The sequence below is a fragment of the Paraprevotella xylaniphila YIT 11841 genome (assembly GCF_000205165.1).
Taxonomy (GTDB): domain Bacteria; phylum Bacteroidota; class Bacteroidia; order Bacteroidales; family Bacteroidaceae; genus Paraprevotella; species Paraprevotella xylaniphila.
In genome coordinates, this window is sequence record NZ_GL883837.1 from 200,424 (window position 1) to 284,784 (window position 84,361).

Annotated in this window: 67 protein-coding genes, 2 tRNA genes and 1 pseudogene (1 of these 70 running past the window's edge); 30 read left to right on the forward strand and 40 right to left on the reverse strand. The window is 47.9% G+C overall.

Annotation, left to right across the window (positions count from 1 at the left end):
• Window positions 1-1,229, reverse strand: partial view of a phosphoenolpyruvate carboxykinase (ATP) gene (pckA, locus tag HMPREF9442_RS06390; RefSeq protein ID WP_008626591.1) — the 5' portion only. The gene continues 376 nt to the left of window position 1, outside the view; 1,229 of the gene's 1,605 nt are visible here — the first part of the coding sequence; it begins with the start codon at window positions 1,227-1,229; the stop codon falls past the left edge of the window.
• 244 nt (window positions 1,230-1,473) lie between these two features.
• Here pckA and upp point away from each other — a divergent pair, with 244 nt between their 5' ends.
• A complete protein-coding gene (gene upp / locus HMPREF9442_RS06395) occupies window positions 1,474-2,133 on the forward strand; it encodes a uracil phosphoribosyltransferase (protein ID WP_008626593.1) in 660 nt (219 codons plus the stop codon).
• Window positions 2,134-2,395: 262 nt separating this feature from the next.
• On the opposite strand, the gene HMPREF9442_RS06400 is transcribed toward upp, so the two are convergent.
• Together HMPREF9442_RS06400 and HMPREF9442_RS06405 are read right to left on the reverse strand one after the other, a co-directional pair.
• On the reverse strand, window positions 2,396-3,403 hold the full coding sequence (locus HMPREF9442_RS06400) for a 2-oxoacid:ferredoxin oxidoreductase subunit beta (protein ID WP_008626598.1): 1,008 nt from the start codon (window positions 3,401-3,403) through the stop codon (window positions 2,396-2,398).
• 24 nt (window positions 3,404-3,427) lie between these two features.
• Entirely contained in the window at window positions 3,428-5,275 is a 1,848-nt protein-coding gene (locus HMPREF9442_RS06405) for a 2-oxoacid:acceptor oxidoreductase subunit alpha (protein WP_008626599.1), read from the reverse strand.
• A gap of 329 nt (window positions 5,276-5,604) precedes the next feature.
• Here HMPREF9442_RS06405 and HMPREF9442_RS06410 point away from each other — a divergent pair.
• Window positions 5,605-5,676 (forward strand) — tRNA-Arg (locus HMPREF9442_RS06410).
• A 6-nt stretch (window positions 5,677-5,682) separates the two neighbouring features.
• Here the strand turns inward: HMPREF9442_RS06410 and HMPREF9442_RS06415 are convergent.
• The 4 genes from HMPREF9442_RS06415 to HMPREF9442_RS06430 all read right to left on the reverse strand — a co-directional run bounded on the left by HMPREF9442_RS06415 (window position 5,683) and on the right by HMPREF9442_RS06430 (window position 12,537).
• On the reverse strand, window positions 5,683-7,191 hold the full coding sequence (locus tag HMPREF9442_RS06415; RefSeq protein WP_232038413.1) for an MGH1-like glycoside hydrolase domain-containing protein: 1,509 nt from the start codon (window positions 7,189-7,191) through the stop codon (window positions 5,683-5,685).
• A gap of 177 nt (window positions 7,192-7,368) precedes the next feature.
• The gene (secDF, locus tag HMPREF9442_RS06420; protein WP_008626601.1) at window positions 7,369-10,416 is read right to left on the reverse strand and encodes a protein translocase subunit SecDF; all 3,048 of its coding nucleotides are present in this window, start codon (window positions 10,414-10,416) and stop codon (window positions 7,369-7,371) included.
• A 109-nt stretch (window positions 10,417-10,525) separates the two neighbouring features.
• Complete coding sequence (locus tag HMPREF9442_RS06425; RefSeq protein WP_008626602.1) at window positions 10,526-11,614, reverse strand: endonuclease/exonuclease/phosphatase family protein; 1,089 nt, start codon at window positions 11,612-11,614, stop codon at window positions 10,526-10,528.
• 2 nt (window positions 11,615-11,616) lie between these two features.
• Complete coding sequence (locus tag HMPREF9442_RS06430) at window positions 11,617-12,537, reverse strand: rhomboid family intramembrane serine protease (protein ID WP_008626603.1); 921 nt, start codon at window positions 12,535-12,537, stop codon at window positions 11,617-11,619.
• A gap of 207 nt (window positions 12,538-12,744) precedes the next feature.
• Here HMPREF9442_RS06430 and HMPREF9442_RS06435 point away from each other — a divergent pair, with 207 nt between their 5' ends.
• From HMPREF9442_RS06435 to HMPREF9442_RS06450, 4 genes are all read left to right on the forward strand, one after another.
• On the forward strand, window positions 12,745-13,017 hold the full coding sequence (locus HMPREF9442_RS06435; RefSeq protein WP_040602739.1) for an HU family DNA-binding protein: 273 nt from the start codon (window positions 12,745-12,747) through the stop codon (window positions 13,015-13,017).
• A gap of 103 nt (window positions 13,018-13,120) precedes the next feature.
• The gene (gene argS / locus HMPREF9442_RS06440) at window positions 13,121-14,920 is read left to right on the forward strand and encodes an arginine--tRNA ligase (protein ID WP_008626607.1); all 1,800 of its coding nucleotides are present in this window, start codon (window positions 13,121-13,123) and stop codon (window positions 14,918-14,920) included.
• A gap of 16 nt (window positions 14,921-14,936) precedes the next feature.
• Window positions 14,937-15,605, forward strand: a complete 669-nt coding sequence (locus HMPREF9442_RS06445) for a ribonuclease H1 domain-containing protein (protein ID WP_008626609.1) — start codon at window positions 14,937-14,939, stop codon at window positions 15,603-15,605.
• Between the two features lie 35 nt (window positions 15,606-15,640).
• Window positions 15,641-17,458: an LTA synthase family protein gene (locus HMPREF9442_RS06450; protein ID WP_040602741.1), complete on the forward strand. Its 1,818-nt coding sequence runs from the start codon at window positions 15,641-15,643 to the stop codon at window positions 17,456-17,458.
• Window positions 17,459-17,487: 29 nt separating this feature from the next.
• On the opposite strand, the gene HMPREF9442_RS06455 is transcribed toward HMPREF9442_RS06450, so the two are convergent.
• The 12 genes from HMPREF9442_RS06455 to HMPREF9442_RS06510 form a co-directional block, all read right to left on the reverse strand.
• Window positions 17,488-18,504: an inorganic phosphate transporter gene (locus HMPREF9442_RS06455; protein ID WP_008626613.1), complete on the reverse strand. Its 1,017-nt coding sequence runs from the start codon at window positions 18,502-18,504 to the stop codon at window positions 17,488-17,490.
• Between the two features lie 16 nt (window positions 18,505-18,520).
• On the reverse strand, window positions 18,521-19,168 hold the full coding sequence (locus HMPREF9442_RS06460) for a DUF47 domain-containing protein (RefSeq protein ID WP_008626614.1): 648 nt from the start codon (window positions 19,166-19,168) through the stop codon (window positions 18,521-18,523).
• A 19-nt stretch (window positions 19,169-19,187) separates the two neighbouring features.
• Window positions 19,188-19,829, reverse strand: coding sequence for a DedA family protein (locus HMPREF9442_RS06465; RefSeq protein ID WP_008626615.1), 642 nt, complete (start codon window positions 19,827-19,829; stop codon window positions 19,188-19,190).
• A gap of 92 nt (window positions 19,830-19,921) precedes the next feature.
• Window positions 19,922-20,326, reverse strand: a complete 405-nt coding sequence (locus tag HMPREF9442_RS06470; protein ID WP_008626616.1) for a hypothetical protein — start codon at window positions 20,324-20,326, stop codon at window positions 19,922-19,924.
• Window positions 20,327-20,462: 136 nt separating this feature from the next.
• Window positions 20,463-21,566, reverse strand: a complete 1,104-nt coding sequence (locus HMPREF9442_RS06475; protein ID WP_008626617.1) for a glycosyltransferase family 2 protein — start codon at window positions 21,564-21,566, stop codon at window positions 20,463-20,465.
• 12 nt (window positions 21,567-21,578) lie between these two features.
• Window positions 21,579-22,622, reverse strand: a complete 1,044-nt coding sequence (locus HMPREF9442_RS06480; protein ID WP_008626618.1) for a glycosyltransferase family 2 protein — start codon at window positions 22,620-22,622, stop codon at window positions 21,579-21,581.
• Between the two features lie 76 nt (window positions 22,623-22,698).
• Complete coding sequence (locus tag HMPREF9442_RS06485; protein ID WP_008626619.1) at window positions 22,699-24,534, reverse strand: ABC transporter ATP-binding protein; 1,836 nt, start codon at window positions 24,532-24,534, stop codon at window positions 22,699-22,701.
• A 749-nt stretch (window positions 24,535-25,283) separates the two neighbouring features.
• Entirely contained in the window at window positions 25,284-26,252 is a 969-nt protein-coding gene (locus HMPREF9442_RS06490; RefSeq protein WP_008626622.1) for a glycosyltransferase family 8 protein, read from the reverse strand.
• Between the two features lie 31 nt (window positions 26,253-26,283).
• Window positions 26,284-27,360 (reverse strand): glycosyltransferase family 2 protein, encoded by a 1,077-nt coding sequence (locus tag HMPREF9442_RS06495; RefSeq protein WP_008626624.1) that lies wholly within the window; start codon window positions 27,358-27,360, stop codon window positions 26,284-26,286.
• A gap of 24 nt (window positions 27,361-27,384) precedes the next feature.
• On the reverse strand, window positions 27,385-29,298 hold the full coding sequence (locus tag HMPREF9442_RS06500) for a glycosyltransferase (RefSeq protein WP_008626626.1): 1,914 nt from the start codon (window positions 29,296-29,298) through the stop codon (window positions 27,385-27,387).
• An 8-nt stretch (window positions 29,299-29,306) separates the two neighbouring features.
• Window positions 29,307-30,155 carry a glycosyltransferase family 2 protein gene (locus tag HMPREF9442_RS06505; RefSeq protein ID WP_338117938.1) on the reverse strand — a complete coding sequence of 283 codons (849 nt, stop codon included), beginning with the start codon at window positions 30,153-30,155 and terminating at the stop codon, window positions 29,307-29,309.
• Between the two features lie 75 nt (window positions 30,156-30,230).
• On the reverse strand, window positions 30,231-31,073 hold the full coding sequence (locus HMPREF9442_RS06510) for an alpha-1,2-fucosyltransferase (protein WP_008626629.1): 843 nt from the start codon (window positions 31,071-31,073) through the stop codon (window positions 30,231-30,233).
• Between the two features lie 274 nt (window positions 31,074-31,347).
• Here HMPREF9442_RS06510 and HMPREF9442_RS06515 point away from each other — a divergent pair, with 274 nt between their 5' ends.
• The 5 genes from HMPREF9442_RS06515 to HMPREF9442_RS06535 are packed head-to-tail and all read left to right on the forward strand — an operon-like array spanning window position 31,348 to window position 36,192.
• Window positions 31,348-32,358: a glycosyl transferase family 90 gene (locus HMPREF9442_RS06515; protein ID WP_008626631.1), complete on the forward strand. Its 1,011-nt coding sequence runs from the start codon at window positions 31,348-31,350 to the stop codon at window positions 32,356-32,358.
• 11 nt (window positions 32,359-32,369) lie between these two features.
• Window positions 32,370-33,299, forward strand: a complete 930-nt coding sequence (locus HMPREF9442_RS06520) for a glycosyltransferase family 8 protein (RefSeq protein ID WP_008626633.1) — start codon at window positions 32,370-32,372, stop codon at window positions 33,297-33,299.
• Window positions 33,300-33,330: 31 nt separating this feature from the next.
• Complete coding sequence (locus tag HMPREF9442_RS06525) at window positions 33,331-34,218, forward strand: capsular polysaccharide synthesis protein (RefSeq protein ID WP_008626634.1); 888 nt, start codon at window positions 33,331-33,333, stop codon at window positions 34,216-34,218.
• A gap of 11 nt (window positions 34,219-34,229) precedes the next feature.
• A complete protein-coding gene (locus tag HMPREF9442_RS06530) occupies window positions 34,230-35,126 on the forward strand; it encodes a glycosyltransferase family 2 protein (RefSeq protein WP_008626636.1) in 897 nt (298 codons plus the stop codon).
• 19 nt (window positions 35,127-35,145) lie between these two features.
• Complete coding sequence (locus tag HMPREF9442_RS06535; protein ID WP_008626638.1) at window positions 35,146-36,192, forward strand: glycosyltransferase family 2 protein; 1,047 nt, start codon at window positions 35,146-35,148, stop codon at window positions 36,190-36,192.
• Window positions 36,193-36,204: 12 nt separating this feature from the next.
• On the opposite strand, the gene HMPREF9442_RS06540 is transcribed toward HMPREF9442_RS06535, so the two are convergent.
• Genes HMPREF9442_RS06540 through HMPREF9442_RS06560 form a run of 5 tightly spaced genes read right to left on the reverse strand, consistent with a single transcriptional unit; the run spans window position 36,205 to window position 40,678 of the window.
• Window positions 36,205-37,104, reverse strand: a complete 900-nt coding sequence (locus HMPREF9442_RS06540; RefSeq protein ID WP_008626640.1) for a glycosyltransferase family 2 protein — start codon at window positions 37,102-37,104, stop codon at window positions 36,205-36,207.
• An 8-nt stretch (window positions 37,105-37,112) separates the two neighbouring features.
• Window positions 37,113-37,877 carry a lipopolysaccharide kinase InaA family protein gene (locus HMPREF9442_RS06545; protein WP_008626644.1) on the reverse strand — a complete coding sequence of 255 codons (765 nt, stop codon included), beginning with the start codon at window positions 37,875-37,877 and terminating at the stop codon, window positions 37,113-37,115.
• A gap of 5 nt (window positions 37,878-37,882) precedes the next feature.
• Window positions 37,883-38,599 (reverse strand): hypothetical protein, encoded by a 717-nt coding sequence (locus tag HMPREF9442_RS06550; protein ID WP_008626646.1) that lies wholly within the window; start codon window positions 38,597-38,599, stop codon window positions 37,883-37,885.
• Entirely contained in the window at window positions 38,596-39,723 is a 1,128-nt protein-coding gene (gene glf / locus HMPREF9442_RS06555; RefSeq protein WP_008626648.1) for a UDP-galactopyranose mutase, read from the reverse strand. Before glf ends, HMPREF9442_RS06550 begins: the two co-directional genes overlap by 4 nt.
• A 16-nt stretch (window positions 39,724-39,739) precedes the next feature.
• Window positions 39,740-40,678 carry a lysophospholipid acyltransferase family protein gene (locus tag HMPREF9442_RS06560; RefSeq protein ID WP_008626651.1) on the reverse strand — a complete coding sequence of 313 codons (939 nt, stop codon included), beginning with the start codon at window positions 40,676-40,678 and terminating at the stop codon, window positions 39,740-39,742.
• 125 nt (window positions 40,679-40,803) lie between these two features.
• Here HMPREF9442_RS06560 and HMPREF9442_RS06565 point away from each other — a divergent pair, with 125 nt between their 5' ends.
• The 7 genes from HMPREF9442_RS06565 to HMPREF9442_RS06595 all read left to right on the forward strand — a co-directional run bounded on the left by HMPREF9442_RS06565 (window position 40,804) and on the right by HMPREF9442_RS06595 (window position 48,862).
• The gene (locus HMPREF9442_RS06565; protein ID WP_172634392.1) at window positions 40,804-41,850 is read left to right on the forward strand and encodes an NAD(P)-dependent oxidoreductase; all 1,047 of its coding nucleotides are present in this window, start codon (window positions 40,804-40,806) and stop codon (window positions 41,848-41,850) included.
• Between the two features lie 155 nt (window positions 41,851-42,005).
• On the forward strand, window positions 42,006-42,242 hold the full coding sequence (locus HMPREF9442_RS06570) for an acyl carrier protein (protein WP_021979430.1): 237 nt from the start codon (window positions 42,006-42,008) through the stop codon (window positions 42,240-42,242).
• Window positions 42,243-42,263: 21 nt separating this feature from the next.
• Window positions 42,264-43,529, forward strand: coding sequence for a beta-ketoacyl-ACP synthase II (gene fabF, locus HMPREF9442_RS06575; RefSeq protein WP_008626656.1), 1,266 nt, complete (start codon window positions 42,264-42,266; stop codon window positions 43,527-43,529).
• 3 nt (window positions 43,530-43,532) lie between these two features.
• Window positions 43,533-44,426 carry a ribonuclease III gene (gene rnc, locus HMPREF9442_RS06580; RefSeq protein ID WP_008626657.1) on the forward strand — a complete coding sequence of 298 codons (894 nt, stop codon included), beginning with the start codon at window positions 43,533-43,535 and terminating at the stop codon, window positions 44,424-44,426.
• A gap of 126 nt (window positions 44,427-44,552) precedes the next feature.
• Complete coding sequence (locus tag HMPREF9442_RS06585) at window positions 44,553-46,082, forward strand: GH3 auxin-responsive promoter family protein (protein ID WP_008626658.1); 1,530 nt, start codon at window positions 44,553-44,555, stop codon at window positions 46,080-46,082.
• 20 nt (window positions 46,083-46,102) lie between these two features.
• Window positions 46,103-48,031 carry an Ig-like domain-containing domain gene (locus HMPREF9442_RS06590; protein ID WP_008626659.1) on the forward strand — a complete coding sequence of 643 codons (1,929 nt, stop codon included), beginning with the start codon at window positions 46,103-46,105 and terminating at the stop codon, window positions 48,029-48,031.
• A 12-nt stretch (window positions 48,032-48,043) separates the two neighbouring features.
• Window positions 48,044-48,862: a DUF3108 domain-containing protein gene (locus tag HMPREF9442_RS06595; RefSeq protein WP_008626660.1), complete on the forward strand. Its 819-nt coding sequence runs from the start codon at window positions 48,044-48,046 to the stop codon at window positions 48,860-48,862.
• 101 nt (window positions 48,863-48,963) lie between these two features.
• Here HMPREF9442_RS06595 and HMPREF9442_RS06600 read toward each other — a convergent pair whose 3' ends face one another.
• Complete coding sequence (locus HMPREF9442_RS06600) at window positions 48,964-49,566, reverse strand: nitroreductase family protein (RefSeq protein ID WP_008626661.1); 603 nt, start codon at window positions 49,564-49,566, stop codon at window positions 48,964-48,966.
• On the reverse strand, window positions 49,563-50,183 hold the full coding sequence (locus tag HMPREF9442_RS06605; protein ID WP_050795500.1) for a Crp/Fnr family transcriptional regulator: 621 nt from the start codon (window positions 50,181-50,183) through the stop codon (window positions 49,563-49,565). The genes HMPREF9442_RS06600 and HMPREF9442_RS06605 overlap by 4 nt, the downstream gene beginning before the upstream one ends.
• Before the next feature lie 217 nt (window positions 50,184-50,400).
• Between HMPREF9442_RS06605 and HMPREF9442_RS06610 the strand changes: the two genes are divergently transcribed.
• The 6 genes from HMPREF9442_RS06610 to HMPREF9442_RS06640 all read left to right on the forward strand — a co-directional run bounded on the left by HMPREF9442_RS06610 (window position 50,401) and on the right by HMPREF9442_RS06640 (window position 58,910).
• On the forward strand, window positions 50,401-51,939 hold the full coding sequence (locus tag HMPREF9442_RS06610) for a xylulokinase (RefSeq protein ID WP_008626665.1): 1,539 nt from the start codon (window positions 50,401-50,403) through the stop codon (window positions 51,937-51,939).
• Between the two features lie 56 nt (window positions 51,940-51,995).
• Window positions 51,996-53,312: a xylose isomerase gene (xylA, locus tag HMPREF9442_RS06615; protein WP_008626667.1), complete on the forward strand. Its 1,317-nt coding sequence runs from the start codon at window positions 51,996-51,998 to the stop codon at window positions 53,310-53,312.
• Between the two features lie 843 nt (window positions 53,313-54,155).
• Entirely contained in the window at window positions 54,156-54,401 is a 246-nt protein-coding gene (locus HMPREF9442_RS06625) for a DUF6364 family protein (RefSeq protein ID WP_147639888.1), read from the forward strand.
• Window positions 54,398-54,820 (forward strand): type II toxin-antitoxin system VapC family toxin, encoded by a 423-nt coding sequence (locus HMPREF9442_RS06630; RefSeq protein ID WP_008626677.1) that lies wholly within the window; start codon window positions 54,398-54,400, stop codon window positions 54,818-54,820. Before HMPREF9442_RS06625 ends, HMPREF9442_RS06630 begins: the two co-directional genes overlap by 4 nt.
• A 519-nt stretch (window positions 54,821-55,339) precedes the next feature.
• Window positions 55,340-58,699: a hypothetical protein gene (locus tag HMPREF9442_RS06635; RefSeq protein WP_008626680.1), complete on the forward strand. Its 3,360-nt coding sequence runs from the start codon at window positions 55,340-55,342 to the stop codon at window positions 58,697-58,699.
• A gap of 25 nt (window positions 58,700-58,724) precedes the next feature.
• Window positions 58,725-58,910 (forward strand): hypothetical protein, encoded by a 186-nt coding sequence (locus HMPREF9442_RS06640; RefSeq protein ID WP_008626681.1) that lies wholly within the window; start codon window positions 58,725-58,727, stop codon window positions 58,908-58,910.
• 230 nt (window positions 58,911-59,140) lie between these two features.
• Here HMPREF9442_RS06640 and cysS read toward each other — a convergent pair whose 3' ends face one another.
• From cysS to rnr, 6 genes are all read right to left on the reverse strand, one after another.
• Window positions 59,141-60,625 (reverse strand): cysteine--tRNA ligase, encoded by a 1,485-nt coding sequence (gene cysS, locus HMPREF9442_RS06645; RefSeq protein ID WP_008626683.1) that lies wholly within the window; start codon window positions 60,623-60,625, stop codon window positions 59,141-59,143.
• A 19-nt stretch (window positions 60,626-60,644) separates the two neighbouring features.
• The gene (locus HMPREF9442_RS06650) at window positions 60,645-62,519 is read right to left on the reverse strand and encodes a 4-hydroxy-3-methylbut-2-en-1-yl diphosphate synthase (protein ID WP_008626684.1); all 1,875 of its coding nucleotides are present in this window, start codon (window positions 62,517-62,519) and stop codon (window positions 60,645-60,647) included.
• A 10-nt stretch (window positions 62,520-62,529) separates the two neighbouring features.
• Window positions 62,530-63,036, reverse strand: coding sequence for a 5-(carboxyamino)imidazole ribonucleotide mutase (purE, locus tag HMPREF9442_RS06655; protein WP_008618713.1), 507 nt, complete (start codon window positions 63,034-63,036; stop codon window positions 62,530-62,532).
• Between the two features lie 32 nt (window positions 63,037-63,068).
• The gene (locus HMPREF9442_RS06660) at window positions 63,069-63,686 is read right to left on the reverse strand and encodes a membrane protein (RefSeq protein ID WP_008626686.1); all 618 of its coding nucleotides are present in this window, start codon (window positions 63,684-63,686) and stop codon (window positions 63,069-63,071) included.
• On the reverse strand, window positions 63,683-65,212 hold the full coding sequence (gene rpoN / locus HMPREF9442_RS06665) for an RNA polymerase factor sigma-54 (protein WP_415957590.1): 1,530 nt from the start codon (window positions 65,210-65,212) through the stop codon (window positions 63,683-63,685). The genes HMPREF9442_RS06660 and rpoN overlap by 4 nt, the downstream gene beginning before the upstream one ends.
• Window positions 65,213-65,303: 91 nt before the next feature.
• A complete protein-coding gene (gene rnr, locus HMPREF9442_RS06670) occupies window positions 65,304-67,529 on the reverse strand; it encodes a ribonuclease R (RefSeq protein ID WP_008626690.1) in 2,226 nt (741 codons plus the stop codon).
• A gap of 139 nt (window positions 67,530-67,668) precedes the next feature.
• Between rnr and HMPREF9442_RS06675 the strand changes: the two genes are divergently transcribed.
• Genes HMPREF9442_RS06675 through HMPREF9442_RS06685 form a run of 3 tightly spaced genes read left to right on the forward strand, consistent with a single transcriptional unit; the run spans window position 67,669 to window position 70,618 of the window.
• Window positions 67,669-68,586, forward strand: a complete 918-nt coding sequence (locus tag HMPREF9442_RS06675; protein WP_008626691.1) for a cation diffusion facilitator family transporter — start codon at window positions 67,669-67,671, stop codon at window positions 68,584-68,586.
• A 20-nt stretch (window positions 68,587-68,606) separates the two neighbouring features.
• Entirely contained in the window at window positions 68,607-69,644 is a 1,038-nt protein-coding gene (locus tag HMPREF9442_RS06680; protein WP_008626692.1) for an NAD-dependent epimerase/dehydratase family protein, read from the forward strand.
• Entirely contained in the window at window positions 69,635-70,618 is a 984-nt protein-coding gene (locus HMPREF9442_RS06685; protein ID WP_008626693.1) for a phosphatase PAP2 family protein, read from the forward strand. The genes HMPREF9442_RS06680 and HMPREF9442_RS06685 overlap by 10 nt, the downstream gene beginning before the upstream one ends.
• A 79-nt stretch (window positions 70,619-70,697) precedes the next feature.
• Here HMPREF9442_RS06685 and HMPREF9442_RS06690 read toward each other — a convergent pair whose 3' ends face one another.
• The 8 genes from HMPREF9442_RS06690 to HMPREF9442_RS06725 all read right to left on the reverse strand — a co-directional run bounded on the left by HMPREF9442_RS06690 (window position 70,698) and on the right by HMPREF9442_RS06725 (window position 80,654).
• The gene (locus HMPREF9442_RS06690) at window positions 70,698-73,139 is read right to left on the reverse strand and encodes a glycoside hydrolase family 31 protein (RefSeq protein ID WP_008626694.1); all 2,442 of its coding nucleotides are present in this window, start codon (window positions 73,137-73,139) and stop codon (window positions 70,698-70,700) included.
• A 262-nt stretch (window positions 73,140-73,401) separates the two neighbouring features.
• Entirely contained in the window at window positions 73,402-74,736 is a 1,335-nt protein-coding gene (locus HMPREF9442_RS06695; protein WP_008626706.1) for a glycoside hydrolase family 43 protein, read from the reverse strand.
• A 51-nt stretch (window positions 74,737-74,787) separates the two neighbouring features.
• Window positions 74,788-75,927: an esterase gene (locus HMPREF9442_RS06700; RefSeq protein ID WP_008626708.1), complete on the reverse strand. Its 1,140-nt coding sequence runs from the start codon at window positions 75,925-75,927 to the stop codon at window positions 74,788-74,790.
• Window positions 75,928-75,931: 4 nt separating this feature from the next.
• Window positions 75,932-77,881 carry a glycoside hydrolase family 97 protein gene (locus HMPREF9442_RS06705; protein WP_008626710.1) on the reverse strand — a complete coding sequence of 650 codons (1,950 nt, stop codon included), beginning with the start codon at window positions 77,879-77,881 and terminating at the stop codon, window positions 75,932-75,934.
• Window positions 77,882-78,123: 242 nt separating this feature from the next.
• On the reverse strand, window positions 78,124-78,510 hold the full coding sequence (locus tag HMPREF9442_RS16200) for a hypothetical protein (protein WP_147639889.1): 387 nt from the start codon (window positions 78,508-78,510) through the stop codon (window positions 78,124-78,126).
• A 91-nt stretch (window positions 78,511-78,601) separates the two neighbouring features.
• Window positions 78,602-79,276: an RluA family pseudouridine synthase gene (locus tag HMPREF9442_RS06715; RefSeq protein WP_008626714.1), complete on the reverse strand. Its 675-nt coding sequence runs from the start codon at window positions 79,274-79,276 to the stop codon at window positions 78,602-78,604.
• A 5-nt stretch (window positions 79,277-79,281) separates the two neighbouring features.
• On the reverse strand, window positions 79,282-80,028 hold the full coding sequence (fabG, locus tag HMPREF9442_RS06720) for a 3-oxoacyl-[acyl-carrier-protein] reductase (RefSeq protein ID WP_008626716.1): 747 nt from the start codon (window positions 80,026-80,028) through the stop codon (window positions 79,282-79,284).
• A 38-nt stretch (window positions 80,029-80,066) separates the two neighbouring features.
• Window positions 80,067-80,654: a TetR/AcrR family transcriptional regulator gene (locus tag HMPREF9442_RS06725; RefSeq protein ID WP_008626717.1), complete on the reverse strand. Its 588-nt coding sequence runs from the start codon at window positions 80,652-80,654 to the stop codon at window positions 80,067-80,069.
• A 132-nt stretch (window positions 80,655-80,786) separates the two neighbouring features.
• Here HMPREF9442_RS06725 and HMPREF9442_RS06730 point away from each other — a divergent pair.
• The 3 genes and pseudogenes from HMPREF9442_RS06730 (at window position 80,787) to HMPREF9442_RS06740 (ending at window position 84,297) form a co-directional block, all read left to right on the forward strand.
• Window positions 80,787-81,106, forward strand: a pseudogene (locus HMPREF9442_RS06730) (TIGR04076 family protein).
• A 142-nt stretch (window positions 81,107-81,248) separates the two neighbouring features.
• A tRNA-Met gene (locus tag HMPREF9442_RS06735) sits at window positions 81,249-81,321 on the forward strand.
• A gap of 90 nt (window positions 81,322-81,411) precedes the next feature.
• Complete coding sequence (locus HMPREF9442_RS06740; protein WP_040602724.1) at window positions 81,412-84,297, forward strand: family 43 glycosylhydrolase; 2,886 nt, start codon at window positions 81,412-81,414, stop codon at window positions 84,295-84,297.
• Window positions 84,298-84,361 lie beyond the last annotated feature (64 nt).

The window sequence follows — 84,361 nt, forward strand, 5'->3', positions numbered from 1 at the left end:
AAGCTCAAGAAAGCAGCTCCGAAACAAGCAGAGAACGTCGGAGTCGGTTCAGTGATACCACGTTCCGTACCGGCCAACTTGGCAGTAAAACCAGACAAGAAGTAGTATTGAGCCTGTTGGTCGTTCAAGATAGAAACGGGAGGCAATACACCGAAGGCATCAGCCGACAGGAAGATTACCTGCTTTGCGTGAGGACCCTTGGAAATAGGCTTCACGATATTTTCGATGTGGTAAATAGGATAAGATACACGTGTATTTTCCGTTACGCTCTTATCTGCAAAATCAATCTTGCCGTTAGCATCTACCGTTACATTCTCCAACAAAGCGTCACGTTTGATAGCCTTGTAGATATCGGGTTCGGATTCTTTGTCCAAATTGATGACTTTGGCATAGCAACCGCCTTCGTAGTTGAATACGCCCTCGTCATCCCATCCGTGCTCGTCGTCACCAATCAGCTTACGTTTCGGGTCGGTAGACAAAGTCGTCTTACCGGTACCGGACAAACCGAAGAAGATAGCAGAGCTCGTACCGTCCATGCTAGTGTTGGCAGAGCAGTGCATAGAAGCGATACCGCGCAAAGGATTGAAGTAGTTCATCATGGAGAACATACCCTTCTTCATTTCACCACCGTACCAAGTGTTGATGATGACTTGCTCTTTTGAAGTCAAGTTGAAGACCACGGCTGTTTCTGAGTTCAAGCCCAATTCCTTGTAGTTTTCAACCTTAGCCTTAGAAGCATTGTAAACCACAAAGTCTGGTTCGAAATCCTTCAAATCTTCTTCCGTGGCGCGGATGAACATGTTCGTTACGAAATGAGCCTGCCATGCCACTTCCATGATGAAACGCACCTTCAGGCAAGTAGCCTTGTTAGCGCCGCAGAAGCCGTCGACAACGAACAATTTCTTATTTGAAAGCTCCTTCACAGCCAAATCCTTCAACACATTCCAAGCCTCTGTCGTTACAGGCTTGTTGTCATTCTTATATTCTTCAGAAGTCCACCATACGGTGTTCTCAGAAGTAGCATCTTTTACGATAAACTTGTCCTTGGGAGAACGACCGGTATAAATACCCGTCATCACATTCACAGCACCCAATTCCGTTACCTGACCTTTCTCAAAACCTTCCAAACCAGCTTTGGTTTCTTCCTGGAACAACACGTCGTATGACGGATTGTGGAGAACCTCTACAGTACCGGTAATACCGTACTTACTCAAATCTAAATTTGCCATTTTCTAAAATAATATTTGGTTAGAAATCAATTCACTATAAAAAAGCTTCCTTTTTGCGCTGACAAAATTACAAAGAAATGCGTGCATCTGAAACTTTCGGCTTATTATTTTTCTTAATTCAAAAACATTCTTCCGTTAAATTTCCCAAAACCTAAGAAGCACAGCTATATTTGCTACACGGAGTTTACATTTTCAAGAAGTTTTTGTTACTTTTGCTCTCAAGTATATTTAAATCCATCCAAATATGAAAGTGATTAACTTTGCAGAACACCAAACGGTTGTCAACAGATACATGTCGGAACTCCGGGACGTGTGCATACAGAAAGACAGGGCACGGTTCCGCCGCAACTTGGAAAGAATCGGGGAAGTCATGGCGTATGAAATCAGCAAGACGTTGGATTATTCCACCAAAGACATACAAACCCCATTGGGCACGGCATCTACGCAATTGTACAACGACCCGATTGTACTGGGCACCATCTTCCGGGCCGGCCTTCCTTTCCATCAAGGCTTCCTGAATGTGTTCGAGGAGGCCGACAACGCATTCGTGTCGGCCTACCGTTTCTACAAAGACAAAGAATGCCATGAAGTGGGCATACATATCGAATATCTGGCCACACCGGACCTGAACGGCAAAACACTTATCATTGCCGACCCCATGCTGGCTACCGGCGGCAGCATGGAACTGGGGCTGAAGGCATTCGAGACCAAAGGCATACCGGGAAAAGTGCACTTATGCAGCGCGATAGCCAGCCGGAAGGGTGTGGACTACCTGACGGAAACATTCAAAGACACGGACTACACCTTATGGTGCGGGGCCATCGACCCGGAACTGAACGACCACATGTACATCGTCCCGGGATTGGGCGATGCCGGCGATTTGGCCTACGGCGGAAAACTTTAAACGCACAAAAAACACAACGTTACACAGATTGCAAAGCTTGTTTTTCCAATCTCAGGAGAATGAAAAATCAATCTCAGGCGAATGATTTTTCATTCTCCTGAGATTGATTTTTCGTTTGGCGCAGATTAATTTCAGACCTTTAGAATATTGGTTTTCAAGTCTTTCCTTTTTTAAAAGGTCTTCAGCAGAAATCTTCACAAAAAAGCGGCCGCCTCGTGTCCGGGACAGCCGCTATCGTCTATATTGCGAGGCAGACAGGAACCTACTCCTTCACCTCCCAAATATCATTCGTATAGAGCAGCTCCGTAAAATTGTGGTAGGGTTTCTTTCCTTTCACTTCTTCTATCTGCCGGTTGACCGCCTCGTCGTATGTCGGAGCTTCCACATCACGAATCACGCCCAATGCCACCGGGAAATCAGGCCCTTCCATCAGAGCCAACTTCAAGTGCAAGGTGTTGTCCTGGCAATGCGCATCATGCACGAGGATGTCTTTTTCCGTCACGCCGTTCTCTCCTATCTTCACGACCTTCAACCCGAAACCTTCCTGCATCAAGCCGAATTCCTTATTTTCTCCGAACAACATCGGCCGGCCGTGTTCCAGATAAATGGCATGCTTGGCACGCCCTTCCTTGGTCGAAACGGCATCATGCGTCCCGTCGTTGAATATCACGCAATTTTGCAATATCTCGCACACGGCGGCTCCCTTATGGGCGTGTGCCGCCTTCAGGATTTCCACTGTCCCGGCGGCATCCGTAGCCACGGCACGGGCAAAGAAGTGACCGCGCGCCCCGAAACACAACTCAGCCGGATTGAACGGGTCTTCCACCGTCCCGTAAGGAGAGGATTTGCTGACGAAGCCTCTCGGAGACGTCGGAGAATACTGCCCTTTCGTAAGGCCGTATATCCGATTGTTCAGCAGAATCATATTGATGTCCACATTGCGACGGATGGCATGGATGAAGTGGTTGCCGCCAATGGCCAACCCGTCACCGTCACCGGAAATCTGCCACACGGTGATATCCGGATTGGCCACCTTGAAACCGGTAGCAATGGCTGCGGCACGCCCGTGAATCGTCTGCATGGCATACGTATTCATATAATATGGCAAACGGCTGGAGCAACCGATACCTGAAATCACGGCTGTTTCATAAGGCGGCACTCCAATCTCGGCCATGGCCTTGTGCAAAGAAGCCAAAAAGAAATGGTCTCCACACCCGGGACACCAACGCGGCTGCCCCTTCTTATAATCTTTTGCTGTATATTCGCTCATTTTCTTTTATTCTTCTAAGTTTGACTATTTGTTGTAAATCTCGGTAAAGGCTGCCACCAACTCGCTCACGACAAAAGGCTGGCCTTTCACCTGATTGAACTGATAAGGCACGAAGCCGTCTACTTTCATACGCAGATATGCGGCAAATTGCCCTAAGTTCTGCTCGGCTACCACGACTTTCTTATACCGCTTCAGCACTTCCGCCGTATTGGCAGGCAACGGGTTCAGGTAAGAGAAATGAGCCAAAGCCACTTTCTTGCCTGCAGCCGCCATTTCATCCATGGCCGAATGCAAATGGCCGTAAGTACCGCCAAAGCCCACTATCAGCAGTTCGGCATCGTCCACGCATCCCTGCACCTCCACATCGGGCACCGGGATTTTGGCCACTTTCTCTGCACGCAAACGGCACATCTTGTCGTGGTTCTCGGGATCAGTGCTGATGGCTCCTGTCCGGCCATCCTTCTCCAACCCGCCAAGAATATGCATATACCCCTCTTGTCCGGGTATGGCCCAGTAACGCACTTGCGTGTCGGGATTACGCATGTACGGCGTGTAGCTCCCAGCCATTTCCGGAGTGACGTAAGGGGGGCAAATATCGGGATAATCGTTCAAATCGGGCAACTTGAAAGCACCGGAACCGTTGGCCACAAAGGCATCGGTGAGCAACACCACAGGTGTCATGTGCTCCAAAGCCATCTTCGAGGCATAATAGGCCGCATCGAAACAATTCGTAGGCGAAGTGGCGGCTATTACCGGCATCGGCGATTCACCGTTACGTCCGAAAAGGGCTTGCAACAAATCCGTCTGTTCGCTCTTCGTGGGCAAACCCGTGGACGGCCCTCCGCGCTGCACATTCAGTACCACCAAAGGCAATTCCGTAATCACGGCCAAGTTCATGGCTTCCGATTTCAAACATACACCAGGCCCCGAAGTAGAAGTCACTGCCAATGCACCGGCAAAGGAAGCGCCAATGGAAGAGGCACAACCGGCAATCTCATCCTCGCACTGCACCGTGGTCACGCCCAGACTTTTATGTTTGGACAATTCATGCAGCACGTCCGTAGCCGGCGTAATGGGATATGAACCCAAGAAAAGCCGCTTGCCAGCCTTCTCTGCCGCAGCGATAAACCCGTATGCAGTAGCCTTGTTGCCCATGATGTCCATATACTTGCCGGGCTTTTTCGTCTTGGATTCCACCTTATAGGTATGGGCCACGGAGGCATGCGTATTGGCCCCGTAATCATATCCGGCTTGGATAACCTTTATATTGGCTTCTGCCACGGCAGGCTTTTTGGCAAATTTCTCACGCAACATGTTGAACGCAATCTCCAGGTCGCGGTTGAACAACCAACACACCAGTCCGAGCGCAAACATGTTACGGCATTTCAATATGCCCTTGTTGTCCATGCCAGAGTCTGCCAGACAGGCTTTGACCATCTGGGTGATAGGGGCAGCAATCACATCGTTTTTGATGCCCAACTCTTCTATCGGGTTATCCGTCGTGAAAGCGGCCTTCTGCAAATCTTTGGCCTGAAAACAATCGGTGTCGATAATAATACATGCTGTAGATTTGGCATATCTGTACTGGGTCTTCAATGCTGCCGCATTCATCGCCACCAACACATCACACTTGTCGCCCGGCGTGTACACACGCCCCGCACCGATGTGTACCTGAAAACCGGAAACTCCTGTCAACGACCCCTGCGGAGCCCGGATATCAGCCGGATAATCGGGAAACGTACAAATGTCATTTCCTACCGTCGCCGAGACCGTAGAGAAAATATTCCCGGCCAACTGCATACCGTCGCCGGAATCACCAGAGAAACGAACCACTACCTGGTCCAGCTCTTTTACTTCTAATCTATCAGCCATACTTTTTGTAGCATTTATATGATTACTGTATATTCTTTCTACCTTAGGAATGCAAATATCGCAAAGATATGTTTAAAAACAAAATATTTTGCTGTTAAAAGCATTCCGGAATACAGATTATACTATAAAATCGTAATCTAAAAGCTTATTTATATAGCATTTCATCGTGCTTCCCTCACTTTTCAAAAGCATAAAGTTCGCAAAAGCATAGGGAAATGCATAAATATGCAAAGAGAGAAAGGTCAAACCTTTCCCTCTACCTTATGAAAGTTTTGTCCCAAGTATTCGACTTTTTAAGCAGAAACTGTTAACTTTGCAATGTAGAAAGAGCCCCTGTAGTTCAATGGATAGAACTACGGTTTCCTAAACCGCCAATCCGGGTTCGATTCCCGGCGGGGGTACACGGTCTATTTCAAGGTAAAAGTTTGTGTTCCGGCTTTCACTCTGTACTTCTTCCCATTCACTTTCAATACATATTCCTTATCAGACACCACGCGTACGGTATCCCCGTCTGCCACGATGTCAGTCTGCACATCGCCGAACCTCAGATTCCGGATACCTTGCTCGCCCCAACCTGTCTTATGCCATTCCACGAGCCGAGCCGTGGCATCTATATTATAAAATCCCAACACGTTCTCAATAAACAAAGAAATAGGCCCCAAGGCAGACCATCCGCAAAAATCTTGCGCCACCAACGTCAAGTTCTCACCGTCCACCCGCTGTCCGGGACGGGCTGCCGACGGAGAATAACATTCCCAAATGGAGTGGGGCGCAAAAGTCTTATAGGTTTCAGACATCTGCGCCAACAAACGGCACGCATTCTCATGTGCCACATCATGATAACCGTAAGTCTCAAGTGCCTTGGTTGACATGTAGGCCAAGGGCAACCACACTCCACCTCTCCAATAATCTCCAACCTTCCCATTGTAATCCTTATCACTCCGCGACACGGATGGCCAAGGGTATTGGCCGCCGAACTCATTCTCGTCCTGCGCATATTCCACCAAACGCGCCGCTTGTTTCCGTCCCGGGACTTCTGCCAACATAGCCCAATACACAGCCGGTGTCCGCACTTTCACAAAGTCGCCCGTGGCCTCCTCTATGTCATAATAAAAACCATCCTCCGCATCCCAATAATACTTATTGAGCAAGTCCTTCTTCACGGCATACTCCCCGGCAAACTCCTTGGCCGTAGATGGGTCGTCCAAGACCTCGGCAATCCTTTCGATATAAAGTGCCGCCAAGGCCTGTTGGGCCAAGGCATCCATCCACAGCATTTCCCCATCGCATCCCCGGCCACGCGGAGTATTGTCCATACCGCTCTGCACGTCGCCCCACAAATAACCTTTCTCCCTCCGTTCCAACATGACCGGCATCTTGGAAAAACGGCTGCCCCCCCTCTTCAGTTCCTCAAACCAACGGTAATGCCGTTGCAAGTACCGGTTGTCTTCCAGCACATATTCCAAACGCCTTTTGTCGCCTGTCATCTTATAGTATTCATATTCCACCCACGCGAAAAAGGGAGGGTTGTCCGGATGCCAAATCTTCAAAGAGACCGAATCCCCGTCCAATATCGTCTTATAGAAGTTATCCAAGCTCTGTATGCCAGGAAAAAGCGAAGGCGCATAGCGGCAGAAAAGCACCATGAACTCGGTATCCCAAATCCAAATCGTGTCATCCCACAGGTTCTCATCCATATAGGGTGACTGGGGAATCCCGTCCTGATGCTTCACACGTCCCCAGGCCAAGTCCCAAGCGGCCCAATACAAATCCACAAAACCCGGTTCGGGGGAATAAACCGGTTGGGGCAACAAAGACTTGTCCAACCCGCTTCCGGTTTCAGGCTTGGCCTGCACACCAACCGCCATAGCGGACAAAAGGATACCGGAAAACAAAACACTCTTTAATCCCATCATATCACATCTTTTATTTTGAAGACAAAGAAACCGCTCTTCTGGAACATTACCAAAAAGCTTTGCACCAAAAACAGACGGATATGCTCCAGTATCATATACTGAAGACAGCCCGGGTGCAAAACAATACAGGGCAAGCCTAAGCCTGCCCTGCATCCAAACAACTTATAAACGAATTCTTTATTTCATTTCCGAATCGTTCTCCTTGATGCGCTGCCCCATAGTCAGGAAAGCTACCGGAGCCGCCATGAAAATGGAAGAACAGGTTCCGATTACCACTCCGAGAATCATGGCAAAAGCAAAACTGCGGATACTATCCCCTCCCAAGAAGAAGATACACAACAATACGACTAACGTGGTCAACGAAGTATTGATGGTACGCGTCAATGTCGTATTCAAAGAATCATTGAACAAACGCTGACGGTCACGGTTCGGATACAGATGGAGGAACTCGCGGATACGGTCGAATACCACCACTTTGTCATTAATAGAATAACCGATAGCCGTCAGGACCGCACCAATGAAAGTCTGGTCGATTTCCAAAGAGAACGGCATCCATCCCCAACAAATCGAATACGCCCCGATAATCAACAAGGTATCTACCGTCAAGGCCACAACTGCCCCAACCGAGAAAGCCACATTGCGGAAACGCAACAAAATGTAAAGGAAGATGGCAATCAATGCCAATACCACAGAGACAATGGCACCATAAGTAATATCCTCAGCCACGGAAGGACCGACCTTCTCCGAACTGATAATGGAACCTCCGGCACGCTCGTCACGATTGATGAAAGTCTGCAAATCCAAATCCGAAGACAACAAACCACCGCCTTTGAGCGTTTCGAACAAAGTCGACTCTATCTCAGAATCCACGTCCGTGCCTTCCTCATCAATCCGGTAGTTCGTAGATATACGTACTGTCTGATGGTCAGTACCCAAGGCAATGACCTGGATATTGGCATCCCCGAACTTGTTTTGCAACAACGTACGTACGGTTTCCGGCTCCACTTGCTTCTCGAACACGACAACAAAGTTACGTCCACCCGTAAAATCAATGCCTTTACTCAAACCGCGGACAAACAGTGACGCGATACCTATGAGCAATAAGACACCAAATACAGAGAAAGATTTCTTGTAAGCACTCATGAACTTGTAATGGGTGTCACGAAGGAACTTACGGGAAAGAGTCGTTGTAAACGTCAAGTTCATCCATTTGTCTTTGTTCAGGAAGTGCTCGTATACAATACGAGTCAAGAAAACAGCCGTAAAGAAAGACACCAAGATACCGATAATCAATGTCGTGGCAAATCCACGGATAGGACCTGTTCCGAAATTATACAAGATGATACCCGTAATGATAGAAGTCAAATTGGAGTCGAAAATGGCCGAGAAAGCATTGGAATAACCATCCGACAATGCTTGTTTCACAGCTTTTCCCGCACGCAATTCTTCCTTAGTACGCTCATATATCAAGACGTTAGCATCCACAGCCATACCCAAAGAGAGCACCATACCGGCAATACCGGACATGGTCAAGGCTGCCTGGAATGAAGTCAAAACGCCTAACGTAAAGAAGAAATTCAGAATCAAAGCCCCATTGGCCACCATGCCCGGGACAAGGCCATACATGCCGCACATGTAAATCATCAACAGGATAAAGGCTATCACAAATGAAGTGATACCTTGATTGATGGACTCTTGTCCTAACGTAGGACCTACGAATTGTTCTGAAACGATATGTGCAGGAGCCGGCATCTTACCCGTGTTCAGCACGTTGGCAAGGTCACGCGTATCTTCGAGCGTGAAATGTCCCGTAATAGAGGAAACACCACCGGTGATCTCATTCTGCACCGTGGGAGCACTATATACATACCCATCAAGCACAATGGCGATAGCGCGCTTCACATTTTTCTTGGTCAACGCAGCCCAACGACGGGCACCATCGGAATTCATCGTCATGCTTACGCACGGACGGCCGTTCTGTTCGTAATCATCCTTGGCTTCTGTCACGACATCGCCTTCCAAAGGTGCACGACCATTGCGTTCCGTAATTTTAATCGCATATAATTCGAAAATGTCTCCCATATTACCGCTACCTACAGGCTTCACTCCCCAATAAAGTTTCAGGTCACTGGGCAAGACTTCTTTTGCCACGGCAGAAGTGATATAGCGATTGACGGTAGCCGTATCACGCCAACTGGCATAACCCACTACACATCCCATAGGGCCTTGAGCCAATTGCAGCACAGAAGCCAAAGGATGGTTCTTCATAGCCTGTTCGTCCACAGCAGCCCCAGCCTTCTCTGCCGGAGTTCCGCTATTTCCCTTCAGAGCCGCAGCCAAATCCTTCACAGGAGCTTTCTTCGTAGAATCCGTAGCGTCCACTTTTTCAGCCGGTGTCAATTCAGCCATTGCCGTAGTGTCTGCCTTAACCGTATCGTTTTCTGCAATCGCAGCATGCTCTGCCGCCAAACGTGTATCCAATGTAGCCAGGAATGGGATAATCTCTTCCGTATTATAGGTTTCCCAAAACTCCAGATTTGCACTACCTTGCAACAATTTACGCACACGTTCCGGTTCTTTCACACCCGGCATCTCCACCATAATACGCCCCATCTGTCCTTCCAATGTCTGGATATTGGGCTGTACCACACCGAAACGGTCGATACGCGTACGGAGCACATTATAAGAATTGTCGATGGCAGACTGCACTTCGGCACGTAGCACTTTCTCTACTTCAGAGTCGGAACTCTTGGTCGTTACTTTACCTTTCAACTGCTGTGTAGCAAACAATTCCGCCAAATTTCCATCCGGCGCCAATGTTTTGTACTCTTTCACAAATAAGGTAATAAAATCACTCTGGCTATTCTTAGCCCCTTCCGCAGCCTTCGCTACCGCCTTGTTGAATGCCGGATCTTCCTTATGGTCGGCCAAAGCTTTTACCACTTCGGGAACGGACACCTCCAGAATGACATTCATACCACCTTTCAGGTCCAAGCCCAGACTAATCTCCATTTCGCGACAGTCTTTCAGCGAATAAGCGCCCAACCACACCGGATTGTTCATCACGGAATCCAGATAATGTGCGCCGACTTCCTCTCCTTGCGTTTTCGTAATCTCATCCACCTTATTCATTTGGTAAGTAGTTACAAATGAAAAAGATAAATAAAACACGCACACAAGGGTCAACAGTAAAGCGAAAACTTTAACAAATCCTTTGTTTTGCATTTTAATTTATTATTATGATGTTATTATTTAATAGCTAATCAGACTACAAAGGCGCAAATATAACGTTTTTTTCACATTAACGCCGCAAGTTAACAGATTTATTTATGCCCTAATTCTCTTTTTTGTGTTTTTTCAAGTAAGTAATCATCGGATAATGGTCGGACCACGGAGCCGTCTTGTCCACATGCGTCTCGTATGTCTGCCAATAGTCGGAAACGAAGATATGATCGATACGAAAATAGAACCCTTTCTGATTATAAGACAAGCCTAGCCCGTTACCCGATTGACGGAATGCACTTTTCAGCCGGGAAGACAGGCGATGGCAAGAATAAGATATGGGAGAGTCATTCAAATCACCGCAGACAATCACAGCCTTCCTCCCTGATTTTTCGACATAGTTCAAAACCGAATCGACCTGCGGTCCGCGCAAACGACTCGCCCCGGCCATCTTCCGAACCAGTTCTCTGGAGTTACTTTCCGCATGCCCACTCTCCGGATCTTTAATGATTTCCTTATATTTCATCTTATCCTCTGGTGTCAGCTTATAAGACTCCAAATGGTTATTCACCAACAATACAGTATCCTGACCGTATAATAATTCTACGGCAAGACTGCCATTGGTCGTACTTTCATAGGCTATCCGATGTACGGACAATACAGGCAAACGACTATAGACGAATTGAGGCTCAGCCTTTCCATCATGCAGACGACGAATATGATAACCAGCCTTTGCCATGATGCTATCCACATACTCAGATTTAAGATTCTTAGGCGCCACCCCTTCCTGAAGACAAATAATGTCGGCCTCAGAAGCCACAAGATAATCCAAAATCGGGTACCGTCCTTCCGCATCCTTCTCTCCCCGGGCAAGGAACTCTGTATTATAAGTAAGCAATTTAAGCGCGTCTTCCGGACGCTTCTCAGGCCAATTCACCGGACAATAGTCATATATATAGGAAACAGACAGCAACATTCCGACAAAAGGCAACCAAACGTAACGAATGGAAAAAACCAGCCAAAAAAAGATAAAAGCGATATTAAGCAACAACAGCAGGGGAAATCCCAACCCGAATAGGGCTACATGGGAATGAACCGCCGGATTCAATCCGGAACTCAGTCCGCAGGCCCACAACATGAAAGCCGCCATTATGTTTGCACCGATTGACAGCTGTATCAATATACGTTTCAATGTATTCATCTTCAACGCTGACTGGCATCAAACAACTTACGTTTTTCTTCCTCTGTCAAACTTGTGTATCCGGATTTACGTACCTTCTCTAAAATATGGTCTATCTCTTCCGCCTCTGCCTTTTTACGGGCGTTATACTCATAATCATCCTTTCGCGCCCCCATAGAGACATTCATTTTAGGCTTCCGATAAGAAGAAAACCGGCCCCGTCCTCCAACAAACCATTTCTTTAGACGTTCCGTAGTAGACGAGCGATTGCCATAGTATCCTCCACCGCTGTTTCTACGCCAATACAAGATGAGCAGCAACCCGAATATCATTCCTCCGAGATGTGCGAAATGAGCGACTCCGTCACCGGAGTTCCCCAAAGCGGAAAGCAACTCTATGGCGGCATAACCAATCACAAAAAACTTGGCCTTAATAGGTACGGGAAGCGGAAAAATAAACAGGCGTTCATTAGGAAACGACATGCCGAACGCCAACAAAATTCCATAGACTGCACCAGAGGCTCCGATAGTGGTCCAACGATTCAAATAGTCGCCCATGGAAATCACGGTATAACCGATATTAACCGTATCGTACGCTCCCAAGCCTTGCCACAGATATTGTACATATTGCACTCCTTCCTGAACCAAACCGGCACCCAAGCCGCACACGACATAATAAAGCAGGAAGCGGCGACTGCCCCAATAAGACTCCATCACCCGACCGAACATCCACACGGCGAACATATTAAAAAGGATATGCGTGACACCACCGTGCATGAACATATACGTAAAGAACTGGTAGAAGCTGAAATCAGGAGCTAAAAAGAAGTGTAGTCCTAGCAAATTATCCAAATCCACACCATAGCGCACTGCTACCAATTTAGCCAAAAAGAACAAAAGATTGATTATAATCAGATTCTTCGTTACGGGAGGCATATTCATCATATTCACACTCTATTTTCATTATTCATTGAGACCGCAAAAATACTAATTTTATTCCATTTCATTTAAAATAATCCCTTCAAGCTTGTGCTTTTTCATAAAAAGAAATATTTTTTCAATGAAAAAGTTTGTTTTAACGGCTAATTTACATACATTTGCATGATAGGATACAAAATAAGCGAATTATTATCTACTAAATTATTTCATCAAATGAACAAAACAGAACTTATCAACGCCATTGCAGAGAACGCAGGCTTGAACAAGACAGATGCCAAGAAAGCTTTAGACGCAACAATCAGTGCTATCTCTGAAGCATTAAAGAAGGGTGACAAAATTGCACTTGTAGGTTTCGGAACATTCTCCGTAAGTGAAAGACCGGCCCGCACGGGTATTAACCCCAGAACGAAAGAGCAAATCACCATTGCAGCCAAGAAAATAGCTAAATTCAAAGCTGGTGCGGAATTAGCTGACGCACTCCAGTAACCAGAATAAATCTATTCTGCGGAAAAAAGGGAGAAGCAAACGTTTGCTTCTCCCTTTTTATTATGTATCTTTGCAGCCTGAATAATAAGGTAAAAACAAGGTTATGGAGATAGAAAATAAAATCGTATCAGCCGTAGTTCTCGGCATCAAGACTTTATACGGACAGGACATAGCTCCCGAAACAGTGCAACTCCAAAAGACAAAAAAAGAATTTGCAGGGCACCTGACATTAGTCGTTTTCCCCTTTTTGAAAATATCTCGTAAAAAACCGGAAGACACAGCCCAGGAGCTTGGCCATTTCTTGAAAACGGAAATCCCTTCCGTCGTAGCCGATTTCAATGCCGTCAAAGGCTTTCTGAACCTTGTAATTGCTCCGGCCAGTTGGATTGGTCTGCTCACCGATATCCATCAAGATGCACAGTTCGGCCTGACCGAAGCGACCGACCATTCACCGTTGGTCATGATAGAATACTCTTCACCCAACACCAACAAGCCTTTGCATTTGGGACACGTCCGCAATAACCTGTTAGGATGCGCTTTGGCCAACATCATGGCAGCCAATGGTAACCGCGTGGTGAAGACCAATATCGTAAACGACCGCGGCATACATATCTGTAAAAGCATGTTGGCCTGGCTGAAATACGGAAACGGTGCCACTCCGGAAAGTACCGGCATCAAAGGCGACCACCTCATTGGTGACTACTATGTGGCTTTTGATAAACACTACAAAGAACAAATCAAGGAACTTATGGAAGGGGGCATGAGCGAGGAAGAAGCCAAAAATGAAGCCCCGCTCATCAAGGAAGCCCGTGAAATGTTGGTAAAATGGGAAAACAACGACCCGGAAACCCGTGCCCTTTGGCGTAAAATGAACGAATGGGTCTATGCCGGTTTCGATGTCACCTATAAAGCCCTTGGCGTAAGCTTCGACAAGATATATTATGAATCGGAGACTTACCTCGAAGGTAAAGAGAAAGTTTTGGAAGGGCTTGACAAAGGACTGTTTTTCCGCAAAGAAGACGGTTCCGTATGGGCAGACCTGACTCCGGAAGGATTGGACGAGAAACTTCTGCTCCGTTCCGACGGTACTTCCGTCTACATGACACAAGATATCGGTACAGCCAAACTGCGGTTCCGCGACTACCCCATAGACAAAATGATTTACGTGGTAGGTAACGAACAAAACTACCACTTCCAAGTGCTTTCCATTTTATTGGACAAACTCGGTTTCGAATGGGGAAAAGACCTTGTACATTTCTCATACGGCATGGTGGAACTGCCTAACGGCAAGATGAAAAGCCGCGAAGGTACGGTCGTGGATGCAGATGACCTGGTGGCAGAGATGATAGGCAGCGCACGCAAGATGTCGGAAGACAAAATCAACAAGCTTACGGATTTGAGCGAGGACGAAGCCAATGAGATTGCACGGATTGTCGGTTTGGGAGCCTTGAAATACTTTATATTAAAGGTAGACGCACGAAAGAACATGTTGTTCAATCCGGCTGAAAGCATCGATTTCAACGGAAATACCGGACCATTCATCCAATATACGTACGCACGTATCCGTTCCATCCTGCGCAAAGCTTCCGAATCAGGCATCTCCATCCCTGAAACGTTGTCAGCCCAAACGGACTTGAGCGAAAAAGAAATCAGCTTGATTCAAATGTTGGCCGACTTCCCGAACGTAGTAAAACAAGCAGGTTCCGACTATAATCCAAGCTGCATTGCCAACTATTGCTACGACTTGGTGAAAGAATACAACCAATTCTATCACGATTTCAGCATCTTGCATGAAGAGGACGAAAACAAGAAAACGTTCCGTCTGGTACTGTCTGCCGAAATCAGCAGAATCATACGTACGGGCATGGGCTTGTTGGGCATAGAAGTGCCTGAACGCATGTAAAAAAACTCCTCTTGCGATGGGGAAAAAGAAATTCTATGTAGTTTGGCATGGAGTCAGTCCGGGCATTTACACGTCCTGGACTGACTGCAAACTGCAAATCAATGGCTTCGAAGGAGCCATTTATAAATCTTTCGACACCCAAGAGGAAGCCGAAAGAGCTTATAACACCTCTCCTTATCTTTATATCCAGAAAAAAAAGACTACCGCTCCGGTAGTTTCCGGAAACAAACCAACAGACGTGCCGTCTTATCGGCACGACACCGTATTACCCCTTCCACCCGAAGTCCCGGCAGAAGCCTTGGCTGTCGATGCAGCATGCAGTGGTAATCCTGGCCCAATGGAATACCGAGGCGTTTATCTCCGTACAGGCGAAACCGTCTTCCATTTCGGACCGGTGTACGGCACTAACAATATCGGTGAATTTCTGGCCATTGTACATGCCTTGGCTCTGATGGAACAGAAAAGTATCCGGATGCCGGTTTTCTCAGACAGCCGGAACGCCATTGGTTGGGTCAAGCAAAAGCGTTGCAAGACCAAATTGGAACGCACCCCCCGTACAGAAGCACTCTATCAGATGATAGAACGGGCTGAGATCTGGCTCAGAACCCACAAAACAGACATTCCCATCCTGAAATGGGAAACGGAACGATGGGGTGAAGTCCCGGCCGATTTCGGCAGAAAATAATCATCTCCACCTATGTCTCCTAAAAAAGAAAAATGATGAAACAACGTATTTCTTACCTTATTAAATTGTTTTTAGCCTTCCTGCTGTTCTTTGTGTTGCAGAAAATCGTGTTCGTCTATTTGAACGCCCCCTTGCCGGTTGGCGACCTGTTCCAAGTCATCGTCCACGGGTTGGGCCTGGACGCTTCTACAACGGGATACTTGCTCATCTTCCCATTCCTCGTCGTATGGCTCAGCATTTGGATGCGTCGCATGAAGGCCAAAGTCGTATTACGCCCTTATTTCATCCTTATCGCCATTCTGCTCTCGCTGATTTGCGTGGCAGACACATCACTCTACACATTCTGGAAATTCAAGCTCGACGCCACGATCTTCAATTACATGGACGCTCCCAAACAGGCTATGGCCAGTGTCTCCACCGGCTATGTCGTCATGCGCCTGTTTTGGATCACGGTCTTCTCCGTTCTCTTGTCATGGACTTGCATCCGCCTTACGCCCAAAACATTTCCTGTTTTGCCCATTAACCTGAAAATGCTGCTTCACAATTTCACATACGTACTATTAGGCGGCCTTATCTTTTTGGCCATACGGGGAGGGGTAGGACGCTCTACCATGAACATCGGCAACGCTTATTTCAGTGAAAACACCTACATGAACCATGCCGCCGTAAACCCGGCTTTCAGCCTGATGTACTCTTGGAACAAATCCGAAAACTTCGCCGGGAAATACAATTATTTAGACGAACATAAACGGGCTGCCTGCTATGCACCGCTTTATCCGGCCTCGACAGAGGACTGCACCCGGCAACTGCTACGCGCCACACGCCCCAACATACTCATCATCATCCTTGAAGGATTCGGAGGAGAATATATAGAAGAACTGGGTGGAGCTAAAAACGTGTCACCGAATATGAGCCGGCTCATTCGTGAGGGCATCTTCTTCGACAACGTATATGCCAACAGTTTCCGCACCGACCGCGGACTGGTCAGCACGTTAAGCGGACATATCAGCTACCCCACCACCTCCATCATGAAACTCCCGGCCAAGTCACGCCTTTTACCCGGTATAGCCCGTACGTTGCAACAGGCAGGATACCAAACGGATTTCCTCTACGGCGGCGACATCAACTTTACCAACATGAGAAGTTATTTCACGACTACGGGCTACCAACACCTGACCAGTGACACGGACTTCAGCCTACAGGAACGCACTTCAAGTTCCTGGGGCGCGCATGACGAATACACATTCGACCGGCTGTATGAAATGCTCGAATCCCGACCGGCCGACCGACTGTGGCATACCGGATTCTTGACTCTCAGCAGCCACGAACCGTTCGAAGTCCCCTACGACCGGTTAAAAGACAAACGGCAAAACTCTTTTGCCTATACCGATCATTGCTTGGGTGAATTCATCGACCGTCTGAAACAACTCCCGGTATGGAACAACCTGTTGGTCATCTGCCTGCCCGACCACGGCAGCTCACCCACTTTCAATGTCACGTCGCCCACCTTCTACCATATCCCCATGCTATGGTTAGGCGGAGCCATAAAAGCACCGGCCGTCATCCACACTTTAATGAACCAAAGCGACATGCCCGCCACATTGCTCGGACAACTTGGTTTGCCACATCAAGATTTCAAATACAGCCGCAATATCTTTTCGAACTCCTACACCTATCCCTTCGCTTACTCCACGTTCAGCGACGGATTCATGTTCAAGGACAGTACCGGTGTGACCATTTTCGACAATGCGGCCCGAAAAACGGTCTACAACGAACCTGCTCCCGATGGCGCACGTGAAGAAAAAGGTATGGCTATCCTGCAAACCTCATACGACCAATTAGGGGAAAACTGACATGTTTTCCCCAATTAGCAATCCCGCATTTATAACCATAAAGTCACGCCCCAATAGACAGCAGCAGCCAACAAAGCACTCACGGGAATCGTCAACACCCAAGCCGTCATCAAACTCCTTGTCACGCCCCATCGCACAGCCGAAAGCCTCTTAGTGGCTCCAACACCGATGATGGCTCCCGTTATCGTATGAGTCGTACTTACCGGAATTTTCAGATATTCAGTCAGATAAAGCGTAAAAGCACCGGCTGTTTCCGCAATAACCCCTTCAAAAGGTATCACCTTGGTGATACGCGTCCCCATAGTCCGCACGATTTTCCATCCCCCGGACATAGTGCCCAACGAGATGGCCGTGAAACAAGAAAAGGCTACCCAGTCGGGCAAATCTTCTATGCTGCGTATTCCCATTCCTACACCTTCGGAATGACCGGCAATCATGGCGGCTGCAATAATACCCATCACCTTTTGGGAATCGTTCAACCCATGTCCGATGCTGAACAAGGCCGAAGATACGAGTTGCAACTTCTTAAACCACACCTCGGCCGTATGCGGATGCGCTTTCCGGCATGCGTGCAATACGAGAATCGTGAATCCCAACGCCACTATCATGCCAATCAAAGGAGCCAGAAAAATAAAAGCCGCAATCTTCAATATGATATCCAACTGGATAGAGCCGAAGCCGCTAGCCATGATAGCTGCACCGGCAAAACCACCAATCAACGTATGGGAAGAGGAAGAAGGAATACCTTTCCACCACGTAAACAAATTCCATATAATAGCGGCAATCACACCAGACAGGATGATCGGCAAAGTGATATATTCCTCCATGACCGTCTTCGATACGGTATTGGCTATCCCGAAGCCACCGATAACATATTTGGCAATGAAGAAAGCCACAAAATTGAAAGCGGCAGCCCACAACACAGCCTGGAAAGGAGTCAACACCTTAGTAGACACAATGGTAGCAATCGAATTGGCTGCATCATGAAACCCATTGATATAGTCGAACAAGAGAGACAGTACAATGATAATCAATAATAACTCCATGGTTCTCGCCTTTCATTTATACATACTTCACAATCAGATTCTTCAGAATCTTTCCCACATGCTCGGCCGCATCGGTTGTCCGCTCCAGTTCCTGCATGATTTCTTTTATCTTTATTAACTCTATACTGTCCTTCTCTTCTTCAAAAAGCCTTCGGATAAAAAACTCATAGACATCGTCTGCCTGATTCTCCAAATCATGAAGTTCGACACAAAGCCCCCGCAAACGAGCCGGATTCTTCCGGAACACATCCAGTTCTTCCACCGCCTTGCAAATACAGGCAGCCTCTTGCTGTATGAAATGACACAACTCTATTGCACTATCGCCCAAAGCACGGGGATTATAAATGTTGATACGCTTGGCACAACTGTTCACGCAGTCTATCACATCGTCTATGCCAGAGGCCAGGGCATTGATGTCCTCGCGGTCAAGAGGAGTAATAAATGTCGTTTCCAGTTCGTCAAGCACCTGATGGGTCACCATGTCCCCCTTACGTTCGACTTCTTTCACCCGTCTGTAATATGTCTCCCGTTCTTCCGGTTTACCCTGTTCCACACTCTCCGACAGCACATCGGCTGCCTCAGACAAGATATCCGCAAGCTGTTTCAGCAAACAGAAAAAATTAGGTTGCTTCGGTACGAAGCTGTTAAAAAAGGAATTTTTCATAAAATCAAGTGTTTAAATTCTATTTCGTCTTTTTCAGTTTCTCTCGCAACACCTCCACTACGGCCGGCAAAATCGAAATCACAATAATGGCCACAATGAGAATTTTCAGATTGCCTTGTACGAAAGGCAAGTCTCCGAAAAAATAACCCGCATAGCAAAACGATGCCACCCAAAGCCCTCCTCCGACGACATTATATATCATGAAATAATAATAATGCATACGCCCCATTCCGGCCACAAAAGGAGCAAACGTACGGACAATGGGAACGAAACGGGCTATGATGATTGTTTTCCCACCGTATTTTTTATAAAATTCATGAGTCTTGTCCAAATAACTCTGCTTGAATATTCTGGAATCCGGATTATGAAACAGTCGCTTTCCCAAAAAACGCCCTATCATATAATTGCAGGAATCTCCTAAGACTGCAGCCGCAAACAATATCATGAACAATAAATTGACATCGAGCGGAACAGAGGGAACAGCGGCAATGGCCCCTCCCACAAAAAGCAGGGAATCGCCCGGCAAAAAGGGCGTGACCACCAACCCCGTCTCACAAAAAATAACAGCAAACAATATGGCATAAGTCCACGTATGATACTGCTGCACCATCTCCACCATATAATGGTCGATGTGCAGGATAAAATCCATTATAAAATCCATTACTTTATATCCTTATTTATAATAAAATGAAAACCAACAGCCGAAAAGCTGCCATAAAAAAGACTTTCTCTGCAATCTCTTACAGGAAAGTCTTAAATAAGGATACGCCTTAACGTATATACAAAATATAATTTGGCATTGCCGGAAAACGATGTATCTGGGAGCTTCTCTCCTCTCTCCGGCAGCCACAAGGCTGCAACCTGCCACACACCATTCTTCCATCCGGCAAAAACTGTATGTCCTTTGAAAGAACGCGTAACCTGAATCGAGTGTCCAGTTGGACACGAAAGAAGTGCATAGCCAATATCACCCCATCCAAACCCTGCACGTATCTCCTTATCCTCTCCGCAGCATTTCGTATCTGCCCCTACACCGTCTCCCGCCCCCATTATGGTAGCAGAAGGCATGCAAGCCATATCTCCCTCCGCAGTGGAAAAAGAAGAGTCCCACAGAAAAAGGCACAGAGCAAACACCAAATAGGATAAACATTTTGCCATAACCGCTGCAAATTTAGAGATTATTTTTTATCCGGCAAACGATATGAAGAAAAGGGACTCTCAAAATCCGCAGACTGAAAATTCATTCTTCGGTCCCCTTGACGATACCTCCTTCTTCATGCCAAGAACTTTCGAATCAAACCTTCCGAAACCGGTTCACCAAAGAACGGATTGCAAAATAAACATCCAACAGACCAAACAAACGATAGGTAATCAATATGGCCTGAAATTTCTTACTGAATGAAGAGTACTTGACCCGAAGCAGTTCCCTTCCATACAAAGAAGACAAGGCTTTAGCCAACAATCGCCCCCTCACCCTATGCCTTCTGACAATATATTCTTTCTTAATACAGGAAATACAACGCAAAATAGGACTCGCAATACGATCGTTGTAAAAGACCGAACGATCCACATTTCCTTTTACCTCTACATACAACTGGTACAGTTCGTCGTCACTCCCCTGCCTTAAAAGACGCTCCAACGGATAATGCTCAATAAAGTCAAAGATAAATGCAGGACGCCAACAATGGAACTTATGAGCCAACCGCTCCAACCTGTCATCGACAAGTGCATAAATCTTCCTAATCTCGTCCGGCAAAAGCGCATATTTCTCCTGAATCATTTTTCCGGGAGGATCCATATAAAGATACAAGCACAAAGGCACCAACTTGATGCTGTTGCACTGTAGAATATAATCCAAATTGAACAATAAGTCCTCATACACGACCAAATCGGTACGGAACACAATGCGGTGCTCCCTTAGAATCGAGGTTTTATAGAATTTTCCCCAAACATAACCATTCCATAAATGCCGGGCGACGAAGTCACCCATCGTATCGCCCTTAAAAGCCCCCTCGAAATTATAATATATCTCCCCCTTCGGAAGAGTCTTGTACCCTCCTATCACCAAATCGTAACCGAGCCCCTCTTTCAAGACGTCGAAAAAGCCCTCGTCCACGGAGTCATCCGCGTCGACAAAGGCAATCCACTCTCCGCACGCCACTTCAAGCCCCAAATTACGTGCCGTACTCACTCCACCATTTTCTTTATGCCATACCCGGACACGGGCATCCTTTGCGGCATAAGTGTCACAAATATCCCTGCAACTATCCGGACTGCCGTCATCTATGAGCAACAGCTCAAAATCACGGTTCGTCTGCTTCAAGATACTATCCACACAGTTTCTCAAAGTATCCTCGGCCTTATATACAGGAACAATTACAGATATTAATGGCGCCATTGATACTAATAGTTATTTTACACTTACAAAAGAATGAAATCTAAGTGCATAATCCAACACTACAGCCTTTTCCGTAACCCACCATAACTTTAAATACCATTTTTTAAATAATTTATGGCGTACACGATAGTTTTTTATATGTTTTATCAGGCTTTCGAATTCAGAATAATCCGAAGGCCGTATCCTCGACTGCATCTTCAGACTGAGGAGGCAGAAATTTACGACTCCATCAACAAAATAAGCCTGGTTCTTCCTTACATGCTTGCCCACGTTTTCCTTGTCCATCTTTTCAAACATAGCCTCCACCATGTGGACAATCTGCATCAGATTCTTTTTCTGGCTCTCCGTATCCACCGACTGCCCTTCCCTTCCCATACGGTAATGGTAAAGATACAAGTCATACACAATAAAGTCTTTCACACGTGAATAGGGCAGAAAGCAATACAACGTATCCGTATAATTTATCCCTTCCAACAAACGGAAATTCATTTCTTTAAGAAGGGAAGTTTTATAAGCCATGCCATTCATGCCAAATTCAGCTTCATAGGAATGCGTACGGATATAAAATTCATCCGTCCGATAGACATGGTCCTTAAACACGGAACAGAAAGAATGCTTGATTTCATCCACCTTCTTGTCTTTGTCAAAAATCTCATCCACCCTTAACGTTATCACCAAATCGGTATCACAAGTCTCCAACTTCTGCAAAAACTCCACTAACGCCGAAGTATCGAACCAATCGTCTGCATCCAATATCTTGAAATACTTTCCGGTTGCAATTCCTAATCCGGCATTCACACAAGAACCATAATGTCCGTTGGCCTTGTCTATGACTTTAATCAAATCGGGCCTTTTCTGTTCATATCGACGAATAATGTCCAAAGACCCGTCCGTACTGCCGTCATTCACCACTATGACTTCAAGCCTATCGCTGACAAGCTCATCGGTCACAGAATCCAGACAGGCAGGCAGATATTTTTCCATATTATAGGTTGGTATTACTATGGAAAGTATTTTCCCGCTCCCAGCCTTTTGAACCACCTTATCATTCACCATATTTTTCACAATAAATTAAAATACAACCTCTTTTTATCCCGACAAGCCACCGCTCTCACGAGTTGGGCCGGATGCGTCAGAGGCTTTGCATATCGTTTAGTTTCTTGTAATACCCGTTGAGGGCAATAAGCTCTTCATGCGTCCCACGCTCTACAATCTCTCCTTCGTAAAGCACACATATTTCATCTGCATTCTTGATTGTACTGAGCCGGTGCGCAATCGCAATGGTCGTACGCGATTTCATCAAGCGTTCCAACGCCTCCTGCACCAAACGCTCTGACTCCGTATCCAATGCGGAAGTCGCCTCATCCAGTATCAATATCGGCGGATTCTTCAGGATGGCACGGGCTATGCTGACACGCTGCCGCTGCCCGCCCGACAAACGGCCTCCACGGTCGCCAATCATCGTATCATAACCTTTCTCGGATTCCATGATGAAATCGTGCGCGTTGGCTATTTTGGCAGCTTCGACAACCTGCTCCATCGTCGCGTTCTCCACGCCGAACGTAATATTATTATAGAAGGTATCATTGAACAGGATGGCCTCTTGGTTCACATTACCGATCAGAGAACGCAAGGCCGGAATAGATACGTCCTTCACGTTCTTCCCGTCTATAAGCAAGGCTCCTTCACCCACATCATGATAACGGGGCACCAAATCGACCATCGTGGATTTACCAGACCCGGACTGCCCTACCAAAGCCACCGTCTTCCCTTTCTGCACCTTCAAGTTTACATGCTTCAAGACCTGCCGCCCCTCAATATAACTAAAGGAAACGTCACGGAATTCCAACTCATGCTCAAAAGCAGTCAAAGGCAAGGGTTTTTCCGGCTCCTTGATATGGTTCTCAGCCTTCAAGATCATATCAATACGTTCCATGCTGGCCAAACCCAAAGGAATATTATAGAAAGCCTTGGAGAACTCTTTCAAAGGATTGATGATACTGTAAAGAATCACCAGATAGAAAATAAACATAGCGGCATCTATCGGGGAATACTGATTCAAAATCAATGCGCCGCCAAACCATAATACGATCACTATCACGCAAGTACCCAAGAACTCACTCATAGGATGCGCGGAACTCTGACGGATAACCATCGCATTCATGGCATCCCGGAAACCGTTATTGATTTTGGCAAAGCGTTCAGACATCTTGCGCTCTGCAATGAAGGCCTTGATAATCCGAAGGCCTCCTAAGGTCTCATCCAACTGAGACATGATGTCTCCCCATTGCCCCTGAGCCACCACCGACTGACTTTTCAATTTACGGCTTACCGACCCCATGACCCATCCGGCCAAAGGCAGAATGACTAGCACGAACAACGTCAGTTGCCAACTAACGGTAAATAAAGTAATAAAGCAAACCACCAGAGCTATCGGATTACGAATCAACATATCCAGTGAACTGGTCAGTGAATTCTCGACTACCGACACGTCCGCACTCATCCTTGCAATAATATCCCCTTTGCGCTCCTCCGAAAAAAAACTCAATGGCAATTTCAGCACTTTATTATATACTTCAATACGTATATCACGGACAATACCCGTACGAAGAGGCACCATCACCGCTGCTGACGCGAAATATCCCGTAGTCTTCAACAAAGTCATCACAATCAGGATAAGCCCCATGAATATCAAAGTGACAAAAGCCCCATTCTGTTCAATAATATAATTGATGAAATAATATCCGTTATTGACCAAGACATCCTTATCCAAATGATGGATATCCATCGGCATGTATTCATACTTTGTCGTATCAATCTTGAACAAGATATTCAGAATCGGCACCAAGGCTGCAAACGAAAACACGTTAAGCCATTGCGATAAAAAATTCAATATGACAGCCCAAGTCAGATATTTACGATAAGGTTTCATATACCGCTTGAGCAAGGAGAAAAATTCTTTAATCATATATATTTCAAATGAATGGATTGGTGCAAAGGTAGGCATTTCTCTCCAAGTGACCAACCACGACGTTGTTTTTTATCATATTTTACTCACATTCATCCGGTCTGCATGGCCCATGCGCCACCACCGCCCCACAGCCGGACAACCTAATCCGTGCATCGAGTTTGCAAAATGTCAAAATGACAATCCCGCTATCATGAGAATCGCTCATTTCCGCCCGCCGGCCGCCCTGACGGCAAATAACGCAGTCTCACGCGTCCGGCTTTTGACTTTTTGATGCCTTCCGGAAGGAAAACACCGCTTTGCGACATCGCCTCCAACCATTTGCCCGCACGCCTCCCGACTACGTGTCAGGAAATATGCAGCACAAGATTACATCGTGCTTCCCGTTTTTGGAGCACTACCGCCTGTCAACTAGCATAAAAATCAGCTCCAGACTGTACATGAACTCCCGTTTTACGCCCGAATATTCCACCACCGGCAGACATCTTCGCCCCGATATGAGGAGAAAAAAAGTGTTTTCTGCGCCAAGTGATTTTTTTCTTTCATGAGATTAATCCGCTGTTATGCCCATTCTTGCGTGAAAAAGCATAAACAAAGATTAAAATATGTCATTTTAAGAAGCTCAGAAACATACAGAACACATCTTTTCATACCGGCCTCGCTACTTTTCTTTGTCATTTTGCTACATTTCGGAATCCCATAAATATTATCCGGAGCTTTAGGACTTACATTTCGCGCAATAAATACCATCACCTCGCCGAACAAAACCAATACACGACAAAAGCTATTGTTTCAATGACAAAAACGGCCAAAAGGCGGTTGAATCTCCTGATATATTTATGAGAGGTTTTGGAACTTCCTCCATACAAAGGAGTAGTTTCCTCCCTTACTTTCTTATAACGTGCCACAGTCCACTTCGTCTTGGCCAGACATTCCAAATAATACGGCGTGAAAGGATGGTTGCAATCCTTTTTCCACGGCTTGCCTCCACCTGCAAAATGCACCACGACCGGATGCTCCTTCCATCGTTCCACTTCCTTGAATTTAGAGGCATGCAACCTGACCCATTGATAATCCCGCGTATACCATAAATCCTGAAAATTATATCCGTATGGGAGGTATTTCACTGCACCGTGCAGCACCACGTTCAAAGCATCCTGGTCCGGGAAAAGGCACTTCTCAGGATGTTCCCGGATGAACTCCACCAACCGGCATGCCACATTATGCTTCCGCCAATAGCCCATATTGACCAACAGCACCCCCGAGTTAAAATAAGGCGCGCCATACACCCCAATCCTGTTTTGCAAGGTTATGTCATCAGCCTCCTGATCCTCCACCACCGCGCACGCATAACCTTCTATGTCCGTCTTCCAAAGTTCCTGCAACGAATCGTTTACCAGAATATCGCAATCCATATAAAGCATCTTCTCCTCGTCCGGAAACAAATCCGGCAAAAGAAAACGGTAATAAATGGATTCCCTGAACCTGTCGCTGACTTTCAAACCTTGCACAATCTCCGGCTCAATGACCTTGACCGTCAGCAGCCCACCATATCTGGTAGCAATCTCTTCCAACCCTTCCACATCTACTTGTGGCAAAGCCTTCGTTATCACATAAATGTGGCAAGGAACCTTCCGGTGGTGTTCAAAAATCGAAACCACACAAGGACCGCAAGCCATCATATAATAAGTATCCGTACACAAAGCTATCTTTATCATTCCACTATCTTTTTTGCTTTAATCAAATCCTTTACAGTCCTTTCTGAAATACCTCCATCGTCTGCAATGAATACTTGTGGCACACTTTCTCCATCTTACGTTTCCGAAACGTCGCTACAAACTTCCTGTTCAATTCCAAGTACTTCCACAAACGTTTATAAACAAAATGCCGTGCAATCAAACCCTTAACACCCAACTCCGTGTCCGAGACATAGTCGAACCCATGCAAACACTCCAACACTCCCCGACAAGCTTCCGAAACGTCGGCTGATCGCTCCAACAGCCCAAACTCCCGCAAAAGCTTCAGGCCTTTCCGGATATAATAGAGGGCAACTCCGGTTTCCAACCTGTCCGTTCCCCTGATAGCCTTGTCTTTCAATATTTCCAACTTATATCGTGCAAAAGCCTTATAAGGCGTATAACCAGTGTGCATGAGCGACCCGTCTCGTTGGTAGTAATAATACAGCGGGACACAACACAAAGCCACGCTCGCCGCCTCCGGAACGTATTTGTATAACACAAAAGCGTCCTCGAAGGGAAAAGTCTCCATCCTATGCCTTACAACAATCTCACGCCGGCATAACTTGTTCCACAACCCTTCATCCATTTGGTCATAACCTTTCATCTTACGCATGGCTTCATCAGGGGAAAGGCACACGACTTTATCGTCATAAGCCCATGGCGTAGTCAAACGCTGATGCTCCTCATCATAAAAATAATGTTGGCAACATGCCACATCCGCCCCCGTCTTTGTTATCAGGCCATAAAGCACCGCTACAAAATCCATATCCACATAATCATCCGCATCTACAAAACCGATGAATTCACCGGAGGACTTTTCTATGGCCGCCTGCCGCGCATCGCCGGCTCCAGAGTTCCGGGGCATGCTGAAAACCTTAAAACGCATGTCTGACGCTGCCATCTCACCGGCTATATCCAAACTCCCGTCTGTGGAACAGTCGTCCATAATTATGACCTCTATGTTCCGGTAAGTCTGCTTTTCCAATGAACGCAAACAACGCTCCAAATAAGGGGCTACGTTGTACATGGGTACAACCAATGTCACCAACGGCCCTTCCGTGACCGCAAACGAAGGGGTATTTTCCATCCTGATTCCAATAACAATAAATGATTATTTCTTTTTAAACTTCGCGAAAAATAAGGTGGCACCCTTGTATAAATCAAAGAGATGCAAGCAAAGGAAGCGGCGAAAAGCCAAATAAGGAGACTTCGTCAACAACGGAACGCCACTTACATTCTTTCTCAAATACTCCATCAAAACCTTTCGTTTCTTGCCGCTCCCGTCTTCGCTTAAAGAACGGTCAAGAATACGTAGATACATGTTAGCCAGAAACCGGTCGGAATCCTTCCAAAGCCCTAAAGCCTTGGCACGGCTGTGTTTGACATCCAACGCATATAAATAATCGTCCCATTGGTTTTGTCGGAAAGCTTTGGTGACAATACTTTTGTGGCGCTCTACATAATGATAGGTTATATCTCCGGCCACATAAACCGTCTTCGCACGTCCGAACACTTCAGGCAACGTCAAAATATCCTCAAACGTCCTACCCACAGGAAACGAAACTCCGTCGAAAAGCCTCCTCTTATAAAGTTTGTTCCATAAATAATTCTTGATGAGCCGGTCTTGGAATAAAAGTTCCAAAGCTTCCCGCGTACCCCAACGTTCATTCTTTCCCACAGCACACTTCTGAATATTTCCATTCTGTAAATGCAAATAATAGCCGCACAGCACAATATCCGCACCAGAGACAACATAGGCATCGTACAAAAGCGCATACATATCCTGCTCTATCCAATCGTCCGGGTCCACAAAACCCAAGAGTTCTCCCGTTGCCACAGACAATCCCAGATTACGTGCCCCGGCAACACCCTGATTGACCGGACGACGAATCAGCTTGAAACGCGGGTCTCCTCCTATTGCAGCCTTACACACGTCATAGGAACCGTCCGTAGAAGCATCGTCCACCAGGATAACTTCTATGTGGCCGTACGTCTGTCCTCGCAAAGAACGGATACATTTCTCCACATATCGTTCCACATTGTAAACCGGTACGACAATGCTGATTAACGGAACAGACTGACCCTCAAGTGTTTTTTTGCTCGAACCGTAGTAACGTATATCTATATATTTCTCGCTTTTTATTCCTAAGGCATAAGGCAAGAAGTGGACGAAACGATGCAAACGCACCGCCCACCCGTCATTTTTCTTCTCCACACCGGGAAGCAGGCTCTCGTATTCGAAATATAACCGTCGCAAAGGATGCATGCAGTGGTACTGCCAAGGCTTGCGCCCGGAATAATGCAAAATGGCCGGACGGGTAATCGTTTCGATATGGGGAGGGACCCAACCGGCCGACTTACCCTTTGGCCTGCGGTAGGCGCCCTCTTGGACGTTCCATTTCATATCCAAAAGCCTTTTACGTTCGTGAAGCAGACTGTTCAGCAAGTCCTGATCATTATAGACAATCCTGTCCGGATACATACGATAATGTTCCGCACACAGACGTTCCACCCCATGTGCTCTCCAATACTCCAGGTTCAGCAACAAGACCCCTCCGTTGAAATAGTTATAAGACGATGCATAATGCAAACGACGACAATGCACCGGATTGACGGTAAAGCTATCCGGCACTCCGGCCAAAGCAACTCCCGTAAGGTCTGTCTCCCATAAACCATACAATGAAGACAAAACCAATACATCACAATCCAAATACAAGACCTTGGACACGGACAACGGCAATATGGAAGATAGCAGACAACGGAAAAACACGACTTTCGACAAGCGCTGCTTCTCCCATGTCACTTCATAGCCCTTCATCTTTTCTTCCGCCACTTCATAAAAGAACACTTTCGCACCATAAGAGTCGCACAACGCAGACAGAAAGGCCACATCCTCTTGATGTAGATTCAATCCTACGATATGAAATACTATTTCATACGGGACATTGTTCCGCAAAACCGACACCATCGTTACCGCACAAGGACGAACGAACCGGCTGTCTATGGCAAATGCTATATGCATCATATTAAAAATCAGTTTATCGAATTGAAAACATCACGAATCGTCTCGTCCGCATAAATATATCCACATTTGCACAATTCCTCAAAATGCAGCTTCCCTATCACCCGGTCGTACTCTTCTTCTAGCAAACCTTCCTTATAAAGTCGGTAAAAATACCTCCAATGACGACCGCCATGCCTGCCCTTATGTTCTTCCAATTGTACACCGCCATTCACCATTTTATCCATAAACTGACGACGGCCGCGCACATTATAATGATAAACACGAATCGCCGAGGACTTTGCATATTGAGGCAACATCCTCACCTTATGGTTTCCCATGGAGATTTGCAAGTAACCGTCGGTCCGGTGAATTACCTTACGGTTCTGGCGTTCGAACAAGGAGTATAACGACAAATCATACGCCTCTATGTCGGTTACAGGCCGTACGGCCTTAGACCATTGCCAAAAAGGTTTGTCTTCTTCGGGATACATGCTTCTCACCTCGCAAGTCTGCACATTGGCACGAGATTCGCTTAACTCTTTTTTCAACGACCCGGAGGGAGCATACCAGAATTCATCTGCGTCTGCATTAATCACCCAATCCGCCCCGAAAGACGTCTTGGCCTTCCATATCATCCGGTCTACCCACTCTTTTTGTTCATAGCCCGTAGCTGCTTCCCTTATCACGTCTACCACCCATCCTTTCCGACGATACTTTTCGATAATCCCGCAGGTCCCGTCTGTCGAATTGTTATCCGTTACAATAAAAGCATCCACTCCCATAGCTTTATGGAACAACAGGTTCCGTTCCAATAACTCCTCTTCATTTTTCACCAGAAGCGTCATTATCAACCGGGGATCAGGAAGTTTCAGGAACATTCTCGGCAAATCCCGGACGGCACGGATTATTTTATGAATAATATATCGGTTCACTTTACGCTTCATTTAATTCACTTAACCGATCGAGACTTTCAACCAGCTTTCCGGCACCACGTCCGCACTATTTGTCGTCTGCGTCCAACGTTCCGGGGCAATCACTATTTTGTCCGGCGACGGATTTAACCACGCTCCCCACCAACTGAAAGTACTATTGCATATAATATGATGGCGGCAATGGCTCATCAACATCATGTCCTGCCAACTGTCCTCCCCTTTGTTCCAATCAATGAATACGGCATTTTCCAATGGCAGGTACTGGCGTACCCAATCCAAATCCTCCGAAAATACATAATAATGGGGATGGACTATTCTTTTCTCCAACTCGGACAGGGCATTGAGGTAATAAGAACGTTGACAAATGCACCCCAACGACTTCCAATGCTTCCCCTGAAGATAATCCCCTCTCCTGACATGTATGGACACGGCATCCGGGTCGGCCATAATCTCCTGCATCGCACAAAGGCTCTTTCTGTTTACCCGGCGAACATCGAAAACAAACGCCTCGCGCACCTCCTTTTCCACACCGGCAAAATATTCCTCAGACTGATAAAAGCCTTTAAAATAAATCCATGGCCAATGATACTTCCGGATGTAAGGCACAAGCGAACCACCTTGCTTCCGTTCCAATATGGTCTTAAACAACAAAAACTCTATGATTTTCTTTAAACTCCGGTTGATACGGAACTCCGTACGGGGAAGATTAAACACCTTGTTCATCTCATACCCATAATGTACCCGATAATGGACCATATCCGAAAGGTCTATCCTTGTATCTGGAAATACAGCCCTCATCTTCAAGTACATGGCATAAATGAACATTTGGTTACCCAAACCACCTGTCATTTTTATCAACCTCATAACCACCTTTATTAAAACTTCATATACTAATAATCGCTCTCTTTTGAAGAGATAAACCGAATATCGTTATCCATTGTTAATCAAAAGATTGGTGTCATTTAGTAATATGTTTATCCTCAACAAAAGGCAAAAAAAGACACTCTCGCATACTTTTTATCCATTTACTTCTTTGTAATTATCAATTAATTATGTAATTTTGCCGATATTCGGTTTATCTCTTCAAAAGAGATAAAACCGTAATTATACCATATTCAAGCAAATGCCTACTTAATGTATGGGAGACAGCATCATTTATAAACTAAAAAGCGGGAAGCCCAACAAATTCCTTAATTTCCTTTCCGGTTTTGCCGGATTAGCCATTCCGGATGCCTTTTTCCGGCAGCGGTTGCGCGGACTTCTCGCCCAAGTGCCCAAACATCCCGATTACGACTATATTCGCAAACGCGTGGACTATTACATCAAAACGGACCAACCATTCCACGTCTCAGACACAAACAGGCTCACTCGTGAACGTAGTTGGATTTATTATACTGGACGAATAGGGGATTATACCCGCAAAATGTTCCATACAGCTTACTTTTTCGACCAACACGACGTGACCCGTTGGTTTCCCAAACATTTCCGTTGGAATTTCTGCCCAGGAGATGTATATTTCACTCCGGACACACCCACAATCGTCAAAAGTCGGTTGTTGACCGGCGACAATAGTAACTCCGTGATACTAAAGTTGGACAAACTACGCCATTTCATGTTCGTGCATGACACCATACCTTTCCGGCAGAAGAAAGACATGGCAATCTTTCGGGGAAAAATCCGCCAAAGCCGGGTACGTACAAAATTCTTGGAAATGTTCTTCCACCATCCGATGTTCGACTGCGGCGTAGTAGGGCGGAATGAAGGCTGTCCGGACGAATGGATGAGGGAAAAGAAAACCATCCGCGAACATTTGGATTATAAATTCATTATAGCCCTGGAAGGAAACGACGTAGCTTCCAACCTGAAATGGGTCATGTCGTCCAACTCACTGGCCGTCATGACACGTCCGACTTGCGAGACTTGGTTCATGGAAGGAACGCTCGTTGCCGGATACCATTATGTAGAAGTGAAGGAGGATTTCTCGGACTTACCGGAGAAGCTGCAATATTATATCGAACATCCGGAGCAAGCGGAAGACATTATCCGCCATGCCCATGAATACATCAGGCAGTTCCAAGACAAGGAACGGGAAAACCTGATTTCGCTGATGGTATTGGACAAATACTTCCGGCTTTCGGGACAACAATAAAAAATGAGGATATGATGATTCACATAGCTTGCAATATAGACCACAATTATGTGCGACATTGTGCCGTTACCTTGGTCTCTTTATTTGAAAACAACCCGAAAGAGACCTTCACCGTACATATTATTGCACGGGAATTATCGGAAACAGACCGGAACATTTTAACAGCTTTAGCCGAAAAATATAAAAATAAAGCCTGTTATTATATACCAGACGCACAAATGTTGGAAGGATTCACCATCCGGGCTACCCACAACCGCCTGTCGTTGGCCGCCTATTACAGGTGCTTCCTGTCTGCCCTATTGCCTGAAAGCATAGACCGCGTACTGTACTTGGACTGTGATATTGTAATACTAGGAGACATCACTCCGCTATGGCGTACGCCTTTAGACGCTCATACGGGAGTAGCCGTAGTGGAAGACACCGGGTGCAAGGAACTGCAGCGTTACGAAATCCTGCAATATCCGGCCGAGGACTCGTACTTTAATTCCGGTGTCCTCCTTATCAACCTCGCATATTGGCGAGAACACCATATCGCCCAAGCTTGCGTCGATTATTACCGTGCATATCCGGAACGTATCATATTCAATGACCAAGACCTGCTGAACTGTGTGTTGCACCGGCATAAAACGTTAGTGGGTCTGCAATGGAACGTGCAAGACGGATTTTACCGCAACCATCCGGCCATAAGCCCGGAATGGCGCAAAGCCCATGCCGAAACATTAAGGCATCCGGTCGTCCTGCATTACACCAACCGGAAGCCGTGGAACTACGACAGCCAACACCCCTTACGGGATGTTTATTTCCAATATCTGGATCTGACCCCGTGGAAAGGAGAACGCCCATGGCATAGCGTGAAGAACAGGTTCAAACGCTTTTTCCGCTTGTTACCTTTTTATATAGGAATGAGAAAAGCCAAGTATATCCGGTTAGAATCCCTGTAAAACAGAAACCATCGTCCAAAAGGCCATTATCATGGGTAAAATAAAAAGATTTTTCAAACATATCGAAAAGTTCTTCGTCAGGCGTAAACAGCAACTCATCATGCACCATCTGCTATACCGCGCAGGAGGAAAGGAGTTAATTGCCCGATACACAAGGGATTACCTTCCCGCATACGAACCCATTACAGGGAGTTCACCGATATGGACATGTTGGTGGCAGGGCGAGGACGCAATGCCAGACATCGTAAAAGCCTGCTACAACGCCATGCACCGGTTTTCCGACGGACACCCGGTCATTCTCATTACGGAAAAGAATTACAAGGATTACGTGAACATGCCCGACTATATTATCCGAAAACAACAATCGGGCGAAATCGACCTTACCCACTTCTCGGATATCCTGCGTATGATGCTGTTGGCTCGACACGGAGGAATCTGGATGGACAGTACGCTATTGATACCGTCCAAACACCTCGGCACATTTATCCATCCAGAAGATAAATTCTGGAGCTGCCACCACCATACCCGTTACTACAACATCTCGCAAGGCGGATGGGTCAGCTTCTTCTTGGCCTGCGGGAAAGGTAATATTTTACCCTCATTTATCGCTGACATGCATCTCTGTTATTGGAAGAAACATAAAAAGCTAATTGATTATCTACTTTTAGATTATACATTTGCCATGGCTCGTAAATACATTCCGGCCGTACACGATATGATCGAAAAAGTACCCATCACAGAAATGGGACCGTTGGGCAAGTGCCTGAATGAAGAGTTCTCGGAAGAAAAATGGAACGAATTCTGTACCCGGTATGATTTCCACAAGGTAACTTACAAGATACCTCTCTGCAAAACCACAGTCGAGGGCAAGAAAACATATTACGGACATATTCTTGAAACTTATCTTACACAACCTTAAAAACAAGAAACATGAAAGTCAACTGCGTAGTAGTCACATATAACCGCCTGGCCTTACTTAGAGAATGCCTGGCTGCCATAGAGAAGCAAACCTATCCGATACACAAGGTAATCGTGATAGACAATTGTTCTACAGACGGTACGGAGGATTTCCTGAAAGCATACGCTGTACGCCCTCAATTCCAAGTCATCCGCACGGAACAGAATATCGGAGGAGCCGGCGGTTTCTCTTTAGGCGTAAAAACATCCGCATTAGGCGGCGGAGATTACACATGGATGATGGATGATGACACCATCCCCTCTCCGGAAGCTTTGGAAGCCCTCATGCAAACAGCCTCACAGTCCAATGACATCGGATTCGTTTGCAGCAAAGTACTTTGGACCGACAATACCATTCATCCCCGCAATATGCCCGGAGGACTAAAAAAGGACACCATCGAAAACAACGGTATCACGGCCTGCCGCTGCGAAGTCTGCACTTTCGTCTCTGTCTTGGTCAGCAGCCGTGCGGTCTACAAAGTTGGCTTGCCCATCAAAGAGTTCTTTATCTGGTTCGACGATATCGAATACACCCTCAGAATCACAAGAGCCGGATTCAAAAATTACTATACAGAACAAAGCATTGTCGTACACAAGACCCCGGACGTGTACGACCCGAATATCGAACAGGCACCGGTCAATATGGCCAAACGTTTTTACTATCAAACCCGCAACACCTGCTACTTTAAGCACCGCGAACAACCGAACAAACTTTTGTTCAGGCTGTCGATATGGAATAAGCTTCGTATCCTGAAACGAAGAATCAACCGCCGTAAAGACGGACACAAACAAGAGTTCTTAGCTGCAGTAAAGAAAGGATGCCATGACGGACTGACTTTCTACCCGGAAATAGAATATTTACCTCTATAAGCATACAAAATACAACAGAATGTCACAAGAGCCATATAAACTCCTCACATTGGTGATCCCGACCTACAACATGGAAAAGTATCTCACCAAATGTTTAGAATCCGTAACCGCCCCTTGTATACCTCCGACATTGGAAGTCATTGTTGTAAATGACGGTAGCAAAGACCGTTCCCTGGAAATTATGAAAGCCTTTCAGCAAAAAAGACCGGATATAATCCGCATCATCAACAAAGAAAACGGCCACTACGGTTCGTGCATCAATGCAGGGTTACAAATGGCAAAAGGGAAATATTTCAGGCCCTTGGACGCAGACGACTGGATGGATACGGAGGTTTTATCCAAACTTTTAAATGTATTAAAGAATTGCGATACGGACTTGTTTATTACACTCCGTACGGAATATAAGATCGATAAAAATAATCGTCATATCGTGACACACTTCCCTTTCCGCAATGTAGAATACAATAAGATTTATGATATTTCGTCTTTCAACATAAGCGAACATACCTATGGCGATGAATTCAACATGCATAGCATGACCTACAAAACAGAAATCCTAAGACAGGTAAACCTGCGCCATATAGAAGGTATATGTTATACCGACTTCCAATACTGTTTTCTGCCGATAGACCGCATCAAGAGCTTCATTATATTCGATTTATACCTCTATTATTATTTCATAGGAAGAGAAGAACAATCTACCAGTGTGCAGTCTATAAAGGGGAACTTATCGCACATTTGCAAAGTAATCAATTTCATGATTCATCACTTGGACAGGCAATTTCATCAAAACCCAACCATACAGGCCAACCAAATACACTTTATCGACAAGGCTCTGAATATCTATGTAATCAGTCTCAGATGGCAAAGAAAAATCACAGAGCAGGATTACCCCGAAATTTTTAACGTTATCGATGCCGTAGACCGATACCATATCCAAAACCGAATCTTGAACAAACCGTATTTCCGCCTTTGGCGGAAGCTGAAAACCCGTAAGGTACTCAACCTAACCCTTACCTTGTACCGTTGGGCGCATATCAGGAAATTCAGAAAGATGGGAATGTAACAACAAACATCCCTACAAACGTCCCAACCTTTCCCTTATGCCGTCAGTATACGCTTTCCAAAACATCGGAATATCAGTCCACCGATAAGCATCCGAGAAAGGTGCCGAGAAAAAGGCTATTAAAATATAACCGATGGCCCCGTTAAAGCCGCGAAGATATTTCACGGCCCAGTTCTTCCCATAATGGTGATTCAAATAAGAAGAATTACGTATCTGGTAAAAGCGTTTCCATTTTTTCTTCTTATTACGTTCCCCCCACGAATCGTCCGAGAAAAACTTTTCTTTATCCATCAGGGCCGTAGGAACATACAAAATCTTATAACCGGCCATCACCGTGCGCAAGCAATAATCCGTATCATCACAAAAAATAAACAAATCTTTATTGGGAAGCCCTACCAACTTCACAACCTCACTGCGAACGAACAAACCTTCGAAAGCCGTTCCACAAATCTCGACAGGAGCATTCACTTCCATCTTGGACAATCGTCCTGAATACATGGATGAAAACGGATGAGTCAAGTTGAAAGATAGAAAATCATTCGTATAAATCCGGCCCTCCAACAGGCGGCGCGGCGCCAAAATCCCTACACCTTCATATCCGGCGTACGCCAATAGCCGCTCCAGACAATCCGGACGCGGAAAAACATCGTCATCCATGCACCAGATCCAATCGGCATCGGCAAGGCGAGCATACTCCATTCCGGTATAAAAACCTCCGGCTCCCCCGACATTGGTCTGATGAATCGTTTTCACATCCTCCTGCTCGTCCAACCACACTCCCGTCCCGTCCGTACTACCGTTGTCCACCACTACAAGGGTTGTAAGCGGTACGGTCTGCCGACGCAAACAAGAGAGATTCCGTTTGAGAAGCTCCAGACGATTATAAGTTACGACAACAGCAACCACATTCATGATACATATTAATATAAGTCGTTTATTTTTCCAGGTTGGGTACTCCGGAAAGCCTGCATCAACTTAAAGCATTCCTCCGCATCGAATCCGCGTACGGCAGCATATTCTTCAGCCAACAAACGATGCATGTGCGGCGTAGCCGGAAGGCGCTCGAAATTCTTGCATCCTTTTCTCATATCAATCGGACCGATATACATCCGATTCAAGTCCACTATCTCAATCCGAACCCCTTTGTCTGTCTTTTGGAACAGAATGTTCCCACGCCCGTAATCCTTATGCGCATACCCATGTTCATGCAAAACGGCCGTCACTCTCCCTACCGTACGAACAACCTCGTCTGCATAATCAAAATGCTGATAGAACAAATCATTATAGACGTATGGGCAAGCCGACGCCAACGTCACATAATAACTACGGTCGAAAAGCAGTCCTTTGCGTACATTAAGATAACCGACCGGAGCGGGAGTCCCTACCCCTATTTCTTGATACATCCTCGCATGATCGTAAGAACGTTTGGCCTTTGAAGGACGGAAAATGCCATAGACGAAACGATTGACCCAATTGGGACGGTGAAAGGACTTCACCACCAAGTCAAGCCCTCTATATGTCATTTTCCTCAATTCATTGCGTCCCTTATAAACCACCGAACCTTCACCGGCCGCAAAACGTTCGGGAATGGAATACATAAAATCCTTCAAATCCTGATAATCCGGCCGGAGTTCCAACGTCCGATGAGCCAATAAATGACAAAGACTTGGCTTAATCCATTTCATCCTATTCAAATTTTATCCAGTCCTTTAGTAAATTTCAACCAATAATATTTCAACGGATTCTTATACTTTAACTGTTTCCATGGACGACTGCCGTGAGGACGATGCCACACCGGAAGGGTCGTAAAAAGGTAATTGCGAAAACCGGCTTTTAATGCCTCATGCGAAATGGTCACGTCATACCAATTCTTTGTCGGGTCAAGCGTCCCAAAATCAAATTGTCCCAAAAACTTCGGTGTCAGCAAAGAGCAACAAAAACTACAATGTTTCTTCTCCGGATAAACCTGGTTTTCCCGTCCCCGTGCATGAAGATAGGGATAATTGACCAAACCGTCCTCATCCGTAGTCACCGCTGCGGCAATGGCACAATCCGGACGTTGCACAGCTCCGTCGAACAAGTCCTGCAAAGTATTCCTCTTCACAACGACATCCGACTCTACAATCAACAGACCGGCATCCGCAGCTAAAGCTTCGCGTCGGGCTGTCTGCAACACCAATAAATAATTAGGAGACGGATGATTTGTCAAATCACACAAATTAACCAACTTAAAACCAAGTTCCTTGGATGCTTGTTCCAAACGCATCGTATTCTCAGCTGTGCTGAAATCATTATAAACGGTATATGTAAAAGGAACACTGGTCTCCGAAGACAATACGGCTCTTATCGTCTCAAGCGTGAAATCGATGGAATCCTTTACCGGCGTAATGACCTGCAAACTTTTCATATCATTGTCTCCCGTAATTGACAAAACTGCTGCTTGGCTAATGCCAAAGCCGCAGCTACTGTATCATCCATATCCGCATAAGTGTACTGAGCCAAACGTCCGCCAAATAAAACATTCCCACGCGATACCGCCAGTTCACGATAGGATTTGAATATTTCAGAGTTACGGGCATCATTCACCGGATAATAAGGCTCTTTACCCGGGGCAAAAGCATCAGGATATTCGTATGTAATCACCGTAGTAGGCTGAGTTCCGTATTCAAAATGTTTATGTTCAATCACACGCGTGTAAGGTACATCCCCAGCCGTATAATTCACCACAGCATTACCTTGATAGTCCTCTACCTCCAAATGACGATGGTCAAAACGCAGGCTACGGTATTCCAAACGTCCGCATTGATAATTGAAATATTCATCAATGCAACCGGTGAAAAGAATTTTATCGGCCATAGCATCCCAAGCCTCACGGTTTTCAAAATAGTTCGTGTCCAACCGGACTTCTATACCTTCCAACAAAGCATCTATCAATACGTTATATCCACCTTTCGGTATTCCCTGATAAGCATCGTTAAAATAGTTGTTGTCGAAAATAAAACGAAAAGGTACACGCTTGATGATAAAGGACGGAAGTTCTGTAGCCGGACGTCCCCACTGCTTCTCAGTATACCCTTTGATTAGACGGGTATATATATCCTTTCCACACAATTTCAGAGCTTGCTCTTCCAGGTTCGCCGGTTCAGAGATAAATTCATACGCCTTACGCTGTTCAGCTACCTTAGCCTTGGCTTCAGCCGGTGTTTTCACTCCCCACAACTGATAAAAGGTATTCATATTGAAAGGCAGGTTATACAATTTACCTTCATAATATGCCAATGGAGAATTGGTATAACGATTAAATTCCACCAAACGGTTCACATAATCCCAAACATCTTTATTGTCCGTATGAAAGATATGGGCTCCATACTTATGTACACGAATGCCTTCTACATCCTCACAATATATATTCCCGCCACGATGGGCACGCTTGTCTATCACCAAACAACGTTTCCCTGCCAATCTGGCTTCATGGGCAAATACAGCACCGAATAATCCCGCGCCTACTATCAAATAATCATATCTTTCCATGTATGGTCACATTTAATCATTTTATTGTCGAATCTTGTTGGCGTCTCAGCCATTCTTCCTTGGTACGCTTCCATCTCTTATGCGTCCACAGCCAATATTGCGGAGCTTTCCTGATCATTTGCTCCAATTGTTCCATGAACATAGCTGTCATATCATATTCCGTACGATTTACCTCCGGTATCTCCATCCGTCTGAACGTACACTCATAATAACCCCTACGGGGACGAATGATATCCGCAAAAAAATAAACCGCTTTTACCTGCCGCCCTATCTGCTCCGCTCCGGTAAAAACAGCGGTTTCACGGTGCAGGAACGGAACAAAAAAATGCATGCTGTTCCACTTGGGTAGTTGGTCGGATATAAAGCCAATCATCGCAGGGCGCTTTTCCCGTTTCAGTTCAATCACACGCCTCAATGTATTTTTCATCGGAATACATTCCCCACCGAACTGGTTTCTCAATTTCAAAAAGAACCTATCCACGGCTTTATTATACAAAGGATGGTAAATTTGTGCACAATGGATAGAAGGAGATATAGTATAGGGTAATGATGCCACCCACTCCCAATTACAATAATGCCCAAGATAAAGGAATATGAAATTATGCCCCTCTTCGCGCACAGCCTGTTCCACCTGCTCCACTCCACGAAATACCATCCGCTTCTTCATTTCCTTTTTCGAAATGGAAGTCAGCTTCAAAGTTTCTACAAAATAATCGCAAAAAAAGTGATAAAATTTCTTTTCTATCCGGACAATCTCATCCGATGACTTTTCGGGAAAAGACTTCAATAGGTTATCCCTTACTACATCACGCCGATATTTGATGCAATGATACACTATCAAATACAGGACATCTGACAGAAAATATAAAACGCAAAAAGGAAGCAAGGATAGCAAATGGCTCAAGCCAAACACTACGTAATACATCAAGTTGGTCCATTTGTCTTGTTTCTCCATACAAATTCCGTATCGACTTTAATGACACAATAAAAAAGTGCCTCTATTTAAAGAATATTGCAAAGCTAAACAAACTTTTTTGAATCGGCAATAATTCTATAATAAAAACTCATTAACTTTGCATCATGAAAATAGTTGTTGACGACAAAATCCCATTTATCCGAGAGGCTATCGCCCAAATCTCCACCGATGTGATTTACAAACCCGGGATAGCCATCAGCCCCGACGATATACATGATGCCGATGCCCTGATTGTCAGAACCCGCACTCGTTGCGACGAAACCCTTCTGAAAGGGAGTAAAGTTTCTTTTATCGCTACCGCCACTATCGGATATGACCACCTTGACATTGAATACCTGAAACACGCCCATATCACATGGGCCAACTGTCCCGGTTGCAATGCCAATTCCGTAGGGCAATATATCCATTCATGCCTTTTGCTCTTGGAAAAAGAAAAAGGATACGACCTATCGAAGACTACGGTCGGATTAGTCGGAGTAGGACATGTGGGCCATGCCGTTATCGAAGCTATACGCCCTTTGGGAGTACAAATCCTTCTCAATGACCCACCACAAAAAGAAGCCTTGTGTAAAGCCGGAAAGCCTCATGAGTTTTTTTTGAACATGGAAGAGCTGCAAGAGAAGTGCGACATCATCTCGTTCCATACTCCATTAATCACAAAAGGTTCTTATCCGACTTTCCATTTAGCGAACAAAACATTCTTCAACGCACTAAAAAAACGCCCCATCATTATCAATACAAGCCGAGGGGCTGTCGTGGATAATACGGACGTACTTCAAGCCTTAAAAGATGGTATTATCCGAGATACTATTATCGATACTTGGGAGAATGAACCGAATATCAATCAAGAACTTCTCAACCTTATATATATAGGAACCCCGCATATCGCAGGTTACTCCGCCGACGGAAAAGCCAATGCCACCCGTATGGCACTCACAGCATTGTGCAACCATTTCCACCTTCAGGCCACTTTCCAAATCCGTGTTCCTCAACTTCCTGAGGAAGAGCTACCGAGTCCCAATCTCACAGAAAAAGAACGGGCATTGGCTTTATATAATCCACACACGGATAGTTTGAAACTCAAGTCCCATCCCACCATGTTCGAAGAATTGAGAGGTAATTACCCGTTAAGAAGAGAATTCATAGAATAAGTCTCGTAAAAGGGAGCAAATACTGCACACTACATATACTTTTGTGCAAAAAAGAGCAATTTATTTACTTAATTGCTTGCATAAGTGGGAAAAAAAAAGTTCCTTTGCACTTGGATTTACAGAATTACATTAATAATAATCAAAAAATTACAATTATGTCTGAAATTGAATCAAAAGTAAAAGCTATCATCGTTGATAAGTTGGGTGTTGACGAAGCAGAAGTAGTAGCCACAGCAAGTTTCACAAACGATTTAGGTGCTGATTCATTGGATACAGTAGAATTGATCATGGAATTTGAAAAGGAATTCGGTATCAATATTCCCGATGATCAAGCTGAGAAGATCACGACTGTAGGTGACGCTATTAGCTATATCGAAGCTAACGCAAAATAATATTTTCTCTAAACGAAGATAATGGAATTAAAAAGAGTTGTGGTAACAGGTATGGGTGCCGTTACTCCATTGGGAAATACGACCGAGGAAACTTGGAAGAATTTGATTGAGGGAGTAAGTGGTGCCGGACCTATTACACATTTCGATGCTTCCTTGTTCAAGACTCAATTTGCTTGCGAAGTAAAAGATTTCAATGTAGGCGACTACATTGACCGCAAAGAAGCACGCAGAATGGACTTGTACACCCAATATGCCTTGGCTGCAGCCAAAATGGCCGTAGACGATTCTGGCATGGATTTGGAAGCTGTGAACAAAGACCGTATAGGTGTTGTTTTCGGGGTGGGAATCGGTGGAATCCACACTTTTGAAGAAGAAGCCGGAGCGTATGCACTTACAGGAAAAGAATTGGGTCCCAAATACAACCCATTCTTCATCCCGAAAATGATTGCAGACATTGCAAGCGGTCATATTTCTATTATGTATGGTTTCCATGGCCCGAACTACACGACCACTTCGGCATGCGCATCTTCTACCAACGCTTTGGCTGACGCATTCAACCTTATCCGTTTGGGCAAGGCAGATATGATTCTCAGCGGTGGTGCAGAAGCGGCTATATGGCCAGCCGGCGTAGGTGGTTTTAATGCCATGAAAGCTCTTTCTACCCGGAATGATGACCCACAACACGCATCCCGCCCATTCAGCGCAAGTCGCGACGGTTTCGTTATGGGTGAAGGTGCCGGATGTCTGATTTTGGAAGAATTGGAACATGCCAAAGCACGTGGAGCTAAAATTTACGCTGAAATGGCCGGTGCAGGCATGTCAGCTGATGCCCACCACATCACGGCCTCCCACCCGGAAGGGTTAGGTGCCAAACTGGTTATGGAAAGAGCTCTCGAAGACGCTGAAATGAAACCGGAAGATATTGATTATATCAATGTACACGGTACTTCAACTCATGTCGGAGACATTTCGGAAGCCAAAGCCATCAAAGATGTTTTCGGTCCACACGCTTACGAATTGAATATTAGTTCTACTAAGTCTATGACAGGACATCTGCTCGGTGCCGCCGGTGCTGTGGAAGCAATGGCCAGTGTGATGGCAGTAAAAGAAGATATCATACCCCCCACTATCAACCATGAGGAAGATGACAAAGATGAAGAAATCGACTATGATCTGAACTTCACCTTTAATATTGCTCAGAAGCGTACCGTGCGTGCCGCTCTAAGCAACACTTTCGGTTTTGGTGGGCACAATGCATGTGTAATCTTTAAGAAATACGCTGAATAAGTCGTGTATCCCAAAGATATCATAGAAAGAATAAGGCTCCCTTTCAGAAAAGACAAGGAGCTTTATTCTTCTTTTTATAAGATATTAGGATTCTATCCGCACCATATCCAATATTACGAACAGGCATTGCATCATAAGTCCTCATCTATAAAAAAGCAAGGAAGTTGGATTAATAACGAACGGTTGGAATTTTTGGGCGACGCCATTTTGGATGCCGTCGTAGGAGATATTGTCTTCCGCCACTTCAAAGGCAAACATGAAGGTTTCCTCACCAACACCCGCAGCAAAATCGTACAACGTGAAACATTGAACAAATTGGCCGTAGAAATCGGTTTGGATAAACTTATCATTTCATCCACACATTCCTCCACCCACAACAGCTATATGTGTGGCAATGCTTTTGAAGCCATGGTCGGTGCGATTTATCTGGACCGGGGCTATTCCTATTGCATGCGTTTTATCGGCAAACGCATCATGACCCAGTTAATCAATATCGACAAACTGGCCTATAAAGAAGTCAATTTCAAAAGCAAATTAATTGAATGGGGACAAAAGAGGCGAGTTGAAATTACCTTCGACCTGATAGATCAGGCACAGGAGGGAAACAGTACGCCCGTTTTTACCACCCAAATCACAATCGAAGGAGTGACATGTTGCAAAGGAAGAGGCTATTCTAAAAAAGAGAGCCAACAACTGGCTGCAAAAGACACTCTGGCACTATTGAGGAAATCCCCCAAACTGGTTGACAAAATCCTTTCCAACAAAAAACAAAAAGAGGCTTTGTCTGAAATGACCATACAAGACAACGAACAGCAAACCATAACGGTAATTGCTCCACCGAAGCTTCAGGTCTCTGTCACAGAATCCCCCGATTTCAGAATGGTTAGCCGAAGATAATGCAAGCCGAACTATAAGTACATAGATAGCGACACATAGTCCATTAAAATCTGTATAAAGTTCGTTATTCTGATAACTTTAAGTTATTTTTGCAAGAGAATAAAATGATTCCTGCGGAAATACGACATGAATAAGACGAAGTTAGTCAGCTGCTTTCTTTCAGGCAGACGAAAAAGCATATCCAAATATGAAAACCAAACGGAAGAACTGCAATTAAACGTTCTTCATAAACTCATCTGTCAAGCTATTCATACGGAATGGGGACAAACACATGGATTTGCACAAGTCAAAGACTATGATTCCTTTACGAAAACCTCTCCGGTAAACACTTACGAGGAACTCAAAAGTTACATCGACCGTATGCGGCACGGGGAAAAAGACGTATTATGGAGCGGACAGGTCCGGTGGTATGCCAAATCATCCGGCACAACCAATGACAAAAGCAAATTCATTCCCGTCAGCAAAGAATGCCTGCAAGACACGCATTACCGTGGCGGGACGGATGCCGTAGCCTTATATCTGGGGCAGAATCCCCGGAGCAGGATGTTCGACGGCAAAGCATTGATACTCGGAGGAAGCCATTCGCCCAATTACAACCTCCCCCATAGCCTGGTAGGAGATTTGAGTGCCATATTAATCGAAAACGCCAGTCCGTTCGTCAACTATTTCCGCATTCCCTCCAAAAAAGTCGCATTATTGGGCGATTTTGAAGAGAAACGCGAAAGGATAGCCCAAGCTGCCATCAGAGAAAACGTGACGAACCTGAGCGGAGTTCCGTCGTGGATGTTGTCCGTATTGACTCGTGTCATGGACATTTCCGGCAAAACCCACCTGGAAGACGTATGGCCGGGCATCGAGGTCTTCTTCCACGGAGGCGTAGCCTTTACCCCCTACCGCGAACAATACCGGCAACTCGTCACTGCATCCGACATGCATTACATGGAAACGTACAATGCCAGCGAAGGGTTCTTCGGGCTACAAAACGATTTGCAAGACCGGTCCATGCTCCTGATGATAGACTACGGAGTGTTCTATGAATTCATCCCGATGGACGAAATAGATAAAGAAAATCCCCAAATCGTGCCACTTTGGGGAGTGGAAACCGGCAAGAACTACGCCATGGTCATCAGCACCTCGGCCGGTTTGTGGAGGTACATGATTGGCGATACCGTAAAATTCACGCAAAAGAACCCTTATAAGTTCATTATTACCGGACGTACGAAATTCTTTATCAACGCTTTCGGAGAAGAGTTAATCGTAGACAATGCCGAAAATGGATTGAAAGCGGCATGTGAAGCCACCGGTGCGCAAATACGGGAATATACGGCAGCCCCCGTCTACATGGATGCCCACGGCAAATGCCGCCACCAGTGGCTGATAGAATTTGCGAAAGAACCGGAATCGCTCACAGATTTCGCACACATCCTGGATTTGAAACTGCAAGAAATCAACTCCGACTATGAGGCCAAACGTTACAAGGACATCACCCTGCAGCATCTGGAAATTATCCCGGCGCGTAAGAACCTCTTCGACGACTGGCTGAAATCCAAAGGCAAGTTGGGAGGGCAGCATAAGATTCCACGCCTGAGCAACACGCGCACATACATCGACGAAATGTTATCCATAAATGCCCCCGCAAAACCGGAAGATTTTTAAAAACCAAAAAGAAGCATAATATGCAAAAAAGACTCACACCATACCCCCTCATCGCCCTCCTCTGCATTCTCGTCTTAGCTGCTTGCGCCAGCATCGGAAGCCCGGACGGAGGTGCCTATGATGAAACCCCTCCCAAAGTGGTCAAATGCCAACCGGCCAACATGTCGGTAAACAACCGGGAAAAGAAACTGACACTCACGTTCGACGAGTTTATCGTGCTTGAGAATGCTTCGGAAAAGGTCGTGGTATCCCCACCGCAGAAGGAAATGCCGGAAATCAGGACTTCGGGGAAGAGGATACACATCACCCTGAACGACAGCCTGAAAAAGAACACGACCTATACGGTAGACTTCTCCGATGCCATCGTGGACAACAATGAGGGGAACCCCATGGGTAACTTTACATACGCTTTCTCCACCGGCTCAGAAATTGATACGATGGAAGTCTCCGGAACATTGTTGGAAGCCGAAAACCTCGAGCCTATCAAAGGAATGCTAGTGGGACTGTATGCCGATTTAGCCGATAGTGCCTTTACGACACAATCCTTCACTCGCGTCTCCCGCACCAACAGCCGCGGGCAATTCACCATCAAAGGCGTCGCACCGGGAAAATATCGTATCTACGGCCTGCAGGATATGGACGGAGATTTCCGTTTCAGCCAAAAAGCCGAAAAGATTGCTTTCGACTCCGTCATCATCGAACCTACATGTGCTCCCGATACGCGTCAGGACACGGTTTGGATAGACAGCACGCACATCGACACCGTCAAGACCATACCTTACACCCACTTCTATCCGGACAATGTCATTCTCCGGGGATTCACGGAAGACTATCAGGATTTGCATCTTCTAAAGACCGAACGTCCTATCCCGGAAATGTTCACCCTCTATTTCACAGGCCCGTCAGATACCATTCCGACTTTGAAAGGACTGAATTTCGAGGGAGTGGAAAATATGGTATTGGAACGTTCCCTGCACAATGACACGCTGACTTATTGGATTACCGATACCACGGTGGCCTATAAAGACACGCTCACTTTCAGCCTGACTTACTTAGATACCGACACATTGGGACAGTTGGCCTACCGTACGGATACGCTCGACCTGATTCCCAAGATTACCCATGCACGCCAAGCAAAAGAACGGCAAAAGAAAATCGAAGAGTGGGAAGACCAACAAAAAAAGGCCAAACGCCGACAAAAGGAAAAGTATGTCGCCAAGCCCAACCCTTTCCTACGCGAAGACCTCACTTATAAAATGCAGCCGAGCGGCGGTATCGCTCCTACCCAAAACATCAAGTTCACATTTGCCGAACCTGTTGCCGGAATAGACACCACCGCACTGCGTTTCTACAAACAAAGAGACAGCTTATGGCTTGAAGAGCCTTACCTATTCCTTCCGGTGGAGGGAGACATGCGCAGCTACATGCTGTACGCGGAATGGCATCCCGGAGACAAATACAAGTTCGAAGCGGACAGCAATGCCGTAAAAAGCATCTTGGGTAAAGTGAGCACGGCCATAAAAAAAGAAATCCCCGTAACTCCGGAAGAAGAATTCAGTTCGCTGTTCATCCGCCTCATCCTGCCGGACACGGCTGCCTACGTACAACTCATGGACAACAGCGACAAGGTGGTACGAAGCGCCAAAGCCGTAAACAACCGCGCAGACTTCTTCTATCTGAAACCGGGCGAATACTACCTGCGCCTTTTCATAGACCGGAACAACGACGGGAAATGGACCACCGGAGACTATGCCGCCAACCGCCAACCGGAGGAAGTCTTCTACTTCCCTAAGTCTTTGACCCTCAGGGCACGTTGGGAGGTGGAACAAGACTGGGACGTGAGAGGCATTCCGTTGAACAAACAAAAGCCGGAAGCCATCACCAAACAAAAGCCGGATGCGGAAAAGAAAATCAAACAACGCAATGCGGAAAGAGAACGAAACAGATAAAAACAAGAAACCATGAAGAAAATAATAATGCTGATATGCCTGCTCCATGTATGGACGGCATCTTTCACCCCCTCCCAGGCCCAATGCCCGGGAGAAAACGTGGCCTTTACAGACGGAGAAGACCTGTCCTATAAGCTCTACTTTAATTGGAAATTCATTTGGGTGACGGTGGGCAGTGCCAACATGAACATCAAACACACGACCCACCAAGGACAAGACATGCACCGCTGCCATCTCATCACACGCGGGAACAAAATGGCAGACCGGCTTTTCGTGCTCCGCGACACGCTCGTCAGCATTGTCGACGACCAACTCGTACCTTATTATTACCGTAAAGGAGCCTTGGAAGGCGACCGCTACACGGTGGACGAAGCCTGGTACAGCTACCCCGACGGGCAAAGCCACGTGAAACTCCGCTTCAAAAGCCACAAGGATGAAATCACACGGAAAGAAGAGGAATATAAGGAATGCGTGCATGACATGCTGAGCATGATGCTCTATGCCCGCTCTTTCGATGCTTCCGACTACAAAGTAGGCCAGAAAATCAAATTTCCGATGGTGGACAATGGAAAGATAGAAGGACAAACGTTGATTTACCGGGGCAAGAAAACATTCAAGATGGAAGAAAGCAAGACCAAATACCGCTGCCTCGTATTCTCATTCGTGGAATACGAGGACGGAAAAGAAGAGGAGGTCGTCACATTCTACATCACCGACGACAAGAACCATTTGCCTGTCCGTCTGGACATGTACCTGCGTTTCGGAAGTGCCAAAGCTTTCCTGACGGAAGCCAAAGGGGTACGCAACCCGCAAACGTCCATCATCAAGTAAACAACCCAAAAAACGTTTTGCCTTGTTGGCTCTTTAAAGGGAAATTAGAAAAGCCGATAAGATTCTATAGAATTTTATCGGTTTTTTTAATTCATATATCCTCAACGGAAAACCTTCATGCGCTTGTCCACGTCCCCAAAATCCTTATCTCCAGGTTCGCCGGTCGGGACCCCGAAAGGCATTTCCGCTATCAGCATCCAATCTTCAGGCAACTCCCATGTATGACGGACTTCCTCGTCTATCAAAGGATTATAATGCTGAAGGGAAGCTCCCAATCCCCGCTCTTCCAACATCGCCCAAATGGCAAACTGGTGCATTGCAGAAGTATGCTGGGCCCACGTCGGAAAATTATCCTTGTAAGAAGGAAAAGCATCCTGCAACCCTCTTACCACAGACATGTCTTCAAAATATAACACCGTACCATGGCCACTGGCAAAACAACCGTCAATCTTAGCCTCCGTCTTGGCAAAAGCCTCGGCCGGAATACGCGCTTTCAAGGTATCTTTCACGATTTCCCAAAGTTTTTGGTGCTCGTCGCCCAACAACAACACGATTCTCGTCGATTGTGAGTTGAATGCCGACGGAACGTGTTTCACTGCCTGGCGGACTACACGCATGAGTTCTTCGTCCGACACGGGTGAACTGCTTCCTATGGAGTAATAACTACGGCGATGCTCCAACGCCTCTTCAAATGTACTTTTCATTCTTCTTCTGTTTTTTGAATATAACCTAATTTCTTCCCTGCCACATTCGACACCGCCGAACGTACCCGGCTCAACGACTCGGGGGTCATCAGCAGGTAAGACGCCATGTCGTTGACCGAGGCCCTGCCTGCCACCGTGGGGAATTCCCGCAAAAAGCGTTCGTAACGTTCGCGGGCCGACTCGAAACGCCATGAATCGGCTTTCACCTGATGCAGGATCAGATTGTTTTCCAAGAAATGGCGCAACCATTCGGCAATGCCTTTATATGACAAGGAAAGCTCCACCAGTCCTGTATAAGGTATGAGGCACAATTCGCTGTTCTCCAATGCTTCCATCATCAGGTGCGACGGCTTGTTCTTGAAAATGCTTTCGATGCAATAAGCGATGTTGCCCTCGCACGTGAAATGCTCCGTGATTTCACGCCCGTTCTTGAAATAGAACTGGCGCAACAATCCCTTGCACACATACACCATATAATGGCATACCTGCCCGTCTTCCACCACCATCTGCTTCTTCCGGACCTTCCGTTCGACCAGAATATCCGACAACGCCCGGCGTTCCTCGTCGGACAATGTGGCAAAAGACGGTATCTTGTCTGCGGTCAAACCCTTTTCCATATCCAACTCTGCATCTTTATAATCCGTATGACGAAGATACGTTTTTTCATCCAAGTACAAAACGCCCGAAGCCTATAAATCTGATATAAATCAGAAAAACCGCTTTTCCCGCCACGGCACAAGATTTTTTTAACCTCCGCACGAACCGCCGACGGGAAAACTCACTTATATTTGCACCTATCAACAATACCGTAAAACAAAAAACACATCTATTGTTATGTATTTGATAGGATATGACATAGGCAGTTCTTCGGTCAAGGCTTGTGTGGTGGACGCACAAACCGGAAAGACGTTGGGCACAGCCTTTTACCCCAAGCAAGAAGCTCCCATCTTGAGCCTGAAGGCCGGATGGGCGGAACAAGAACCCGAATCATGGTGGAACTACCTGAAAAGTGCCACGGCCGAAGCCATGGCCGCTGCCGCCGGAAAGGCCGGATGCCCGGTCGCTGTCCTGAAAGAAGGACTGGCCGCCATCGGCATCAGTTACCAGATGCACGGCCTGGTATGCGTGGACCGTGGACAGAAAGCCCTGCGCCCGGCCATCATCTGGTGCGACTCCCGGGCTGTCCCCTACGGGCAAAAAGCCATGGAAACGTTAGGCACGGACTTCTGCCTCGGGCACCTGCTGAACTCGCCGGGCAACTTCACGGCCAGCAAACTGGCATGGGTGAAGGAACACGAACCGGAAATATATGAGAATATAGACAAAATCATGCTGCCCGGCGACTACATCGCCATGCGGCTGACGGGTACGGCCTGCACCACGGTATCCGGACTCTCGGAAGGCATGTTCTGGGACTTCAAGAACAACTGCGTCTGCAAGGAGCTGATGGAATACTACGGCTTCGGCATGGACCTGATTCCCGAAATACGCCCCACCTTCAGCGAGCAGGGACGGGTGACGGAGGCCGTGGCCGGAGAATTAGGCATCAAGGCCGGCATACCCGTGACCTACCGTGCGGGCGACCAACCGAACAACGCCCTTTCGCTCAACGTGTTCAATCCCGGTGAAATTGCCTCTACGGCAGGCACCTCGGGCGTGGTATATGGAGTGAACGGGACGGTGAATTACGACCCGCTCTCGCGTGTCAACACTTTCGCCCACGTCAACCACGCCGCAGGGACTTACAACCGCACGGCATTCCCCGCCACGGAACAGACGCGCCTCGGCGTATTGCTCTGCATCAACGGCACCGGCATCCTGAATTCATGGGTGCGCCGCAACATCGTGCCCGAAGGATGCAGCTACGAGGAGATGAACCGCATGGCCGAGAGCGTGCCCGTGGGCAGCGAAGGACTCAGCATCATTCCTTTCGGCAACGGAGCCGAGCGTGTCATGCAAAACAAGGAAACAGGCTGCGCCATACATGGTATCAATTTCAACATCCATAACCGCAACCACATCGTGCGCGCCGCCCAGGAAGGCATTGTCTTCTCTTTCCGCTACGGCATCGACGTGATGAAAGGCATGGGCATGGAGGTGGACAAGATACACGCCGGACAGGCCAACATGTTCCTCAGCCCCCTCTTCCGCGACACGTTGGCCGGAGTGACGGGTGCCGTCATCGAGCTGTATGAGACCGACGGTTCCGTAGGCGCGGCCAAGGGAGCGGGCATCGGAGCCGGCATCTACAAAGACAACCGCGAAGCGTTCGCCTCGCTCGAGCGGCTGAAAGTCATCGAACCGGACACCGCCCTCGGGCCGGTCTACGAAGAGGCTTACCAACGTTGGTTAGGCGTGCTACGCAGCATGTAACAAATACATCAAACTCAAAATTAATTTCATAAACCTTTTTTTAAAACCAAAAAATTATGGCACAGAAAGAGTATTTTCCGGGCATCGGAAAGATTAAGTTCGAAGGAAAAGAGAGCAAGAACCCATTGGCTTACCGCTACTATGATGCCGAAAAGGTCATCATGGGCAAGAAGATGAAAGACTGGTTGAAGTTTGCCATGGCTTGGTGGCACACCCTTTGCGCAGAAGGCGGCGACCAGTTCGGCGGCGGCACGAAGACCTTCCCCTGGAACGAGGGCACGGATGCCTTGGCCATCGCCAAGCAAAAGGCCGATGCCGGTTTTGAAATCATGGAGAAACTGGGTATCGAATATTTCTGCTTCCACGACGTGGACCTCATCTCCGAAGGCAATTCCATCGAGGAATATGAAGCCAACATGAAGGCCATCGTGTCTTATATCAAGGAAAAAATGCAGGCCACGGGTATCAAGAACCTTTGGGGCACGGCCAACGTATTCGGACACGAACGCTATATGAACGGTGCGGCCACCAACCCGGATTTCAACGTGGTGGCACGCGCAGCCGTGCAAATCAAGAACGCCATCGATGCCACCATCGAACTGGGCGGCACGAACTACGTGTTTTGGGGCGGGCGCGAAGGCTACATGAGCCTGCTGAACACCGACATGAAGCGTGAAAAGGAACATCTGGCACAGATGCTGAAGGCAGCCCGCGACTATGCCCGCGCCAAAGGCTTCAAAGGCACGTTCCTCATCGAGCCGAAACCGATGGAACCGACCAAGCACCAGTACGACGTGGACACGGAAACCGTCATCGGCTTCCTCCGTGCGCACGGCTTGGAGAAGGACTTCAAGGTGAACATCGAGGTGAACCATGCCACACTGGCCGGACACACGTTCGAACACGAACTGGCTTGTGCCGTAGACGCAGGCATGTTGGGCTCCATTGACGCCAACCGTGGCGACTACCAGAACGGATGGGATACAGACCAGTTCCCCATCGACAACTACGAACTCATCCAAGCCATGATGCAAATCATCCGCAACGGCGGCTTTGGCAACGGCGGTACGAACTTCGACGCCAAGACCCGTCGTAACTCTACCGACTTGGAAGACATCTTCATCGCCCACATCGCCGGTATGGATGCCATGGCACGTGCCTTGGAGAACGCCGCCGAACTGTTGGAGAAATCACCTATCAAACAAATGGTAGCCGACCGTTATGCCAGCTTCGATGCCGGCAAGGGCAAGGAGTTCGAAGAAGGCAAGCTTTCGCTCGAAGACGTAGTGGCATACGCCAAGACCCAAGGCGAACCGGCCCAGACCAGTGGTAAGCAGGAACTCTACGAAGCCATCGTGAATATGTATTGCTAAACCCCGTCCGGGATTTTCCCGCAAACGGACGTTCCACGCGGATGGTTGCCCTGCACCATAGGGCAGCCGTCCGTGCGTTTTTTGCCCTTACCCAACGAAACGCCTAAGCTTTCATTTTGGCCATTATCCCCCGTAACACCGTGCAAAATGATAGTTTTCAGGCGTTTTATCCGTATGGAAAGGATAGAAGAAACGGGGCATTTAGAACGGTATTCCTTAAAAAGGGATTGCCGGAACTGCTATATGGAAACATTTCTACCCCATTTTTCCGATTTTTCTCAGCCGAATGATTTTCCGTTCGGCTGAAAGAGAAATTTCAATCTGCGGCAAACGATTTTTCAGTCCCTGTTTTTTGCCCTGAAAACACCCTGAAAGGGTCTGTCCGGCCTGCCGAGAACGGCTTTTTACTCCCCGTTGCCCCGTCCCCGAAACGTTAAAACCGGAATCAAAAAGTAAGCGTTTTCCCCATTGCATTAACTTGGGAGTCCGTTTTGTAAACCGTGTACCGCATACCGCCCCGTGCCTTGTAAGCCATTATGCCCGAAACCGTCCCGGATGTCAAAACCCCGCCTCCGAAATACTCGAGTTTTCCGTACTCCCCTTCACCTTGTCCACAAATACGCGAATCTCGCACCTGCCTCTTTAACATTCTGTCAATTTGTAAATCCCGGCTTATCGTCTGCCCTCTAACAACGACCTTCAATGCCCGAAAGAATACATTGCTCTTTGATGTCTTGGAACAATAACGAAAAAGTATCTTTAAGAAGATATATAAAAATTACATAGCCCCTAAGTTTTCAGAAATTAATGCTATCTTTGCCAATAATGCAAAAGGCTATAATTATGAATACATTGCAAATAGATAGTGTTTTGTTGGATGAGGCCTTAAAAATGGCAAAACAAAAGAATATAGATTTAAGCCAAATGGTAGAATCCTTCATAAGGAATTTCGTGGAAAGGTCCGCTAAGCCGCAAGGCAAATCGAAAATAACCCCATACGTCAGTCGTTTGGGGATTGACTTGGATTTACCTGCCGATTTTGATGAACGGGAAGCTTATCGTAAATATTTGGAGGAGAAATACGGATGAAACAGAAAGTATTTGCCGACACCAATGTGATGGTAGACCTTTTAGCCCATCGTGTTCCATTTTACGAAGCCGCCATGCGCTTGTTTTCTCTTGCTGATAGAGGAGAGTGTACAATTGTAGTGTCAGCCCTCTCCTTCTCAACTACAGCTTATCTTCTTGAAAGAAAGCTGAACTATGAAGACTTATCACTTGTTTTACGGCAGTTTGCTTCCATAGTAGAGATTGCTTCCGTAGACGAACGCACAGTGAGAAAAAGCCTATCTGCCACATCTGGTTTTCGGGATATAGAAGATGCCATGCAGCATTATGCTGCTTTGCAAACCGGCTGTGATGCGATTGTTACCCGCAACGTAAAAGATTTCACGCAAGCGGATATTCCTGTATATACGCCTGACGAGTTTCTGGCCAAAGAAGTATAATTTCAATTCTCTTTTTTATAAAGACATCTTATGTTTCCCTCGTTATATCTCCTATTTGGTACAACGAGGGGAACGATTCGTTTATATGCAACCGCTCTAAGACAAGAAAATTACCTTCAATGCCCGAAAGAAGACATTGCATTTTATGGATACGCCCCCGCATGGCTAAATATTTTCAAGCGGACATGAAAACGGTTTATCTCTTAGGAAGAGATGGATTATCACATACAATAAGTTCACATACAGAAAGTTATAGATAAAACAGCATTGCATTACAAAATACTGTGTACGTAAACGAAAACAAAAATATAAGGAGAAACACAAAAAAAATGTCCCGATTTATTGTTTATGTCGTTGTAAATCCATACATTTGCAGCAGTGACACTTAAATTCTTGCCAGTATCGGTTTATCTCTTCCTAAGAGAACGACTGAAAAACACGCCGGAAAAACAGCCTCATCAACCAACTAACGAATACCAGAGAGTTTCATATAAAACATTAACTAATTTCTTAAACCAAATGAAAAAACAAGTACTAAGTGCATGGGTTTTCTGCTCTGCATTGGGCATTGCACAAGCCCAGATCGATGTCACCCAAGAGTATCTCGTCAATCCGTCTTTTGAGACTTTAAAAGCTGCGGACGGAGCAACCGACGTAAAGGTAAAGACCTCACTTGAAAAGGGTCTGCAAGGATGGGAAGTGGCATCAATGAGCAACTACCAAGTGGAAAGCGAAGAAAGCGGTTCTTCCACGGGTTTCCCTGCCGACGGTTCAGGCAAAATCAAACCGACAGAAGGTACCTATTATTACTTCAACCGCCAAGGATGGAGCAACAAGGATACTGAATTGAAGACCACCACTTCGAAAGAACTGCCTGCCGGAACTTATTATGCCGTCATCGACTATAAAGCGGCGGATTATTCCAATAACAACAATGCGAACAATAACGGTACGACCATCGGTATCAAAGTAAACGATGCAGCCTCGAACCTATTAGGAGAGAATCCTGCCGTAAGACGGGCTTACTCCATGGCAAACAATGGTTCCAACCCCGGAAACGATGCTTACATGGTCAACGCTGCATGGAATGAATTAGGCACGATGTTCACCGTGACGGAACCGACCACCATAACCATCTCTCTCGTGCAGAACATGAAAAACAGCGGACGCTCGGACATCGCTTGGGACAACCTTCGCCTCTACAAAATAGAGAACGTGAGCGAAAGTTCACCCATGGATGTGAGCGGACTGATTACGACTTCTAATTATTACGCTCTTGGCGGGTGGAAGATTGAAGGCGGAAACACATTCCAAATCAACACCGAAAGAGACACCGACGGTAGCGGCATGACTAAACCTTTCATACAAGACTGGGTAGGAAAAGGCACCAATGCAGCAAACGCCACCATCAGCCATACAGCCAACCATCTGGTTCCCGGCATCTACGAAGTGAGCGGCTTGATTCGTGTATTGAACGAAGCCGGAGGTGCAACTCCATCCGGAGCCACACTTTATGCCAACGAAGGCAGCACGGATGCCTGCGCCGGAACGCCCTGCACCAACGGTGTTTACGGTACATACACAGTGAAGGGCACGGTAGGGACAGACGGTGTGCTGACATTCGGCATAAAAGTGGCCAACGCCAATTTCAACAGGGTGTCTTTCAAGAACTTCAAATTACAGTACTTGGGAGCTGCCAGCATAGACCAGTTGAAAGCCACGCTAAAAGAAAAAATGACGGAAGCCCAAGCTTGCGTGGCAGACTGCCCCAAAGGCATTGCAGCCATTGTAAATGCAGCCATCACCCAAGGCAATAATGCCCAAGACACGGAAGAAAGCCTGAACGCAGCCATTACGGCATTGACGCAAGCCATCGCCTTGGCGGAGCAAGCCGCTCCGGCCACAGAGGCTTTCAAAACCCTCATGGCAACGTGTCAAGGCTATGCCAACCACTCAAGCGCGGAAGAAAGCGTAAAACAGGCATTCCAAAAGGCCATGACCGACGCACAGGCTGCCTTGGACGCAGCTACCACGGTTGAAGCCATCCAAGAAGCCATCCAACCTTTGCAAACGGCATGTGAAACTTACATTCTGAACGCCATACCGGAGAAAGGGTATCCTTTCGACTACACTTTCCTCATGGACGAAGCCAATAATTCAGGAAACGGATGGACCAAAAACGTAAGCCAAGGGAATATCCAAAACTTTAACTACAAAGAATCTTCTGAAAAGAACAACGGTGAATTGCAAAAGACCGGATTCATGGAAGCTTGGGACGCAAATCCTTATGCCGCGACCCTCACATATACACGTAACGAGCTTCCCAACGGGCACTACAAGGTTTCGGCCTACGCTTTCACTACGGTTAATGGAAACACCAGTTTCACGGCCAACGGCAAGGAGGTGAAAATGGACAACAGCACTGCCTTGTACACGAATCCTACGATAGAAGATGTCATCGTGGACGAGGGCAAACTGACTGTCGGCTTGAACACATCTGATGCCAACTGGACCGGCATCACCCACATCCAGTTGCAATACCTCTCCCAACTGACAGACGCTGAAGCCTCTGCCAAAGCCAAAGAAGCCCTCTATGCCAAATTAGAGGAGGCAGGCAACATGGATACCGAAACCAACGTGGGCACGGAAGCTTTCCAGATTCCGGAAACGGCTGTAGAGGCTTTCGACGCAGCATTCGACAAGGCTAACGACATCTATACGAACTCACAGAAAGTGGACGAAATAGAAGCTGCCACAAAAGCTTTGGACGAAGCCATCAAAGCATTCCAAAACCCGGTACTCAACGCCCCGAAGGAAGATGAACTCTTCTGCATCGCCAACATTTCGGAAGGTTTCGGATATAAGAACAACGCCGTGTCTCCGGTTTACAACGAAGCCAAGGTTGAGGACGGAGAATATGACCTGAAATGGTACCACATCGTGGATGCCAACTACGCACAGGCTCTCAAATTCACTCCGGTGGAAGGAAAAAAGAACCAATACACAATCAGCTTCATTGACGAAGAGGGCAACACCCGCTACTTTAGCACACAAGCCTTAGCCGGATATATGGACGGGGGCAACGTGAGCACACGGCATGATCGCATCCGCGCAACGAAAGAAGCCGAAAAAGCATTACCGTTTGAAATCAGCTTAGCCGGAGAAGGCGTGTACAAACTGAAAAATACCCTCCATGGCAGCAACATCGGAAGTACAAGCGATGACGGCTTCTTCACCACGAACAACCTTTCCGACCTATCTCTCGTGAAAGCGGAAAAAGCCAATGTGACCTTGTCCATCACGGCCGCAGGTTGGTGTACGCTCATCCTGCCGTTCGACGCAGAAATCCCGCAAGGTTTTGAAGTGTACAGTTGCACAGGCACAGAAGTTCCGGTAGGAACATCCACGGCATTGGTATTGGAAAAAGCTGAAAGTATCGAAGCCCACACACCGTACATCGTAAAAGGCAAGGAGGGAGACACCTACGACTTCTCCGAATACGGTACGGCCCTGAAAGACCAATATGCAACCGGACTGATGACGGGTACGTTCACACAGCAAAAAGCCGTTGCCAACACTTACGTACTCCAAAACCAAGAGGGCAAAGTAGGGTTCTACAAGGTGATGGCAGGCAGCGAACCGACCATTAAGCCTTACCGTGCCTACATCAACGCAGACGTGGCCGAAGCCAACATCGTGGCCTTGCTCCTCCCGGGCATCGGAACGGGCATCAATGGCATCGTGGCAGAAGATGCCTTGGTGAACGTGTACGACCTCAACGGCATACTCGTACGCGAGAACGTGAAGTTAGGCCAGGCCCTCGAAGGCCTCTCCAAAGGCATCTACATCGTGAACGGCACAAAGAAAGCCGTAAAATAAACCAAAGATTTAAAAACCAAAAACAATGAAAAAGATTATGGAAAAGAGCAAATATATCCAACCGGAGATTTCAATATGCCATGTGGAAACTGACCGGATGATGGCAACCAGCACCGGCAACCCTTCCCGTTTCGATGACCCTGCTGACGGGAACATTGAGGTGTTGACCAACATGGAGAAGTTCACAGACATCTGGGGTAACGAGTTTTAAGGTTTCCCGACCGAAGAGGAACGGTACTACAAGGAGTTCCTGGTTTTGGGGCAGTCCAAGGAAGGGCTGCCCCTTTCTATGTCCAAGCCGTTCCGGCAAGATGGAATGCCCCGACAACGAAACAATCCCTAAACTGCCAACCTGCAAAACAAACTGCGCACGTAAAGGCATCCCCCTTACGTGCGCAATTCCTATCCATCCGGCATGACCGGAAAAGAAGACCCGGCCCCCTACTTATTCAGCTTCCAAGTAAAACCGTCTTTCGTATCTTTCACCTCAAAGCCCAAAGCGGCCAGATTGTCGCGGATTTTATCACTGGTAGCCCAATCCTTATTGGCTTTGGCTATCATACGCTGTTCCAAAAGCATATCCACCACTTTGCCGAAAGCTTCCTCGCGTCCGCTTCCGCCCCCCGTCTCTTCTTTCAGGCCAAGAATGTCGAATGCAAAGGTATGGAACACTTCGGCCAAGGCGGCCAATACGTCAGCGGACATCGTGGCTTTCCGGTCTACCACCGTGTTGATGACACGGCAGGCATCGAACAAGTGGCTGATGACGATGGGTGAATTCAGGTCGTCGTCCATCGCCTCGTAGCACTTCCGGCGAAGTTCGTCCACATACGCCATCCCTACGCTGCCACCGGCTGTCGGGGTAATCCGCTTCAGATTGGCCACGCCCTCCATCAGGCGGGACAATCCTTTCTCACTGGCCTGCAAGGCTTCATTGCTGAAATCCACCGTACTGCGATAATGAGCCTGAAGGATGAAGAAGCGGATGGTCATCGGGCTGTAAGCCTGCGTCAGGCTCTCGTGCTCACCGCTGAAGAACTGTGCCAACGTAATGAAGTTACCCAAGCTCTTGCCCATCTTCTGCCCATTGATGGTAATCATGTTGTTGTGCATCCAATAGTTCACCATGTCGCTACCCTGACTAGCCACGGCTTGTGCGATTTCACACTCATGATGGGGGAAAATCAGATCCATTCCTCCACCGTGGATGTCGAAATGGTCACCCAAGTACTTGCGGCCCATGGCCGTACACTCGCAATGCCAACCGGGGAAACCGTTGCTCCACGGACTGGGCCAACGCATGATATGCTGCGGTTGGGCGCACTTCCATAAAGCGAAATCCACTTGGTTATGCTTCTCCCCCACACCGTCCAAAGCCCGGGAGTTGTTGATGACATCCTCTAAGTTACGTCCGGAAAGCTTGCCGTAATGGTGCGTCTTGTTGTACTTCTCCACGTCGAAGTACACGCTGCCCTCACTGACGTAGGCATAACCGTTATCCAAGATTTCCTTCACCAGTTCTATCTGCTCGATGATATGCCCGGTGGCATGCGGTTCGATGCTGGGCGGCAACACATTCAGAGCCTCCATGGCCGCATGGAAGCGGTTCGTGTAGTATTGTGCCACCTCCATCGGCTCCAATTCCTCCAGACGAGCCTTCTTGGCAATCTTGTCTTCTCCTTCGTCGGCATCGTGCTCCAAATGCCCCACATCCGTAATATTACGCACATAACGTACTTTATAGCCGATATGCTGCAAGTAACGGAACAGCAGGTCAAACGTAATGGCCGGACGGGCATGTCCCAAATGGGCATCCCCATACACCGTCGGTCCGCAGACATACATCCCGACACGCCCCGGCGTGATGGGTTTGAACTCTTCCTTTTTACGGGAAAGCGTATTATAGATAAACAATTTTTGTTCCATAATCAATGTATTTGATGGTCTATGATGCATATTCCGGGTCGTCTCCGTTTTCCCGGATCAGACGGAGCAGCTTCTCTACGGCTTCTTCCGCCGGAATGTTCCGCTCCACACATTCTTTTTTCTTATACAAGCTGACCTTGCCGCGCGCAGCCCCTACATAACCGTAATCAGCATCGGCCATCTCACCGGGACCGTTCACGATGCAGCCCATGATGCCAATCTTCAAGCCTTTCAGATGCCCGGTGGCCGCCTTGATGCGCGCTATCGTGTCTTGCAGGTCGTAGAGCGTACGCCCACAACCGGGACAAGAGATATATTCCGTCTTGGTCGTCCGCAAACGGGCAGCCTGAAGGATGCCGAATGCGGTGGCGTCTATATCGCGATGGTCCAACGTACCATTATTATATAGGTACAGGCCGTCGCAAAGCCCGTCGAAGAGCAAGGCTCCCATGTCGGCCGCACTCTCTATCTGGAAATCCTCCTTTTCCTCCAGCCCGTGGGCGTACTGCTGGAAAATGACCACGGGGTTCTGCAAACCTTCGCGCGTCAGTTCGTGCACCAAAGCACGATGCTCGCCCAAACGGTTCTGATGGTTGCTTTGGGAAATCACCACCACCTCCGGATGATATTTCAGGCAGGCACGCACCTCTTCATTCAAAGCCCCGTATGAAAGGAAAAGAAACTTCAAATCGGCTGTACACTGGCTCATGAAAGGCAGCATGTTATAAGGGAAAGCCGGATACGTACCGGGTTCACCAGTCCAGACATCCGCATCCACGATATAATCCCCCTCACGCTCTTCCACGGGAGGCAGGTTACGGCCGCAATAAATGTAGTCGGGACGAAAATCGGGATGGGCTTTGAAGCCCTTCAACCTGCCGGAAGCCGCCAAATCCATACGGTCGGCCACGACAACCGGCACATGATCTCCTCCGATATTACGCACGGCCCGCGTTTTCCGCCGTACGGGATTTAAGTAATCGAAATCCTCCGCTTCGGCTGCCGGTATCATCATGGCACCGTCCCGACGGAGCACATAATCCACCAACTTACGTGCCACCGGAATTTCAGCCTCCGGAGCTTCGCTCAATGACACACGGACTGTGTCACCGATACCGTCCGCCAACAAAGCCCCGATGCCCACGGCGCTCTTGATACGCCCGTCCTCACCGTCACCGGCTTCGGTCACACCCAAATGCAAAGGAAAACACATTCCTTCACGCTCCATGGCATCGACCAACAAACGCACACTACGTACCATCACCACCGTGTTGCTGGCTTTGATGGACACCACCACGTCCTTAAAACCTTCCTTCACACAAATGCGCAGGAACTCCATGCAACTCTCCACAATACCTTCCGGCGTATCCCCATAGCGGCTCATGATGCGGTCGCTCAGCGAACCGTGGTTCACCCCGATGCGGATAGCCGTATGGTTCTCACGGCAAATGCGTAGGAAAGGTACGAAACGTTCCTCAATCTTTTTCAACTCCTGCGCATATTCTTCGTCCGTATATTCAAGATGCTTGAACGTACGGGCTGCGTCCACATAGTTTCCGGGATTAATACGTACCTTCTCAGCATACAAAGCTGCCACGTCGGCCACTTTCGGATTGAAATGCACGTCGGCCACCAAAGGTACCGCACAGCCTGCCGCACGTACACCGGCGTTGATGTTCCGCAAGTTCTCAGCCTCACGCACCCCTTGGGTCGTCAGACGTACATAATCTCCTCCGGCTTCGGCAATGCGTAACGTCTGAGCCACACAGGCCTCGGTATCCATCGTTGAAGTGTTCGTCATGCTCTGCACCCGAATCGGATGGTTCCCGCCCAACGGCGTACCGCCGATCTGCACTTCACCGGTCTCCCTGCGTCGGTAATCGAACAAGTTCATCCGTCTGTCTTTAATTGCACTTAAACTTATACTTCACATCGGCCAATTCCGTATTGGCCTTTACAATCTTCTGCTTCAGGTTTTCTTTATAACCCGCCAAACGCAAAGCCAACCCTTCATCAGCCAACGACAGCATCTGTGCAGCCAGAATGGCAGCATTCTGCGCTCCGTTTACACCCACCGTAGCCACCGGTATGCCGGGAGGCATCTGGATAATGGAAAGCATGGCATCCAAGCCGTCCAACATCCCCTTGATAGGAACCCCGATGACGGGCAACGTCGTGTTGGCCGCTATCACACCAGGCAAAGCAGCCGCCATCCCCGCTCCCGCAATAATTACTTTCAGGCCGCGTCCGGCAGCCTCTTTGGCAAATGCTTCCACCTCGACCGGTGTCCGATGAGCCGACAAAGCGTTCATCTCAAAAGGGATTTCCATCTCGTCGAAGAACTTGGCAGCCTTTTCCATCACCGGAAGGTCGGACGTACTGCCCATGATAATACTTACAACTGGTTTCATGACTTATCTGAATTTTTAATTGAACTCATTTCCTATAATAAAATTATACCGGCAAAACCGCAAACCACTCCCACGAGAGTGCCGGCCACCACTTGCGCCAGACTATGCTGACGGAGCAACATGCGTGCTGTCCCCACAGCTCCAGAAATCAGTACCGTAACACACAGCCACCAAACAGGATTGAACATGAACAGTACCGAATAAGCCACCAACGCGCCTATCACGCCGCCTGCCCCGGCCGAATGCATACTGATTTTCCACCACACATTCACTATGACGCATACCATCTGTATCAGCAAAGCCGACACTAAAATACCGCACATATAACGCGGCATGTGCATACGGAACATCAAATGGAGACAGGCCACGTAAGACAGGATGAACAATATATAAGGTATGGCGCGGTTCTCCCGCAAACGCAGTTGCACCGGTGCCCATCCGTTCAGTTTACGATATACGTAAATACACAAGCGAGGCAACAATATGGTGAAAACATAAACCATACACAAAATGGTCAGCTTATAAAACAACGGCAACAGGCTCAAGTAAGTAAACGTGAACAAAGACACAAATCCCACAATAGGCGCATGATACGGCCTAAAAACGACCGACAATAAACGAGCCGATAGAATAAGATTCCTATATCTCATCGCCTTAACCGTGCTACAGGTATCCCCAGTTGTTCCCGGTATTTGGCCACCGTGCGCCGCGCAATGGGAAAGCCTTTTTCATTCAACATCGCCGTCAACGCCTCATCGCTCAGCGGCTTCTTCTTGTCTTCCGCCTCTACCAAATCCTTCAAAGCGGCCTGAATCTTACGGGTGGCAATCTCCTGCCCGTCACCTGTCACATAACCGTCGCTAAAGAACCATTTGAGCGGATAAGTCCCGTAATGGGTCTCCACATATTTACTGTTGGCAGCACGGGATACGGTAGAGATATCCAATCCCGTACGCTCGGCCACATCCTTCAATATCATCGGGCGCAACAAAGTCTCATCTCCTTCCAGAAAGAAAGGACGCTGCAAATCAATAATAGCCTGCATGACAGCGGTCAGCGTACGCCGACGCTGTTTCACAGCCTCGATGAATCCCTGTGCTTTTTCTATCTTCTGACGAGTATATTGCAAAGCTTCCCGTTCCGGCCGACTTAACTTTGCGCGTCCGGTGTCTACCTGATGAAGGATTTCCATGAACGAAGGACTGATACGTAACTCCGGCACATCGCCTTTATTGAAAGAAAGGGTAATTCCCCCGTCATCATCGGTCTCTACGGCAAAGTCCGGCACGATTTGTTGGTAATTATGTCCTACCACCTCGCCCATGGCACTCCCCGGACGCGGATTGAGTTTCTTTAAATCTCTCTGCAAACGCTCGCACTCTGCTTCTGTCAAATGCAAGCGAGCGGCAATCCTGTCCCAACGTTTATGGGTAAATTCATCAAACAGCTTGTCGATAATTTCATATTCCAACTGCTTTTGCCGGCTTCCGCGATGTTCATCCCGACGGAGTTGCAACAAAAGGCATTCTCTCAAATCGCGTGCCCCGATTCCGGGAGGGTCGAAAGTCTGCAACCGAGCCAACACTGCTTCCAGTTCCGACTCCGTAGTCTGTATTCCTGCATAAATCTCCAATTCGTCCGCCAACGTGGAAAGTTTCTTTTTCAACAGGCCGTCATTTTCCAACGAACCGATAAGATAAGCCATCAATTCCCGTTCACGCGGTGTCAGGTCACATTCGTTCATCTGCTCCGTCATCTGTTCGTAAAAAGATGTCGTATCGCCATAATCCATCGTTTCCGGACGGTCTTTCCCTCCTCGTTCCTGCAACAGATAGTCCGGCACATCGTCCGGTGTGCGATAATCGTCCATCGCCTGCCGTACCTCAGCCGGACGATATTCATCGGAAGGCAAACCACCGTCCAACCCAGAAGCTTCGCCCCCGGCCGACTCTGTATCATCTGTACCGTCATAGACATCTTCCGAAGAAGTATCGGCATCCTCGGAACTCCCCAGACTCTCTTCCAACGCTCCGTTATCTATCAATTCGTTTTTCACACGTTGTTCCAGTTCTGAAACGGGCATTTCCAACAACCGCACCTGCAGCACCTGCTGCGGGGACAGCGTCTGGACCTGCTGCATAGATTGAGACTGAACTAATTTCTGTGACATATATATACACGTTTAATGAGACGTTTTCCTTTGCAAAGTTAGCGTATGACCCGAAAAATGCCAAATATATTCAGACAAATGATTGGATTCCGCCCTCTCATTCCCTGACCAAAGCATAATCCAATTGCTTCTTTTCCAAATTGGCTTTCACAACTTTTACTTGTACCGTATCCCCCAGAGAATAACGATGATGGTGCTTGCGTCCCCACAAGCAGTAGTTACGCTCGTCGAATTCATAATAATCGTCATCCAAATCACGCAAGGGTACCATACCTTCACATTTATTCTCATTGATTTCCACATACAGGCCGAACTCCGTCACACCGCTGACTGTTCCTTCAAACACTTGCCCTAACTTGTCGCTCATGAATTCCACCTGCTTATACTTGATACTGGCACGCTCGGCACTGGCTGCCAACTGCTCCATCGCGCTGCAATGTTCACACAACTCTTCATACTTGTCCTGGCTGGCACTGCGCCCTCCGTCAGCATACCGCGTCAGCAACCGATGCACCATCACGTCAGGATAACGGCGGATAGGGGAAGTAAAATGCGTATAGTAATCAAAAGCCAACCCATAATGCCCGATATTATGCGTACTATAACGTGCCTTCATCATGGCCCGCAACGAAACGGTTTCTATCAGATTTTGCTCTTTCTTCCCCTGAATGTCGGTCAATAGCTTGTTCAATCCTTTGGCCACCTCTTCCTTAGACCCTGTCGGTTTCAGTTTATAGCCGAATTTCACAATAAACTCACTCAGATTAATCAGTTTGTCCTGATCCGGCAAATCATGTACACGGTAGGGCAGCGTCTTGGGCTTTTTATTTTTAGGCTGCTTCCCCACGCTCTCGGCTACTGTACGATTGGCCAACAACATAAACTCTTCCACCAATTTATTCGCATCTTTCGCCACCTTGAAATACACTCCTATCGGCTTGCCCTTATCGTCTATGTCAAAACGTACCTCACTACGGTCGAAATTGATGGAGCCATGCTCAAAGCGCCGGGCACGAAGTTGTTTGGCCAAGCGGTTCAATGTAATCAATTCCGTGGCAAAATGTTCGGCCGGCAACACATCCGGCCCGTTAAAGTTCGGATCTGCCTCATGGTCGCCCGGCATCTTATAGTCTTCAGGCGAAGCTTCTTTATGGTCTTCCAACACCTTCTGTACTTCTTCATACGTAAAACGGCGGTCACTCTTAATGACAGTATGAGCCAGATGCCAGTCTTTGACTACAGCCTTGTCGTCCAATTTAAACACGACGCTATAAGTCAACTTCTCTTCATTCGGACGTAAAGAACAGATGAAATTGCACAAACGTTCAGGCAGCATCGGAATCGTCCGGTCTACCAAATACACGCTAGTGGCACGCTTCACAGCTTCTTTGTCTATAACGCTCCCCTCTTTTACATAATGCGAGACATCTGCGATATGTACTCCTACCTCCCACAATCCGTCGTCCGTTTTACGAATGGAAATCGCATCGTCGAAATCCTTGGCATCCCTCGGGTCGATGGTAAAAGTCGTCACCTCACGCAGGTCCTCACGCAGCCCGATTTCTTCGGCAGTGATGCCCGGGTCAATCTTCTCAGCCTCATCTTCCACAGACTTGGGATAAGCATAAGGTAAGCCGTATTCGGCCAAAATGGAGTGCATTTCCGTGGTATTGTCTCCACTCTGCCCCAATATATCCACGACCTTACCTATCGGATTCTTGGCATGTTCGGGCCATTCGGTAATCTTCACCACAGCCTTATCTCCGCTTTTACCACCTTTCAACGCTTTTTTAGGAATAAATATGTCGTTGGCCAACGTACGGTCTTCGGTGAGCAGGAAAGCAAAATCCTTACGCACTTCCAACTTTCCGACAAACGACTTGTCGTTCCTTTCGAGAATCTCGACCACTTGTGCCTCGCGTACATGATGCTTCCTGCGGGCTAACAAAGTCACTTTCACCTTGTCTCCTCCCATGGCGTGCAAAGAGTTCCGTTCGGCCACAAGGACAGGCTCTCCTCCATCCAACGGGGTCACGGTGTTTTTACCGTTCGCTTTGCGATTGAATATGGCTTCAAACACTTGCCCCGTGGTATTCAAGCGAAAATGCAGCTTCTCTGTTTCTTTTATATAATCATCCATCGCCAAATCTTCCAACAAGTCCATACAAAGCAACTTGGCAGGATGCGTGTCCAGTTTCAAGTCTCTGAATATACGTTTAATGTCGTAAACCTCGGCGGGATTATTTTGAAAAAGTTCCATTAACATTTTCGCCAGTTCTTTTTTCTTCAGGCGCTTGCCGCCCTTCTTTCCTGTTTTTCCCATAAATTTGATATTTTAGAGGTTTGTTATCTGTAATCTTTCTGCAAGTTAAGCATATTTATTCATTCCGCTCCTCTTTTATCTCTTATTTTTTCTGAAAATGCTTATCTTTGTTCTTTCTTTTTCATAAGCCAACAGACCAATGAAACTAACCGAACGGGAAAAAGCCATCTATCAAGTTACATGGGCAGGAAGTTTTGTCAACTTTCTGTTAGTCGTATTCAAGTTCATAGCCGGAATTCTGGGGCACAGCGCAGCCATGATAGCCGATGCCGTACATTCTTTATCTGATTTTGCAACCGACATCGTCGTGCTCATCTTCACACGTATTTCCAATAAACCGCAAGATAAAAATCACGATTACGGCCATGGCAAATATGAGACGTTAGCCACGGCAATAATCGGTATTGTACTTTTTGCCGTAGGCGCAGGCATTTGTTGGAACGGACTGCGAGCCATCCAAACCGTATGGCAAGGAGGCCGTCTTCCTGTCCCGGGCATGCTTGCTTTCGCAGGAGCCATCATCTCCATCGTCTCCAAAGAACTGATATACCGTTACACCATTCACGTGGGACGCAAAATCAATTCCAGCGCAGTCATAGCCAACGCCTGGCATCACCGTAGCGATGCTTTCTCTTCCATTGGAACAGCCATGGGCATCGGAGGGGCCATAGCCCTGGGCGAATCATGGAGCGTGCTCGACCCCATGGCTGCTGTAATCGTGAGTTTCTTCATCATGAAGGTGTCCGTCCAACTCTTGAAACCGTGCGTGGACGAGCTGACTGAAAAATCATTGCCGGACGAAATAGAAAAGGAAATCTGCCTCATTGCGGAGAACACACCGGGAGTATCGGCCATACACAATTTGCGCACACGCCGCATCGGCAACCACTATGCCATAGAGATGCACGTCCGGATGGACGGGCATTTGACTTTGTATGAAGCACACGCCAAGGCATCGGTCATAGAAAACAAATTGAAAGAGAAATACGGAAATGAAACCCATGTGGGTATCCATGTGGAGCCTGTGAAGGATGCCGACGGAACTTACAGGAAATAAAACAAATAGAACAAACGCGTATGAAAATATTAGTAACAGGAGCAAGCGGCTTCATCGGTAGTTTTATCGTTGAAAAGGGACTGACGGAAGGACACGTGATATGGGCAGGCATGCGCGCCACCAGTAGCCGGAACTATCTTCAGGACTCCCGAATCCGTTTCGTCGAATTAGACATGGAATATCCTGAAATCCTACGCCCCCAACTGGCGGCATGCAAAGCCGAATTCGGAGGTTGGGATGTCATCGTACATGCAGCCGGAGCCACCAAATGTATCCGACGTGAAGACTTTTTCCGCACCAATACGGAGGGAACACGTCATTTTGTCGATGCGCTCCGCGAACTGGACATGGCGCCCGGGCGTTTTATTTTCATCAGTTCCCTCAGCGTGTTCGGTGCCATACGCGAACAGGCAGTACGTCACGCCACTTCGGACAATCCCTGGATATATGCCCCGATACGGGAAAATGATACGCCACGCCCCAACACGGCATACGGGGAAAGCAAGCTGGAAGCCGAACGTTATCTCAAGTCTTTGAAAGATTTTCCCTACGTCATTCTCCGTCCCACCGGTGTGTACGGGCCACGTGAAAAAGACTACTTCGTCATGGCGCAAAGTATCAAACAGCACGTAGACTTCAGCGTAGGATACCGTCCGCAGGAAATCACATTCGTTTACGTGAAAGACCTTGTACAAGCCGTTTTCTCTGCCATGGTAAAAGATGTCATCGGGCGCGAATTTTTCATCAGCGACGGAAACGTATACCACAGTACTGAATTCAGCGACTTGATACGCACGGAGCTTGGACATCCGTTCATGCTCCGCATCAAGGCTCCGGTATGGTTCCTTCGTTTCGTATGTGCCATAAATGGCAGCTTCAGCACATGGCGGGGCCGCACCACCACCCTTAACCGCGACAAATTCCACATTCTGTGCCAACGCAACTGGCAATGCGACATCCAACCGGCCGTGGAAGAGTTGGATTTCCGTCCCGAATACCCTTTGGCACGAGGAGTCAAAGAAACGATGGACTGGTATAAAAAGGAGGGATGGCTATGAGAATTTCCGTCCAATGGCTTACCGGAAACGACAATAAGCCCAAAGGCTTATGGCCGATTGAATGGTTGGCCATAACTTACAGCATCCTCACGACCTTGGCCATGTTCGTGCTTTGGCCGGACATGGACCACCCTCGGGACATGTTGGCCGACCGTCTGTACATCTTTCTCGGTACAATCTTATTGTGGAGAATCTATCTCTTTTGGCCGCGCAGACTTATGACTTTCATCCGCATCACAGCACAGATGGCTTTGCTCAGCTACTGGTATCCGGACACTTACGAGTTCAACCGGACGTTTCCCAATTTGGACCACATATTCGCCCGATGGGATGCAGTGCTTTTCAGTTGCCAACCCTCATTGGAGTTCAGCCGCCTTTGCCCATGGCCTTGGTTTTCCGAAGCCGTAAATATGGGTTATTTCTCTTATTATCCCATGATTGTGGCCGTCATGGTTTTCTTCTTTCTCTGTCGCAATAACCATTACGAGAAAGCCTCATTCACTGTCATGTGCTCCTTTTTCATCTTTTACCTCATCTATATATTCCTCCCCGTTGCCGGCCCCCAGTTCTATTTTCAGGCCATAACCCCGGAATGTGCCGAAAGCGGGATATTCCCGTCTTTAGGTACCTACTTCAGCCATCGTACCGACATGCTCCCATCACCGGGCTATGCCGACGGTTTTTTCTGTCATTTAGTCGAATGGGCGCAGGATTCCGGCGAACGCCCGACAGCCGCTTTTCCTTCCTCACATATCGGCATTACTTTTATCCTGCTCTATCTGGTCCGTCCGCAAAGCAAACGTTTCCTCTTCATATTATCACCTTTCGCCCTCCTTTTGACACTGGCCACAGTCTATATCCAGGCACATTACTTAGTGGATGCCATTGCCGGAATATTAGCCTCCTATCCGGTTTTCTGCCTAAGCAAATGGGCATACCAAAAGACAAGCCTTATCCTTAGGCATGAAACCTGAACAAAAGCCCCCGCAAAAGGCTTGCAAACGTAGCCTCTTGCGGGGACTCCACCTTTGCCACACGACAAAGGACACCTTATCAAAATTTCACCGAAACTTTCTTTCCATTATAAGACACGGCCTTTTGCCGCCCGTCGGGAAGCAACACCGTAAACTTACGGGATTGCAACATGCCTTTGTATTCGCCTTTGCGTGCTCCCAGAGTCAGACGACGCGAGGAATCATCCCAGGCCATGGGAATCTCTGTATAAGCTCCTTTCTCGTAATTGTAATTGTCGAACTCGTCCTCGTAAAGCACAAAACTGCCGTCAGCACCCGGGTAAACACGGAGAGTCAGGTTATCCCACGGCTTCTCCGTGGCATATTGCACGTCGGGTCCGAGAGGCACGATACTACCTGCTTTAATATATAAAGGTATGATGTCGAGCGTCGTGGCACGTGTCACGGTGCGCCCTCCCTCCATTTTCTCATTTGTCCAAAAGTCATACCATGCAGTCCCTGCCGGAAGATAGACCTCTGCGGACTTCTGTTGCATGAAATCCACGTGTACCCTTTCATCAGCCTTCCCCGCATTGTCGCGGTTCCAACCGCTTTCCTCGTCCACTTTCACCACTTTTTCGGGAGTGTACTGAGCCTCAAGTACGGGTGCCACGAGGAAAGCCTTGCCGAACATATACTCATCATTCATATTCCACACCTTTTTGTCTCTCGGGAAGTCCATGACCAAAGCGCGCATGAACGTAGATTGCCGGTGCGTGACCTCCCAAGACGTAGAATAAATGTAAGGCAACAACGAGTAACGCAAACGAATCATCTTCTCAATGGCATCGTACACGGGTTCGCCCTTCTTTCCGAACTGGTATATTTCACGGGGTGTATCCGCTCCGTGGGAACGCATCATCGGAGTAAAGGCACCAAATTGCAGCCAACGCACGTACAACTCCTGATAAAGAGGATTCTTAGGAGCCGTCCCGTCGTTCCAACTCTTATTATATTGCCCGGCAAAGAAACCACCGATGTCGTTGTTCCAATGGGGCATGCCGCAAAGCGAGAAATTCAAGCCGGCCGGCACCTGTTTACGCAAGGTCTCCCATGATGAGCCCACGTCGCCGCTCCACACATTAGCCCCGTAACGCTGCTGCCCCAAAAAGCCCGAACGGGTCAGGATGAACACGCGTTTGTCCGACGACACGGCACGCTGATGGTCGTACACTCCACCAACGGACATGAGCGGATAGGCATTACGTACTTTCCGGAAAGACCCCATATAGGTCTTCGTGTCCATATCTTCGGGCTTGAAATCCAGATGATCCGGTTCGGTAGAATCCATCCACCATGCATCCATGCCAAGCTTGAAGATTCCCTCGTTCAGGTATTTCCAATAGATGTCACGGGCTTCGGGAGAATAAGCGTCATACACCCGCACACCGGAAGGATATTCCATATTAGGCGGCCAACTTTCCGTCCCTGATGCAGGCCATGTCCGGAAATCGTACAGCAAGCCTTTATCAGCCAACTCCCGGTAAGGCTTTGTAGCCGGACCGAACGATGACCAGATGGAAATCGCCATGTGCGCGTTCATCGCATGCACGTCATCTATCATTTTCCGGGGATTATTGAATTGAGGGTTCTGAAAGTCCATGGCATTCCACAAATAGTTGTGTCCCCAATATTGCCAGTCTTGTATGATGCCATCGAGAGGCACGCCTAATTCACGGTATTTGCGCACGACTCCCACGGTTTCCCCTTGGCTCTTATAACGCTCCTTGCTCTGCCAGTAGCCATAAGTCCAAAGTGGGAGCATCGGCACTTCACCTGTAAGATGCCGCACCTGCGCCACTACGCCGTCGGCATCCCCGCCGTACATGAAATAATAGTCCATGCAATCACCCACCTCCGAACGGAAAGATGTTTCCGAGGCATTGTCGGTAAAGAGCGTAGGTGAATAATTGTCCCAGAAAAGCCCGTATCCTTTGGTAGACTGGATGAAAGGGCTGACATCCTCCACGTTGCCCTGCACAAGATTCTTCACTTGCCCTCTTTGCGACATCTTCCCGTTCTGCAACTGTCCTAAGCCGTAAATGGCCTCGTCAGTCTCCAATTTGAAAGCCTGGTATACATTATAAGTCGCATCACCGGCATCGTCAAAAGGAGTGAAGGGTTTCTCCGCCGGCTTCTCGGCAAGCAAGTGCCTGCCATCGGCTGTCTCATAGGAAAGCGCACCGGTGGACGTGTCCAAGCTCACTTGGAGTTCCTTGGTACCCATCACGATGGCACCGTCCTTGGTGCCGACTTTGAAACCCACCTTTTCGGGCAAAGCCACCACCGACAGGCTTTCTTTCTTGAAACTCTCGCCATGGGGCGACTTGACCACTCTCACCATAGAGGGCGTAAAAAACTGTACCTCCACATCCACGGCATCCACTGTGGCTTTAATACCGTAATCAGTACGTTGGTAATCCTGCGCAGTCACGAAGGCCACACAAGATAGCCCGCAAAAAAGCAAAACTGTCCTTTTCATCTTGTCTATTGTTTTATAGTTTCACGATGCAAAATTATATTCCGACCCATGTTCCCAAGCCATCCTCCCGTTGAAATTCATGATAACCATGTTGAATCCTTCACCGACATGTTACATCAGGAAAACCTATGTTACATGGCAACAAACGAACAACGGGAAAAAATAGTCTTTTACAAAAAAAGCACACGGGAAACCGACTTTGGAAAAGTTCACCTATCCGGCCTCCCGTGCGCATTTACTTTCTTTTTTATCGTTTACGACTTCAGCCGAAACGCCAATAATCCCAATTCATAAGGTTCTTTCCGGCACCGCCCTTAAAGAGGAATACCAAGTCATGTACGCCTTTAGCTCCCTTCACGCGGCATTCCATTTCTTTATACGCCTGCATGCCTCCGGTGGCTTTCACCTCCAACGTTCCCACCAACGGCCCGTCGACACTGTCCAAATGTATTTCGACGGTACAACCTTGTTCCGAAGCGATGCAAGCACGGAAACGTTTGGCACCACGCTTCCCGAAGTCCACCCCACGTACAATCAACGAGTCGCCATCGTCCACCGCCGTCACATAAATGCCGCCGCCCGGCATCTTCTCCGTCTTCAGGCCGTAGCCCCAAGCCATCGTCTCGGCTTCCACACGGCGGTATGGGTTGAAAAGTTCAACCTGTTCCACTTTCACATCCTTGAAATAAGGCACTTCCTGAATCGTGCCGTCTGCATTATAATGCATTTCAGCCACAGATACGGAACGGCGTTCGTGATGTTCCTCCATTTCCAGACGCAAGAGGTCGTAATTCTGTCCGAACACATAAGTCTTCCCCTTGTAGTCCACAATGCCCGGATGGTTACCGCGCGTGCGTTCGGTAGGACGCATGATGTATCCTTTCACGTCCCACGGACCGGTGGGCGAATCACTCATGGCATAACCGATTCCTTCGGGACAGCAGGTGGAAGCAAAGGCCAAGTAATAATGGCCGTCGCGCTTGTAAAACCATGGCCCTTCCTGGTAAGTCTTCAATTTGCCGATTTTCACGATATCGCCCGAGGTAGAAATCATATCTTCGTTGAGCTTCACGTAATAAAGATTGGGGTTACCCCAATACATGTAAGCCTGACCGTCATCGTCGATATATACTGTGGGGTCGATGTCGTCCCAATGCTCCTTTTGCCATACCAACGGCTTGCCGATAGGGTCTTTAAAAGGCCCGTAAGGCGAGTCAGATACCAACACGCCGATGCCATTGCCGTGAAGCGGACAGTACATGTAGAACTTGCCGTTACGTTCGACGACCTGCAAAGCCCATGCTCCATTGTCACGCTTACGCCATGTGAAGTCCTTTAATGAAGCAACGGCACCATGATCTGTCCAATTCACCATGTCGGTAGAAGTATAAAGCTGCCAGTCCAACATTTTGAATCCATATCCCTGTGCATCGTCCTCGTCATGGGATGTATAAAGAAATACGGTGTCGTTATGCAACATTGGCGCGGGGTCGGCCGTGTACTTGGTCTGGATAATGGGATCTTGTGCGTAAAGCACAGTTTGCCCTGCACATGCCAACAATGCGGCGAGGGCAGAAGTCATAAGTGAATGTTTCATTTTACCAATCTATTATTTAAAAGTTATTATTTTACAGTCAAAAAAACATCTTCAGGATTCGGGCGACCGGAAGAAAAGTCTCAACGTTTCAGCCAAGTAGGCACGGGCGTTCATCCATGTATGTCCCCCGTCCGTGATACGCGTCCGGCAGGAAATACCTTTCTCCCGAAAATAATCAAGGTGCCTCATCACATCGGCATAGAGGAAATCCCCGCGCCCGACACCGAACCATTTCACCCGGTAGAGGGAATCCATACGTGCGGGATCCTCCATAAGCCGCCCGAAATTACGGTCCATCACCTGCGGAGTAAGATAGGCACTATAAGAAGCCACATGGGCGAACAATTCAGGATGGGAAAAGGCTGCAAACAGAGCCTGCCCGCCGCCACGCGAGAACCCGCCGACCGCACGGGACTCACGCGAAAGTTCCGTACGGAACTCCGACTCCACATAGGGTATCACGGCTTCCGTCAGTTCGCGGGCAAAGGTGGCATACATTTCGGCAGCCTCAGGCGATGAGGGCATAGGCGTACCGTGGGACGGCATATAACCGTACGGCATGACCACGAGCATCGGCTCGGCCTCCCCCCTGGCGATGAGATTGTCCAAAATGGCATCCACGCGCCCCACCTTGTACCAGGTTTCCTCCGTATCGGTCGTGCCGCTCACGAGATAAAGCACGGGATAACGCCGACCGGCCTCCCGGTCATAGCCCGGAGGGGTATACACCAACATCGTACGGTCGGTCTGCAAGACCTCGGAATAATAACTGCAATAGCGTACCTGTCCCCTCGGAACATCTTTATGGCGTGCATAGAGGGCTGCCGTGTCCGGCATCTCCAACAAGCTGGCCTTGAAACGTTCGTTGGGAAAGGCCAGGGGGTTGCTCGGGTCGGAAACCTCCACCCCGTCGATGCGGAACGAATAAGGATAAATGTCGGGGCGGCCTATCTTTACCGTCACGCTCCACACCCCGTCAGTTCCTTTCCGCATCGGGCATGTACCGTCCATAAACTGCCCCGAAAGCTCCACCCGTGAAGCAGAAGGGGCACTGACCGAAAAAGTCACTTCCCCTCCGGTACCCACACGGGGCGACACGACCGGGTTGTTCCACGGATTCCCTTGTGCCCTCGCCAAGGCCGGCCAACCTAAGGCGAAGCATAAAACCATCATGCTCAAGAACGTCATCATTCTTCTACCGATTTACCATCATCAGACCTCCGTTGCACGGAATCGTTACTTTCACGGTCTGTTTCTTCCCTAACTTCACCGACTTCACTTCGCCCTGCAACTTATTGTCATCGGCATATACCTGCAATTCCGTACCGGAAGCCCACATCGGCAGGCTGATTTCCGTCTTCAGCGTTTCCTGCTGCGCGTTCACTCCCGCCACATACCATTTATCGCCGTGACGACGCGCCAGAATGACGTATTTCCCGGGGTAACCATCGATGAAACGGACATCATCCCACGTCGTAGGCACTTGCTTCATGAAATCTATCGCCCAAGCCGGAGCGTCCGTCAGATTGTTGGGGGCGAGGGCAAAATGTTGCACGGGCGACTGGAACAATACGGCCGTAGCCAACGCATAGACATCGGACGTCACCCGGCGGCTGCCGCGCGGTTCATTCTTCGCATTGTAATACTTGTTCAGCGCACTGCCACCGAAATCCATACTGCCCACCGTATTCCGGATGAAAGGATGCAGGCTGGCATTGAAAGCCTCGGCATCGCAACTTTTCTGCGAGAAGTTCAGGTTCTCACTGGCCAATACAGCCTCACTGGCCACGAAATTGGGATACATCCGCTCCCAACCGCGCGGAAGGGTGCAACCGTGGTAAATCACCATCAAACCGTAATCGTTGGCATCTGCCAAGATATCCTCATACAGTTGCATGGTCTGTTGCTTGTCGCTTCCGATAAAGTCTACCTTGATACCCCGGATGCCGGTTTCCTTCATCCATTTCATCTCCCGGCGGCGGACTATCATGTTGTCCATGCGGCCACGCGGCCCTTGGGGCGCATCGTTCCAATAACCGTTGGAATTGTACCACAAATACAGGCCGACCCCCTTGCCTGCCGCGTAACGGGCCAGTTCTGCCGTCCGTTCGTATCCCACGCGCGAATCCCACCATGCATCCACGAGCACGCTCTCGTAACCCATGTCCGCCGCAAAATCCACATAACGCTTCTGTTCGTCATAGTTCATGCTGTTGTCGCCTGCGATAATCCAACTCCACGTGCCACGACCGTAGACATACCGGCGCGAAGGCTCATAGAGAGGCTCTACCACGTCGTATGGTATGGTGGTCTCCACAATCGGTGCCAACGTCTGCCCCACGGTAACCGTGCGCCAAGGCGTTTCGCCCGGCAAGGCGATACCGGGGCAGGCCGTCCCGTTACCGTTATATTCCCCCTCCTGAGGAAAACCGATGGTGTAAAGGCCGCCGTCCTTTCCCATCAAGCGGCTTGCGCAATAACGGCTGTCCACTCCTGTCTCGGAAATCAGCACCCAGCCCTTATTCCCCGTACGGAACAGGCAGGGAAACGTGTAACCGTTACCCCAACCGTTCTTTCCCATCTCACCGTCTGCGGTGTACGATGTCTCGTAACTCGGGCTGGTTCGCGCAAATCCTCCCATCGGCCCGGCCTGCGGACAGAGGAATGTCGTGGTACCCTGAGGAAGCACGAAGCCCGTCGTCTCCTCCTTGACCACACAGCACAAGGTATTCCCCTGTGGATACATCTTATATTTAAAGGCCACATCATGGTCGGACACATGGAACACGACATCGAAAATGTGCTTGCCGTCCTTATAAAAAGGGCAAACCGCTTTCGTGGCCTGTACGTCTACCTTGCTGCGTTTTATAGTAGGCAATTCATAGTGGCCGGACACCGGCGAGGAAGAAAAAGAAGATTCCTGCAAGGTCATCCCTTGTGAGAAATCACCGATATTCGTCAACAATCCCAAAGGAGATTGTTCCAAGAACACGGTCTCACCGCAAACGACACGGTAAGTAGGGCGGCCACCGTCATCGGCCACCGTCACCTGCAACTTTTTATCAGGACTTGAAAACTGTATGGTGGCCGCATCTGCCACCCCAAACGCACAAAACGCACATGCAAGCAAGAAGTATTTCTTCATGGATTATTGATTAATTATTTGATTGTTCCTGCCGCAAAATTACGAATAAAAACAAGATTTCTCTTTCGCCTATGTTACATTTATTTTGTTTTTTGTATCATTTTCAAGGCATACAGCCTGAATCCGGCCAAAAAAACGAAAAATCCGGCATTACGGACAGCCGCACAAGCCAACACTTACGTGCGGACAGGATGTCAGGAAAAGAAATGAAAATGCCGGCAAAAAGACAGCAACCGCCTCTTTTACACCATAGCCCCAAAAACGGAAACTCCTGCCATGAGAAGCCAAACGTTAACAAAAAGCCATGTAAAAAGGACATCTTTTGCTTCCATGCGGCATTTCCCGGAATCGCTTTCAGCCGAATGAAAAATCATTCGGCTGAAAGCGATTTTCCAATGTCCGCAGAACTTGCGAGCAACCTGTACCAAAAGACGGAAAAACGACTTCTTACCGTGGAGAAGAGATGCCGAAAAACCTGTTTTTCCACGTAAATGGAAGCCCGACAGCCTCAAAAAAAGAAAAACAAAACGACAGCGGAAACGCCCGACGGAAAGACATATAAAAAAGCCATGCGGAAAACATGGCATATCCTCTATCGAAAAGAAAGCTCCAAAAACAAAAGGCAGCATTCTGTCAGATTCCCAACGCACGAGAATCCATTATTCGCGACCGCACCCGTCCCGGCCTGCAAATACGCCATTCCCCTCGGCCCGGAAATGACTATTTGTCATTTTGGAAGCTATGCCACAAATTGCCCTCGGGCACGGGTGCCTCCACGTCTATCTCTTGCTTGGATACGGGGTGGACGAAACGCACACGGCGGGCATGCAGGCAAATGCTCCCGTCGGGGTTGCTGCGCGGCGCACCGTACTTCAGGTCTCCCTTGATCGGGCAACCCATCTTGGCCAACTGGCAGCGGATTTGATGGTGGCGACCGGTTTTGAGGTCTATTTCCAAAAGGAAATAACGTTCCGAACGTCCGATAAGCTTATAGTCGAGGATGGCTTTCTTCGCCCCGGGCTTTTCCTTGTCGTAAGCATACGACTTGTTCTGCTTCTCGTTACGCACCAACCAATGCACCAGTTCCCCTTCTTCCGCAGGCGGACAATTCCCCACAATGGCCCAATACGTCTTGTGCACTTCTTTCGTACGGAACATTTCGTTGAGTCGGGCCAAAGCCTTGCCGGTACGGGCAAAGACCACCAGTCCGCTCACGGGACGGTCCAAACGGTGCACCACGCCGAGGAACACGTTCCCCGGCTTGTGGTACTTCTGTTTGATGTATTCCTTCACCATCTCCGCCAAAGGCTTGTCGCCGGTCTTGTCGCCCTGCACAATCTCCGAACTGCTTTTGTCGACGATGATGAGGTGGTTGTCTTCGTAGACTACGTCCATACGGATTACATGTTCATGCCACCGTCAATCTGGATAACCTGTCCCGACACGTAAGAAGACAGGTCGGAAGCCAAGAAAAGTGCCACGTTGGCCACGTCTTCCGGCGTGCCGCCACGACGCAAAGGTATCTTCTTGCACCATTCCGCACGCACGTCGTCCGGCAATGCTGCCGTCATGGCCGTCTCGATAAAGCCCGGTGCTATGGCATTGGCACGGATACCTTTGGCTCCCATCTCCTGAGCTATGGACTTGGCCAAAGCTATCATACCGGCCTTGGAAGCCGAATAGTTGCACTGCCCGGCATTGCCGTGCACGCCCACCACGGAAGCCATATTGATGATGGAACCGCCCTTTTGGCGCATCATAATAGGCGTACAAGCGTGGATGAAGTTGAAAGCCGACTTCAGATTGACGGCAATCACTGCGTCCCACTGCGCCTCCGTCATACGCAACATCAAGCCGTCCTTGGTGATACCGGCATTGTTTACCAGAATATCTATCGAGCCGAAATCCTCTTTCACCTGCTTCACCACTTCTTCCGTCTGTGCAAAATCAGCCGCATTGGAAGCGTAGCCTTTGGCCTTCACGCCGAAAGCGGCGATTTCTGCCTCGGTAGCCTGCCCGTTTTCATCAATTACCAAATCCGTAAAAGCCACGTTCGCGCCTTCGGCGGCAAACTTCAGGGCTATGGCCTTACCGATACCGCGGGCGGCACCCGTCACCAAAGCCGTCTTTCCTGTCAATAATCCCATAATCTTTTTTATTATTTAATGGTTAAATATATTATCTGTCAACGTTCACCCCGCAATGCGCGGTGTATCAATGTCTTCACCATGCGGCGCGTTTCCGCCTTGTTCAGTCCCTCTCCCAAGCGGCCGTAGATGTAAGGCACCTCCAACCCCTTCACACAATAGTGCATCACGTCGGCCACCAACGCCACATTCTCTATGGAAAACTCACCCGAGGCGACTCCTTCCTTCAGCACCCCGATGAAAAACTCCGTTTCCTTTTGGTCGAAATGTTTCCTCACCTTCTCCACCATCCAGATATTACGGAAGAATTCGGCACGCAAATTACCGTTGCGCAACACGACCTCTTTAATGGAATGCAAATGGACATAAATGATTTCCACCAGTTTTTCCTCCAAATCCGTCCTTTTATTGGCCACTTCCGACAACTGGGCCGAAAGATGCTCCAACTCCGTTTCTATCACGGCAAAATAAATGTCTTCCTTATTCTTGAAATAAGTGTAAAGCGTACGGCGTCCTTTGCCCGAGGCTACGGCAATATCGTTCATCGTCGTATTCTCCAGCCCTTGCTTGGCAAACAGCCCTCGCGCCACATCCACCAATCGTGTCCTTGTCTTCGAAACAGCCATAACTGTTACAAATGTAAGCGAAATCCGGCAAGCAGGCAATATTTCCCCCTTAATTTTCGTTTCAGTCCGGCAAAAAAGCCTGCCATTGTTATCCGAAACGGGTAAGCCCGGCTCAAATTAACACAGACTTTATTGCCGCCATACCGGCTTTTCCGTAATTTTGCATACGGCGCAGCAGGACTGCCCCATGCCCGATGCTCCGCAAAGGACAGGTATTTTATGCCGACTATGCCAAACCCGACGGATTTTGCGACGAGGCTTGGAAAGCGATTTACCAATATGTATTTGCGTTGGCCCACGGCGCAACGAAAGAGCCGTTCTACTACGGCGATTGGATAAGCAAAGCAGGCATTGCCATCTGCAGTTGCAACGACGGTCTCCGGCCGGCCATCTTCAAACAGGAAGCCACCAACGAAGAAAGCCCAATAAACTATATCCTTGTACAAGACTAATGGTAGCCTACCACCGCTGCAAGACAAGGAATACCCTACAAGAAATACCGGCTACATTCGCCTTTTTACAAAAATAATCCGTGATTTGTTTGGCCATTCTGTGGAAAAGCACTACCTTTGCACACAGAAACAAGAAACACATCGCGGAGTGGAGCAGTTGGTAGCTCGCCAGGCTCATAACCTGGAGGTCGTTCGTTCGAGTCGAGCCTCCGCAACTTAATACAAACGCAATTAACTTCAGGAAAGTTAGTTGCGTTTTGTGTTTTAAAACCATTTTAACTATAACCATTAGCCTGATTAAAGTCATGAAAAAAGTATTCTGCTCCCTATTGAAAAGTTTGGTGCTCACTGTTACGCTATCCCACTCCTTGCCTTCACATGGGCAAGAGGAGCCTCTCCGGATTCCCGTGACTACGGAAGATGCGAAAAACAAATATTCCACAATAAACATGCAACGCACCAGTGCGCACGACCCTTCCATCGCTTATGATGAGGGGAGCAGGCTGTATTACGTCTTCGGTTCACACATGGCCACTGCCAAAACCCGGGATTTGCAGAACTGGACCGGGGTGTCCTTTCCTTGGGGCATGGTGAATACAGACGGGACAATCACGTCCGACGTAGCTCCGGCAGACGCTTTCCACACCCACCAAACGCGGAAAATCACCATCCACGGCGAAACGGTGGATTTCGGTAATTTCGATGCCGCAGCCTGGAACTGCGCCCTTCCCGGTACCGGTACCAATGGAGAAGAAACGCCATGGACCGTAGACGGCAACATGTGGGCTCCGGACATTATTTACAATCCCGTGTTGGGGAAATGGTGCCAATACCTCAGCCTGAACGGTCCGCAATGGAATTCTTGTATCATCCTGCTCACGGCCGACCGCATAGAAGGGCCTTACGTCTACCAAGGTCCTGTTGTATTCAGCGGATTCCGCAGCGACACGGACGAACGCATCTCCTTCCACAAGACCGATCTGGAATTAGTCATCGGAAAGCAATCGAGCCTCCCTGCACGGTATAAACAGGAAAAATGGGGAGATTATTGGCCGCACGCCATAGACCCTTGCGTGTTCTACGATGAAGACGGGACGTTATGGATGTCGTACGGCTCTTGGTCGGGTGGCATCTATATCCTGCAATTAGATCCGAATACCGGTCTGCGGGACTACAACGTCACTTATACGGGGGACTTCGATACGAAAGGGGCTAACGTGACATCCGACCCGTACTTCGGAAAGAAAATCGCAGGCGGTCGTTATGTATCGGGCGAAGGTTCTTATATCGAACATATCGGCGACCACTATTACTTGTTCATGAGCTATGGCGGGCTTGAACCTAACGGCGGATACGAGATGCGCGTATTCCGTTCGTCTCGTCCGGACGGCCCGTACAAGGACATGAACGGGACCGATGCCATCTTCACAAGTTGGAAACTTAATTACGGTCCCAATGCAGACACCCGGGGTGAAAAGCTATTGGGAGCCTACAACCATTGGGGATTTATGAATGTCGGTGAACGTGCACAAGGACATAATTCCGTGCTTGCCGCAGAGGAGGGACGCACTTACTTGGTTTACCATACCAAATTCAACGACGGAACGGCGGGACATCAGGTTCGTGTGCACCAACTGTTCCTGAACCGTTCTGGTTGGCCCGTAGCCGCTCCGTTCGAGTTCCACGGAGAAACGACAGGCGACCGTCAGATTGCCTCTTCCCAACTGTTCGACGCTAAAGAGGTGGCAGGCCGCTACCACGTCCTCGTCCATCCCTACGGGCAAAACCATGCCGCCTACGAAGAGGCCGTACCCACAGAAATCCAACTCCGCGAAGACGGGAAGGTAGAAGGGGCACACAGCGGAAGTTGGAAGATATATGACGGCAATTCATACATCACCTTGAACTTGGACGGTACGGTTTACGAAGGAGTCGTAACGGAGCAACAAATGGAACCGACCACTATCAAAGCCGTCTGTTTCACTGCATGTGGCGACAATGGCACAAATCTATGGGGATACCGGATGGGAGATGCATACGCCTTGGCTTATACACTCAATACAACCACCATTCCGGTCAAGGACAACCAATACATCTCGCGCAACATGGACTTGTATGGACTGGAGAAGGAAATCAATGTCAACGCCAAATGGGAGTCCGACACTCCGGACGTGGTTTCCCATACCGGACGATACAACCCGGCCGGCCTGACGGAAGACATCCCCGTGCAATTATCCTGCGAACTGTCCTGCGGTGACTACTTTTGGACTGACACGTTCCACGTGAAAGCCCGCAAGGAATCTCTGCCCGACGGTAATTGGCTTGGTGGCATAAAAGCATATTATGATTTCGACCAAGAGCCTTTCGTCAATGCATACGACCACGTACAAACAGCCAAGCGCTTGTCGCAAGGCGGCAACAACAAACCGTCGTTGGAAAAGGACAGTCTGCGCAACGGCAGCATCCTGCACCAATATTTCGGCGCAAGCGGCTATTGCAGCTACACACAAATGCCCAATCCGCTAAGGAATGAGCGTTTGGAAGGTATGACCGTATCTTTATGGGTGAAACGTACTGACGACATTCCATGGGACGCAATATGGTCTTTCTACAATCCTGCGGTTAACACCAGGCTATATCTTACAGGTAATTCCTACGTAGGCTTTAACAATGGCAAAGACTGGTTCGACATCAACCATCCTGGTAGTATTATCTCCGAACGTATTCCTGTCGGTAAATGGTGTCTCGTCACGATAACCATTTCACGTAGCCAAGGGTGTACCATATACGTCAACGGAAGTAAGATACGTGACGTTGAATACATCGGAAACTGTAATGGCATCAATATTACAGACACAAAAGACTTTGATTATAATCGGGTCATAGACTTTATTCAATCATGCCCTAATTTCTATTTAGGCTACGGCTCTTTTTGGGGTTCCGTAGACGTAAGGATGGATGACCTTATCCTATACAATCGGGCTTTGGAAGCAACGGATGTCAGAGCCTTGAACACGATGAGCAACAGAGTAACAGATTTCTCTATCGGAGAAGGCGGCTTGTCTGTCAAACCTGTCCATCTTCACGGGAACAGAACCATGAAATCTATATACGATTTATCCGGATGCCCTGTAAAAGAGGTAAAAAAAGGTATCTACATTATTGAAGGCCAGAAAGTCATATACCCATAGAAGCCAAGAATAACATACAACTTATTTCATATACCAATCTGACAATTCAGAAGCCCCCGGGAAT

Coding starts and splice junctions, on each gene's coding strand:
- upp (WP_008626593.1), top strand. CDS start 1,474: ATGAAAGTGATTAACTTTGCAGAACACCAAACGGTTGTCAACAGATAC.
- HMPREF9442_RS06400 (WP_008626598.1), bottom strand. CDS start 3,403: ATGAGCGAATATACAGCAAAAGATTATAAGAAGGGGCAGCCGCGTTGG.
- HMPREF9442_RS06405 (WP_008626599.1), bottom strand. CDS start 5,275: ATGGCTGATAGATTAGAAGTAAAAGAGCTGGACCAGGTAGTGGTTCGT.
- HMPREF9442_RS06415 (WP_232038413.1), bottom strand. CDS start 7,191: ATGATGGGATTAAAGAGTGTTTTGTTTTCCGGTATCCTTTTGTCCGCT.
- secDF (WP_008626601.1), bottom strand. CDS start 10,416: ATGCAAAACAAAGGATTTGTTAAAGTTTTCGCTTTACTGTTGACCCTT.
- HMPREF9442_RS06425 (WP_008626602.1), bottom strand. CDS start 11,614: ATGAATACATTGAAACGTATATTGATACAGCTGTCAATCGGTGCAAAC.
- HMPREF9442_RS06430 (WP_008626603.1), bottom strand. CDS start 12,537: ATGATGAATATGCCTCCCGTAACGAAGAATCTGATTATAATCAATCTT.
- HMPREF9442_RS06435 (WP_040602739.1), top strand. CDS start 12,745: ATGAACAAAACAGAACTTATCAACGCCATTGCAGAGAACGCAGGCTTG.
- argS (WP_008626607.1), top strand. CDS start 13,121: ATGGAGATAGAAAATAAAATCGTATCAGCCGTAGTTCTCGGCATCAAG.
- HMPREF9442_RS06445 (WP_008626609.1), top strand. CDS start 14,937: ATGGGGAAAAAGAAATTCTATGTAGTTTGGCATGGAGTCAGTCCGGGC.
- HMPREF9442_RS06450 (WP_040602741.1), top strand. CDS start 15,641: ATGAAACAACGTATTTCTTACCTTATTAAATTGTTTTTAGCCTTCCTG.
- HMPREF9442_RS06455 (WP_008626613.1), bottom strand. CDS start 18,504: ATGGAGTTATTATTGATTATCATTGTACTGTCTCTCTTGTTCGACTAT.
- HMPREF9442_RS06460 (WP_008626614.1), bottom strand. CDS start 19,168: ATGAAAAATTCCTTTTTTAACAGCTTCGTACCGAAGCAACCTAATTTT.
- HMPREF9442_RS06465 (WP_008626615.1), bottom strand. CDS start 19,829: ATGGATTTTATAATGGATTTTATCCTGCACATCGACCATTATATGGTG.
- HMPREF9442_RS06470 (WP_008626616.1), bottom strand. CDS start 20,326: ATGGCAAAATGTTTATCCTATTTGGTGTTTGCTCTGTGCCTTTTTCTG.
- HMPREF9442_RS06475 (WP_008626617.1), bottom strand. CDS start 21,566: ATGGCGCCATTAATATCTGTAATTGTTCCTGTATATAAGGCCGAGGAT.
- HMPREF9442_RS06480 (WP_008626618.1), bottom strand. CDS start 22,622: ATGGTGAATGATAAGGTGGTTCAAAAGGCTGGGAGCGGGAAAATACTT.
- HMPREF9442_RS06485 (WP_008626619.1), bottom strand. CDS start 24,534: ATGATTAAAGAATTTTTCTCCTTGCTCAAGCGGTATATGAAACCTTAT.
- HMPREF9442_RS06490 (WP_008626622.1), bottom strand. CDS start 26,252: ATGATAAAGATAGCTTTGTGTACGGATACTTATTATATGATGGCTTGC.
- HMPREF9442_RS06495 (WP_008626624.1), bottom strand. CDS start 27,360: ATGGAAAATACCCCTTCGTTTGCGGTCACGGAAGGGCCGTTGGTGACA.
- HMPREF9442_RS06500 (WP_008626626.1), bottom strand. CDS start 29,298: ATGATGCATATAGCATTTGCCATAGACAGCCGGTTCGTTCGTCCTTGT.
- HMPREF9442_RS06505 (WP_338117938.1), bottom strand. CDS start 30,155: ATGTTCCTGAAACTTCCTGATCCCCGGTTGATAATGACGCTTCTGGTG.
- HMPREF9442_RS06510 (WP_008626629.1), bottom strand. CDS start 31,073: ATGAGGTTGATAAAAATGACAGGTGGTTTGGGTAACCAAATGTTCATT.
- HMPREF9442_RS06515 (WP_008626631.1), top strand. CDS start 31,348: ATGGGAGACAGCATCATTTATAAACTAAAAAGCGGGAAGCCCAACAAA.
- HMPREF9442_RS06520 (WP_008626633.1), top strand. CDS start 32,370: ATGATGATTCACATAGCTTGCAATATAGACCACAATTATGTGCGACAT.
- HMPREF9442_RS06525 (WP_008626634.1), top strand. CDS start 33,331: ATGGGTAAAATAAAAAGATTTTTCAAACATATCGAAAAGTTCTTCGTC.
- HMPREF9442_RS06530 (WP_008626636.1), top strand. CDS start 34,230: ATGAAAGTCAACTGCGTAGTAGTCACATATAACCGCCTGGCCTTACTT.
- HMPREF9442_RS06535 (WP_008626638.1), top strand. CDS start 35,146: ATGTCACAAGAGCCATATAAACTCCTCACATTGGTGATCCCGACCTAC.
- HMPREF9442_RS06540 (WP_008626640.1), bottom strand. CDS start 37,104: ATGAATGTGGTTGCTGTTGTCGTAACTTATAATCGTCTGGAGCTTCTC.
- HMPREF9442_RS06545 (WP_008626644.1), bottom strand. CDS start 37,877: ATGAAATGGATTAAGCCAAGTCTTTGTCATTTATTGGCTCATCGGACG.
- HMPREF9442_RS06550 (WP_008626646.1), bottom strand. CDS start 38,599: ATGAAAAGTTTGCAGGTCATTACGCCGGTAAAGGATTCCATCGATTTC.
- glf (WP_008626648.1), bottom strand. CDS start 39,723: ATGGAAAGATATGATTATTTGATAGTAGGCGCGGGATTATTCGGTGCT.
- HMPREF9442_RS06560 (WP_008626651.1), bottom strand. CDS start 40,678: ATGGAGAAACAAGACAAATGGACCAACTTGATGTATTACGTAGTGTTT.
- HMPREF9442_RS06565 (WP_172634392.1), top strand. CDS start 40,804: ATGAAAATAGTTGTTGACGACAAAATCCCATTTATCCGAGAGGCTATC.
- HMPREF9442_RS06570 (WP_021979430.1), top strand. CDS start 42,006: ATGTCTGAAATTGAATCAAAAGTAAAAGCTATCATCGTTGATAAGTTG.
- fabF (WP_008626656.1), top strand. CDS start 42,264: ATGGAATTAAAAAGAGTTGTGGTAACAGGTATGGGTGCCGTTACTCCA.
- HMPREF9442_RS06585 (WP_008626658.1), top strand. CDS start 44,553: ATGAATAAGACGAAGTTAGTCAGCTGCTTTCTTTCAGGCAGACGAAAA.
- HMPREF9442_RS06590 (WP_008626659.1), top strand. CDS start 46,103: ATGCAAAAAAGACTCACACCATACCCCCTCATCGCCCTCCTCTGCATT.
- HMPREF9442_RS06595 (WP_008626660.1), top strand. CDS start 48,044: ATGAAGAAAATAATAATGCTGATATGCCTGCTCCATGTATGGACGGCA.
- HMPREF9442_RS06600 (WP_008626661.1), bottom strand. CDS start 49,566: ATGAAAAGTACATTTGAAGAGGCGTTGGAGCATCGCCGTAGTTATTAC.
- HMPREF9442_RS06605 (WP_050795500.1), bottom strand. CDS start 50,183: ATGGAAAAGGGTTTGACCGCAGACAAGATACCGTCTTTTGCCACATTG.
- HMPREF9442_RS06610 (WP_008626665.1), top strand. CDS start 50,401: ATGTATTTGATAGGATATGACATAGGCAGTTCTTCGGTCAAGGCTTGT.
- xylA (WP_008626667.1), top strand. CDS start 51,996: ATGGCACAGAAAGAGTATTTTCCGGGCATCGGAAAGATTAAGTTCGAA.
- HMPREF9442_RS06625 (WP_147639888.1), top strand. CDS start 54,156: ATGAATACATTGCAAATAGATAGTGTTTTGTTGGATGAGGCCTTAAAA.
- HMPREF9442_RS06630 (WP_008626677.1), top strand. CDS start 54,398: ATGAAACAGAAAGTATTTGCCGACACCAATGTGATGGTAGACCTTTTA.
- HMPREF9442_RS06635 (WP_008626680.1), top strand. CDS start 55,340: ATGAAAAAACAAGTACTAAGTGCATGGGTTTTCTGCTCTGCATTGGGC.
- HMPREF9442_RS06640 (WP_008626681.1), top strand. CDS start 58,725: ATGAAAAAGATTATGGAAAAGAGCAAATATATCCAACCGGAGATTTCA.
- cysS (WP_008626683.1), bottom strand. CDS start 60,625: ATGGAACAAAAATTGTTTATCTATAATACGCTTTCCCGTAAAAAGGAA.
- HMPREF9442_RS06650 (WP_008626684.1), bottom strand. CDS start 62,519: ATGAACTTGTTCGATTACCGACGCAGGGAGACCGGTGAAGTGCAGATC.
- purE (WP_008618713.1), bottom strand. CDS start 63,036: ATGAAACCAGTTGTAAGTATTATCATGGGCAGTACGTCCGACCTTCCG.
- HMPREF9442_RS06660 (WP_008626686.1), bottom strand. CDS start 63,686: ATGAGATATAGGAATCTTATTCTATCGGCTCGTTTATTGTCGGTCGTT.
- rnr (WP_008626690.1), bottom strand. CDS start 67,529: ATGGGAAAAACAGGAAAGAAGGGCGGCAAGCGCCTGAAGAAAAAAGAA.
- HMPREF9442_RS06675 (WP_008626691.1), top strand. CDS start 67,669: ATGAAACTAACCGAACGGGAAAAAGCCATCTATCAAGTTACATGGGCA.
- HMPREF9442_RS06680 (WP_008626692.1), top strand. CDS start 68,607: ATGAAAATATTAGTAACAGGAGCAAGCGGCTTCATCGGTAGTTTTATC.
- HMPREF9442_RS06685 (WP_008626693.1), top strand. CDS start 69,635: ATGGCTATGAGAATTTCCGTCCAATGGCTTACCGGAAACGACAATAAG.
- HMPREF9442_RS06690 (WP_008626694.1), bottom strand. CDS start 73,139: ATGAAAAGGACAGTTTTGCTTTTTTGCGGGCTATCTTGTGTGGCCTTC.
- HMPREF9442_RS06695 (WP_008626706.1), bottom strand. CDS start 74,736: ATGAAACATTCACTTATGACTTCTGCCCTCGCCGCATTGTTGGCATGT.
- HMPREF9442_RS06700 (WP_008626708.1), bottom strand. CDS start 75,927: ATGATGACGTTCTTGAGCATGATGGTTTTATGCTTCGCCTTAGGTTGG.
- HMPREF9442_RS06705 (WP_008626710.1), bottom strand. CDS start 77,881: ATGAAGAAATACTTCTTGCTTGCATGTGCGTTTTGTGCGTTTGGGGTG.
- HMPREF9442_RS16200 (WP_147639889.1), bottom strand. CDS start 78,510: ATGCTGCCTTTTGTTTTTGGAGCTTTCTTTTCGATAGAGGATATGCCA.
- HMPREF9442_RS06715 (WP_008626714.1), bottom strand. CDS start 79,276: ATGGACGTAGTCTACGAAGACAACCACCTCATCATCGTCGACAAAAGC.
- fabG (WP_008626716.1), bottom strand. CDS start 80,028: ATGGGATTATTGACAGGAAAGACGGCTTTGGTGACGGGTGCCGCCCGC.
- HMPREF9442_RS06725 (WP_008626717.1), bottom strand. CDS start 80,654: ATGGCTGTTTCGAAGACAAGGACACGATTGGTGGATGTGGCGCGAGGG.
- HMPREF9442_RS06740 (WP_040602724.1), top strand. CDS start 81,412: ATGAAAAAAGTATTCTGCTCCCTATTGAAAAGTTTGGTGCTCACTGTT.